Below are 112,896 nucleotides of genomic sequence, written 5' to 3'. Positions count from 1 at the left end.
GTGCTGGTCCTGCTCGCCTTCTACGGCTTGAGCATCGAGGACGTTTCCCAGGAAATGCGCCGTCGGGAGGGAATCTCCGGCATTGACGAAAAGGCATCACGAGGTACGAAGTGAGCGATTGCATCTTTTGCAAGATCGTCGAGGGCAAAATCCCGGCCGGCAAGGTCTATGAGGACGAGGATATCCTTGCCTTCAACGACATCAATCCGGCGCGCCCGGTGCATGTGCTGGTGATTCCCAAAAAGCACATCACTTCGCTGGCGACGGTGGTGGCGGCAGATACGCCGGTGCTTGGCAAGATCCTCGCCAAAGCGAACGAAATTGCGGTGGCTCAAGGAAGTCCGGATGGTTTCCGGGTGATCATCAATACAGGACGTGTGGGGCAGCAAGAGGTGCCGCACCTGCACGCGCATATCGTGGGCGGTCCGGAACCGGTCGGCCCCATGCTCAAACGCATTTAGGAGATAAATCATGGGCAGTTTTTCCATTTGGCACTGGCTGATCGTTCTGGTCATCGTCATGCTCATTTTCGGCACCAAGAAGCTGCGTAATGTCGGCCAGGATCTCGGCGGTGCGGTCAAGGGCTTCAAGGACGGCATGAAGGAAGCCAATGCCGACAAGCCGGCCGAGGAGGCTCAGCCGACCCAGCAGGTTGGCGGCCATACCATCGACGTCGAAGTTAAGGAAAAGACCAAGTCTTAAGTTCGGATGCGGGGCTTTCCCCCTTCCTGAGCAGGCTTTTAAACCATGTTCGATATCGGCTTTTCTGAATTGATGGTGATCGGCGTTGTTGCGCTGATCGTTATCGGCCCCGAGCGGCTGCCCAAGGTGGCGCGCACGCTCGGGCATTTGCTCGGCCGCGCCCAGCGTTATGTCAGCGATGTGAAGTCCGACATCAACCGCGAAATGCAGCTCGATGAACTCAAGAAGCTGCAGACGCAGGTGACCGATTCGGCGCGTGCCATGGAAGAATCGGTGCGCAAGGAATACGATTCGGCGCGCGGTGCCATCGAGGCACCGGCCAAAGAGGCCGTGGCCGAACTCAATGAAACCGCGAAGCTGGCTGAAGGCTTGCCGACCATCGACACCAACAGCAAGCCCCAGGCATGAGCGAAGCACCCGAAGACTCGTTTATCTCGCATCTGGTTGAACTGCGCGACCGCCTGTTGCGCAGCCTGATCGCCATTGCAGTCGTTCTTGGTATTCTGTGTATTTACCCAGGGCCGGGCGAAATCTACGACATCCTTGCCGCACCGTTAACCAAGGCCTTGCCGGAAGGCACCAAGATGGTCGCCATCGGCGTCATCACGCCGTTCATGGTGCCGCTAAAGGTGACGGCGATGGTCGCTTTCATAATGGCGCTGCCGTTCATTCTTTACCAGGCCTGGGCCTTCATCGCTCCGGGTCTCTATGCTCACGAAAAGCGCCTGGGCATTCCGCTGATCATTTCGAGCACGCTGTTGTTTGTGGCCGGTATGTCATTCTGCTACTTCTTCGTCTTCGGACAGGTATTCAGCTTCATTAACAGCTTTGCCCCGAAGAGCATTACGCCTGCACCAGATATCGAGGCCTACCTGTCCTTCGTGATGACCATGTTCCTGGCCTTCGGTATTGCCTTTGAGGTGCCAGTTGCCTTGGTTGTGCTGGTCAAGCTGGGTGTGGTTTCGGTCGAGAAATTGAAGGAGTGGCGCTCCTACTTTATCGTCGGTGCCTTTATCGTTGCTGCCGTGGTGACGCCACCGGATGTCGTTTCGCAACTTGCACTGGCCATCCCGATGTGCCTGCTTTACGAACTGGGAATCCTCGCCGCACGCTTTGTGTCGGCACCTCGACCGGTCGAGGCTCCGGCAGAGGTGACTCCGGAAAAGTCAGCCGAAATGGATAGCGAGATGGCCAAGGCTGAAGAGGACTTCCGCAAGCTGTCTGAGCACTGACCAGCGAATCAGGCCGGTTTTTTGACCGGCCCTGGACGCGTCGGCAAGGTCTTGACCGGCGCGCCTTCCTCGAACCACCACAGCGTTCCCGGCGGCATGTCGGTCCAGGCTTCGTTGTCAGTCAAGGGAAACGTGGCAATGACGGCGACGCGATCGTTTGGTGAGGTGACATCGCTGAAATCGACGGTCACGTCCTGATCCTTCAGATGGGCCTGGGCGAACGGTGCCTGGCGGACGATGTGGCTGAGTTTGGTCGAGGCGTGCGCGAACAGGCAGTCGCCGTTCGAGAGCAGGAAATTGAACTCGCCGTGCCGGGAAATTTCCAGCGTCAGGGCATGAATGGCGTCGAACAAGGCGCTGCTTTCCGGCACGCTGCTGCCAAAGCGGCGGCGCAATTCCTGCAGTAGCCAGCAGAAGGCCCGCTCGCTGTCGGTCAGGCCGACGGGAACGAAGCTGCCATCCAGTTCCGGCGTGAAGTCGAACAGGTTGCCGTTATGGGCAAAAATCCAGTATCGCCCCCACAGCTCACGCATGAAGGGGTGGGTATTTTCCAGGCCGACTGAGCCTTGCGTCGCCTTGCGGATATGGGCGATGACATTCTTCGAGCGGATCGGGTATTGGCGGACCAGTTCGGCGACCGGTGAGGTGCTCGAGGGCTGCGGGTCGAGGAAAAGGCGGGTGCCCTTGCCTTCGAAGAACGCGATGCCCCAGCCATCGGAATGCACGTCAGTCGCACCACCCCGCGCCTGAAACCCGCTGAAGGAAAAGCAGATATCCGTCGGGACATTGCAGTTCATGCCCAGCAGTTGGCACATCGCTTACTCCTGTTCGGCCCGCATGGCCGGACGCTTGCCGATCCTGACCTGAACCTCGACGATGTTCTTGCCGCGACGCAGGCGGAAAGCGGAGCGTTCCTCCGGAGTCAGTGCGGCAATCAGGTCGAGCATGACTTGCGGATCCTGGACAGGCTTGCCATCGACCGAGAGCAGCACATCGCCGGGGCGGATGCCGGCTGTGTCGGCCGGGCTGCTGCGCACCACACCCGCAATCAGGGCGCCTTCGTTGTCCGGCAGGCCAAAGGATTCGGCCAGTTCCTGCGTGATTTCCTGGGCCTCGACGCCGATCCAGCCACGGGTCACGGTGCCGGTGCGGATGATCTGCTCCATGATGCTGCGGGCACTGGACACCGGGATGGCGAAGCCGATGCCGAGCGAGCCCCCGGTGCGCGAGTAGATGGCCGAGTTGATGCCGACCAGGTTGCCGTGAATGTCGACCAGCGCGCCACCGGAGTTGCCGGGGTTGATCGCGGCGTCGGTCTGGATGAAGTTCTCGAAGGTGTTGATGCCGAGGTGCGAGCGACCGAGGGCGGAGACGATGCCCATGGTGACTGTCTGGCCGACACCGAACGGGTTGCCGATGGCGAGCACGACATCGCCGACGCGCAGGTTGTCCATCTGGCCGAAGGTGATCGCCGGCAGCTTGTCGGCCTTTATTTGCAGGATGGCGAGATCGGATTCCGGGTCGCTCCCGACGATTTTCGCCTTGTAGGTCTTGGTGTCGTTGAGCGAGACCTGGATGTCGTCGGCGCCTTCGATGACGTGGTAGTTGGTCAGGATGTAGCCGTTGGGGCTGACGATGACGCCGGAACCGAGGCCGGAGTTACGCTGCGGTTGGCCTTCCGGGCGGTCGCCAAAGAAATGGCGGAAGATCGGGTCATCGAACAGCGGGTGGCGCTGCTGCTTGATTTCCTGTGTCGTGTAGATGTGTACTACCGAGGGCAAGGCGGCGCGTGCCGCATCGCGATAGGAGCCCGGTGTGCTCTTGATCTCGTCGCCGGTGGTCGGCGCTTCCTGGAGTGCAACGACACCCTGTCGTTGCGGCAGCCATTCCGGTTTCAGCGTGGAGACGACGAACAGAATGGCGAGCGCAACGGTGACCGTTTGTGCAAAAATCTGCCACAACCTCTGCATGGATATTGTCTCGAATGAAGCTTGAAGAATTGGTGGACTATCTGGATGGGCTGTTGGTGCCCGGAAAGTTCCGGGATTATTGCCCAAACGGCCTGCAAGTGGAAGGATGTAGCGAGATCACCCGGGTCGTGGCCGGCGTCACAGCCAGTCAGGCTTTGCTGGATGCGGCGATCGAGCGGCATGCCGATGCCATTCTGGTGCACCATGGTTATTTCTGGAAAGGCGAGGATGGCCGGGTCACCGGTATCCGGCGCCAGCGGCTGGCCAGTCTGCTGGCCAACGACATCAACCTGCTGGCTTATCACCTGCCGCTGGATGCGCACCCGGAACTGGGTAACAACGCCCGATTGGCGCGCCTTTTGGGCTTTTTGCCCGAGGGGCGTTTCGGCGAACAGGATATTGCCTGGCTGGGGGCGCTCGCCGAGCCTTGCGATTTGCCTTCATTGGTGAGCAGGGTTGCCGGTGTGCTCGGTCGCCAGCCGCTGGTGGTCGGTGGTGGTGATCGACTTATCCGTCGCATCGGCTGGTGTTCGGGCGGGGCGCAGGGTTATTTCGAGCAGGCGATCGCGCTCGGTGTCGATGCCTACTTGTCTGGCGAAATTTCAGAGCAGACAGTGCATCTGGCCCGGGAGAGCAAGGTTGCCTATCTGGCAGCCGGCCATCACGCGACCGAGCGCTATGGGGTGCAAGCGCTAGCCGAGCATCTGTCCCAACAGTTCGGGATTGCTTGCGAGTTCGTTGATCTCGACAATCCTGTTTGACGCAATTTAGCCGCAGCGTTTGAGACCGTAGGCCTCCACCAGAATACGCATGAGCAAGGCGATTTCCTCTACGACTTCCAAAGGGAAGCCATTGCGCTGACCCATTCGGGTGTCGTGGACGAGACTGAATAAATAATCGACGCTGTCTTGGGTGCCCCAGAGTTGGGATGCCTTTTGAATGACGTGCGGGAAGTCTTCCAGTGTTTTCAGTCCGGAGATGGGCGTCGTCGAGTCATTCCAGGCTGGGATCTCGGTATTGAAGTGGCGGCGCATCTTTTCCGCCAGTGCGTCAAACTCCTGGCGCATGCCGCCTCGGCGGTAGAGGTCGAGCAACATGCTCCATGGCTCAATACTCCTGGGTAGCGTCTCGTCAATGTGAGCAGCCAGTGTGTCGGCTGCGCCACGCAGGCGCCCAAAGGAGAGCATGATTTCCGCCAGTTCCAGCAGCGAGTGATCGTCTTCCACCTGCATTTCGTCCGGGTTGGGGGCACTGGCTGAGACTGGGCTTTCTTCAGGCGATGGCGGCAGGGATGGCTTGATGACTTGCGGGCTTGAGTCAGATGTTTCGCTTTCTGTGATGTCGAATACGTCCGTCGTTTCTTGTGTGGCCGGGCGCGCTGCGTCGCGATGCTGGGCGAAGAGCAGTGGCGCTTCTTCCTCTCCAGGATAACGATGGCGACGTCCCAGGTATTGGGCAAGACCGACTGAAATGGCCGCGCCGAGGGCTGCACTCAACAGCAATTCAAGCCAGTTGGCTTTCGCTGGGGCGTTGGCAGGCAGCGCGGGGGCACTGGTCGCCGCTACAGCAGCCTGGGGCGCCTGCGCCCGCTGCAATTTGCCTTGTGCTTCAATGGCCTTGGTCGCCAAGTCCAGGGCTTGATCCATTTTTTCCACTTCCTGCGTCAGCAAATGCAGGGTGGTTTCCAGCTTGAGAAGGCGCTGTTCGGTCTCGGCCAATGACAGGAGCGCAGAATTTCCTTTTTCGCGCGGCTTGGTCTCCTCTGGCGCAGCGCCCACGAGCAGTTGGTCCATGCCTTTCGTTGGCGGGGTGTTTGGCCTGGGCTTGCTGCGTGGTACAACTGGCTTTGGTGACGTTTCCTCAAAGCTTGTCGCTTGCGTCGATGCACGAGAGGGGCTTTCTCTTTTCTCGGCGCCGACCTGCTTGCTTGCCGGAATGCGAACAATGGAGCCCTCTCTGAGTACGGTGTCTGGGGCGAGGTCCGGATTGGCTCGTTTTAAGGCGGCAATCAGGCGCTGACGTTCGGAAAGAGTGGCTGGCGCCTGGGCGTCGGCAATGTCCTCGAGCGTGTCGCCCTCGCGGGCATGCCATTCCGCAAATTTCGGCTGTTTACCTCTTGGCGCGGCAATGGCGCCTGAAGACGCAGGGATTTCTGCCTGCGCAAATGGTGCTTCCGGCATCAGCACGTAGTCGCGCACAATGTCGTAACCGCAGCCCGCTTGCAGGGAGATCGCGAAAATGGGTTCGCTGACCGGTCGGGTGCCCAGAATGTGCAGGACATAATTCTGGCCGCGGCGGATCAATCTTGTCTTGGCTGCAGTGATCACCGGCAAGTCGGAGCCACGGATCGATGCCAGGGAAAAGCAGGCCGTTATGGGTTGTTCTTCTGCGGTCGCCAGAATCGGCACTTCAGCCAGGAGCGCTTCGCCGATACGTGACTGAAGCGTGATTTCCCCGAATCCGATGGCGTTTCCGACGCCTGGAGCAAGTGCGGCGGTCAGTGCGACAATGCTCGTCAGTTTGCTTCTCATGTTGTTTCTCGCTGTATATTTTGTTTTTCCCATTTTTTCAAAATCTAACACTTGGGCGGCGAGTTTGGGGTGAAATATTGCACACTTTCGCTCAGCCCGATTTTTACGAAAGCCTTGAGATGGACTTCGTTTTTGCTCCCCACGCAGTTCCTGTGCTGCCGGTACTCGGTACCGAGCAGCGTTTTCCAGTACGCCGGGTTTTTTGCGTCGGCCGTAACTATGCCGATCATGCTCGCGAAATGGGTGCGGTCGATCAGGCCGAAGGCCGTGAGCCGCCATTTTTCTTCACCAAGCCGGCCGATGCGGTGGTTGGCGGGACAGGAGAGCTGAGCGTCAAGTATCCGCCGCAGACCAGCAACCTGCACCATGAGGTGGAAATGGTCGTGGCGCTGGGGGCGGGGGGGGAGAATGTTGCGGTCGATGCGGCAAAGGGCCTGATCTTCGGTTACGCCGTCGGCCTTGACTTGACGCGACGCGACATGCAGGCCAACGCCAAGAGCAAGAGCCATCCGTGGGACATGAGCAAGGGCTTCGACCAGTCAGCCGTCGCTGGTGTGATCACCCCGGTGGCGCTCAGCGGTTATCCCGAAGTGGGCCGTATCTGGCTGAAAGTGAATGGTCAGATGCGCCAGGAAGGCGACTTGTCAGCCATGATGTGGACGGTGGCGGACATCATTGCCAATCTGTCGACGCTGGTCCGGCTGGAAGCGGGTGATCTGATCTACACCGGTACCCCGGCCGGGGTCGGGCCGCTTGTTCGGGGCGATGTGCTGGAAGCGGGTGTCGAAGGCTTGTGTCCGCTACAAGCGCAGATTCGTTAGTGGCAAACCGCGCCGCTCCGTTGCCGTTTCTGGCAAGGAGCGGGGCTTCAGGGGGCGTCGGAATTCTTCGCTTGATACAGGGGAGGGAGGGGGCGGATGTCCCTGCCTCCTTGAGCAACCACTTATTGACTGGTTTTTTGCAGCCCAGTTGCTCTTCTGCGACGAGTTAGCAGCCCGCAGAGACCTAGGCTACCTAGAATCAGAAGGTCGGTTCCGGGCTCGGGAATGGTGGTGGCCTGGATGACGTATCCGAACGAACCGTATGCCGGGGAGTAGTCCGTAACGGGTGGGGGCATGCTTGGGCTCGCAAACAGTGGGGAGATAATCGGGAGTTGCCAGCTATCACCTCCGGCAAGCTCGATTCCCGAGCCGTTCAACGAACCAGAATCCACCCGTACCATGCCCAAGTTGCCACCGCTACATGACCAATTGTTGCCGAGGGGAATGTCGAAAAAGTCCTGGTAGCATGCGACGCTCGACATGTAGAGCTCCCCATTATTGGACAACGAAAGCTGTAAGGGGAGACCAAATCCAGCATAACTTGGTGCGTCGGTCGATAAGTTGAAATTGCTGAGCTGGAGGCGGCGAATCGCCGGGTTGTAAGGCGAATAAATGATCTCAGCCTCGAAACTGCCCGATAAAGCGTATCGCACCGGTTGCCAGTTCAACTGCCAATAGTTGGTGGGGGGAATGGCTGGCTCTCCAGGGAGGCTTGCGTAATACTCCGAGTAAGCGAATGTCCATACCGGAGCCAGGCTGCTGACATAACTGCTTGCCGGGTTAATCGTGTAGGTCATCGCCGATTGAGCTGGGAGCGCTGCGTAGAGCAGGCAACAGGCCAGTATTTTTTTGATCATGAGTTTTCCCGAAGTCGTGTTCCGGTCGGCTTTGGCAGCAAGCTACTTGCTGGTGGGCCATATCTTAGGAGGCGCCACGATGAGGTTGCGCAAGGGGCAAGTTTTTTGCAGAGGATTTAGCGCACCTAGCGTATTGCTGGGTGCGCTAAATTATCCATAGCAATCTTAATGCCAAATAAATAATCCCAAGCGAATCATTCGTTTGGGATTTTATTTTCTGCCGGCTGTAAATTTTTCCGACAGCAATTTCTCCGGCAGAGGCGCTTTTCGGCAGTATCGGGTGGGCGTTCTGTTGCGTTACTTCGGACGCTTGTCGATCACCCGCTTGGCCTTGCCGACCGAGCGTTCGATGCCACCGACTTCAACAATGTCGATCTTGGCGGAGACGCCGATGTAGGACTTGATGTGGTGCTGCAGGTCGTGTGCCACAAATTCCTTCTCGGCAGCGCTGGCGAATTCGAACTCTGCCTTGATTTCGACATTGACCTTCATCGAGTCGAGGTGGCCGTCGCGGCTGACTTCGATCAGGTAATGCGGCGACAGCTTCGGCTGCTTGAGGATCAGTTCCTCGATCTGCGACGGGAAGACATTAACGCCGCGGATGATCAGCATATCGTCGGAACGGCCGGTGATTCGGTCGATACGGCGCATGGAGCGGGAGGTTGGCGGCAGCAGGCGGGTCAGGTCGCGGGTGCGGTAGCGGATGATCGGCATCGCTTCCTTGGTCAGCGAGGTGAAGACCAGTTCCCCCTTGCTGCCTTCGGGGAGCACTTCACCGGTGATCGGGTCGATGATTTCCGGATAGAAGTGGTCTTCCCAGATCACCGGGCCGTCCTTGCTCTCGGCACATTCGTTGGCGACGCCCGGGCCCATGACTTCCGACAGGCCGTAGATGTCGATGGCGTCGATACCGAAGACGTTCTCGATCTCGAGGCGCATGGCGTGCGTCCAGGGTTCGGCACCGTGGATGCCGATGCGCAGATCGGTGCTGCGCGGGTCGATGCCCTGCCGGCGGAACTCGTCGGCAATGTTCAGCATGTACGAGGGCGTGACCATGATGATGTTCGGCTTGAAGTCGCAGATCAGCTGGACCTGCTTTTCCGTCTGCCCGCCGGACATCGGGATTACCGTGCAACCCAGTTTTTCGGCGCCGTAGTGGGCGCCCAAACCACCGGTGAACAGACCGTAGCCGTAGGCGACATGGACGATGTCGCCGGGGCGGCCGCTGGAGGCGTAGATCGAGCGGGCGATCAGGTTAGCCCAGGTGTCGATGTCCTTCTGCGTGTAGCCGACGACGGTCGGCTTGCCGGTCGTGCCGCTCGAGGCGTGGACGCGGACCACTTTTTCGCGGGGCACGGCGAACATGTTGTAGGGGTAGTTGTCGCGCAGATCCTGCTTGGTGGTGAACGGGAATTTGGCCAGATCGGCCAGCGACTTGAAGTCATCCGGATGCACGCCGGCGGCGTCGAATGACGCTTTGTAGTGCGGCACATTCTGGTAAACGTGGTTCAGCGTCCACTTCAATCGTTCGGTCTGCAGAGCGACGATTTCGTCGCGGCTGGCATTTTCTATGGCGTGTAGGCCTAGTCTCATTATTCACTCCCTCCTGAACCGTCAATTTTCATATTGTGGAAAAGCGAGGCGCTTGAGCCAGATCAACTCTGTTGGTATTTCCCGGCTAACTGTCTATGCCTATCGACTGTACAGGGCTAAATCAAAGCACCTTGGAATGGGGCCATGCGACAATCTCGCCCCATGTTCGCAACAGCCGTCCGTGGCCTGATCGCCCACGCTTTTCCCATTCTGATTGCCCAGCTGTCCTCCATCGGCATGATGGTGGTCGATACCGCCGTGCTCGGTCATGTCAGCTCGCTCGATCTTGCAGCCGTGGCGATCGGCGGCGGCATTCATGTCTCGGTGGTCTTTGCGCTGGTCGGCATCCTGCAGGCCGTGGCGCCCGTTGTGGCGCATTTGCATGGAGCGAAACGCGACGACGAGGTGGCGGGCATCTTGCAGCAGGGGTTCTGGCTGGCCCTGCTGCTGTCGGTGCCAGGCATTCTTTTCCTGACCCATCCCGGCGTGGCGCTCGGCATGGCCGACATGGACGCGGCGGTCGAGGCCAAGGTGCGGCAATACCTCGGTCTGCTTGCCTGGAGCCTGCCAGCATCGCTGTGCTACCGGACGTTTTGGGCATTCTGCAATGCGCTGGGCAAGCCGCGGGTGCTGATGGGTATCGGCTTTTTCAGCTTGTGTCTGCATGCCGTGCTGGCCTGGGGGCTGGCCTTGCAGGGCTGGCTCGGCGAACCCCTCGGCGTGGTCGGTTGTGCCCTGTCAAACGTACTGATCGGCTGGCTGGCCTGTCTGAGCGGCGGCGCCTACCTGGCTTTCGGGCCGTTGGGGAAGCGTTACCAGCCGTTTGCCGACTGGCAGTCGCCGCGCTGGCCGATCTGGCGGGAATTGCTGCGCATCGGTGTGCCGATGGGCTTGTCCAATCTGGTTGAAATTACTTCTTTCACCCTGATCGCGCTGTTCGTCGCCTCGCTCGGCGCGCCGGTGGTGGCCGGGCATCGCATCGTGGCCAATATTTCGGCGCTGATCTACATGCTGCCGTTGTCGCTGGCTATTGCAACGATGGCGGCGCTCGGTCAGGCGGTCGGGGCACGTGACCCGCTGCGGGCCAGGGCGACCATTCGCGCAGGGCTGGTCCTTGCCGCCTGTTCGTCCTCGATGCTTGGACTCTTGCTCTGGCTGGGGGCGCAGCCGTTGATCAATGCCTATACCGATGATCCGGCTGTTCGCTCCGTGGCGCTTGGCTTGGTGGCGTATATCGCCATTTATCAGTTTTTCGATGCATTGCAGACGATTGCCGGCCACTGCTTGCGCGCTTATCGGGTGACTTTCTTTCCGATGCTGGTCCAGACTTTCTGCTTCTGGGGTATCGGCTTGCTTGGCGGTGCCTGGCTTTGCTACCGCTGGCAACCGCCGCTCGGCGTGGCTGGCTTCTGGCTGGCTTCGGTGATCAGTCTGGTTTTCGCAGCCGTCATGTTGCTGCCGCTGTTGGGCAAGGCCATTCAAGCGGCGGAATCGACTCCATAATTATGAATTTTGGCCTGCCGAAGTTTTTTCGGTCTGTGGTAACATTTTGGGCTGAACACGCTATAACCGGGTGGGGTCGGGGGATCGTTCGGCTACTGCTCATTGCTCGCAACTCAACTAAACGCAAGGAAAGCGCATGAAAATTCACGAATATCAGGGCAAACAAATCCTGAAGAAATTCGGCGTTACGGTTCCGCGCGGGATTCACTGCACGACCGTCGAAGACGCAGTCAAGGCAGCCGAAACCCTGGGCGGCAAGGTCTGGGTCGTCAAAGCCCAGATTCACGCTGGTGGCCGTGGCAAGGGTGGTGGCGTCAAGGTTGCAACCTCGCTCGAAAAAGTTCGCGAGTACGCCGGCCAGATTCTCGGCATGCAGCTGGTCACGCACCAGACCGGTCCGGAAGGCCAGAAGGTCCGTCACCTGCTGATCGAAGAAGGCGCTGACATCAAGCACGAGTACTACGTTGCTGCGCTGACCGACCGCGCCACCCAGTCCGTCGCCATCATGGCGTCGTACGAAGGCGGCATGGACATCGAGGAAGTTGCCCACAAGACCCCGGAAAAGATCGTCAAGGTCTTCGTCAATCCGCTGGTTGGTCTGACCGACGAGCAGGCCCTGACCCTGGCCAAGGGCATGGGCATGAACGAAGCTTCGATTCCGCAGTGTATCGAGACGCTGAAGAGCCTGTACACCTGCTACATGGAAACGGATGCTTCGCTGGCCGAAATCAATCCGCTGATCCACGAAGGCGACGGCACCGTCAAGGCACTCGACGCCAAGTTCAACTTCGACTCCAACGCGCTGTATCGTCAGCCGGAAATCGTCGCCATGCGCGACCTGGACGAAGAAGATCCGGACGAAGTCGAAGCTTCCCAGTTCGATCTGGCCTACATCTCCCTCGACGGCAACATCGGTTGCCTGGTGAATGGTGCCGGTCTGGCCATGGCGACCATGGACACCATTAAGCTGTTCGGCGCCGAGCCGGCCAACTTCCTGGACGTCGGCGGCGGTGCCACGACCGAGAAGGTCACTGAAGCCTTCAAGATCATGCTCAAGAACCCGAAGGTCAAGGGCATCCTGGTCAACATCTTCGGCGGCATCATGAAGTGCGACACCATTGCCGAAGGCGTTGTTGCTGCAGCCAAGCTGACCCACCTCAGCGTGCCGCTCGTCGTGCGCATGAAGGGTACCAATGAAGATTTGGGCAAGAAGATCCTGAAGGATTCCGGTCTGCCGATCATTTCTGCCGATTCCATGGCCGAAGCCGCCACCAAGATCGTTGCTGCGGTCAAGTAAGGAGCTATTGAATGTCCATTTTCATCAATAAAAACACCCGCATCATCACCCAGGGCATCACCGGCAAGACCGGTCAGTTCCATACGGAAAAGTGCCAGGAATACGCAAACGGCAAGGAATGCTTTGTCGCCGGCGTGAACCCGAAGAAGGCCGGCGAGTCCATCTTCAATATTCCTATCTACGCCTCCGTCAAGGAAGCCGCTGCTGAAACCGGTGCGACCGTTTCCGTCATCTACGTGCCGCCCCCGGGTGCTGCCGCCGCGATCTGGGAAGCCGTTGAAGCCGACCTCGATATGGCCATCTGTATCACCGAAGGCATTCCTGTTCGCGACATGCTCATGCTGCGCAACAAGATGAAGGAAAAGGAAGCCAAGGGCGGCAAGAAGACCCTGCTGCTCGGCCCGAACTGCCCCGGCCTGATCACCCCGGATGAAGTGAAGATCGGCATCATGCCGGGTCACATCCACCGCAAGGGTCGCATCGGCGTGGTTTCCCGCTCCGGCACCCTGACCTACGAAGCCGTTGGCCAGCTGACCGAAATCGGTCTCGGCCAGTCGTCTGCCGTTGGTATCGGTGGTGACCCAATCAACGGTCTGAAGCACATCGACGTCATGAAGGCTTTCAACGACGATCCGGATACCGACGCTGTGATCATGATCGGCGAAATTGGTGGTCCTGACGAAGCCGAAGCCGCCATGTGGTGCAAGGAAAACATGAAGAAGCCGATCGTTGGCTTCATCGCCGGCGTTACCGCACCGGCCGGCAAGCGCATGGGTCACGCTGGTGCGTTGATCTCTGGCGGCGCCGACACCGCTGATGCCAAGCTGGAAATCATGGAAGCCTGTGGCTTCACCGTGACGCGTAACCCGTCCGAAATGGCCAAGCTGCTCAAGGCCTTGCTGTAAAATTCGAGCCTAGCTCAACCAAAAAGGCGGGCCGCGTGTCCGCCTTTTTTTCGCCTTGGTTTTTATGGAAATTGACTTTACCTCATCCCTGTTCTGGATCGCCGTCGGGCAGATTGTCCTGATCGATATTGTTCTTTCCGGGGATAACGCTGTCGTCATCGCTCTGGCTTGCCGCAATCTTTCGCCTGAACAGCGCAGGACGGGCATTTTCTGGGGGGTGGCCGGGGCGGTTTGCCTGCGCGTCGTGCTGACGGTGTTTGCTGCGCTGGTCATGAATTTGCCCTGGCTAAAACTCGTCGGCGGCTTGTTGCTGCTCTGGATTGCTGTCAAGTTGATGTTGCCGGAAGAGGACGACGGTCATGGCATCGAACCGTCTAGCCACCTTTGGGGGGCGGTCAAGACCATTGTCGTGGCCGATTTCGTGATGAGCCTGGATAACGTCATCGGGGTGGCCGGGGCAGCTCATGGCAGCCTGGTGCTGTTGCTGTTCGGACTGGCCGTCAGTATTCCGCTGATCGTCTGGTCCAGCCAGTTGATCCTGCACTGGATGGAACGCTTTCCGGTCATCGTCCTGATGGGGGCCGGCTTGCTCGGCTACGTGGCGGGCCAGATGATTTTCAGCGATCCCGGTGTTCTCGGCCTGTTGCCGCCGATGCCGGCATGGTCAGCGACGCTGGCCGGTTCGGTTGGCGCGCTGCTGGTGGTCGTGGTCGGACGCTGGCTTGAACAGCGAATCCTGGCTCGGCAGGATGTCACCATCGTTTAGGAGGCGAGAATCATGGCCTTGTTTCTTTCAGAAAATGACGTCAAGCAGGTCTTGACAGTGGAAATGGCGCTTGAGGGCGTCGAGTCGGCCCATCGCGATTTGGCCTTGGGGCAGGCGCTGGATACGCCGCGGGCCCGGACCCGTCTGCCGCAGACCGCTCTGCATCTCCTGCAGGGTGGGCTACCGGCCCAAGGCGTTCTCGGCTACAAGGCCTATACCAGCAATCGTTCCGGCAACCGTTTTCTGGTTCATCTCTTCGATGCCGCGAGCGGCCAGCTCAATGCCATTATCGAGGCAGACTATCTAGGCATGATCCGGACCGGCGCGGCCAGCGGCGTCGCGGCCAAATGGCTGGCGAAGCCTGACGCGAAGATCGCCGGCGTGTTCGGTGCTGGCTGGCAGGCTGAAGGCCATGTCCGGGCGATCTGTGCCGCGTTGCCGCTGGAGTGCGTCAAGGTTTTCAGTCGCAAGACCGAGCGCTTGCAGGCTTTTTGCGAGCGGCTCACCACGATCGCCGGGGTGGCGGTTATCCCGGCGGAGAGTGCCGAGGCAACGGTGCGTGGCAGTGACCTGATCGGAACGGTGACGACTGCGGCACAGCCCGTGTTCGATGCGGCCTGGCTGGAGCCCGGCATGCACATCAATGCGGCGGGTTCCAATGCGTTGGTTCGTCAGGAGTTGTCGGAGGCCTCTGTCAGGCGCTGTGATCTGATCGCCGTTGACTCGGTCCCGACGGCGCTGGCTGAGGCGGGGGATTTGTTGCCGCTGCTGGAAAAGGGGCGTCTGCATTCCCGCCAGTTGCTTGAGTTGGGCGAGGTCATTATTGGCCGTCATGCCGGGCGCGTGTCCAGCGAGCAAATCACGCTTTTTGAATCCCAGGGAATGGCCATTCAGGACATTGCGGTCGCTTTGCGGGTGCTGGCAGCGGCGGAGGAGAGAGGGCTCGGTAGCGAGCTGCCGATTTAGCGGGGTTTGACCGGATATTAACTCCGGGTAAGAATGTCAGGATTCGGTGCCTCCGGTTCGTGCCGGGAAGAGCGCTTCAGGGAAATGAGAATGACCAGGTTGTTGATACAAATGGCATGCGTATGTTTCGGGCGAACTCGGGCTTCTGCACCTGCGTGTGCCGCGGGCCATGTTTGCCGGTTGGCGTGTGCGCGGGAATTGCCTCAATGATGCTGCGTGACGCCTTGGAAATGGTGGTGCGTACCGATCCGGGCTTGATTCGTTCCCATAATGAAGATGCGGTTTTTGCCGAGGCCGGTCTAGGCATCGCCATTCTGGCCGACGGCATGGGGGGCTATAACGCCGGTGAGGTGGCGAGTGGCATGGCGATAACCCGCCTGGCTGAAGACCTGAACCGTGTCATCAGCTCGTGTGTCACGCAAGAAGGAAGCGGGAGCTGCGATCCGTCAGTCATCGAGCGACATATCGTCAACGAGGTCGGCGCTGCAAATTTTGCCATTTTCCATGCCTCGCAGAGCTGTTCGCAATATGCCGGGATGGGGACGACGCTGGTCCTGGCCTGGTTTTACGATAACCGGATGAGCGTGGCCCACGTCGGTGATTCTCGCTTGTATCGTCTGCGCGGCCAGGTGTTCGAACTGTTGACGCGTGATCATTCGCTGCGGCAAGAGCAGGTTGACAACGGCATGATCAGCCCCGAAGAGGCTAGATATGCTGAAAACAGGAATTTGGTCACCCGGGCTTTGGGGGTTGATCCTTCGGTAGATGTTGAGGTCCATGATTTTGACGTGCAGCCAGGGGATATCGTCCTGCTCTGTTCGGATGGCCTGAATGACATGCTCGAAGATGAAGATATTGCCTTGACGCTATCTGCTCTTGGGGGGAATCTGCCTTTGGCTGCCGATCATCTGATTCAGTTGGCCAATGACCATGGCGGACGGGATAATGTTTCAGTGATATTGGTCAAGGTGCTTGGCGACTATTCGGCGCCCAAGGGTTGGTGGCAACGGCTGTTTGGTTGTTTGAAGTGAGATGAGGTAAGGAATATGGCTAAATTGATCCTCTCGATGGATGGGCTGGTGCTCAAGGAAATACCGCTCAACAAGGAGCGCCTGAGTATCGGTCGCAAACCTCATAACGACATCCAGATCGACAACCTTGCCATTTCCGGCGAGCATGCCGTGGTTGTGACCATCCTGGCCGATTCCTTTCTTGAGGATATGAACAGCACCAATGGCACGCTGGTCAATGGTCAACCGATCAAGAAACACTTCCTGCGCAACAACGACGTCATCGAGCTCGGCAAGTACAAGTTGAAATACATGGCCGATCTGCAGGCGGGCGCAGCCGCCAGCGAATTCGAAAAAAATGTCGCGACACGCTCCGGGCAAATCAAGATGCCTTCCGAATTGCAGTTGGAGCCTACCGATACCCTGGTGCGCTCCAGCGTCGGCCTGGCTTCTCAGCCCAAGCCGCCGGTTCCGAACCTGGCGGCCGCGATTCAGCTTCTGAACGGACCCAACGCCGGCAAGGAACTCGATCTGACGAAGACATTGACCACTTTGGGTAAGCCCGGTTTTCAGGTCGCCGTTATCGCCAAACGGCCGCATGGTTATTTCATCACCCATGTTGAAGGGAGTCAGTTCCCGGTCGTCAATGGGAAGGCGCTTGATGCACAGGCCTATCCGCTGGGTGACCATGATGTGATCGAGATCGCCGGCATCAAGATGGAATTTTTCCACAAGGCTTAAGCGGCGAAAAGGCTACTTCCTACCGGGAACGCTATCCCGGGAAGTGTGATTTTTCTCACGAACCGGGCCGAGCCGCGGATATACAATCCGGATAACTTCGGGTGGCTGTTTTCATCGTGAAAATGGCTGTTCATTCGCACTCTGACGTAGTGATGACCGTGAGGGGCGCATCATTTTCCAGACCGGACAGGCATGAAGCTACGTGTACTCGGTTGCAGCGGCGGCATTGGCGGCAGGCACCAGCGAACCACTTCGTTTCTGGTCGATCACGATATCCTGATCGATGCCGGTACCGGGGTGGGCGAATTGTCGATAGCCGAAATGGCGGCCATCGACCACGTCTTCCTGACCCACGCCCATCTCGACCATATCGTTTCGCTGCCGTTGATGATCGACTCCGTTGGCGATCGTCGACGCAAACCGTTGATGGTCTATGGCACTCAGGCGGTGCTCGATACGCTTCGGCAACACATTTTCAACTGGTCCATCTGGCCGGATTTTTCGGTCCTGCCCCGTGCCGATCAGCCGTTCATGCGCTACCAGACCATTGAAACGGGTGCCACTGTCACCCTTGGCGATCGTGGCATCAGCGCACTGCCGGTCGATCATACCGTGCCCGCAGTCGGTTACTGCCTCGATTCGGGGGCCGCGAGCCTGGTCTTTTCCGGCGATACCGGACCCTGCGATGCCTTCTGGCAGGGGCTCAATCGTCTCGATAATCTGCGTCATCTGATCATCGAGTGCGCCTTCTCCAATCAAGAGCAGGGCCTGGCGGAAGCCTCCAAGCATTATTGTCCGACCCTGCTGGCTGCGGAACTCCGAAAACTGGAGCGCAGTTGCGAAATCCACATCACCCATCTTAAGCCGGGGCAGATCGAGACAACCATGGCGGAAATCGGAAGCTGCCTGGGGGATTTTGACCTGAGCATGTTGCAGAATGATCAGGTTTTTGAGTTCTGACATGTGGCCAAAAGACATCGGCATCGCTTGCTAAATCCCTCCATGGAAACCCTGGACGATCTTTTTCGTCGCCTCGATCAGCTCAATGAGATCGGTACTTCGCTCTCCGACGAGCGCGATCTCAACTTGCTGCTTGAGCGAATAGTTCTCGCAGCCAAGCAGATTACCCGGGCCGATGGCGGGACGCTCTATCTGGTTTCCGAAGACCGGCACTACCTGCATTTCGAAATCGTCCGGACCGATTCGCTGAAGATCGCCTTCGGTGGCTCAAGCGAACAGGCGATACCGGGCAAATTCCCCGATCTGCCGCTCCATCGACCTGATGGCTCACCGAATGACTGCATGGTGGCTGCCTACGCGGCCATCACCGGGAAAACCGTCAATATTGCCGATGCCTACACCGCCGACGGCTTCGACTTTTCCGGGACGCGCGCCTTCGATCTGCACACCGGCTATCGATCGCAGTCCTTTCTGACTGTGCCGATGAAAAATCACGAGGGCGAAGTGATCGGGGTACTGCAACTGATCAATGCCATCGATGCTTCCACCGGCAAGGTGCGCGAATTTTCACCGGGGGACCAGCGGCTGGCCGAGTCACTCGCCTCGCAGGCGGCGGTGGCGCTGAGCAACCGCCAGCTGGTGCAGCAATTTGAAGCACTGTTCGAGTCCTTCATCCAGCTGATCAACACGGCCATCGACGAAAAATCGCCCTATACCGGCGGTCACTGTCAGCGGGTGCCGGAACTGACCATGATGCTGGCTGAAGCGGCCGACGCCAGCCGCGAAGGGCCGCTCGCCGACTTCCGGCTGACCGACAAGGACCGCTACGAACTGCGCATCGCCGCGCTGCTGCACGATTGCGGCAAGGTGACGACGCCGGTGCATGTCGTCGATAAGGCGACCAAGCTGCAAACCCTCTACGACCGCATTCATTTGATCGACACCCGCTTTGAAGTCGTCCGCCGCGATGCCGAGGTGCGCAAGTGGCAAGCCATCGCGGCAGGTGCCGATTCGGCTGCGGCGGAAACTGCCTATGCCGCGGCCTGCCAGCACATCGATCTTGATCGCGCCTTTTTGCGTCAGGCCAACATCGGCTGCGAAAAAATGTTGGATGCAGACATCGCGCGCGTCCGCCAGATTGCCGGGCGCTACTGTTGGCGAAATGCCGCTGGCGAAGTAGCGCCTTTCCTCAGTGAGGATGAACTCGAAAACCTGACCATCCGTTCCGGCACGCTGAACCGTGCCGAGCGTGAGATCATCAATCACCATATCGTCACCACCATCCGCATGCTCGAACAGTTGCCGTGGCCAAAGCATCTGAAGAACGTGCCGGAATACGCCGGCGGTCACCACGAGCGCATGGATGGCAAGGGCTACCCGAAAGGCCTGAAGCGCGAAGAGATGAGCTGGCAGGCCCGGATGATGGGCATCGCCGATATCTTCGAGGCACTGACCGCCAAGGATAGGCCGTACAAGGACGGCATGACGCTATCCCAGGCGCTGGCCATCCTCGAAAATTTCAGCCGGAATGGCCATATCGACCCTGATCTGCATGAGGTTTTCGTCAAGGGCGAGGTTTTCCGCCGCTATGCCAAGGCATTCCTGAAACCGCAGCAGGTGGATTGCTGATTTTTCGTCTGGCTCGACGTTGGTGATGATGAATTTGCCATATTTTCAGCCGGAGAGTGATATGTCTGACGCATTACGTCAAGTCAGGGTGCCGTAAATTGTCATTTCGCCGGGGCGGTTTGGCGACTATATTTATTTACATTGGCCGACAAAATAGGCCAAGCCCATGAATGACAAGGGGTTTGCGCGATTGTTGCTGATTTTGATGGCGAGTTCAAAAAAGCTGGCACGGAAACTGTTATAGGTAACTCAGCAGTTTTCCCCGTCTTTATCCAAAAGGAGATTCAAATGTCGAACATGCAAAAGGGTTTTACCCTGATTGAACTGATGATCGTCGTCGCGATTATCGGTATTCTGGCGGCTGTCGCATTGCCGGCCTATCAGGATTACACAATCAAATCCAATGCGACCGCCGGATTGGCGGAAATTGCTGCCGCAAAAACCGGATTCCAGGATGCTGTTCTTAACGGAAGAACACCCTCGTTAACCGCAACTGACGTTGGTTTTATCGGAATTACCTCTGCAGGTCCAACCTTCTGCACCCCGACGGTTACCGGCACTACTATTGTATGTACCGGCAAGGCTGGACATGCAACTGAGTGGAATGGGAAGACAATTACACTCACCTTCGACCCGGCTACGGGTGGCTGGGCATGCACAACCACTCTCACTACAAAGTACAATCCCAAGAATTGTACCTAATAGGGGTCAAACCCCTATTAAAAGAAGCCGGGGCAGAAGCCCCGGTTTTTTTGTTCTTGTCTGAAATGCTTGTATTGCCAGACCCGACAGGAAAGTCCTCAAGATTCGCTGAGCAGATCGTTGGTGGCGAATTCGAATCTTTGGCCTGCTAGATCGATCAAGATCGCTTCGGTCAGTATTTCAAGGCGTCCGTTGCGCCAGCCAAGTCTGCAGCACTTCCGGCAATTCGCTGACCAGCAGTTCATGTCGCCCAGCAATCCAGCCGTGGACTGGTCCGGCTGGGTGTCCGGCCAGGGCTTCAGCGATCAGGGTTTCGGCGGTGACGTGATCATTGATCAAACCCAGCTCATCCTGCAGTTGCGCCAGGGCGGCCAGATAGGGTTTCAGGTGCTTGGGCGGCAGTATCGGGGTAAAAAATTCCAGCGTGTAGCGCAGCTTCTTGAAGGCGATGCGCATTTTGTGGCGCTCGGCGGGGCTGAGTTCGGCGTGACGGTTGGCCAGCTTTCGCGCTTTTTTGGCATGACGGGCGATCTGCTGCTTGGTGAAGTCCTTGAGCGGCATGGCCAGCGTGTCGCTGAGTGTATAAACGGCAGCGGTGAATTCGAGCAGCAGGCGCGGGTATTCGCTGACGGCGAGCAGACCGATGACTGACTTTCGGGCACTGTTGGCGCGCCGTTGGGCGGCTTTGCGCAGGCGTTTGATGTCCTTGTTGTCGGGGAAGGCGGCAGCAATGGGCGGTAGCGTTTCTTCGAGGAAGACATCCCAGTTGCGCGTGTCACCCAGCGCGCCGGCCAGGGTTTGCCAGGTTTGACCGTAGGCGGCAACGAATTCCGAGGGGAGCACCGGGGCGAACAGTTTGATCGCGGAACGCAGGCGACGCAGGGCAACGCGGGCCTGGTGGATGAATTCGGCGTCGCCACCGGTGAGCAGGCCTTTTTCGTTACGCTGGAAATGCTCCAGGCAGCCCAGTGCGATGCTGCGGAAGGCTTCGACCGGTGTCTGTTCTTCGTTGATCGGTGTCAGCCGGGCCTTGAAGGGGCGGAGCGGTTCGTTGAGGAAGAGACTGTAACCACGCTCGGCCTTGCTGGCGATGGCCGGGTGGAGGTCGAGGTTTTCCTGCAGTTCGCGGGTCAGGCCGAAGATGTCGTCAACCGTGCCGGAGAGCAGTTCCAGTTCGATTTCGCAGATTGGTGTTGATTGGCCCTTGCTTTCAACATTGCCGCGATCAAGGGCCAATTCGATCTGTGAGTCACCAAATGGCACATGCCAGATCTGGCGGTGGAAATCGGTGGTGAAGATGGCCTCGAACTGCTCGCTGCGCTGTTCGAGAAATTCCCGGAAGTCAGGGGCATCGACGTGGCTGAAATCGAAGACCCCCGGCGTGGCCGGGGTTTCCCATTCGCTGCGCATGGCCAGGCCGCCGCTGGCCGGTTCGGCCGATTTCACCGTGCATAGCCACTGCCAGCCCTTCTTGCGGAAGCGGACGGCAATGCGCCGGGCGTGCAGCTCGAGCGCCGGGGTGTCGTAGTAGGTGTTGAGCAGATGCAGGCGCTGTGAAGGAATACCTTCGAGCAGCGGGTGGCTGGCCAGCTTGCGGGCGGCTTTCGGGCTGAGTTGCAGCTTCAGTTCGATTTCAGTGCTCATGTTGATCAGTTCCTTGGTACAGCCGGGCCAGTGGCACCGTCAAAGCCCAATTCAGGCAGGATGGCTAGTTCTTCAGCGGTCTGGACGCTTTCGGCTATGACGGTCAGGCCGATATTGTGCGCGATGCTGCACAGGCCCTTGAGGAAGGCTTGGTTGCCAGGCTGGCTGTCGATGGCGCGGATGAAGCTGCCGTCGACCTTCAGGTAGTCGAGGCCAATGCGGTGCAGGCGGCCGATTTCGCTGAACTGGCGGCCGAAGTGCTCGATGCCGAGGCGACAGCCGAGCGGCCGCAGGGCGTCGCAGAAGGCGTGGAATTCCTCGAAGTGCTGGAAGGCGCCGATTTCCGAGACTTCCATCCACAGGCGCGGTGCCAGGTCGCGGCGGGCGGCGATCTGGGCGTAGAGGCGGGCGCGGAACGAGGCGTCGAGGATCGATTCGCCGGACAGGTTGACCGCGACGGCGGGAAGGCCGGCCGCAATGCGGTCCAGCGCGAGACGAACAACGGTCAGGTCGAGCTCAGTGGTCATCGACAGGCGCGAGGCCATCGGCATGAAGGCGCCGGCGGCCAGCCATTCGCCGTCTTCAGTGGCCTGCAGGCGGAGTGGGCATTCGAGATGAAGCAACTGGCCGCCGCTGCCGGCGACCGGGAACTCGATCAGACGCAGGCGCTGGGTTTCGATGGCGCCATCAAGCAGTTTCTTCCAGTCGGCATTCGAGGTGGCCTGTTGTTCGGAATTGCTTTCGGCGCGGCACCAGGCGAGTCCGCTCTGCGTCTCGGCCGAGGCCAGCGCGGCATCGATGCGGGAGAGCAGGCTGCCGACAGTCTGGCCGTGCAGGTAGGCGCCGCTGGCCACGTAGCCGATGCGCTCCCCCTCGATCAGGCCGGCGGCGGCGAGGTCGCTCAGGGTGTGCAGCAGCTTTTCGGCCTGCAGAGCCGGGTCCCGGACGCCGGGCAGCAATAGCGCAAAGTCGGCGCCATTCAGACGAGCGGCGGCGGCGTTGGGTTTGTCGGCGGCCAGTGCGTTGAGCGTGGCACCAATCCGGCGTAGCACTTCGTCGGCCGTTTCGCGGCCGGCCCGGCGGTTGATGCCGGTCAGGTCGCCCAGGCGCAGCATGAGCAGGGTGCCGGAAGCGCTGGCGTCGTCGTCGCTGAGCGCGGCGGCCAGCTCATTCATGAAAAAGTCACGGTTGGCCAGGCCGGTCAGGCTGTCCAGCGTCGCTTCGCGGCGCACCTGTTCCAGGCGGGCGGCTTCCTCGGCAAACATGGCCTTCAGGCGGTCGACCATGGCATTCATCGCGCTGGCTAGGCTCTTCAGTTCCGGTGTTTTGGGTTCCGGGATGCTGATGAAACGGCGTTCGCTGATCGCTTGGGCCTGACCGACCACGGCATCGAGCGGGCGGCGGATACGGCGCAGGACCTGCATGCCAAGCAGGCCCATGATGCCGCCGCCAACGGCAAACCAACCGAGCAGCTTGAGCGCGCCATCCCATAGTTCCTTGTAGGCGAACTGGCTGTGGCTGACCAGTTCGATGGTGCCGAACTGGTTCCAGCCGGCGTTGACCTGAGCGTGGCCGGGTTGCGAGGCGATCGGGAAAATGCGTACAAACCACGCCGGGACATTGCCGGCATCGGGGGGGCTGGTTTTTTCGATCATCGTCTCGCTGTTCGGGTCGATCAGGCGGACGGCAGCGTACTGGCCGCTGTCGAAGACGGCCGCAACCTGGAGTTCGACCGTGACCGGATCCTTGTCCAGTTGTGACATCGATAGCGCCAGCGAGGCGGCGTTGTCGTTGTTCTTGATGGCCAGTTGCTGTTCGAGATAGTGGCGAGCCGTCAGCATGCTGGCCACGAAGCTGCCGGCGAAGGCGATCAGGGTGCTCACGATCACGGCGAGCCAGAGTTGTCGGAATAAGGACATGTCGATTACCTCACTGGAAGCCTTCGGCGCGCGCCCGGGCCTGCAGATCCTGCCAGCGGGAGAGATTGCTCTGGCTGGACTGATTGCCGGTGCCCTGCCAAAGGCCTGCACTGTTGAAACTGAAAATCGGGGAAAGATCGCTGCGCCGCGAAGCAGGCAGGATCTGGGGGTTCAGGTTGTCGAGGACCAGCGGGTCGGCATTCGGTGTCGCGTAGTAGGCGAGCACCATGTGGGCGACCAGGAAGGTGCCGGCGGGTCCGGTCTGCCTGGCCTTGACATAGACCAGACGGAGTTTGTTGATCGGGATGCCGAGTTCGATCAGCGAGTAGTACTTGGCAATCGAGAAGTCTTCGCAGTCGCCGCGCCCCTGGCCAATGATTTCGCTGGGCGTCGCCCAGTAGTCGTTCTGGCCCCAGACCGACATGTCGTCGTCGAAGGTGATGCGCCGATTGAAGAAATCGTTGATTCGCCTCAGCTTGTCGCTCTCTTGGGTGTTGCGCCCTTCGACCAGCGTGCGTTGCCAGTCGCGCAGCAAGGGCAGCTGCCCGGCGCCAAAACGGCTGCTGACCAGCTGTTGCAGATGCTCGAAATCCCAGCCCAGCGCCAGCGGCAGGCCGTTCAGGCACAGCGCGACTAGCGTGGCCGCAATGGTCAGCAGGCGAAGCGGGGAGGCTCGGTTACTCAAGTCGTTGAATGATCGGTGAAAAGGGTCGGAGAACGACAGCGGGAAGGCGAGACTCCGCGATTATCCACCATCAAAATGAAAATACATCGCTCCTCGGCCGGGGATTCGCGATTTCTCTGCCATTGCCGGCGACACAGCCGACGCGGACGAAAAAAAGCCATGCTCGCAAGCATGGCTCAGACACAAAATTCAGCCCTGATTAGTTCGTCGCTTCGACTTGGGCGATAAAGACATAACCTTGTGAACGCAGCGTCTTGATGAAAGCGCTGCCATCGGCCTGCTTGCCGAGAATCCGCCTGATCTGGCTGACGTGGACGTCGATGATCCGGTCGTAGGGAACGTATTCGCGTTTCAGCATGCGTGACAGGTATTCGCGGGAAAGCGGCTCGAACGGCTGCTCAAGAAAAGCGACAAGTAGCGCATAGCCGGACACCCCGAGCGGCGTTGGCGCATTGCCGGCCCGGGATAGTTCGCGGGAGGCGGTATCCAGCGTCCATTCGCCGAAATGCAGGCGGCGCATTTCGTGGCGGGGAGGGCTGGTGCGCTGGCAACGGCGGAGCAGGCCACGGGTGCGGGCAAGCAGTTCCCGCATGTTGCAGGGCTTGGGCAGGAAGTCGTCGGCGCCGATCTCGATGCCGATGATGCGCTCGATCTCGTCGGAGCGGGTCGAGTGGATCAGGACAGGGATTTCGGAGGTTTGTCGCAGCTGGCGCAGCAGCTCCAGCCCGTCGACATCCGGCAGGCTGAGGTCAAGGATGATGACATCCGGTTTCTCGTCGAGCTGCCGCCACATGGCTGCTCCGTTTTCGGCGTAGATGCTGTCGATCCCGGCGGTGGCCAGTGTCGTGCTCAATACGTGGCGGGTGCCCGGGTCATCTTCAACAATCAGTGCAGTCTGGCGCATGCTATTTTCATTTCTTTTGCGCAATAAAGAAGTGATTGTAATCCAATGTAATTGAAAGGAAATGTTTTACGATTCTTTAACAATGAGGCAGCTTATCGGCGCAAAATTAGCTTCTTGATGATCGTTTTGTATTTTCAAACCAATGTCGGTTCCTCACTCCCTGGATGGCTTTGACGTGATGGGTGCGGTCGAGCGTATGCTCGGCCAGCCTTTGTTATGGTGGCAGGCCGTCGGTTTGTTCGTTGAGCATTATGCCGATTGGGAGCAGTCGTGGCGGGGCACGATAGGCGACGATGCGGAGGAGCGGAAGCGGGTGCATGCCATTCGCAGCGCGGCAGCCAATGTCGGGGCGGGACGCCTGGCGGAGACGGCCGGTGCGCTGGAGGACTTGCTGCTGGGGCGCCTCGCTGGCGGCCAATCGGTGGTTCCGGAAGACTTGCGACAAAGACTCGGCAATGATTTCCGCGAGTCGTGGCAGGCGGCCGCCACTGCCTGGAAGGAGAATCGTCTGGGGCCGGGAGGCTCGGCGTGAGTTTGCCGCTGTCGACGAGCCCGCTGCCGTCCCGACTGGCGCGCATCAATTTTTATGTGCTGGCTTCAGCTATCGTCTTTGCCACCGTCTTCATTGTCTTTACCTTCGTCTGGATGACGATGCAGGCGCATGTCGAGGCGGGTTACCGGCACCTTGATCAGCTCAGGGACAAGGCGCAGCCTGTGTTGATGATCAATGACCGGGCGGCGGCGGAGAGCAAGTTTGCTGCCTTGAAGGGCATGCCTTATCTGCATTCGGTCGCGGTATTCCGCGAGGATCTTTCGCTGCTCGTCGCCTTTGATCGCAATGGGGCCGAGGTGGCTGCGCCGGCCCCGCTGTCCGGGCCGGTTGCCGGACACGCGTATTCCTGGCGGCGTATTGATTTTCTGGCGCCAGCCCAGGTGGCCGGGCAGCCCGCCGGCTGGCTGCGTCTGAGCACAGACTTGGGCGGGGCCTATCAGCATCTGCTTGGCTATCTCGGTCTGATTCTGGTCGAAATGGCCGCTGCGCTGGCCATTGCCCTGCATTTACAGTCCCGGCAGGTGGGGCGACTGATCGAGCCGCTGCAGGACTTGACCCGGCACATGGCCGATGTTTCGGTCGGGCGGCTTGATATCCGTGCTGCCGACAGTCGGGTCACCGAAATCGATCAGCTGGTGACCGGATTCAACCAGATGGTCGAGCAAATCCGCGAGCGCGATCACTGGTTGTCGACGCACCTGGGCAATCTGGAGCAGATCGTCGAGCAGCGGACGCGCGAACTGCGCCTCGCCAAGGAGGCGGCGGAGGCAGGCAGCCAGGCCAAGAGCGAGTTTCTGGCGACGATGAGCCATGAAATCCGGACACCGATGAACGGGGTGCTTGGCATGACGGAGTTGTTGCTGGGTACCGAACTGGAGCCGACGCAACGCCAGTTCGTCGAAGCGGTCGAGCGTTCCGGCAAGCACTTGCTTCACATTATCAACGACATTCTCGATTTCTCGAAAATCGAAGCCGGCAAGCTGGAACTCGATGTGGTCGATTTCGACCTGCGCAACCTGCTTGAAGAGTCGTTGGAGCTATTCTCGCAACCGGCGCGGCGCAAGGGGCTGGAACTGGTGGCGGACTTGCCACCGGATGAAAAGCTGATCGTGCGTGGCGACCCGTTGCGCTTGCGCCAGATCGTGACCAATCTCCTGGGCAATGCGGTCAAATTCACCGAGACCGGGGAAATTCTGCTGCGGCTGCTTGTTGTCGAGCCGCGTGACAATGGCCTGAAGCTGGCCCTGGTCGTCAGCGATACGGGGATAGGCATCCCGCTGGATGCCCAGGAAAAGATTTTTGAGCATTTTCTGCAGGCCGATGGTTCGACGACCCGGAAATATGGTGGAACGGGCCTCGGGCTGGCCATTTGCCGGCATCTGGTCGATATGATGGGGGGGCGGATTCACGTTGAGAGTACGCCTGGAAAAGGGGCTGCTTTTACCGTCGAGCTAGACCTGCCGCTCGGCAAATTGCCGGTGGCGTCGCCGGAAAAGCAGGCCCTGCCTGCAACCGGGGCGCGTGTGCTGGTGGTCGATGACAGCTCGACCCAACGCGAGGTGTTGCTTGCCCTGCTGCGTGGCCGGGGATTCATCGCCGAAGGTGCGGCCTCAAGCCTGGCCGGGCTCTCCGTGCTCAAGGCCGCGGTTGAAGAGGGAGAGCCATACGCCTTGCTGCTGATCGATACGCAGATGCCGGATCTGCCTGGCTGCGATGTGGTGCGCGCCTTGCGCGCCGACCAGAATCTGGCGCCGACGCGGGTGATCATCATTTCGGCGCAGGTGGACGCATTGAGCAAGGCGGAAAGGGCGAGTCTGCAGATTGCCGCCTGCCTGCCCAAGCCCGTCCGTCAGGCCGAGTTGCTGCGGGCCATCGAAACGACCCTGCAACGGCGCTCCGTGAGCGACACAGCGGTGATCGATAGCCCAGCCAGGAAATTGCGCGGCCGTGTTCTGGTTGCCGAAGACAATGAAAGTAATCTCGTCGTGGCGCGCGCCCAGCTCGAGCGCATGGGACTGGAGGTCATCGCTGCCAGCGATGGCCAGCAGGCGCTGGATATTCTGGCCGAAGAAACGGTTGATCTGGTCCTGATGGATTGCCAGATGCCCGTGCTCGACGGTTTTGCAGCGACCATGGCGCTACGCGAGCGGGAGGCCGTGTCCGGCCGGCATCTGCCGGTCATCGCGCTGACCGCCAATGCGATGAAGGGTGACCGCGAGCGTTGCAAGGACGCCGGAATGGACGAGTATCTGGCCAAGCCCTACAGCGGCGAGGAGTTGCTGACGCTGCTGGCCCGCTGGCTGCCGGCTGAACGGCGCAAGTCCGCTGTCCCAACGCCTGCCGTCGCCAACGCCCAGCCGGTGGCGAGCGCGAGCTTGCCGGAGCCCGTCACACCGCTGGAACAGACGGCTTTTGACAAGATTCGCGCCCTGTCGCCCGAGGGGGGCGATGCTTTGGTGCGCCAGGTGGTCGTCGCCTATCTGAAAGCCGCCGAGCGGGAATGGGGGCGTTTTGATCAGGGCCTGGCCGATGGCGATGCGGCGTTGATGGCGGGCGCTGTCCATGCACTCAAGTCGAGCAGTTTCAATGTCGGTGCCGCTGTCTTTGCCGAGCGCTGCCGGGAGGTCGAGCAACTGGCCCGGGAGGTCCGGATGCGCGAATTGCTGGCCCGGGTTGATGGCTTGCGCAGCGAATGGCGGCGGGTCGATGCGGCGCTCAAGGCCGTATTGGTGGAGCTGGCGGCATGAGCCAGGGGGCATGGCGGGTTCTGGTCGCCGATGACGACCCGACGGTTGCCCTGTTGTCGCAGGCAGCCCTGGCTGGTGGCGATTTCGTGCCGACCATCGTGGACAATGGCCGCGATGCACTGGCCGAATTCCGACGGCAGCCATTTGACATCGTGTTGCTCGATGTCGAGATGCCGGGACTGGATGGTTTCGAGGTCGGTGCCGCGATCCGGGCCAGTCATGGTGCCGGCTTTCCTGTGGTGCTGGTCACGGGACGCAGCGATCCGGCTTTTATCGCCCAGGCGCAGGCACTTTCGGCCGACTACATTGCCAAGCCGGTCAACTGGCCGTCGCTGGCCGGTCTGTTGCGAACCATGCTCGGCCCCTCACCCCCCTAAGGCCCGTTGCCCGGCTTTTTCCTTGTTGCCCCGGCTGGTGATGGTTGTGGCAGAATCGGATGAAATGGCCTGGGGGCCACGTACCGACGGTACGCATAAGGGGGAGACATGGGACATCGGAAATTTTCCTGGGTATTTTTTGGCGCCCTGATTTTGGCTATTCTCGGGACGTCGACTGTGGCGTTGGCGCAGGAGGCGCGGCAGCTGGTCAAGGGGCAGACGTTGTACCTGCCGATCTATTCCCACATGCTGTACGGCAATCTGGGCAAGAGCGGCAAGGCCTCGTATGTGCTGCTCTCGGCGCTGGTCAGCATTCGCAATACCGATAGCAAGCGGCCACTGCGGGTTTTGACCGCCAAATATTTCGATACGCATGGCAAGCTGCTTGGTGAGCGGGTGCCGGCGCCGGTGATCGTGCCGCCACTGGGAACGCTGGAGTTGTTCGTTGAACTAAACGATGCATCCGGCGGTTCGGGGGCCAATTTCATCATCAAGTGGGAAGCTGAACAGCCGATCAATCCGCCGCTGGTCGAGTCGCTGCACGCCAACATGGATGGCGGCAAGGCGGTGATCTTCATGACGCAATCGGTGCCGCTGGCGGAATGAGCGGCGATTCCGGCGTTTCCCCGATCAGGGCCCTGCAGACCGGCTACATTCTCCGGCTGCTCTATGTCGCAGTCGGCATGCTGATTGCCGTACATGTGTTTGGCACGGTCGGTTACATGGTGCTGACCGAGGGCAAATATTCGTGGTTTGACGCGTTCTACATGACCTTCATCACCGTCGCCACCATCGGCTTCGGTGAAATCATCGACATGTCGAGCAACCAGCCGGCCCGGATTCTGACCGTGGTCATCGGCATTCTTGGCGCCGGCAATCTGTCGCTGCTGTTTTCGGTCGTGACCGTGGCGCTGCTCGAGACCGACCTCAATGGAACCCTGCGGAGAAAACGCATGGAAAAAGCTATCAAGAAACTCAAAGGTCATTACATCCTCTGTGGCTACGGCCGTGTCGGACGCAACATCGCGCACGAACTGGAGGCGACCAATCGGCATTTCGTCGGGATCGACGAGGATATGCAGCGCCTGGAGGATTACAAGGACAGAAACCCGGGCTTTCTTTACCTGCATGGCGATGCCAGCGACGACGATATTCTGTTGGCCGCCGATCTCGAGGATGCCAAGGGCCTGTTCGCGGTGACCGGCGACGATTCGCGCAACCTGATGATCGTCATCACGGCCAAGCAGTTGAAGCCCGATTTGCGTGTGGTGGCGCGCTGCACGGAGCAGCGCAATATCGAGAAAATGCGCAAGGCGGGGGCGGATGCCATCGTTTCGCCGGACTTTACCGGCGGCATGCGCATCGCCTCGGCGATGATCCGCCCGCACGTGGTTTCCTTCCTCGACGAAATGTTGAAGTCGGAAAAAAATCTGCGGGTCGAGGAGGTACCGGTGCCGGCCGGATTCATTCCCAAGCCGCTGGGCACGTTGAAGCTGCGCAGTGCCAATTACGTTTTCCTTGCCGTGCGCGAGCGCAATGGCAGCTGGCAGTTCAATCCGGACAAGGACTTCCTGCTCAAACCGGGCTACATGCTGATTGCCATGGCCAGCCCCGTCGGGCGGACGGAAATCGAAACGCTGCTGATCGATATGGCGGCCTGATTGGCCGAGACTTTTTTGACCTCAATGTTTTGGAGAAAAACAATGCGAATGATGATTTTGGCGATCGGGGCGTCATTGCTTGCCGCCGGTACCGCCCAGGCTTCGCCGGAACTGGCCAAGGCCAAGAACTGCATGACCTGCCACGCCATCGACAAGAAAATTGTCGGTCCGGCCTACAAGGACATTGCGAGCAAGCGTGCCGCCGAGAAGGGGGCCGAGGCAACCTTGGTGGGAAAGATCAAAAATGGCAGCAAGGATGAGTGGGGCATGGTGCCGATGCCACCCAACAATGTGACCGACGCCGAAGCGGCAACGCTGGCCAAGTGGGTGCTTTCCCAGAAGTGACGCAATAAGCAGATTCACCGGGCGCCGATCAGAGCGCCCAAACCAGTAAAGGCGAGCCATTGAAATCACTGACCCGAGAACAGATGCGCCGCCGCTGGCTGGCCCTTGGCATCGTGGCGCTGGCCTATATCCTGTCCTTCTTCCAGCGTTTCGCTCCGGCCGGGATCGCCCAGGATCTGGCGGCCTCTTTCGAGACGTCGGCGGCTTCGCTCGGCATCCTGGCTGCGACCTATTTTTACGTTTATACGCTGATGCAGGTGCCGACCGGCATTCTCGTCGATACGCTCGGGCCGCGGCGTATCCTGGCTCTTGGCGGATTGATCGGCGGTGCCGGCAGCTTCCTTTTTGGATTCGCGCCAAGCCTTGAGCTGGCTCTGGTTGGTCGCACACTGATCGGGTTTGGTGTGTCGGTCACCTTCATCGCCATGCTCAAGCTGGTTGCCGTGTGGTTCGAGGAAAACCGCTTTGCCACCATGGTCGGTATCTGCATGCTGATCGGCAATCTTGGTTCGGTGCTGGCCGGTGCGCCCCTCTCGGCGCTGGCCCAGGCGACCGGCTGGCGTGGCGTGTTCATCGGCGTCGGCTTTGCTTCGCTGGTTTTGGGCGCCTTGTGCTGGCTGATCGTCCGCGATACGCCGGAATCCGGGGTGGCCGTCCCCAAGCCACACTTCGACCGGACGGCGGTGTTGTCCAACCTGTGGGCCGTGGTCAAAAACAGGGATACCTGGCCGGCGGTGGCGGTCAATACCGGCATGTCCGGCGCCTTTTTTACCTTCGCCGGCTTGTGGGCGATGCCTTATTTGATGCAAGTGCATGGCCTGGCGCGTGCCGTCGCGGCGACACACCTGTCCCTGTGGTTTGGCGGCTTTGCCATTGGTTGCCTGTTCATCGGCGGTTTGTCCGACCGTCTGGGCCGGCGCAAACCGGTGCTGATCGTCGCATCGCACCTTTATGGCGCAATCTGGCTGATCTGGCTGTCCTGCACGACGATGCCGCTGGCGTTGTCGTATGCACTTTTTGCCCTGATGGGGCTGACGACGGCGGGATTCAGTCTGACCTGGGCCTGTTCCAAGGAAGTGAATCCGCCCATGCTGTCCGGCATGTCGACCAGCGTCGCCAACATGGGGGGCTTCCTGGCCGGTGCGCTGCTGCAACCGCTGGTTGGCTGGATCATGGATCTCGGCTGGAAGGGTGAGATGGTCAGTGGCGCCCGTGTTTACGATGTCGAAATCTGGCGCCATGGCGTCCTGGTGCTCACCGTCTGCGCCATTCTGGGCGCTGCATCCTGCTGGTGGATCAGGGAAACGCGCTGCCGGAATATCTGGCAGGCTGGGTAAGCCAGGAAAGTCTAATTAAATCAAGGAGTGACCTTGGAATGGCTTGTGAAACCCATCTAAATTAGAGTATGCTTATATTTATGAGCGCAAACATTCTTCGTCCTTTGGTTTTTGGCCTTCTTTTGGTATCGACTGCGGTATTTTCCGTCGAGCCGTTGCCGGTCGTTGCCGTCCAGCGGCATGCGGTCGATCTGACTTTTCCTGCCGAATCGCTGGTTGAAGCTGTCCAGCAGGCGACGGTTGGCGCCCAGTTGGCGGGCCGGGTGCTGGAAGTGAAGGCCGATGCCGGGCAGTCCGTGAAGAAGGGCGATGTGCTGATGCGTATCGATGCCCGCGAAGCGGCTGAGGCAGCGCGGGCGGCTGAGGCGCAGTACGCCAATGCCAAAGTCAGTTACGAACGGACGAAAAGCTTGGTGGCGCAGAAATTCATGAGCGGTGCCGCGCTCGACAAGGCCAAGGCCGATTTTGATGCAGCCGCCGCCAATCGCTCGGCGGCCGGGGCCAGTCAGAGTCATGCAACCATCGTTGCGCCGATCACCGGCATTGTCGCCCGTCGCCATGCCGAACTGGGTGATATGGCCATGCCCGGTGTGCCTTTGTTCACCATTTATCAGCCGGGAAGCCTGCGGGTTACGGCCAGTATTCCGCAGCATCGCCTGAAGGAGATGCGCTCCGTGAAAACGGCGCGGGTCGAATTTCCGGAGCTGGGCAAATGGGTCGACTCAAATAGCGTTCAGTTGCTGCCGACCGCCGATGCTTCGACCCATGTTTCGCAGGTGCGCGTCAGCTTGCCGGATGTGGCGGATGCGATGCCTGGCATGTTCGCCCGCGTTCATTTCGTGACCGGTCAGGCGGAAAAACTGACGGTGCCGGCTGTCGCCGTGCTCCGCCGTGGCGAAGTAGCGGCGGTCTATGTGCAAACCCCCGACAACCGTCTGAGCCTGCGCCAGCTGCGTCTGGGCGATACCGTCGGGCAGGGCGAGATCGAGGTGCTGGCCGGCCTGGCCAGTGGCGACAAGGTGGTCACCGATCCGGTCAAGGCCGCCATCCAGCTCAAGTCAGGTCAGTAGGCGATGAGCCACGATAACGGTCGCCTCGGTATTTCCGGGCGCATTGCCGCCGCCTTCCAGTCTTCGCGGATGACGCCCTTGCTGGCGTTGGTCGCCTTCCTGATGGGGTTGTTTGCAACGCTGGTCACGCCGCGCGAAGAAGAGCCACAGATCGATGTGACCATGGCCGACGTGCTGGTCGCCTTTCCCGGTGCTTCGGCCAAGGATGTCGAGAACCTGGTCGCACGGCCGGGCGAGCAGGTGCTGTCGCGCCTGCATGGCGTTGAACATGTCTATTCGATGTCGCGTCCCGGCATGGCGGTGATTACCGTGCAGTTCGAGGTTGGCGTCAAATACAACGACGCCGTCCTGCGTCTTTACGATACGGTGCATTCGAATCGTGACTGGCTGGCGCCCAATCTCGGCGTGCAGGAGCCGGTGGTCAAGCCGCGTGGCATCGACGACGTGCCTATCGTCTCGTTGACTTTCTGGACGCCGGACCCGGCCCGTTCTGCCTTCGACCTGCAGCAGGTGGCGCGCGCGGTCGAAATCGAACTGAAGCGCATCAAGGGGACGCGCGATGTGTCCACCCTTGGTGGTCCCGATCACGCCATCCGCATCCTGATGGATGCCGAGCGGATGAACGCTTTTGGCGTCACGCCGCAGGATATTGCCGGCGCCCTGAAGGTTTCGAATGCCTTGCAGTCCTCCGGCAGCCTGACTACGGGCAATCGTGAGGTGCTGGTGCAGACCGGGACTTATCTCGAATCGGCCGCCGATGTGAAACGTCTGGTCGTCGCCGTCCGCGAGCGCAAACCGATCTACATGAGCGATGTGGCGATGGTTGAGGACGGTCCCGACCAGCCGAAGCGCTATGCCTGGTTTGGCAACAAGTCTGGCGAATTTCCGGCGGTGACCATCCAGCTGTCCAAGCAGCCGGGTGTCAACGCCGCCGATGTGGCGAGTGGCGCCATTGCACGCATCGAGGCGTTGAAGAACACGGTTATTCCGGAGGGGGTCGAAGTGACCGTCACCCGCAACTACGGAGAAACGGCGACTGAAAAGGCGCAAAAGCTGATCGGAAAGCTGATCTTCGCCACCGCTTTCGTCGTGGCGCTGGTCTTCTTCGCGCTTGGCCGTCGTGAGGCGGTGATCGTCGGCGTGGCCGTGACGCTGACCCTGGCGGCGACGCTGTTTGCTTCCTGGGCCTGGGGCTTCACGTTGAATCGCGTTTCGCTGTTCGCACTGATTTTCTCGATCGGCATCCTGGTTGATGACGCCATTGTCGTGGTCGAGAACATCCATCGCTGGCAGGGGCTGCATCCCGAGAAAAGTCTGCTCGAAATCATTCCGGGCGCGGTCGACGAAGTGGGCGGACCGACTATTCTGGCGACGCTGACCGTGATCGCGGCGCTGCTGCCGATGGCTTTCGTTTCAGGCCTGATGGGGCCGTACATGAGCCCGATTCCGATCAACTCGTCGATGGGCATGGCCATTTCGCTGGCCGTGGCCTTTATCGTGACGCCGTGGCTGGCCGCCAGGCTGATGAAGTCACACGGCAATGCGCATGGCCAGCCGAAGCCGTCGAAGCTTGATGCCAAACTTGACAGCACTTTCCGCAAGCTGCTGACCCCCTTCCTCGATCCGCTGACCGGTGGCGCCGCCCGTGTCAAACTGGCCATTGTCGTCGTGCTGCTGATCCTCGGTTCGGTCTCGCTGGCTTACTTCCAGCTCGTCGTGCTGAAGATGCTGCCCTTCGACAACAAGAGCGAATTCCAGATTGTGGTCGACATGCCGGTCGGTACGCCGCTGGAAGAAACGGCGCGGGTGCTGCATGAGATTGGCGCCGAACTGGCCAGTGTGCCGGATGTCATCAATTACCAGGCCTATGCCGGGACGGCCAGCCCGATCAATTTCAATGGCCTGGTCCGCCAGTACTACCTGCGGGCGGTGCCGGAAAAGGGGGATCTTCAGGTCAATCTGGCCGACAAGCATCATCGTTCGCGGCAGAGCCACGAAATCGCCGTTTCGGTGCGCGAGCGCATCGAGGCCATTGGCAAGCGCAATGGTGGCGTCGCCAAGATCGTCGAGGTGCCGCCAGGGCCGCCGGTGATGTCGCCCATCGTTGCCGAGGTCTATGGGCCGGATTACGCCGGTCAGATGGCGGTTGGCAAGCAGGTGCGCGCCGCCTTTGAAAAGACGGCAGATGTTGTTGCGGTGGACGACTATATCGAGGCCGATTCCCGCAAGTTCGTATTGCATGTCATGCAGAGCAAGGCGGCGCAGATGGGCGTGGCGCAGAGCGACATCGTCGAGGTGGTTGGCATGGGGCTGGCCGGGCAGGACGTGACGCCAGCGCGCAATACCGAATCGAAGTTCGAGATTCCGGTGCGGGTGACGCTGCCGGCCGAAAAACAATCCACGCTTGATGCCTTGCTCAAGCTGCGTGTCCGTTCGCGTGACGGCCAGCTGGTGCCGGTTTCCGAGCTGGTCGAAGTGCGTGACGTGGCCCGCGAGAAGGCGATCTATCACAAGGATCTGCTACCGGTCGTTTATGTGGTCGGCGACATGGGCGGCAAGCTGGATTCGCCGCTCTATGGCATGTTCGACATCCGCTCCAAAATCAACGGTATGGCGCTCAAGGAAGGCGGCGCGCTGGGCGAATGGTTCATTCGCCAGCCAGGCGATCCCTACGCCGGCTACAGTGTGAAATGGGATGGCGAATGGCAGGTCACCTACGAAACCTTCCGCGACATGGGCATTGCCTACGCGGTCGGCCTGGTCCTGATCTATCTGCTCGTGGTCGCTCACTTTGGCAGCTACCTCGTGCCGCTGATCATCATGGCGCCGATTCCGCTGACCATCATCGGCGTCATGCCCGGTCACGCCTTGTTCGGCTCGCAATTCACCGCCACTTCGATGATCGGCATGATCGCCCTGGCCGGCATCATCGTCCGCAATTCGATCCTGCTCGTTGACTTCATCAAGCAGCAGGTGGCGGCTGGCATCAACTTCCACGATGCGGTGATCCAGTCGGCGGCCGTCCGCGCCAAGCCTATCGCGCTGACGGCGCTGGCCGCCATGCTTGGCGCCCTGTTCATTCTCGATGACCCGATCTTCAACGGACTGGCGTTGAGCATGATCTTCGGCATTCTCGTCTCCACCCTGCTGACGCTGGTGGTGATCCCGGTTCTTTATTACTCGGCTTTTCGCAAGGAGCATCAACAATGACCATCGAACGCATCATCCGCATCATGGCCGGCGCTTTCATCCTTTTGTCGCTCGCCCTGGGGGTCGAAGGTAGTCCGATCTTTGTCTCGAAGTGGTTCCTCGTCTTCACCGCTTTCGTCGGCTTCAATCTGCTACAGAGCGGCTTCACCGGGTTCTGCCCACCGGAAAAACTGCTGGCCAAAATGGGCGTCAAGCGCAGCAACGGCGGTTCCTGTTGCGGCTAAGTGGCACTTGAAAAATGGCTTTAAGATCAAAGATTAGCAAGTTATTGTAAGTGCTTGTTGTGTATGCGAAATGCCTTTTTTGATGGCGCCCGGTAAATTTCGCTGAAACATTGTTTTCTCTCGGCTACACTCCGCACAACGTGTGTATCCGGAAAGTAATATTTTGACGCAAAGTCCGGCCGTAGCCGGCCGAAAGTTCGTGTTGTTCGCCATGGGGGCGGTTGTCCTGGTCTGGTGCCTGATTGGCCTCGATCTGTGGATTGCCAGTCGCCATGCTGCGGCGAAGATTTCGTTTCTGCCAGGCGAGACTACGCCCTCCGAGTTGCCGACGTGGAAGCTTTTTTTGCTGGTCCTGAGCGTGCTTCTCACCGCGCTGGTCGTCCAGGCTTACCGTCAACTGCTCGCAACAAAACGCCAGGTGGAAGCCGGGCTGGCCCTGCAACGGCTGATCGTCGACCACGCGTCTGAAGCCATGATGCTCACCGACAGCGCCCAACGCATTCTCTCGGTGAATTCGGCCTTTGAGCAGATTACCGGCTACGCCGGCAAGGATGTTTTTGGCAAGACGCCAACCATGCTCAGTGCGGGGCATCAGGGTCTGGCCTCTCACCGGAATGTCTGGGATTTTGTGGCCGAGAACGGTTCCTGGGAAGGTGAAATCTGGGATCGCCGGAAGGATGGCACGATCTATCCGAAGCAGATGCGCATCACGGCCATCTGCGAGGATGGTGTGCAGCTCTCGCATTTCGTCGCCGTCTTTTCCGATATCAGCGAAAGTCGGGCGCAGGCGGAGCGCCTGGAGTATCTGGCTCGTCATGATCCGCTGACCAATCTGCCGAATCGGCTGGCGCTCGATGCGCATCTCGATACCCTGCTGGAGGGGGCGACCCCGGGGATCAACCGCCTGGCGCTGTTGATCATCGATCTGGATAATTTCAAGACGATCAACGACTCGCTTGGCCATCATGCCGGTGACCGACTACTGAGTGAGTTGGCTCGCCGGCTGGGGGCGCAGATGGACCTGACGAAGCGCCTTTTTCGCCTGGGTGGGGACGAGTTTGTCGTCGTTGTCGATCAACTGATCAATGAAGAGGCGGTGATCGAACTGGTCCAGCAGCTGGCCGGGGGCATCGGTGACCCGTGCAACATCGATGGACATGTATTGCACTGCACATCATCGATTGGCATCAGCCTGTATCCGGAAGATGGCCGGGATGCCCAGGCGCTGATCCGGAATGCCGATACGGCCATGTACTACGCCAAGGCCAATGGTCGTAACAACCACAAGTTCTTCACCGAGCCGATGAATGCCGCGGCCAATAAACGCCTGCATCTCGAAAGCGAACTGTGGTGCGCGCTGGCCGAAAACCAACTGGTGCTGTATTACCAGCCGCAAATCGATCTGCTCAGCGGCAAGGTTGTCGGTGTTGAAGCCCTGGTTCGCTGGCGACACCCGTTGCGCGGACTGATTCCGCCGGCCGAATTTATCCCGGTGGCCGAAGAATGTGGTCTGATCCTGCCGCTCGGTCACTGGGTCTTGCTGACGGCCTGCCGGCAGGCCAGGGAATGGCTTGATGCCGGTATCGACATGGGGGAAATGGCCGTCAATATTTCGGCCCATCAGTTCCGGCAGCCCGAATTTATCTCGTCGGTCCAGGCCATTCTGGCTGAAACGGGCCTGCCCACCGGGCGCCTGGAATTGGAAATCACCGAAAGCACGATCATGCACGAGGTCGATGCGGCGATCCAGACGCTGGCCCAACTTCGGGCCATGGGTATCAAGCTGGCCATCGACGATTTTGGCACCGGCTATTCGTCCTTGGCCTACCTGCGCCGTTTCCCGCTTGATCGCCTGAAAATTGATCGCTCATTCCTGGCCGATGTCGAAACCGATCCGGATGCTGCCTCGCTGGTCACTTCGATCGTGCTGCTTGGCCGCTCGCTGGGCTTGCAACTGGTGGCCGAGGGGGTTGAAAACTTCGCCCAGGCCGAATTCCTCCGTACCCTGGAGTGCGAACGGGTGCAGGGCTTCCATTTCTATCAGCCGGTTTGTGCGGAAGAGGTCGTTGGCGTCGGCCGTTTTCTGGAAAATACTGCCCTGCAGACCTGATCTGTCTTGACCCCGGGGCGCGGGAGCCTAAAATTCCAGCCTTCTCGACACGGAGTTCAGCATGAAAATCGGATTCATCGGTTTAGGCATCATGGGGCGCCCGATGGCGCTCAACCTGATCAAGGGTGGACATCAGGTGACGGTCTGGGCGCGCCGCGCCGAATCCATGCAACCCCTGCTCGACGCTGGTGCCAAGGGGGCGGCCAGCCCAGCTGAAGCTGCCCGTGGCAATGAGTTGGTGATTTCCATGGTGGCCGACGCGCCGGATGTGGCCGAAGTCATGCGTGGTGTGGCCAGCGCCGGTGAATCCGGTCTGGTGGCGGTCGACATGAGCACCATTGCCCCGGCTGCAGCGCGCAGGATTGGTGAGGACCTGGCCGCGGCCGGCATCGATTTTATCGATGCACCGGTTTCCGGCGGCGAAGTTGGCGCGATTGCCGGCTCCTTGTCGATCATGGCCGGTGGTTCCGATGCTGCTTTTGCCAAGGCGAAACCGGCTTTTGAATGCATGGGCAAGAACATCGTGCATGTCGGTGCCAGTGGCGCCGGGCAGGTCGCCAAGGCCGCCAACCAGATTGTGACCGGCATGGGCGTGCTGGCTGTCGCCGAGGCTTTCGCTTTTGCTGCCAAGAATGGGGTCGATAGCGCCAAGGTGCGCGAGGCTCTGCTCGGCGGTTTCGCCTATTCAAAAATTCTCGAAAACCATGGTCAGCGCATGCTCGACCGTAATTTCAAGCCGGGCTTCAAGAGCTGGATGCATGAGAAGGATCTGAATATCGTCATGCAGACGGCGCACGAACTGGGTCTTTGCCTGCCGGGTTCGGCAGCCACGGCGCAGATGTTCAATGCCATGGTCGGTTCCGGGCTGGGCGAGGAAGATTCCATCGCCGTGCTGAAATTGCTGGAAAGGCTGTCGGGGCAGTAATCCTTGAAACCTCAGTTGACCGCTTATCCATTTCTGACCTGCAGCTTGAACACTACTGTCTGTGCCTTCGAGGCGATTCAATCGTGGTGTCACAGCGCTACGCGGCTGCCGGCACGTCTGGTCGGGCGCCCGACTTTGTCGCTCCTCCTTGCAGGCATGAGCCAGCAGCGTCGTCGCTTCGCGCCGGCCATCCCATCCAGACGCACCGTCAGCTGCGTCCAGCTAAGGTTTCAAGGATCATGAAGGTTGGATTTATCGGCCTGGGCGTCATGGGGCGTCCAATGGCCCTGCATTTGCAACGAGCCGGCCACGAGCTGGCCGTCTGGGCCAGGCGGCCGGAAAGTATTGGCGATCTGCCGGCACGGGTCTGCGCCACGCCGGCCGAACTTGGGCGCTGCTGCGAGGTGGTGTTTACGGTGATTACCTCCAGTGCCGACGTTGAGGCGGTGGCACTCGGCAGGGAGGGGCTGTGCGAAGGCATGGTGGCCGGTTCGGTGCTGGTCGACTGTTCGACGATCGCCCCGAAGTCGGCGCGGTATGTCGGGGCACGCCTGGCCGAAAAAGGCATCCATATGCTTGATGCGCCGGTATCCGGCGGCGCGCAGGGGGCCATCGATGCGACACTGGCGATCATGGCCGGCGGCGAGGCCGAGGTGCTGGAACGCGTTCGGCCGCTGCTCAATTGCCTGGGCAAGCGTATAGTTCACGTCGGCCCGAACGGGGCTGGGCAGGTGGCCAAGGCCTGCAATCAGATGATCATGGTCGCCGCCATCGAAGCTGCGGCCGAGGCAATGCGCTTGGCAACGGCTTCCGGTGTCGATTGCGCCAAGGTCCGGCAGGCGCTGGCCGGCGGTTCTGCGGCGTCACGGGTTCTGGATGTGATGGGGGAGCGCATGGTGCGGCGTGATTTTTCGGCCGGCATCGAGGCGCGCCTGCATCACAAGGATTTTGGTCTGGTGCTCGAAGCGGCCAGGCAGAGCGGTGTTCCCGTCCCGCTCGCCGCCGTCGTTGATCAACAATTGAATGCGCTGATGGCGCAGGGCTGGGGGCGTGACGATACGTCCTCGCTGTTACGCGTGTTGGAAAAGTTATGACCCAGATTGCCCAGTTGTCCGAAGCCGAAATCGAAGCGCGTTTCCGTGTCATGGGAACAAAACCGGTGGCTTTCCTGATCGCCGGATTTGCCAAGGAGCGTGAGCCGTTTTCGGTGCACTTCGGGGCCGGGGGGGAGATGTTCCTGACCACCCCGCTCGCAGTGGAGCCGGAGAAGGGGCTGCTGATTTTCGATTGCAGTGGCAGCGTCGAGTCCAACCAGCGCTTTTTGCGGAGCGACCGTAATATCTTCATCGGCCGGCCGGGAGGAGTGCACGTTCAGTTTACTACTGGTGCTGCCCGTGAAGTGGCCCATGAAGGCGGCAAGGCGTTTGCCGTTGCCTTGCCGCAGTACATCGTGCGCCTGCAGCGTCGGGAATATTTTCGCGTCGAAACCCCGCGGGTCAATCCGCTGGAGTTTTTCGGCCGCTTGGCGGACGGTAGCCTGCTCAAACTGCCGGTCCATGACATTTCGATTTCAGGTCTCGGGGTCGATGCGGCCGTGCTGCCTGAGGGGGTGATGCCCGGCGTGGTGCTCCCCAACTGCCATTTTTCCCTGCCCGGTGACGGCAAGGATATGTTTTTCAGTGCGACGATCCGTAATACGCTGGAACTTGAACGCCGCAGCGGTGCCCGTCACTGGCGTATCGGCATGCAGTTCAATGATTTGTCGAGTGGCGACGAAACGCGTATCCAGCGCTACATCGCCCGGATCGAGCGCGAGCGGCACGAACTGTCTTAGTGCTTTGCTAGCGGAGTGCTAGCAAAGGTCGCAGCGGTGGATTTCGACCGTGGCATGCACGATTTCCTCATGCACGCCCAGGGCGCTGCGAACTTGCAACGGTGTCAGGGCCTGATCGTGGGTCAGGAGGCTCAGTGCGCAGGCGTAGGCGCCGTTGCCGACGCGCCAGACGTGCAGGTCAGTCAGTTGCGTGCTGCCGGCTAGCGGTAGTTGTTCGATGACCTCGCGGATTTCGGCGACCACCGGATGGTCCATCTCGCGGTCGAGCAGCACGCGGCCGCTTTGTAAAATCAGGTTTTTCGCCCAGAGCGCAACCAGCACGGCGCCGACCAGTCCGATCGCCGGGTCGAGCCAGGCCCAGCCGTAGAACCAGCCGCCGGCCAGCGCGGCAATCGCCAGCACTGAGGTCAGCGCATCGGTGATGACGTGGATATACGCGGCTTTCAGGTTCAGGTCGTGGTGATGATGGTGGGCATGGCCATCGTCGTGGTGGTGATGGCCGTGATCTCCAGCCTGGCCGAGGATCAGCGCACAAACCAGATTGACCGCCAGGCCAAAGATGGCAACGCCCATCGCTTCCGGGTAGTGGATTGTTTGCGGCTGCCACAGGCGCTCCAGCGAACCGAAGACCATCGCACCAGCCACGCCGAGCAGGAAGATGGCGCTGGTATAGCTGGCCAGTACTTCGATCTTCCAGGTGCCGAAGGCGAAACTGGGGTCGCTGGCGTACTTGCGCGCCGCGCCATAAGCGAAGGCCGAGAGGCCAATGGCCAGCGCGTGCGAGCTCATGTGCCAGCCGTCGGCCAGCACGGCCATCGAGTTGAACCACCAGCCGGCGATGATTTCGACCAGCATGGTGGCGATGGTGATCCACATGACTGCCCGCGTGCCGCGTTCGGCCGCCGCATTGCCGGTGCCGTACTGGTGTTGGTGGGCCCAGCGCGAAACGTCGTGTTGTGGCTGCTTCATTGCTGACCGTAGCCCTTGAACTTGTCGAGCACCTCGGTCATTTCATCGGCCGACAGCAAGACCGGGCTGCCGAGCTGACTGGCGCGCCAGTATTGCTCGCACAGCTCTTCCAGTTCGATGGCCAGGGCCAGTGCTTCGGCGAGGTCGCGGCCGGCGACCAGCATCCCGTGGTTGGCCAGCAGGCAGCCCTTGCGCTCGGCCATGGCGGCCATGGCGGCGGCGGATAACGATTCCGAGCCAAAAACGGCGTAGCGGGCGCAGCGGATGCTGTCGCCGCCGAAGCGGGCGATCATGTAATGGAAGGAGGGGATGCCCAGGCGCAGGCAGGCCAGGCTGACGGCGAAGGGCGAATGGGCGTGCAGCACGGCACCGACTTCCGGCCGGCTGGCGTAGAGGTCGCGGTGGAAGCGCCATTCGGATGAGGGCTTGCGACTGCCGACGTACGATCCGTCGAGCCCCATCAGCGGGATATCGTCGTCGCGCAAGGCCTCGTAGGCCATGCCGGTCGGCGTGATGTAGAAACACTCACCACTGCGCACGCTGACGTTGCCAGCGGTGCCGCGGTTGAGGCCGGCCGGCTGCATGGCGCGGGCGGTGCTGATCAGTTGAGCGCGCAGGTCAGCCACGTGCTTCCTCCGGATAGAGCGCCAGCAGGCCGTCACGGCTGGCCGGGCAGACACCGCGTTCGGTGATGATGGCCTTGACCAGCCAGTTCGGCGTCACGTCGAAGGCCGGATTGGCCACATCTTCACCGGCCGGCAACTGGCGCAGGGCGGATGGTACGCCGCGGCTGTCGAGGCCGTGCACCAGTCGGAATTCGTCGCCGTCGCGCTCCTCGATCGGGATGCTGGCGCCTTCGGGGCAGGCGAAATCAAGGGTCGAGCGCGGTGCCGCGACGTAGAAGGGAATGCCGTTGTCAGCGCAGGCCAGGGCCTTCAGGTAGGTGCCGACCTTGTTGGCGACGTCGCCATTGGCCGCAATGCGGTCTGCGCCGACGATCACCGCATCGACCTTGCCGTTGCGCATCAGCAGGCCAGCCGCGTTGTCGGCGATCAGCGTGTGCGGCACGCCGTGCTGCTCCAGTTCCCAGGCGGTGAGCAGGCCCTGGTTGCGCGGGCGGGTTTCCGAGACCCAGACATGTACCGGCACCCCGGCATCGTGGGCGGCATAGACCGGCGACAGCGCGGTGCCCCAGTCGACGGTGGCCAGCCAGCCGGCATTGCAGTGGGTCATGATGTTCAGGGTCTGGCCGTCAGCGACGATCAGGTCATTCCACAGTTTCAGGCCGTGCTGGCCGATGGCGGCGTTTTGCGCCACGTCTTCCTCGGCAATGGCGGCCGCCTCGGCCCAGGCAGCATCGCAGCGTGCCTCCGGGGCCAGGGGGCGCAGGATGTTTTCCATGCGGGCCAGCGCCCAGTGCAGATTGACGGCCGTCGGCCGTGTCGCGCCGAGCAAGGCGACCGCTTCGGCCAGTCTTCGGTCGGATGCCTCGAAATCAAGCGCAATGGCCAGGCCGTAAGCCGCAGTCGCGCCAATAAGCGGTGCGCCGCGCACTTGCATGGCGCGGATGGCGTGGGCTGCCTCCTCCAGCGTGGCGACGCGGACCCAGTGCAGTGCATGCGGCAGCCGGGTTTGGTCGATGATGTCGATGGCGCGCCGGTCGGGATGGGCGCGCAGGGTGCGGGTGGGGATGCCGTCGATGTTCATGGTCCGCATTGTGGCATAGTGCCTTCTTCCAAAACACCCGCTCGCACCATGGATACACCGATCCGCATCGACTCCCGCTTCCCGAACATGGGAACAACCATCTTTACCGTGATGAGCCGCCTCGCCGCCGAATGCGGCGCGGTGAATCTGTCGCAGGGCTTTCCGGATTTTCAGGCCGAGCCGGCGCTGTTCGACGCGATGCACCGCCACATGCTGGCCGGGCGCAACCAGTATGCGCCAATGGCCGGTTTGCCGGAATTGCGCCAGGCCATCGCGGACAAGGTGGCGGCGCTGTACGGCACCCGATTCGATGTCGAATCGGAAGTGACCGTTACGGCCGGGGCAACGCAGGCCATCTTCACCGCCATTGCTGCTTTCGTCAGGCCTGGCGACGAGGTGCTTGTTTTTGAGCCGGTTTACGACTCGTATGTGCCAGCGATCGAAACGGTCGGCGGCACGGCGGTCTACGCCCAGCTCAAGTTCCCCGATTACACCCCGGACTGGGCGCAGGTGGCCGGGTTGATCTCGCCGAAGACGCGGATGATCATCGTCAATTCGCCGCACAACCCGACCGGCAGCCTGCTGACCGCGGCCGATCTCGACAAGCTGGCCGAACTGGTCCGTGGCACCGACATCGTGATCCTTTCTGATGAGGTCTACGAACATATCCTGTTCGATGGCGAGCAACATGCGAGCCTGTGTGGCCATCCGGAGCTGGCGGTGCGCACGATCGTCGTATCCAGCTTCGGCAAAACCTACCACATCACCGGTTGGAAGATTGGTTACGTGGTCGGGCCGGCAGCGTTGATGGCCGAGTTCCGCAAGGTGCACCAGTTCAACGTCTTTACCGTGCACGCCCCGTCGCAACTGGCGATCGCCGAATACATGCAGGATGCTTCGCGCCATCTCGGACTGGCAGCCTTCTATCAGGAAAAACGTGATTTCTTCCGGCAACTGATGGCGGCGACACCTTTCGAGTTGCTGCCTTGTCGCGGCACTTATTTCCAGCTGGCACGCTATGACCGGATTTCCGATTTGCCCGACCGTGCCTTCGCCGAATGGATGGCGCGCGAGGTGGGGGTGGCGGTGATTCCGGTGTCCGTTTTCAATGCCGATGGCCGCGATGACAAGGTGGTCCGCTTCTGCTTTGCCAAGCGCGAGGAAACCCTGCGGGCCGCTGCCGAGCGGCTTTGTAAAGCACTGTAACGAAACCTGAAAATATGAAAAGCGCTTGACCTTGTTCCTTGCCGAAGAGAATAATCAAAACGTCTAAAATTCAATATCAACGGAGAGGTCAGTATGGGAATGATTCAGGAATTCAAGGAATTTGCCGTCAAGGGCAATGCAATGGATTTGGCCGTTGGTGTGATCATCGGCGGCGCTTTCGGCAAAATTGTCGACTCCATCGTCGGTGATCTGATCATGCCACTGGTCAGCCGTGTCGTCGGCAAGTTGGACTTTTCCAACCTGTTCTTCGTGCTCGGTGATAATCCGAACAATCTGACGGCGCTGGCCGACCTGAAAAAAGCGGGGATTGCCGTATTCGCCTACGGTTCCTTCCTGACCATTCTGGTTAATTTCATTATCCTGGCCTTCATCATCTTCATGATGGTCAAGCAGATGAACCGCATGCGCAAGGAAGAGCCGGCTGCTCCGGCCGAAGCCCCGGCCACGCCGGAAGACGTGCTGCTGCTGCGCGAGATTCGCGATTCGCTGAAAAAATAATCTCGTTTTCGAGACAGAAAAGCCGCCCAAGGCGGCTTTTTTTGCGCCTGCCCAGGCGTCGGAGGGGCAAAAGTTCTTAACAGAAGCAGGCGGCGATATATCCGCATCGGCTACTGGCGCGTTAAGCTGAACAGTGCATTCAATAACCAAGGCTCAAGCCATGAAGAAAAAACTATTTATCGCGGCGTTGGCCGCTGCGAGCACGGTTCTCGCCGGCTGCATCGTCGCGCCGGGGCCGGTCTATCGCGAACCACCGCCGCCGCGCGTCGAGCATCCGGGTTATGCACCAGTGGCTGGCTATATCTGGATCGGCGGCTACTGGAACTGGACCGGCCACCGTCACGAATGGGTGCCTGGCTACTGGGACGCACCGCGCCCCGGTTATCGCTGGCAGCCCCCGCGCTGGGAGCGCGACGGCAATTCTTGGCGGCAATACGAAGGGCGCTGGGAGCATGACAGCGGAGCGCGCAGCATGCCTCCGCCGGCGCCACGTAATGAGCGATACGAGGCGCCTCGGTACGAGCAGGCGCCGCAATATCGTCAGGAGCGCGGCTATCAGGCACCGCCGCAGCAAGCGCCGGCCCCGCGCCGAGAGATGGATAACCGCCAGCCGCCAGCCCAGGACATGGACCGGCGGGGACCGCCTGAAATGCGAACTGCACCCGAGCAGCGCGGGCCAGGTGCCCAGCGCGATGATCGTGGTCGCGACGATCAGCGTGACGAGCGTCGTTCAAGGCGCCGGGATGACGACGACCGCCGCTGAGCGAGCCCTAGCGGGTGCTGAAAACGCTCTCCCAGAGCGTTTCGACAGCCGCAATGTGCGGTTCCACCGCTTCGCGCGGCACCAGGGCCTTGGGGTTGGCTGACAGGCGTCTGGCGTGTTGCAGGCGCCGGTATTCGCGATAGGCGTTGCCGGCGGCTTCTGCTTGTAGCGGATCGATCAGACCCAGTTCGCCGGCCATGCGCAGCAGGGCGATGTTGCCGAGATTGCCGGTCAGGCTGGCGTGCTGGTGGGCATAGCCAAGGATCAGATACTGGACGATGAACTCGACATCGACGATCCCGCCGATGTCGTGCTTGAGCCCGAATTCGGTTTCGCTCTTCGAGGCATGCGCGTCGAGCATCTTGCGGCGCATGGCGACGACCTCTTCCTTCAGTTTGGCGAGGTCGCGCGGCTGGCGCAGGATTTCGCAGCGGATTTCCTCGAAACGCTGGCCGACCGCCGGGTCGCCGGCGCAGAAGCGGGCGCGGGTCAGGGCCTGGTGCTCCCAGACCCAGGCGTTGTTCAGCTCGTAGTCGCGGAAAGCGTCCACCGAGACAGCGAGCAGGCCGGAGTCGCCGTTCGGGCGCAGTCGAAGGTCAGTCTCGAACAGGATGCCGGCCGAGGTCTGGCTCGATAGCCAGGAATTCAGGCGTTGGCCGAGGCGGGTGTAGTTTTCCGGGGCATCCTGATCGTCGTCTTCATAGAGATAGACGAGGTCTAAGTCAGAGGCGTAGCCCAGCTCCTTGCCACCCATCTTGCCGTAGCCGATGATCGCAAACTTCGGCGTTTCGCAATGCCGTTTCTTGATCGTTTTCCAGCACAGCGGCAGGGTTTCCTGGACGATGGTATCGGCCAGTTCGGTCAGATGGTCGGACAGGTGCTCGATGGTCTGCAGGCCGGCCAGATCCTGGGCCAGCAGCCGGAAAACCTGGCCGTGGTGCACTTCGCGCAGGATGTCCATTTCGCGTTCGGTATCGCCGGCATGCTGGGCCAGGTTGGCACGCAGATTTTCACGGAAGCCAGTCCAGTCGGTGGCGATTTCGTAGAGGCGCGGGTCGAGCAGTTCGTCGAGGAGCAGCGGGTGGCGGTTCAGGTATTCGGCCGCCCAGTTGGAAGCGCAGATCATGTCGGCGACGCGCCGCAACGCCATCGGGTACTGCTGTAACAGGGCCAGATACGAGCCGCGGCGGGCAATCGCTTCGAGGAAGGTGATGCCGCGGGCCAATGTCGTGTCGGGTGCGCCGGTGGCGCCAGCGGCTTCGATCAGGCGTGGACCGACCGCGTCGAGGCGGGAGCGGTTGGTGGCCGGCAGCTGCTGGTAGCGGCTGGAGGCACGCAGTTCGGCCAGGCGGGTGATGGCCTCGCGCGGGTGCCGAAAGCCAAGGTTGCCGAAGGCTTCGATGGCGGTTTCTTCGTCCATCTGCCCCTGCCACAGGCCGATTAGCGGATGTTCGCCGGCCTCGGGATCGGAGAAGACGGCTTCGAAGTGGCGGCTGACCTTGTTGCGATGGTCGTCGAGTACCGCGAGCATCGAGGCCCAGTCCGGGAAGTCCATGCTGCGGGCGATCTTGGCCTTTTCGCTGTCTTCGAGTGGCAGCATGTGCGTCTGCTTGTCTTCGACATACTGCAGTCGGTGTTCAAGGCGGCGCAGGAAGACGTAGGCTTCACGCAACTCCTGCTCGGTCTCGGCCGGGATCAGCTTGCGGTCGACCAGCAGCGCCAGCACCGACAGCGTCGGCCGGATCTGCAGCGCCATGTCGCGGCCACCGCGAATCAGCTGGAAAACCTGGGCCATGAATTCAATTTCGCGAATGCCGCCCGGGCCGAGCTTGACGTGGTCGGCCATGTCCTTGCGTGCCACTTCGCGGCGGATTTGCGCGTGCAGGTCGCGCATGGCGTTGATGGCGCCGAAGTCGAGATACTTGCGGAAAACGAAGGGCCGGCCAATTTTCTGCATCGCCGTCACCCACTCGGGTTGTAGATTGGCGCCGGCATTCATGGTCCGCCCCTTGATCCAGGCGTAGCGCTCCCATTCTCGGCCCTGGGTGATGAAGTAGTTCTCCAGTGCATCGAGCGAGCAGACCAGCGGGCCGGAATCGCCGTTCGGTCGCAGGCGCATGTCGACGCGGAAGACCTGGCCATCCGCGGTCAGGTCGCCAAGGGCGCCGATGATGCGTTTGCCGAGGCGGGTGAAGAAGTCGAAATTCTCGATGCTCTTCGGGCCAGCCGTATCGCCGTCTTCCGGGTAGATGAAGATGTAATCGACGTCGGATGAGACATTCAGCTCACGTCCGCCGAGTTTGCCCATGCCGATGATCAGCAGGCGCTGCGGGCGGCCCTGCTTGTCGAGCGGCTCGCCATAGGTGGCGACCAGCTGGCGGTGGTAGTAGTCGAGCGCGAAATTGGTCGTCACGTCGGCGAGCAGGGTCATGCTCTCGACAATCTCGGCCAGCGGCGCCAGCCCGCCCAGGTCGCGCAGGATAAGATGGGCCATGGCGCGATGGCGCAGGCGGCGCAGCACGGAACGGACAGCATCGTCGTCGGCAAATTCCCGCTGCAGCGGCGCCAGCAGGAGTTCCTCGGACAGTGGCTGCTGCCAGGTGGCGGCCAGCTCCGGGATCAGGTCCGGGCGGGAATTAAGCAGATTGGCCAGATAGCGGCTGTGGTCGACAGCGGCTTTCCAGCGGGGATCGAGGGTGGTGTCCATGATGGTCGGTCGGCGGTTTAGCCGAAAAGGATAGAATGTTGGTTTTCGCTATCTCCTGATTGTAGTGACCTATTACCTTCCATGGCAAAGCGGCTTGACGCGTGAGTGAACCGCGGCGCCAAAATTCCAGCGTAATTTCGCCGGACGTTCGCATCGGGTTGTATCACCGCCTGCATTGGCTGTGGCCTATTCTGGCCAAGCCGGCGGTCGGTCGCGGCTTGCGCATCCTGGGCTGGAGTGTTTTGGCTGCCTGGCTGGTCTTTGCCGTTTTGGTGCTGGCCTTGCGTTATACCGTGCTGCCGAAAATTGCCGACTACCGGGTGCAGATCGAGCAGGCGGCGTCACGGGCGGTCGGGCAGCCGGTCACGATCGGTCGGATCGAGGCACACTGGCAGGGGCTGAATCCGGATTTGGTGCTCGACGACGTTGTGCTCGCCGATCGTCAGGGGGTACCGGCCTTTTCGCTGGCGCGGGTGGAAGGGGTGCTGTCCTGGCAGACGCTGTGGCGCCTGCGACCGACCCTGGCCTTGCTGGCCTTCGACGGCCCGGTGCTGCATGTGCGCCGGGAAACCAACGGCAAGCTGACCGTCGCCGGTATGGATACCGAGGGCGAGAGCGACCCGGCCTTTGCCGAATGGGTGCTGGAACAAAAGCGCATCCGCATCCGCGATGCCACCATTGTCTGGGATGACCGGTTGCGCAAGGCGCCGCCGCTGGTGCTGGAAGATTTGCAGTTTGCCCTCGATAACAGCGGTCGCCGTCATCGCTTCGGGCTATCGGCGGCGCCGCCGGATGCGCTGGCGGCACGCATCGATATTCGCGGCGAGGTCAAGGGCGATCTTGGTGAAGCGCTGGACAATTTGTCGGGCAAGGTCTTTGTCGAACTCGATTACGCCGATCTGGCCGGTTGGCAACCGTGGGTCGATTACCCGGTACATCTGCCGCAGGGCAGAGGTGCCTTGCGCATCTGGGGCGATATTGCCGACGGCGCCGGCAAGCTGACCGCCGATGTGGCGCTGGAGGAGTTGCGTATCAGCCTCGGTCGCAAGCTGCCGGAACTCGATCTGGCCAGCATGCGCGGCCGCCTTGAGGGTCGCTACAAGGCGGATGAATGGGCGCTGGCTGGCCACAAGGTCGAGTTGCTGACGCAGGATGGCATCCGTATTGCACCAACCGATTTCAAGGTTGAATGGCGACAGGACCCGAAGAGTGCGGCGATCAGCGGCAACGCCAGTGCCAGTTTCCTCGATTTGTCGGTGCTGGGGCATCTCGCCTCTTACATGCCGCTGGATGCCCAGAGCCGGGACCTGCTGACCCGCCATCGTCCGCAGGGTCACATCACTGAACTGAAGGCAAGCTGGGCGCTGGATGGCGAGACCCTCAAACGCTACAGCCTGAAGACGAGTTTCCGCGATTTGGGCATCGAGGCGGATCGCTATTTTCCCGGGGCTTCGGGGCTGTCCGGCAATATCGATCTGACCGAAAAAGGTGGTGAGTTGACGCTGAATTCCGGCGCCTCCGGCTTGTCGCTGCCTGCCATTTTCCCCGAGCCGGATATTGCGCTGGATGCCCTGAAAGCCCGGGCCAGCTGGAAAAATTCGGCCGAGGCTGTCGCTATCAAGCTGGAAAAACTGGAATTTGCCGGTCCCGATGCGGCTGGTTCGGCCCTTGGGACTTATCGCTACACCGGCGAAGGGCCCGGCGAAATCGACCTGACGGCCAGTGTCGACCGTGCCGACGGCCGTGCCGTCTGGCGCTACATGCCGCATGTGGTCAATGCCGAGGCGCGGAACTGGCTCAAGCGCGGCATTGTTGCCGGGCATGGCTACGATGGCCGGTTGGTGCTCAAGGGCAATCTCAAGGATTTTCCGTTCCGTGACGGCAAGGGCGGCAAGTTCATCGTCACCGCCAAGGCCACCGAGGCCAAGATCGACTACGCGGCGGGCTGGCCGACCATCGAACATATCGATGCCGACATGAGTTTCGGTACTGGCATGAAAATCGTCGCCAGCAAGGGGCGTATCCTCGGCGCCGGACTATCGGGGGTGACGGTGGATATTCCCGATTTCGAATCGCAGGAGGAAATGCTGCTCGTGCGTGGCCTCGCTCAGGGGCCAACCACGGAATTCTTCCGCTTCATGGAACAGAGCCCGGTCTCCGACAAGATCGATCACTTCACCGATGGCATGAAGGCGGTGGGCAATGGCAGCCTGAGCCTCGAACTCGACATCCCGCTGCGCCATGCGCTCGATACCAAGATGCGCGGTGACTATCGTTTTCAGAACAACCAGTTGCAGCCCCTGGCCGGTCTGCCGCCGCTGACCCAGGTCAATGGTCGACTGCTGCTGACCGAGAGTTCGGTGGTCGCCCAGGACATCAGCGGCCGGGTATTCGGCGGACCGCTCAAGGTTCTGGTCAGAAGCGCCGGTGACAAAGTCGGCGTGGTGGCTAGCGGCACGGCGAATATCGGCGAGGTGAGCAAGCACTTCGGCTGGCCGCTGATCAACCATTTGACGGGCAGCGCTGGCTGGAAGGCCGACATCAACATTCGCCGCCGCAATGCCGAGGTCGTGGTCGAGTCGGATCTGCTGGGCGTCAGCTCGCCGCTGCCCGAACCGCTGAACAAGAACGCGACAACGCCGCTGGCCTTGCGTATCGAGCGGTCCACGCCCGATGCCCAGCGCGAGCAATACCGGATTACGCTCGGCAAGATCGGCCAGGGGGTGATCGTGCGCCGGCTGGATAACTGGGAGCGTGGTGTTTTCGCCGTCGGCGACGCCGAGCCGCGTCTGCCCGACAAGGGGCTGGCTGTTCGCGTCGCGGTGCCGCGGATCGATGCCGATGCCTGGAAAAATTTCTTGCCCGATAACGGAAACGGGGCGGCAACGGATGGCAGTGGCCTGGCCTTGAATGTCGTAACGCTGAGAACGCCGCAACTGCGTCTGTTCGAGCGTGACTACAACCAGGTCGATGTCAGCCTGCGACCACGCGATGGTGGCTGGCAGATCGGTCTCAACACCCGCGAGGCGATTGGCGATGTCTTCTGGAAAAGCGCTGGCGAAGGCTGGGTCGAAGGCAACTTCAAGCGACTGGTGGTGCGGCCGGCTACCGAAATCGGCGAAGGCAGCACGACCTTGATCAACTCGCTGCCCGGGATGAGTCTGGTCGTTGAGGATTTTTACATCGGCGACAAGGCGCTCGGCAAACTGGATTTGAAAGCGCGTAACGACAAGGGGGCGTGGCACCTCGATACCCTGAACTTGCAGAATCCGGATGGCGCCCTGAAGGGCAAGGGCGTCTGGATCAATAACGGGCGACATCAGACCCGGCTGGAATTCGATCTGGCGGCCAAGGACATCGGCAAATTGCTGGACCGGCTGGGCTACGCCGATACGGTGCGTCGGGGCAGCGCCAAGCTAACTGGCGACCTGCAATGGGGCGGCCCGCTGACCGGCATCCATTACCCCTCGCTGACCGGGCAGATGACGGTCGAGGCCGAGAAGGGGCAGTTCAATAAACTGGAACCGGGTGTCGGCAAGCTGCTTGGCCTGATTTCGCTGCAATCCTTGCCCCGTCGCCTGACGCTCGATTTTCGCGACATTTTCAGCGATGGCCTGGCATTTGACAGCATCGATGCCAAGCTGGCCATTCGGAAAGGCGTCATGCGGACCACCGAGCCGCTACGGATCAGCGGTCCGGCCGCCCAGGTCGAGATGCAGGGCGAAACCGATCTGAAGAATGAGACGCAGGATCTGCAAGTCGTCGTCCGGCCTGAGCTGGGCGGGCTGGCGGCCGTCGGTACGGCGGCGTTGATCAACCCGGTGGTCGGGGCGGCGGCGCTGGTTGCCAACACCGTGCTGCAAAAGCCGCTCAACCGCCTGTTCAGCTATCGTTATCATGTCACCGGTACCTGGGCCGATCCGAAGATCGACAAGGCCGGCGAGTCCCCGCCGGGACTTAAACCGAAGCCCGAAGAAGAGAGTAAACCTGTGGAAAGCAAACCAGCCATGGAAAGCAAACCTTGATCAAGCAGAATTGCCGCATCGCCGCCTTGCAGATGGTTTCCGGGCCGCGTGTCGCCGAGAACCTGGTCACCGCCGGGCGACTGGTCGACCAAGCCGTCGAGCAGGGCGCCCAACTCGTGGTGCTGCCCGAGTATTTTCCGATCATCGGGGCGGCCGATGCCGACCGGGTGCGGGCGCGTGAGGAATTCGGGGATGGCCCGGTTCAGGAATGGCTGGCCGAGACGGCACGGCGCTACCAGTTGTGGCTATTTGCCGGTTCGATTCCTTTGGCCGCCAGCACTCCCGACAAGATGCGCAATTCCAGCCTGGTCTTCAACCCGGCTGGCGAGTGCGTACGACGCTACGACAAGATTCACCTGTTCGGTTTCAAGAAGGGCGATGAGTCCTACGATGAGGCCAGCTTCATCGAGCCGGGTGATCAACCCGTCGCGGTGGATACGCCCTATGGTCGCATCGCCCTGTCGATCTGCTACGACCTGCGCTTCCCGGAGTTATACCGGGCTTTGGCCCCGGTCGACCTGATCCTGGTGCCGGCCGCCTTCACCGAAACGACCGGTCGGGCGCACTGGGAAATCCTGCTGCGCGCCCGGGCCATCGAGAACCAATGTTATCTTCTCGCTGTCGGACAAGGCGGCCGCCATGAAAACGACCGGATGACGCACGGCAACAGCATGATCATCGACCCCTGGGGTGAAATCCTCGACCGCAAGCTGAAGGGGCCGGGCGTGGTCATCGCCGACCTCGATCACCAACGTATCGCCGAAATTCGCGAGAGCCTGCCGGCGCTCGCACATCGCAAACTTTAAGGAAGTATCCATGATGCAAAACAGCGCGCTGGCGCAAGCCGAATCCCTGCTGCTGGCCCCCTTCTCTCTGACCGAAGGCGACCTGACGCGGACCTTTGGCCAGATCCTGACGCATCAGGTCGATTACGCCGACCTCTACTTCCAGTATTCCCGTTCAGAGGCCTGGAGTCTCGACGAAGGCATCGTCAAGTCGGGCAGCTTCAATATCGACCAGGGCGTTGGCGTTCGCGCCCTGTCCGGCGAAAAAACGGCCTTTGCCTACTCCGATGACATCAGCGCCATGGCGCTGGGCGATGCCGCCAAGGCCGTGCGGGCGATTGCCGCGGCCGGCCAGAGCGGCATTCTGCCGGCACTCTCAGCCACGACGGCGGCCCGCTCGCTGTATGTGCCGCACGATCCGATCGCTTCCCTGCCGGCGGATGCCAAGGTCAAACTGCTCGAACGTCTTGAAGGTTTTGCCCGCTCGCTCGATCCACGGGTGATGCAGGTCATGGCTTCGCTAGCCGGGGAGTATGAGGTGATCCTCGTCGCCGGTTCCGATGGCCGTCTGGCCGCCGATATTCGTCCGCTGGTCCGCTGTTCCATTTCGGTGATCGTCGAGGAAAACGGCAAGCGTGAACAAGGTTCGGCCGGCGGTGGTGGCCGTTTCGACTTTGGCTATTTCGACGACGAGATCCTGCAGCGCTACGCCAAGGAAGCGGTGCATCAGGCGATCATCAATCTGCACGCCGACCCGGCCCCGGCCGGCCAGATGACGGTGGTGCTCGGTTCCGGCTGGCCCGGCATCCTGCTCCATGAAGCGGTTGGCCACGGCCTGGAGGGCGATTTCAACCGCAAGGGCAGTTCGGCCTTTAGCGGCCGTCTCGGCCAGCGCGTCGCCGCCAAGGGCGTTACCGTGATCGACGACGGCACCATTGCCGATCGTCGTGGCTCGCTCAACATCGACGATGAAGGCAACACCACCCAACGTACCGTGCTGATCGAAGACGGCATCCTCAAGGGCTACATGCAGGACAGCCTGAATGCCCGGCTGATGGGTGTTTCGCCAACCGGCAACGGGCGTCGCGAATCTTTTGCCCATCTGCCGCTGCCGCGCATGACCAACACCATGATGCTGGCCGGCGAGCACGATCCGGCTGAAATCATCAAGTCGGTCAAGAAGGGTATCTACGCGGCCAATTTCGGCGGCGGCCAGGTTGATATTACCAGCGGCAAGTTCGTTTTCTCGATGAGCGAGGCCTACCTGATCGAGGATGGCCAGGTGACCCGCCCGATCAAGGGAGCGACGCTGATTGGCAATGGTCCGGATGCGCTGACCCGCGTCTCGATGATCGGTAACGACCTCAAGCTCGACCCCGGTGTCGGCACTTGCGGCAAGGATGGCCAGAGCGTGCCGGTCGGTGTCGGGCAGCCGACTTTGCGGATTGATGGACTCACCGTCGGAGGCACGGCATAATCCCTACACATTGTGGTGGGATTGTATGATGCGTTCATTTCTTTTGCTGGCCGGTTTGTTTGTGTCGACAACGGTTTTCTCTCAGCCGACCGCGCCGGAGCGGCTGAAAACGGTACAGGCCGACCCGGCAGCCTTGAAGGCTGCCGTCGAAGCCGGCAAGAAAGCCACCTTCTTTTGCGCCAACTGCCATGGCGAAGACGGGGTCAGCAAAACCCCCGAAGTGCCGAATCTGGCTGGTCAAAATCCGGCCTATCTGCTTGAGCAGATTCGCAAGTTTGGCAGCGGTGAGCGCAAGGATCAGTTCATGCAAGGGCTGATCAAGGTCCTCAAGGACGAGGAGCGCGTCCAGGTTGCGCTGTATTACGCCAGTGTCACGGTGCCTCCATCGGCGGCGGATAGCGCCAAGGTGCCTCACGGCAAGGAGCTTTTCACCAAGCTGTGCGTTCGCTGTCATGGCGAGCAGGCGCGTGGGAATGAACTCTTCCCCCGCCTGGCTGGGCAGAAACTACCTTATCTGCAGACCACAATCGCCCGTTATCGTGACGGTACGGGAATTCGCAACAACCAGTTGATGTCTATCGCAACATCGACCTTGAAAAACGAAGATATCGCGGCCGTTGCCAATTACCTGACGCAGTTGCCTTGATCGGCAATTTTACAGTCGTGGCACATTGTTGATTTTCATCATGGTTTAGCCAGCCTCGGGGTTGCTATTGTCTTATTCCAAAGACAATTCATGCCGGAGGCCCCTTGAAGATCATTTTCAGTTTGATGTTTGCTGCCGTTCTCGGCATGGCGGGCGGCGAGGCGCTGGCCCAGATCGGCGATAGCAATTCAGCCATCAACAAGGCGGGCTCCCTGCGCTTTCAGGCGCACCGGATGGCCCGTCTCTACCTCCAGACTGGCATGGGCATCGAAACCGATCGCTCCAGGCGCCAGCTGGAGAGTGTTTCCGGCCTTTACGATCGCCGTCTGATCGAGTTGAAAAACTATGCGCCGACCCCGGAAATCAAGGAGACCTACGTTTCCCTGGAGAAGGCGTGGATTGGCTACAAGGATTTGCTATTCGGCAGCAAGGTGTCGCCGGAGAACGCCCGAAAAATTGTCGAGGTCAGCGATCAGCTCGTCGCCATCGCCAATAAGGCGACCGGGCAACTGACGAGCTACGCCGGTAGTGCCCAGGGCGGGCTGGTGAACGTGTCCGGCCGTCAGCGCATGCTGTCCCAACGCATGAGCAAGTATTTCCTGGCCGTGGCGTGGGGCGTGGCACCGGCCAACGCACAGGGCGAGATCAACAAAGACAAGGCCGAGTTTGTCCAGAAGCTGGATGAACTGGCGGCGGCACCAGTCAATACGCAAGCGATCAAGGATGAGCTGGGACTGGCACGCCAGCAATGGGCTTTCTTCGAGAATGCCCTGGCCGGGCGCGAGGTCGACAAGAAGAGCAGTCAGATCAACGTGGCGACGACCAGCGAGCGAATCCTTGAGGTGATGGACGGCGTCGTCGGCATGTACGAGAAGCTGGCAAAGTAGGGGGCGGGCCGCCTGCCTGGCAAGACAGTCAGAATAAATCGAGCTGACCGTTCCGCTCTATCCTGGCGCCTCGGATGAATTGCGAGGTGTCGAGGGCAGGTGGGGACTCGCTCAGTCCGAGGCGTCGGCAAGCCAGTTCGAAACGCTGGCGGATCAGTTTGGCGAAGTGACCGAGGCCGGTCATCCGGCTGCCGAAATTCGGGTCATTGGCCCGCTGTCCGCGCAGATCGTAAAGCACCGACATGACCCGCGCCGCCTTCTGGGGGGCGTGCCATTCCAGCCATTCCCGGAATAGTCCGGCCACCTCGTGGGGCAGGCGGAGCAGCGTGTAGCTGGCATGGCTGGCGCCATGTTCGCGGGCGGCGCCCAGCAATTTTTCCAGTTCGTGATCGTTGATGCCGGGGATCAGCGGGGCAATGAATGCCGAAACCGGTATGCCGGCAGCGCTCAGTTTTGCCATCGCTTCAAGCCGGGCGTGCGGGGCACTGGCTCGTGGTTCGAGTTGGCGCGCCAGCGGTCCGTTCGTAGTGGTCAGCGAAATGGCGATATGGGCCAGATTTTGCTGCGCCAGTTCAGTCCACAGGTCGAGGTCGCGAATGATCAGCGAGGACTTGGTCACCACGCTGACCGGGTGCCGCGTTTCGAGTAGTACTTCCAGCACGGCGCGAGTCAGGCCCTCCTGGCGCTCGAAAGGCTGGTAGGCATCGGTTGCCGTACCGAGGGCGATGGTCGAACATACGTAGCCGGGCTTGGCCAGTGCTTCACGCAGCAGGCGGGGGGCATCCGGCTTGGCGAAAATTTGCGTTTCGAAATCCAGCCCCGGCGACAGGCCCAGATAGGCATGGGTCGGTCGGGCATAGCAGTAGATGCAGCCGTGCTCGCACCCCCGGTAGGGATTCAGCGATTGGTCGAAACCGAGATCGGGTGAGTCATTTCGGCTGATGATGCTTTTCGCACGGTCGACCAGCAGGCGGGTTTGCGGCAAGGCGGGTTCAGATGCTTCCCAGCCGTCGGCCATGTTTTGCCGGGTGTCGGTGCTGAAGCGGTGGTCGACATTACTTACCGCGCCGCGCCCCTTAATCGGCGTGGCCGGAATTTCCGCAGAAGGGGAGAGGTCGAAATCTTCCATGCTCATCCGGTAGAATGCCGGGTTTCCAGCAATATTTGAATGGGGCAGGCCATGATGCCGCAAAGTAAACCGAATACCGACGACCTTCGCATCAAGGAAATCAAGGAGCTGGTGCCGCCAGCCCACGTTTTCCGCGAGTATCCGGTGTCCACTCGGGCGGCGCAAACGACCTATGTCGCCCGCCAGGCAATTCACCGCGTGCTGCATGGCGCCGACGACCGCCTGCTGGTCGTCATCGGCCCCTGCTCGATCCATGACTACGAACTGGCCATGGATTACGCCAAGAAACTGGCCAAGGAAGCCGAGAAATACGCCGAGGACCTGATCGTCGTCATGCGCGTCTATTTTGAAAAGCCGCGGACCACAGTTGGCTGGAAAGGCCTGATCAACGATCCGCGCATGGACAACACCTTCCGCATCAACGAAGGCCTGCGTCTGGCCCGCCGCATCCTGCTTGAGGTCAATGAGCTGGACCTGCCTTGCGCCACCGAGTTCCTCGACACCATCACGCCGCAATACACCGCCGACCTGATCGCCTGGGGCGCCATCGGTGCGCGCACCACCGAGTCGCAGGTGCACCGCGAGCTGGCTTCCGGCCTTTCCTGCCCGGTCGGTTTCAAGAACGGCACCGACGGCAACATGCGCATTGCCGTGGATGCGATCCGCTCGGCCAACTCGCCACACCATTTCCTGTCGGTGACCAAGTCCGGCCACACCGCCATCGTGTCGACGATGGGCAACGAGGACTGCCACGTCATCCTGCGCGGCGGCAAGGAACCGAACTACGACGCGGCCAGCGTCGATGCCGCATGCACCGAAATCGCTAAATCCGGCCTCGCCGCCCGGCTGATGGTCGATTTCTCGCACGGCAACAGCCGCAAGCAATACAAGCTGCAAATGGAAGTCTGCGACAGCGTGGCCGAGCAGATCGCCGGTGGCGAAGACCGCATTGTTGGCGTCATGGTCGAATCGCACCTCGTCGAAGGCCGCCAGGACATCTCGCCGGACAAGCCGCTGACCTACGGCCAGAGCGTGACTGATGCCTGTATCAACTGGGATGACAGCCTGAAAGTGCTCGAGAAACTGGCAGCTGCCGTCAGGGCAAGACGAGTCGCCGAAGCGTCAGAGTAAGCGGCGAGCGTTCGCAAAAGCGCAAAAGGCCCGACCGGTTCGCCGGTCGGGCCTTTTGCTTTTTCAGGAAAGAAAATCCCGGTCATTTCTCCTGCCCGTTGGGGCGGTGTTGGATTGCCCGCTTTGTCGCAGCTTGATTGTTATCAAGACCAAAATCGTCCGGGGGGCGCCTGAATTGGTGCTTCCTGATCCCTTTGATTTTGGTCAAAGAAGCAAAGCTCAGGCTTGCGAGAGTGCCGGTCCTTATTCAAATTTTGAGAGGGTCAAGGGAGTCATGATTTCAAGAAAATTCAAACGTAGCGGCCTTGCGGCATTGCCGCTCCTGGCGATGCTGGTCCAGTTCGCCTTTGCCGGGACGCCGTCCGAACACGGCGATGGCGCGATGCGCGACTACCAGGCGGCTGGCGGTTCGCCGCTGGCTGACGTGAAGATGCACCAGGATATCAACCCGCTGGCGCCCAAGATGTCGGAAACCGAGTTCGACAAGGCCAAGCGTATCTTCTTCGAACGCTGTGCCGGCTGTCACGGCGTGCTGCGCAAGGGGGCGACCGGCAAGCCGCTGACTCCCGACATCACCCTGGGAAAGGGGCTGGAATACCTGAAGGTCTTTATCAAGTACGGTTCGGCCGGCGGCATGCCGAACTGGGGCACCTCCGGCATCCTGACCGACGATGAAGTCGACCTGATGGCCCGCTATATCCAGCAGACGCCACCGGCCCCGCCAGAATTCGGCCTGAAGGATATGGAAGCCTCGTGGAAGGTCATCGTCCCGGTCGATCAGCGGCCAAAGCGGAAAATGAACAACATCAACCTGGAGAACATGTTCTCGGTCACCCTGCGCGATGCCGGCGAAATCGCGCTGATCGACGGTGACAGCAAGAAGATCATCAGTATCCTGAACACCGGCTATGCCGTTCATATCTCGCGTATGTCGGCTTCCGGTCGCTACATGTTCGTGATCGGCCGCGATGCCAAGATCAACCTGATCGACCTGTGGATGGAAAAGCCGGATACCGTGGCTGAAATCAAGGTCGGCATGGAAGCACGCTCGGTTGAAAGCTCCAAGGCCAAGGGCTTTGAAGACAAGTATGCGATTGCCGGTACCTACTGGCCGCCGCAGTTCGTGATCATGGATGGCGACACGCTCAAGCCGCGCAAGATCGTTGCCACCCGCGGCATGACCGTCGGCACGCAGGACTACCATCCCGAGCCGCGTGTCGCTGCCATTGTTTCCTCGCACTTCAATCCGGAATTCTTCGTTAACGTGAAGGAAACCGGCATGGTCTATTCGGTCGACTACCGCGACCTGAACAACCTGAAGATCAAGATGATCGAAGCCGCTCCCTTCCTGCATGATGGTGGTTTCGAGTCCACGCATCGCTACTTCATGGATGCTGCCAACGCCTCCAACAAGATCGCGGTCATCGATACCAAGGAAGGCAAGCTGGAGAAACTGGTTCCGGTCGGCAAGACGCCGCACCCGGGCCGTGGCGCCAACTTCATCGATCCCAAGTTCGGGCCGGTATGGGCAACGGGCCACCTCGGCGACGAGAGCATCACGCTGATCGGCACCGATCCGAAAAAGCATCCGGACAATGCCTGGAAGGTTGTCCGCACGCTGAAGGGGCTGGGCGGTGGTTCGTTGTTCCTGAAAACGCATCCGAAGTCGAAGAACCTGTGGGTCGATACCACGCTCAATCCGGAAGCCGGTATCAGCCAGTCAGTGGCCGTTTGGGATATCAACAACCTGGAAAAGGGTAGTGAGTTGATCCCGATCGGCGAATGGTCGGGCATCAAGGATGGTCCGAAGCGCGTTGTCCAGCCGGAGTACAACAAGGCCGGTGACGAAGTCTGGTTCTCCGTCTGGAACGGCAAGGATCAGGAATCTGCCATCGTGGTGGTCGATGACAAAACGCGCAAGCTGAAGGCCGTCATCCGTGATCCGAAGCTGGTCACGCCAACCGGCAAGTTCAACGTTTTCAATACGCAGCACGACGTCTACTAAGACTAAAGAGGGGGCATGACTCCTCCAAGAGAGGAGTTATGTCCCCTTGCCTTTTTGCTTAGTATGTTGCCAGGAAAAAACCGTCAGGAAGCACACACCAATTGAACGTTCGCTTTAACGATCCGCGTCGAGCCCAGCGCGAACTGCTCTCCGGAAGCCAGTTCTTCGCTGGCCTGTCGCCTGCCTTGCTCGACGAACTGATCGCCGCGAGCCGCCTGGTCGAACTTTCCGCCAACCAGGCGCTTTATGAAGCCGGTGAACCGATCCGTGAGGCGCATTTGCTGTTCCATGGTAGTGTCAAGCGCAGTGCGACCATTCCCGGGGGCGCGATCAAGGTCATTGAACTCGTGCAGAGCGAGCAACTGCTCAGTCTGGGCGAAATATTCGGCGCTACTCACTATGCCTCCACCTGTTGCGGCATCACGCAGGCCTTGCTGGTGGCAATCGATATCCGCAAGTTGCGTGAGGCCACCCAAAATTATCCTGACTTGAGCTGCCGGATCATTACGGCTCTGGCCCGTCGGCAATTCGCGACCGAATTCGATGTGACCAGTCACCATTACGGCCTGACCGGTGCCCAGCGCTTGCTTGACTATCTGCTCGAAACGGCTGGCGAACGAGCTGGTCTGGCCGGCGAGACGACCGTCGTTCTCAAGGCCAGCAAAAAAGTGATCGCGGCGCGCATCGGCATGACGCCGGAGTCCTTGTCCCGCAACCTGCGCGAACTGAGCGACAACGGCGTTATCGTCGTCGATGGCCGCAAAGTCCATATTCAGAATGCCGCCCTGCTCGATACGGTCAGCGGCGACACCAAACAGCGGCTCAATTTCGGCCGAAAGCGTAAAGGCAATGCACTGACTGCCGAGCCGCCGCTGTCGGTTGGCACCCTGGTCAACATGTGTGGCCGTCTGCGCGTGCTTTCGCAGCGCATGGCCATTGCATGGGGCATGATGGTTTCCGCTATTGCGCCCCATAAGGCGCTGATCAAACTCCGGCAGCTGGACAAGGAATTCGAGCGCAACCTGGCCCGTCTCGACAAACTCGAACTGGCCCCGGATCTCACCGAGAAACTGGCCCTGGTCAAGCTATTTTGGCCGCGCTACCAGCAACTGATGGACAGTGAAGAGATCTCCGCCCAGCGGGTTGAAGAGGTCTTCGAACTGAGCGAGGAACTGCTCGAGGCGACCGATGCGCTGACCGGCAGTGCTGCCGGTCTGGGTGGGCTGCCCGAAGCGCACTACGTCAATATGGCCGGCCGCAATCGCATGCTGTCACAGCGTATCGGCAAGTTCTTCCTGTTTCGCGAGTGGGCCAGTCTGGACCCAAGAATTGCTGCGCTGATACCGCCTTCCTGCCTGGAATTCGAAAGTAATCTACAAGCCCTGGGAAAAACCGGAAATACGCCGCCTGAAGTGGCTGCCCAGCTTCGGGTGGTGGCCAGCCAATGGCAAAAGTTCATCCGCTCCTTGTGCCCGGACCTCAGCCATGCTGCCAGGACCCAACATGCCCGCCTGGTCATGGCTGAAGGCGAGCGCTTGCTGCGCAGCGTCGACACCACCGTCAAGTTATTTGAACGCCTGACCAAGTAGGCGATTGAGCGGGGCGGTAGGGTGTCTGGTCTTGATGCTGATCAATTCGGCGAATTGCGCGGAGCCCCATCCGGCCGTGCCTTTGCCGGCTTTTGATTCCCATCAAAGCGCCGATTTTTCCAGCCGCGACATTACGCCCTCGCATTATTTCAACCAGGGGTTTATCCAAATGAAAGCTGTTCATATTGCAATGATGTTTGCCGTTGGTCTTGGCGTCTCCGGCCAGGTTTTTGCCGACGAGGCACTGGCCAAGGCCAAGAACTGCATGTCCTGCCATGCCGTCGACAAGAAATTGGTCGGCCCGGCCTACAAGGATGTTGCCGCCAAGTACAAGGGTGATGCCGGTGCAGTCGACAAACTGGCAGCCAAGGTCAAGGCCGGTGGCAAGGGCGTCTGGGGTGAAATCCCGATGCCGCCGAACAATGTGACCCCTGACGAAGCGAAGAAGCTGGTTACCTGGGTGCTTTCCCAGAAATAACAAGCGCCAGTCGTCCATGCATTGACCGGCGCTTAGCCGGTCTTTTTTTGCCCGGGAGGTGCTGCTTACTTCGTCATCACCCCCTGGGCACTAGCGCTAACACGCAGAGAGCTGCCTTAATCGGCGAATTTCGGTAGGCGGCGTTGTTGTTGGGCGGTGATCGATTCGTTCAGGTCGGCGGAAAGCAGCATCGCCGCATTCCAGGTGGCGACGTAGTTCAGGCCATCGCTGACCGAATGCTCACGGCTGTAGTTCATCACTTCCTTGAGGCCGCGCGTGGCGAGCGGGGATTTGGCAGCGATGCCCAGCGCCAGTTGGCGGACTTCTGCCGACAATGTGGCCGGGGTGGAGAAAGTCCGGTTCACCAGCCCCAGCTTTTCAGCTTCGGCTGCATCGACGTTGCGGCCGGTGTAGGCCAGTTCGCGGGCCATGCCGTCGCCGATCAGGCGAGGCAGGCGTTGCAGAGTGCCGACATCGGCGACCATGCCGAGGTCGATTTCCTTGATCGAGAAAATGGCATCTGCTGCGGCGTAACGCATGTCGCAGCAGGTGACCAGATCGAGCGCACCGCCGACGCAGGCGCCCTGGATGGCGGCGAGCACTGGCTTGCGACAGCGCTCGATGCTGCTCAGGCAGTCCTGCAGGTCGAGGATCAGGCGGCGCAAGGCTTCGCGACTGCGGGCGCCGTCCGGGTTGGCGATCTGTTGCTGAACACCGGCCAGCATGGCGAGGTCGATGCCGGCGCAGAAGTTCTTGCCGGCCCCGGACAGGATCGCGACGCGGGCTTGCGGCGTGCTATCGACCCAGTCGAAGGCCTGGCGGATTTCCTGCCACATCGCCGCATTCATTGCATTCGATTTGTCCGGGCGGTCGAGGCAGACCTCGGCGATGTGCTCGCTGAGGGTGATGGTGAGGGTGCTGAATCCGGGCGTTTGCATCGGCTTGTCTCCTGATGGTTTATGGATTTTTGGCCGATGTTACGCGAATTATTTGGCGCCGAGGCGCCAGGGGGGCTGGTCAGGCCATGCCAGCCAGGGCTGCTGCGAGGTCGGCGTTGTCGTCCTTGGCCTCGACCTTGCCGTGCTGGCTCTCGATTTCGACGACGTAGCCAAACTCGCGCAGCGTTTCGGCCCAGTATTCCGCCTCTTTGCGCGTAGGGTGCCAGGGCCCGTGTTCGATGATTGGACGCTCGGTGCCGTTGCGATAGGTGGTCTTGACGCGGAACACGGTTTAACTGGGCTCTAGTGGGCTACCGGGCTTGACCGGATCGCCGAAAGTATCAGGCAGCGTTCTTGCCTTTCTGCCACAGCACGTCGCCACGTCCGCCGGCCCGGTTCAGGGCACGGCCGAGGATGAAGAGCAGGTCGGACAGTCGGTTGATGAAACGACGGGCGGCATCGGACAGCGGTTCGGTGCCATGCAGGCGAACCATGGAGCGTTCGGTGCGCCGGCAAATGGTGCGGCAGACATGGGCGATGGCCGCCGGGCGGGTACCGCCGGGCAGGATGAATTCCTTGAGCATCGGCAGGTCGCGGTTGAACTCTTCGGCCAGTTCTTCGAGACGGGCGACTTGTGCATCCTTCATGATGGCCATGCCGGGCAGGCAGAGTTCGCCACCCAGATCGAACAGGTCATGCTGGATGTCGAGCAGTGCGGCACGAACGGGGGACGGGATGTCCTCGCAGAGCAGCAGGCCGATGTTCGAATTGAGTTCGTCGACTTCACCGATCGAATCGATGCGCAGGCTGTCCTTGGTCGTCCGGCTGCCATCACCGAGACCGGTGGTGCCGGCATCGCCGGTGCGGGTGACGATCTTCGAGAGCCGGTTGCCCTTGCGCTCGGTATCGGTGTTGTTCTGGATTTCGCTCACAGTGTTTCTCCTTCAATGGGCCAGATTATACTGACAGCCCCGTGCAACAGACTGTCATTCCCATGCCAAAGTTCGCCGCCAATCTCAGTTTTCTGTTCACCGACCTGCCCTTCCATGATCGTTTTCAGCGGGCAGCCGCCACCGGGTTTCAAGGCGTCGAATATCTCTTTCCCTACGATTGGCCCGCGCACGAGGTGGCCGACTGGCTGAAGGCGGCGGACGTCGAGCAGGTATTGTTCAATTTGCCGCCCGGTGACTGGGCGGCCGGCGAGCGCGGCCTGGCCTGTCTGCCGCACCGCCAGGGGGAGTTCGCGGAAGGGGTCGAGCTGGCGTTGAATTACGCCATACTGCTCGACTGCGAGCGCGTGCATTGCATGGCAGGGTTAAGGCCGGGCGGGATTTCGGAGGCGGAACTGGCAGCGACCTATATCGCCAACCTGCAATTTGCTGCCGACCGATTTGCCACTGTCGGGGCGACGGTGATGATCGAGCCGATCAACAGTCGCATCGACATGCCGGGCTATTGGCTGGACGACGTCAACAAGGCCCTGCGCCTGATCGAATCCATCGGCCGCAGCAATGTGAAACTGCAGCTCGACCTTTACCACGCCCAGATCATTCAGGGCGACCTGGCACGGACGATTGAAGAAAACATCGAGCACATCGGCCATGTCCAGATTGCTGATAATCCCGGTCGCCATGAGCCGGGCACCGGCGAGATCAATTATCCCTTCCTGTTCAACTTGCTCGACCGGCTAGGTTACGCCGGCTGGGTGGGCTGCGAATACAAGCCGCTGACGACGACCGAGGCCGGTCTTGGCTGGTTGCCCAAATGAGCGCGCGTCAGGTTTTGCGCAGCTTGTTCGATGCGGCCATTGCGGCAGCTGATCCCGCGCTGTGCGTGCCGCCAGATGATGGCGGCCGACACTGATGGCATCGACGGCAGCGAAGACAATGCCGGCGCTTTCGTCGGTCCGGAGTCGCTGGCCCGGGCACGTGCTGCTGGCCTGGATCCGCGCGCCCATCTGGCGACCAACGACGCCTGGGGATTTTTCGCCGGCCTTGGCGATCTGCTGGTCACCGGGCCAACGCGCACCAACGTCAACGACTTTCGCGCCATCCTCGTAGAATGACCGTCATGACACCTGCCGAGCCCAGCTTCCAGACCGACCGTGCCGTCCTTGCCCGGCGCCTGCAATTGATTTTGCCGGCCCATTGCCTGCTGACCGAGGAAGAAGACCTGCGCCCCTACGAGTGCGACGGCCTGACGGCTTATCGCGAATTGCCAATGGCCGTCTGCCTGCCGGAAACTGAAGGCCAGGTCATTGACGTGCTGCGCAATTGCCACCAACTCGGCGTGCCGGTGGTGGCGCGGGGGGCGGGTACAGGACTTTCCGGCGGGGCGATGCCGCATGCCCAGGGCGTGGTCTTGTCGCTGGCCCGTTTCAACAAGATTCTGCGTGTCGACCGCGAGGCACGGCTGGCTGTCGTGCAACCCGGCGTCAGAAATCTCGCGGTGTCCGAGGCGGCAGCCCCGTTCGGTCTCTATTACGCGCCGGACCCGTCCTCGCAAATCGCCTGCACGCTGGGCGGCAACGTGGCCGAAAACTCGGGCGGCGTGCATTGCCTGAAATACGGCCTGACGGTGCATAACGTGCTGCGCATCCGCGTCGTCAGCATCGAAGGCGAGGTGTTCGAGATTGGCTCGGAAGCACCGGATGCGCCCGGCTACGACCTGCTGGCCCTGCTGATCGGCTCTGAAGGCATGCTCGGCGTGGTCACCGAAGTCACCGTCAAGCTGGTGCCCAAGCCGGAACTGGCGCAGGTGGTGATGGCTTCGTTCAACGATGTCGCCAAAGCCGGCGATGCGGTAGCGGCGATTATCGCCGCCGGCATCATTCCGGCCGGGCTGGAGATGATGGACAAGCCGGCGACGGCGGCCGTCGAGCCCTTCGTCAAGGCGGGCTACGACCTGAAGGCCGAGGCCATCCTGCTGTGCGAAGCGGACGGTACGCCGGAAGAGGTGGCCGAGGAAATTGCGCGCGTGACCGAGGTGCTGAACGCAGCCGGGGCCAGCGATATCCGCGTCTCGCAATCCGAAGCCGAGCGCCTGCGCTTCTGGGCCGGGCGCAAGGCGGCCTTCCCGGCGGTCGGCCGCATCACGCCGGATTACTACTGCATGGACGGCACCATCCCGCGCAAACGGCTGGCAGAAATGCTGTCGGCCATCACCGTGATGGAAAAGAAATACGGCTTGCGCTGCGCCAATGTCTTCCACGCTGGCGACGGCAACCTGCACCCGCTGATCATGTACGACGCCTCACAACCCGGCAACTGGGAACGCGCCGAAGCTTTCGGGGCCGAGATTCTCGAGTTGTCAGTCGCGCTGGGCGGCTCGATTACCGGGGAGCACGGCGTCGGCATCGAAAAGATCAACCAGATGTGCTCGCAGTACGCGCCGCCGGAACTGGCAGCCTTTCATCGCATCAAGGCGGCCTTCGACGAAACCGGGCTGCTCAATCCCGGCAAGGCCGTGCCCAGCCTGCATCGTTGCGCCGAATATGGTCGCATGCACGTGCATCATGGTGACGTGAAATTCCCTGAACTGGAGCGTTTTTGATGCAGCTCGACGATATTGTTTCAGCCGTCCGCTCGGCTCGGGAAAGCCACACCCCGCTGCGCATCCGCGGTGCTGGCAGCAAGGATTTCTATGGCGGCCTGCTGGCCGGCGAGGTGCTCGATGTCGCCGCCCATCGCGGCATTGTTGCCTACGAACCGACCGAACTTTATCTGACCGCCCGCTGCGGTACGCCGCTGGCCGAGATCGAGGCGGCGCTGGCCGAAAAGGGGCAGATGCTGGCTTTCGAGCCGCCGCACTTTTCGGGGGCGACGGTCGGTGGTTGCGTTGCCGCGGGTCTGTCCGGCCCGCGCCGGCAGCAAGCGGGGGCAGTGCGCGATTTCGTGCTCGGCGTGAAGCTGGTCGATGGCAGCGGGCAGGTGTTGAATTTCGGCGGCCAGGTCATGAAAAACGTCGCCGGTTACGACGTTTCCCGGCTGATTGCCGGCAGCCTCGGCACGCTGGGCGTGATCGCCGAAGTGACGCTGAAAGTGTTGCCCAGGCCGGTGGCCGAGCAGACGCTGATTTTCGCAATGGATTCGGGCGAGGCGCTACAGAAACTCAACCAGTGGGGTGGTCAGCCGCTGCCGGTTTCGGCGTCTTTCTGGCATGAGGGGCGCTTGTGGCTGCGTCTTTCCGGGGCAAGGGCTGCAGTCGAGACTGCCAGCCGCAAGCTGGGCGGTACGCCGGCGGTTAACCCCGATCAACACTGGATTTCAATTCGCGAACAAACGCATCCCGCTTTCTCTGGTGAAATCCTGTGGCGCCTGGCCGTGCCTTCGACTGCGCCATGCCCGGGGCTGGATGGCCTGCGGGCCATCGAGTGGGGCGGTGCGTTGCGCTGGTACGCGGGGGAACAGGCGGCGGTGCGCGGTGCTGCGTCCCGTCTGGGCGGTCATGCCGTGCTCTATCGGGCACCGGAGTCCTTGCGTTGTCTGGAGGGGGCATTCGCTCCCTTGTCGCCGGCCTTGCTGGCTCTGCACCGGCGCCTGAAAAAAGCCTTTGATCCCCGGGGTATCCTCAATTCCGGTCGTTTGTATGCGGAGTTTTAGGGGGATGCGCTGATGGATACCAAAATTACTGATGAACTGCGTGCCACCCATGCCGGCCAGGTTGCCGAGGAAATCCTGCGCAAGTGCGTGCACTGCGGTTTTTGCACGGCAACCTGCCCGACTTACCAGCTATTGGGCGACGAACTGGATGGCCCGCGCGGCCGCATCTATCTGATCAAGCAGGTGCTCGAGGGCAAGGCCGTCACCGAGAAGACGCGCACCCATCTCGACCGCTGCCTGACCTGCCGTTCCTGCGAAACGACTTGCCCGTCGGGGGTCAAATACAGTCATCTGCTCGATGTCGGGCGCGCGGTCGTCGAGGAAAAACTGCCGCGCCGACTCAGCGATCGATTGACCCGGGCCTTGCTCAAGACGGTGCTGCCCAACCCGGCGCTGTTTGCGCCAGCGGTTGCTGCAGGTCGGCTGTTGAAACCCTTGTTGCCCTCGTCGCTGGCTGACAAGCTGCCGCCGACCCAGCCTGACGGCCGACCGTGGCCAAAGCCGGCGGGGCATTCCCGCCGCATGCTGTCGCTGGCAGGATGCGTTCAGCCCTCGCTGGCGCCGAATATCAATGCGGCGACTGCGCGTGTGCTGGACCGGCTGGGTATCGAATTGTTCGAGGAGGCCAAGGCAGCTTGCTGTGGTGCCGTGCGTTTTCACCTGAACGATCAGACCGCCGGCAAGAATGACATGCGCCGCAATATCGACGCCTGGTGGCCGCATGTTGAAGCGGGTGTCGAAGCGATTATCGTCACAGCCTCCGGCTGTGGCGTGCAGGTCCGGGATTACGGCCACATCCTGGCTGATGATGTGGCCTATGCCGGAAAAGCGGCAAGGATCAGCGCCTTGTGCCGCGATCCGTCGGAGATCCTGGCCGCCGAAATGGCCGGCCTGTCGTCCTTGTTGTCCGCCCGGGCGCAGCAGCGCGGCAAGCTGGCCTTCCATTCGCCCTGTACCCTGCAGCACGGGTTGAAGCTGCGGGGAGCGATCGAACAGGTATTATCGAAGGCTGGCTATGAGCTGACGCCGGTGGCCGATAGCCACTTGTGCTGCGGCTCGGCCGGTACGTATTCCGTGCTGCAGCCCGAGTTGGCCGGCCGCTTGCGGGAAAACAAGCAGGCCGCCCTGAATGCGGGTGGCCCGGCACTGGTGGTGACGGCCAACATTGGCTGCCTGACCCATTTGCAGGCCGGTAATACTTTGCCGGTTCGGCACTGGATAGAATTGATTGACGAGGTTATCGAATGAGTAGCGCAGGGTCGTCCGTTTTTGAAATAACGCAGTCGCTGGGAGAGGTCGATGCTGCCCGGATCAAGCGCCTGCTTGAAGGGGGGGTGAAGATTCCCCCCCAGCCACGCGTGCTGGAAGAATTGCGCAAACACATGCAGCGCAGCGAAATGGATGTTCGCCTGCTGGCCAAGGTCATCAACCAGGATCCGGGACTGACCGCCATGCTATTCAAGGTGGTTGGTAATTCGGCCTACCGACAGCACCAGCCCTTCGCTTCTGTTGAGGAGATCCTGCACGCCGTCGGCGTGCGCCAGACCTTCAACTTGGTGCAGGCCATCGCCCTTTCAGGCGCAGGAGAGATCAAGAAGAACCGCCTCATTTACGAGGCTTTCTGGGCGCGTTCGCATGCTATCGGGCAGTTCGCCATGCTGATTGCCGATGAGCGCATCGCGGTTTGCAACGTCTTTCCGGATCAGGCCTATCTGGCCGGCATCTTTCACGATTGTGGCGTGCCGCTGCTGATGCAGCGTTTTTCGACCTATTGCGCCGAGATGCGCCTGGGAACGCCCGGTTGCTGGACCGACCTGGCCGAGGAAGACAGAAAATTCAATGCCGACCATTGTGTGGTCGGCTATCTGGTGGCCCGTCACTGGCATCTGCCGGAATTTCTTTGCGATGCCATTCGCTATCACCATGCCATTGGCGAGCTGGGCTTGCATGAGTCGCGCAGCATGGTGGCCATTCTTCAGCTGGCGGTCGATATCTATTACCGTGACCAGCGTATTCCGAACCCGGAATGGGATCGGATCAAGAGCGAAGTATTGCCTGAACTCGGTCTTAATGAAGAGGCGCTTCCCGAGTTCGTGGATGTGATTCTGGAACGCTTCCAGGACAGCATCGAGGCCTGAATGAAGATTGCCAATGCCGGTTACGACACAGTGTTAAGCGGAAATCATGGCTTCCGTGATAATCTTTCCGGCCACAAGGAGGGGTGATGGCGATAGCAGTAGATGCCTGTGCGGCGCAGCACCAGGGAGACCGCAAGGAACAGCAGGACCGCGTTGCAATATTGCCGCATGCCCGAGCCAGAGGGGTGGCGCTGGCGGTGGTCGCCGACGGCATGGGCGGGCACACCGGTGGTGCCTTGGCGGCAGAACAAGTGGTGCACACGGCAAAAACCAATCTTGATCAGTTTTCAGCGGCCGATGAGACTTCGCAGAAAATGCTTGAAAACAGCATGCGCGAGGCTCACACCATGATCAAGGCTTCGCGCTTCATGAACGAAATGGATCCGCATAGTACGGCGGTGATGCTGTTGCTGCAGCCAGGGCGGGTGACCTGGGGATATTGTGGCGATAGCCGCCTTTACCATTTTCGCGGCAAGAAACTTGTTGGCCGGACAGTTGATCACTCCTATGTCGAGCATCTGGTGGCGACCGGGAAAATCACCCCGGAGCAAGCACTGACTCACCCCAACCGCAACGTGCTGCTCGCCTCTTTGGGCGGGGCGGATGACCCGAAAATTACGCTGGACGAGGTGACTGAGCTAAGCCCCGGTGATGCTTTCGTGCTTTGTTCAGATGGTCTGTGGGCCTACTTCGATGATGAAGAGCTGGGGGCGCTGGTTGCCGACAACTCGGCTCGTCAGGCGTGTGAGATTCTGATCGACAAGGCGCGTCAACGCGCCAAGGGGTCCGGTGACAACCTGTCGTTGGCGATCATCAAGCTGAACGAGGCCGTGCCGAAAAAACCGACGCCGCCGGCCGGATTTGTGCCGCGCTTGCCGACCTGACCGTTATTTCCGGTCAAAATAATGGCGCCAATCAGGCGCCATTTTTATTGGGTGAATGAAGAGACCGGGTTACTTGCGCCCAAGCCCGCCAAGCAGCGCGGCAACGACCCGCTTCGGCTTGTGCGGATCGACCTTCGAGGGGGCTTGCGGTGAGTCAGGCACTTCACCGCGTGGCGAGTTGTCTTCGTAGGGCTTGCTGAAGTCGAAACCATCGGCGGCAATCATCGGATTACGGCGCGGCGGGCGGCGGTCACGATCACCCCGATCCGGCCGTTCGGAGCGCTCGGAGCGTTCCGGACGTTCTGGGCGGTGGGCAACGGGGGCCTTTGCCGGCGGTGCCGCCGAACGCTTGCGCTTGTTGCCCGGAGGGTATTCGTATTCCGGCTCCGGTTCGAAACCGGCAACTTCAACCTGTTCGATCGGGCGCTTGATCAGTTTTTCAATATCGACCAGGTAGCAGACCTCGTGCGCGCTGACCAGCGAAATGGCATTGCCCTTCTTGCCGGCGCGGCCAGTGCGGCCGATGCGGTGCACGTAGTCTTCCGGGGTGTGCGGCAGTTCGTAATTGATGACGTAGGGCAGGTCGTCAACGTCCAGGCCACGGGCCGCGACATCGGTGGCGATCAGGGCATCGGTTTCGCCGCCCTTGAAGGCTTCGAGCGCCTTGATGCGTTCAAGCTGGCTCTTGTCACCGTGGATGGCATCGGCCTTGATGCCGGCGCGTTGCAGTTCGCGGGTCAGGCGCGAGCAGCCCTGCTTGGTGCGACAGAAGACGATGCACTGGCGGATTTCGCCAGACTTCAGCAGCTTGGTCAGCAGGCCGCGCTTGCCGTATTCGGAGACCGGATGGACGCGGTGGGTGATGGTGTCGGAGACCTGATTGCGCCGAGCGACCTCGATCAGGATCGGCGACTTCAGCATGGTGTCGGCCAGCTTCTTGATTTCTTCCGAGAAGGTGGCAGAGAACAGCAGGCTCTGGCGCTGGGCCGGCAGCATGTTGAGGATGCGCGTGACGTCCGGGACGAAGCCCATGTCGAGCATGCGGTCGGCTTCGTCGAGGACCAGGGCCTGAACGGAATTGAAGCTGACGCTCTTGTTTTCGACGTGATCAAGCAGGCGGCCGGGGGTGGCGACGAGAATTTCGACGCCCTTTTTCAGTTCGGCGATCTGTGGCCGGATATCGACGCCGCCATAGGCGCACATCGCACGGATCGGCGTGTGCTTGCTGTAGGTCTTGACCGACTCGAAGACCTGCATGGCCAGTTCGCGGGTCGGCGCCAGGATCAGGGCTCGCACTGGATGCTTGGCCGGCGACGGGCTGCTGCTGGCAAAGGGCAGGATGCGCTGCAGGATGGGCAACGTGAAGGCCGCTGTCTTGCCGGTGCCGGTCTGGGCGCCGCCCATGATGTCCTTGCCGGAAATGACGAGGGGGATGGCCTGGGCCTGAATCGGCGTCGGCTTCGTATAGCCCTCGTCGAGCACGGCGCGCAGGAGTTCAGGCGCCAGGCCGAGGTCGGCAAAGGTGATTTCAGGCACTGCGTCGGCAGCGATGATGATGGCGTTCTCGCCAGCTAAGGTATTGATTTCAGACATGGGGCAGGATTATACGCCTACCGGGAGCCGATCACCCGGATATGTCCGGCCGCCTCCACGTTGCTAGTCCGGATTACGTTGCCCTGCCTGCTTGAGAGGTGAATTGCTGCTTACAGGCTTCCGGTAAGGGTTTCAAGCGCCTGGATGCTGATTGGTTTGACCAGAATGTCGTCGAAGCCGGCGGCAAGGAGTCGTTCCCTGTCTTCCTGGAAGGCGTGGGCTGTGTAGGCGATGATTTTCAGGGCACTGCCGGATGGGGTTGCCCGCAATCTGGCACAGGTCTCTTCGCCGGATAGTCCAGGCATGCTGATGTCGAGCAGTACGAGCCGGAAGGGCTTTTGGGTGGCCAGGTCGAGCGCCATACTGCCATTCACGGCATCCGATACGATCCAGCCCAGTCGCTTGAGCAATGCAGAGGCGAGCAGACGATTGGTCGGGTGGTCGTCAACGATCAGGGCATGCCGTTGTTCAGTCATCCGTGGTGTCCTGGGGCAGATAAACGGTGAAGGTCGAACCGACGCCAACTGCCGATTCAAGCGTCACGCGCCCGCCCATGTGCTCAGCCAACTGCCTGACCAGCGACAAACCCAAGCCGGTGCCACCATGTTCGCGAGTCAGGAAGCTTTCGAGCTGCTTGAATTTTTCGAAGACCATATCGAGGCTTTCGGGCGGAATGCCGGCGCCAGTATCGCTAACCGCAAAGGCAATTTCCTGGCCGGCCGGTCTGACCGTTAGTGAAATCTTGCCCTGCTCGGTAAATTTGACAGCGTTGCTCAGCAAGTTGTTCAGTATCTGGCGCAGACGAAGGGGGTCGGTGACCAGTTGTTCAGGCAGGCCTTCTGCCACGTTCAGATCAAAACCCAGGCCCTTGGCTGTGGCTGTGACCTGGTGTCCCGCCACGCACTCTGAAACAAGGCCGGCCAGCGGCGTCGGAACCCGCTTGAAAAGCATTTCACCTGCTTCGATTTTGGCCAGATCGAGGATCTCGTTGACCAGGTTGAGCAGGTGTTCGCCACTTTGCTGAATCACCGTGGCGTATTCCTGATGGGAAGGATTGTCGAGTTCGTATTTCAACAGCTCGGCAAAACCGAGAATACCGTTAAGCGGCGTGCGCAATTCGTGAGACATGGTGGCCAGAAAGGCCGATTTCTGCCGACTGGCCTCTTCGGCTTTTTCCCGGGCATCGTCCAGCCGCTTGAAGGAATCCTGAACCGAGTCGGCCATCCGGTTGAACGAGGCGGCGAGTTCGCCCATCTCATCCGAAGAGCGGGCGTCCAGCCGACGTTTGAGGTCGCCTTCCTGGAAGGCGTGGATGCCGGAAATCATGCCGGTTATCCGCCGGGTCAGCAGGCCGGCCATCCACACGGCGATGGCGATCACGAGGCCGATCATCAGCAGCGTGGAGGTCCACAGGCCGATTGCCGTCGAGGTCAGACTCTGCGCAACTTGTTCCAGCAATTCACGGCGCCGAGTCTTGAAGTCGGTATCCTTTTTCTCGAGCAGCGTATTGATTTGAGCGGCGGTGTCGGTGGCTGCCTTGTGGAACTCGTCGACATTGGCACCGATGGTGACGAAACCGAAACCCTGTGGAGTGTTGCCATATTGCCCGGTGTAATAGGGGATTGCCGCGGCGGTAGTCAGTTTCCAGAGGCCGGAGAAAAAAATCACGAAGGAACCGGAACCACCGTGTTCGGTCACGGCATTCCAGCCGTCGCACTGTGGCGAAAAATTCAGGTAACGGCAGTCGAGGCCGACCGTGCCGGCTTTGACCAGGGCCTTGGCAGGTTTACGTTTCAGGTTCTGGTCGCGGAAAGGTGGAATGCCGGCCAGGAATTCATCGGATGGCTTGCCGCTGGCCTGCCACTCGGCATAAAGATCCTCGTCCATCCAAGGGGTGGCGGGGCGCCCGGTCAGGGGGTCGTAGCCGACGATCATGTAGTCACGGGGGTGTGAAATCGAGCGGCTCTTGTAATCCCAGATGAAGGCGTAATTGCCCTTGATGGCATCGGCGATCGGCGTGTAACGATCTTCGGTGGGCATCAGGCGGTCGGAGAACTCGCGGATGTGATCGTGATCCAGGGCCAGCGTGATATAACCGACGGTCTGGCCACCCTTGGTCACCGGCATCGCCCAGCGGACGATGCCGCGGAAGCGTTTGCCCACGGGGTTTTCGGTGCCGGCATAGGCCGATTCTTCCGGCTTGAAGGGCTTGCCGGCCTTTTCGAGCGCGGCGGGCAGATAGGGGCCGATGGCCTGTGTTGGTACATAGGCCCCGATGACATCGGAGACATAAATCTGACCAGGCTTCAGCTTTTTCAGGTCGGCAAAGTAGCTTTCAGCCTTGCTGAAGGTATTGCCCCGATCGCCGATGTTTCTCAGACCTTTCTCGGTCAGTGTCCCGCTGGTGACCTTGATCTTTTCGTTGCCGTCGAGATCAACGTAGGTCATTTCGACGAACAGCGGCCGTTGTTCGGCCTCGCCGAAATACTCTGGCGGTCGGGCGTGGAAGTCCTTGGCGTTGTCCGGCAAGACCGGGCGGGTCACCTTGGCTTCGCGGACTACGGGCTTCTCCGGAACCCAGGATTTGCCGTCTTCGGCCAGCTTCCAGGGACCGTGCTGATAGATCAGGCGACGCCGTTCGTTGAGGAAGCGGCGGAAAGCTGCTTCCGATGGTTCCAGATCGGCAGCCTGCCGGATGTCGTTGTCGCGGTCATAGAGAAAGCTGGCGATTTCCTTGGCCGTGTCAGTGGTCAAGGCCTCGATGGCCTCGCGGGAGCGCAGGTCGAGGGCGCGGATAGAATCGTCGGTGACCGTCTTGCCGATCGACTTGGTGGTGGTCAGCATGGCGTCAGCCATGCCGCCAGCCTTGACCGAAACCTCTTCTCCGAGCTGGCTGATGGCGTACCAGGCAAACCAGGCAAGCAATACCAGCGGGACCACCTTGATCAGGACGAAAATGGCAATCAGCTTGCCGCGTATTCCGCTGAGAAAGGCTGGTGGTTTCATTTGTCTCCTTGCCTGTTCCGCCTAGTCCGCCTGTCCGGTGAACTCAGTGTTTCTCAGGTTTCTTTTCGGTATCAGCCTTGGCTTCGGTCTCGCTAGCAGCTTGTTGGGCAGCCTTTTTCTTCTTGCTGCCCGGGGCTTCCGGGGGGGGCAATTGCGGAACGATGGTTTCCAGCTTGTTTTCCCGCATGTACTCGTCCATTTCACGCCATCCGGCATAAATGCCTGCCTTGGGTAGCCAGCCATAGATCGAATAGCAATCCTCGATGGCGCGGCCGGATTGCCGGCAGGCGCTGCCGACTGCCTTGGCTTCCGGTTCCATGCGGGCTTCCTTCTTGGCCGGGTCTTCCAGTCCGAGCTTCTGGCCGACCTGGTCGCAAGCGGTCAGGCCAAGGGCGAAAAGAATGAGAAAGATGGGCTTGTTCATGTCTGGATTTTCGCATATTTGGAAGAAATGTGGCGCGCCCTTCCGATTGGGCGGCAGTTATAATTTGCGCTTTCGAGATTTCTGGAGCACCCATGTCGCATCGTCTTCGTCCTGCTTTCGTCATCATCACGCTGGCTCTGGCCTGTTCTTCTGCCCTGGCCGCCAAGCCTGCCAAGTCGGCAAAGCCTGCTGCAAAGCCGGTTCACGCTCCGGCGCCTGCTGCCGACTTCGAGTTGGCCCATAATCTTGGCCCGGACGGTGAAGAGCAACTGCAGGCAGTGGTTGATCGTTTCAACAAGGAAAACGGTGGCAACCTGAAATTGGCACGCCTGGAAAAGGGTGAAAAGCCGGCCGGGCTCAACCTGATCCGTCGCTATGACATGAGCGACGTACTGGTTCAACCAAAGGCCTTCGTGCCGCTGTACGAGATGATGACCAAGGCAGGGCAACCGCTTCAGGTTGGCGAGTTGTCGGCGGATCTGAAGTCAGGTGCGGTCGATGCCAAGGGACGCCTGGTCGCTTTGCCGCTGATCTATTCGACGCCGGTTCTGTTCTACAACAAGAATGCTTTCCGCAAGGCGAAGCTGGATCCCGAGCAGCCGCCGAAGACCTGGTTTGAAATGCAGGGCGTACTCGACAAGCTGCAGGACGCTGGTTACACCTGTCCTTACACATCGTCGTGGCCAGTCTGGGTGCACATTGATAACGTCAGTGCCGTGTCTGGTGTGCCGGCAGTCAGCGACAAGGGCACGCTGAGCTTCAACGGCCTGCCGCAGGTCAAGCACGTGGCGATGATGGCGACCTGGACCAAGGCCAATTACTTCAAGCTGTTCGGTCGTCGCAACGAAGCCAGCACCAAGTTCCATGACGGCGAATGCGCAATGATCACGACCGATTCGCGCGAACATATTGATTTCCGTGATGCCAAGGGCGTCGAACTAGGCGTTGCCCCGCTGCCCTATCACGATGATGTTTACGGCGGCCGCCAGAATTCGCTGGCCGATGGGGCGTCGCTGTGGGTTGGTGCGGGCAAGTCGCCTGCGGAGTACAAGCAGGCAGCAAAATTCGTCTCCTTCCTGCTTTCGCCGGAAATGCAGATCGAGATGGTGCGCGTCTATGGCGGGCTGCCGCTGACCGCAGCCGCCCGTGCCGCAGCCCGCAGCAAGCTGCTGCAGGATGGAGACAAGACGCTGGAAGTTGCTTATGCCTCGATGAAAGGCAAGGGGGCTTCGCATGTTCCCCATGTGTCCGATGCCGACCCGGTGCGCATCCTGACCAATGAGGAACTGGAGGCCGTGTGGTCCGACAAGAAGCCCGCCAAGGCTGCACTGGATACGGCGGTTTCCCGCGGTAACGCCATCATGGCAGCCAAGCCGGCCCTGAAGAAGGCGCAGCCCTTCTAAATGAAGCATCCGCTGCCGCGCTGGTTTGCCCATCGCGGTGGCGGCTCGCTGGCACCGGAGAATACGCTGGCCGGTATCCGGCTGGCGGCGCGCTTGGGGTACAAGGCCGTCGAATTTGACGTGATGCTTTCCGGGGACGGTACGCCTGTACTGATTCACGATGAAACGCTGGAGCGGACGACCAACGGCAGCGGGCGGGTTTGCGAGGCCACTGATTCACAGTTGTTTCGGCTTGATGCCGGTAACGGCGAGCCCATTCCCCGGTTTTCCGAAGCGGTGGCGCTGTGTCGGGAATATGGCCTGCTGGCCAATGTCGAGATCAAGCCGGCAACCGGCTTTGAGCGCCAGACGGCGGAGACGGTTGCGCTCATGACAAAGCAACTCTGGCAGGGCGCTGCAATTCAACCGCTGATTTCCTCGTTTTCACTGGAAGCCATCGAGGTGGCACGTGATCTGGCACCGAATATCCCCCGTGGCTTGTTGTTCGAGTCGGTGCCGGATGACTGGTTGCAGGCGATGTCTCGCTGGCAGGCGCTGACGCTGCATTGTTCAGCCAGCCATGTCAGTGACCAGGTGCTGGCCGAAGCGTGCGAGTGTGGTGTGCCGGTGCTTTGTTACACGGTCAACCAGACGGAGCAGGCAAAAGCGCTTTTCGAGCGTGGGGTTAGTGCTGTATTCACTGACCGTCTTGATTTGTTTTCATCAGAAACAAGTGCTTACAAAGGCTTGCAATTAGGCGGCTGATTTTTAACGCCGTTTAACCTCTAATGTCGCTCAGGGAGTTCGCCCTATCTCTGAGGAGGAAATCATGAAGACTATCAAAGCACTTGCCGCTATCGCCATCGTTCTGCCGACCCTGGCTTTTGCCCAGGCCAACACGCCGGGGATCGACCAGCGCCAGGTCAATCAGGAGCGTCGTATCGATCAGGGTATTGCCTCCGGCAGCCTGACCCAGCGTGAAGCCAACCGCCTCGAACGCGGTCAGCAGCATGTCGACAATATGGAGAATCGCGCCAAGTCCGATGGTGTGGTGACCCGTCAGGAGCGGGCCCGGTTGAATCGGGCCCAAAACGTCCAGAGTGACCGTATCTATGCGCAAAAGCATGATCGTCAGCACGATTACAACCACAATGGTCGCGTTGATCGCCCGCTTCGTCGCTAAGCACAGATTGCGTTCCATCCGAAACCCGCCATCGAGCGGGTTTTTTCTTTTTCGGCAGGGCGTTACCTCGCTTTTGACGGCATGAGCCTGCACTGAAGGACGACACTTTCATTTAAAATCGACGGTTTCGAATTCCAACGCCGAAAAGGCCGCCAGCTTATGAAAAGCTCCGAAATCCGCCAGCAGTTCCTCGACTTCTTCGCCTCCAAGGGCCACCAGATCGTTTCTTCCAGTTCGCTGGTGCCGCATGAAGACCCGACCCTGTTGTTCACCAACGCCGGGATGAACCAGTTCAAGGACGTTTTCCTCGGTTTTGACAAGCGCCCCTACAGCCGTGCCACGACCTCGCAGAAATGCGTCCGCGCCGGCGGCAAGCACAACGACCTCGAAAACGTCGGCTACACCGCCCGTCACCACACCTTCTTCGAGATGCTCGGCAATTTCAGTTTCGGCGACTACTTCAAGCGCGATGCCATCAAGTACGCCTGGGAGCTGCTGACCGAGGTCTACAAGCTGCCCAAGGACAAGCTGACCGTCACGGTTTACGCCGAGGATGACGAAGCCTACGACATCTGGACCAAGGAAATCGGCGTGCCGGTCGAGCGCGTCATCCGCATTGGTGACAACAAGGGCGCCCGCTACGCTTCCGACAATTTCTGGATGATGGGCGACACCGGTCCCTGCGGCCCGTGCACGGAAATCTTCTACGACCACGGCGAAAAGTACTGGGGTGGCCCTCCGGGATCGCCGGAAGAAGACGGTGACCGTTTCATCGAAATCTGGAACAACGTTTTCATGCAATTCAACCGCGACGAAGCCGGGGTCATGCATCCGCTGCCCAAGCCGTCCGTCGACACCGGCATGGGCCTGGAGCGTGTTTCCGCCGTGCTGCAGGGCGTGCATGCCAACTACGAGATCGATCTGTTCCAGGCGCTGCTCAAGGCTGCTGCACGCGAAACCAGCGATGCCGATCTCGACAGCCCGTCGCTGAAAGTGCTGGCCGACCATATTCGCGCCTGCTCCTTCCTGCTTGCCGATGGCGTCATTCCGGGCAACGAAGGCCGCGGCTACGTGCTGCGCCGCATCATCCGCCGTGCCATCCGCCACGGCTACAAGCTCGGCGCCCGCGCTGCCTTCTTCCACAAGATGGTGCCCGACCTCGTTGCCGAAATGGGCATGGCCTATCCGGAACTGGGCCAGAATCAGGCCAAGATTGTCGCTACATTGAAGCAGGAAGAAGACCGCTTCTTCGAAACCATCGAGCACGGCATGGCCATCCTCGAAGGCGAACTGAAGTCGCTGGGCGAAGGTGGGGTTTTCAACGGCGATACTGCGTTCAAGCTGCACGATACTTACGGCTTCCCGCTCGACCTGACGCAGGACATCTGCCGCGAACACAAGATCACTGTCGATGCCGCCGCCTTCGATGCGGCGATGGCTCGCCAGAAGGAGCAGGCGCGCGCCGCCGGCAAGTTCAAGATGGCGACCAACCTCGAATACGACGGTCCGGCCACGACCTTTCACGGTTACGCCGCGCTGGAATACAAGGCCAACGTGCTCGCCCTGTACAAGGACGGTATTGCAGTCAATCAGCTCAACGAAGGCGAAATGGGTGTCGTCGTCCTTGACGACACGCCGTTCTACGCCGAATCCGGCGGCCAGGTGGGCGACTGCGGCGCCCTGCAGTCGGTGCATGGCATCTTCGCCGTCGAAGATACGCAGAAGATTCAGGCCACCGTCTTCGGCCACCATGGCGTGGTCAAGACCGGCACTATCACGGTTGGCAACGGCGTTGCCGCCAAGGTCGATGTGCAAGCCCGTCAGCGCATCATGCGCAACCACTCGGCGACCCACCTGCTGCACAAGGCGCTGCGCGAAGTGCTCGGCGACCACGTCCAGCAAAAGGGCTCGCAAGTCGATCCGGACAAGACCCGCTTCGACTTCGTTCATAACCAGCCGATGACCGACGAGGAAATCCGCCGCGTCGAGAACATCGTCAATGCCGAAATTCTCGCCAACGTGGCGACCGAAACCCGCGTCCTGCCCATCGCCGAAGCCCAGAAGCTCGGCGCCATGATGCTCTTCGGTGAAAAGTATGGTGACGACGTGCGCGTCCTCGACATCGGTTCCTCGCGCGAACTGTGCGGCGGAACCCATGTTTCGCGCACCGGCGACATCGGCCTGTTCAGCATTACGGCCGAGGGCGGTGTGGCAGCGGGTGTGCGCCGTGTCGAGGCGGTGACTGGCGACAATGCGCTGGCTTATATGCAGGACATGGAAAGCGCGCTTGGCGGTGTCGCCGGCACGCTCAAGGTGCTGCCCAAGGACGTCCATGGCCGCGTGCTGGCCGTGCTCGATCAGGTCAAGAAACTGGAACGCGAACTGGCGGCCCTCAAGGGCAAGCTGGCCTCGGCGCAAGGTGACGACATGCTGTCGAACGCCGTCGACATCAAGGGCGCCAAGGTGCTGGCAGCGACGTTGGAAGGGGCTGACGTCAATGCGCTGCGTGAAACCATGGACAAGCTGAAGGACAAGTTGAAGTCGGCGGCCATCGTGCTCGCCTCTGTCGCAGACGGCAAGGTGACGCTGATTGCTGGCGTGACGGCTGACCTGACCGGCAAGGTCAAGGCCGGCGAACTGGTCAATCTGGTCGCCCAGCAGATCGGCGGCAAGGGCGGCGGTCGTCCGGACATGGCGCAGGCTGGCGGTACGCAGCCGGAAAATCTGCCGGCTGCGCTGGCTTCCGTAGCAGGCTGGGTCGAAGGCAAACTGTGAAAGCTGTCCTCGCACTGATGCTGGTTCTGGCGGCGGGGCAGTGCCTCGCCACTGAACTGGATCGTAGCCCGCTTGATGCGCTGATCACGGATGGCCAGAAGGTCCGGCTCTTCCCGAACGGGCGCTGGGAATTCGTCGATGCGGCGAAGGCAGCCCAGGCGCAGAAGGTCGCCGCCGAGTATCCGGAAAACAAGACCCGCCCAGTCGACGCACAGGGTGGTGTGTTCGGCGTCGGGCGGACCATCATGCCCGGCGACAAGGATTACAACCGGGGTTCGCTCAATCCCAAGCTGCGCTGAGCAGAGCCGGTCGCTTACTCGACGCGCCGCGTCGGGGTGCCGGCCGGCTCGTCAGCCATGCGCACTGCTTCACCTTCGATGATCGTCGCACCCTGCTGTTGAGGCGAGGGCTGGTAAGCCGGGCCATTCGTCGGCTTACCAGTAGCGTCCTGCTGCTGGGCAGACCACTGGCGCTTGATTTCCTGGCGCAATTGGCGAGTACGCCACCACAACCAGCCGCCCAGCGCCAGTCCGACGACCGCGACGACGGCCAGGGCGACCAGCGAAAACATGAAGGCCAGGACCAGGAAAACCGCACTCAGCACGAAGGCGATCAGCTTGGCGAGCGGGCCTTGCGGTGGACGTCCCAGTGCGTTTGGTCCGAATTGTTGATATTGCCGTTCGTTGCCCATGCGTCGTTTCGCGGTAAGTAATGGAACGATTATAGGCGGGCCAAGCTGGCGGCTTGTGGTCCCGCTGTAGCGGTTTTGTAACGCTTATTGCTCGGGTTTTTCCTGGCCGATTTCGTTGGCCCATTGCAGAGCCTGGGTTTGCGCGCGGTTGATGGCTTTCGGGCCAAGACCCGGCAGCTCTGTCAGCGCGGTGGCGAGTTCGGCCAGGTTGCCGTTTTCGCTGCTCTCGGCGATGCGGAGCAGGGCGCCCAAGGGGCCGCTGCCCGCGCACAGCGCGTCGCGAACATCGGTCGCCAGGCCGAGCGGGGCGACGATATCGGCAATCGGCTGTCCGACCAGAACGGGCATCAGCGACATGATGCCCACCATGAAGGCCCGGTCGGCCAGCGCGTTATCGCCCGGGCTCAACTCGCCGGCCAGCAATTCCATCAGGCGACCACGGGTGGCAGCCATCTGCAGCAGCGGATTTTCGGTTGGACTCTGGCCGCCGGAGGCGAAGACCAGCAGTTGCAGCCAGCGCTGCAGTTGGCGCCGACCGAGTACGGTGATGGCGTGCCCCAGCGAAGTAATGCGTTCGGTGCCCCCGGCGCCGACCGAGTTGGTCATGCGCAGCAGATTGACGGTCAGCCCCGGTTCCGGCTTCAGCGCGGCTTCCAGTTCGCTGGTGTCGGCGTCACCGAGCAGCAGACCCATCAGTTTCATTAACGACAGCTGCGAGTGATCCAGTTTCTTGCCGGCGATGATGGTCGGCTTGGCGAAGTAATAGCCCTGGAACAAGGTGAAGCCCAGCTTCAGGCATTGCTCCATTTGCTCGCGGGAGTCGACTTTTTCGGCCAGCAGCTGCTTGCCCATCGGCTTCAGCTTCATGACCAGTTGCATCAGCTGGACGCGGGAAAGCGGCTGGATGTCGACCTTGACGATTTCGACCAGGGCCAGCAATTCGGCGAACTGTGGTTCCAGCTGGATGACGTCGTCGAGGGCCAGCGTGAAGCCGGCGGCTTTCAGGGCCTTGCAGCGTTCGATAACGGCATCGCTCGGTGGCACGGTTTCCAGAATTTCCAGCACCACAGCGTGGCGCGGCAGTAACTCGAGCATATCGCTGAACAGGAACTGCTCATCGACGTTGATGAAGCCGCGATGCTGGCCGAGGGCCGCCTCGATGCCAAGTTCAGTGAACGCATTGGCAATGACGGTAGCCGTTGCCTGAACGCCATCGGTGACCTCGGCAAAGTTGCGACTGCCATTGCGGAACAGCAGTTCGTATGCGTGCAGCCGCTGTTCTCGGTCCAGAATGGCCTGTCTTCCGAGAAAAAGCTGGTCGGCGGCGGCTTCGTTCACGACAACTCCTTAGAAGGGTAACTGGATGCCTGGCCAGATGGCGTTGAGCGACTGACGGAAAGCGCGCTGGATGCGTTCCAGGGCGGCAGCGTTGTCGGCTTCGAAACGCAGCACGACGACTGGCGTGGTGTTCGACGGGCGGGCTAGCCCGAAGCCGTCAGAATATTCCACCCGCACACCGTCAATCGTGATGATTTCCTCGGCGCCGTCAAACTTGCCCTCGGTTTTCAGCTTGTCGATCAGCGCGAAGGGTTCGCCTTCGGCCATCTTGATGTTCAGTTCCGGGGTTGACGGGGCATTGGGCAGATTTTTCAGGATCGGGTTGGCATCGGCCGCCCGGCTCAGGATTTCCAGCAGGCGGGCACCGGTGTACAGGCCGTCATCGAAGCCGTACCAACGTTCCTTGAAGAAGGTGTGACCGGACATTTCGCCAGCCAGCGGGGCGCCGGTTTCCTTCAACTTGGCCTTGACCAGTGCGTGGCCGGTGTTCCACATCAGCGGCACGCCGCCATGTTGTTTGATCCACGGTGCCAGTAGGCGAGTACATTTGACGTCGTAGATGATCTGGCCGCCCGGTACACGGGACAGCACGTCGGCCGCGAAGAGCATCAGCTGGCGGTCCGGGAAGATGATCTCGCCATCCTTGGTGACGACGCCCAGTCGATCGCCGTCGCCGTCGAAGGCGATGCCGATCTCGGCATCGGTTTCCTTGAGTGCCTTGATCACATCGGCCAGGTTTTCCGGCTTCGACGGATCAGGATGGTGATTCGGGAAATTGCCGTCTACTTCACAGAACAGCGGGACGATTTCGCAGCCGAGGCGCTTGAACAGTTCCGGGGCGATCACGCCGGCCACACCGTTGCCGCAATCCATGACGATCTTCATCGGGCGGGCCAGCTTGACGTCGCCGACGATTCTTTCAACATAGGCCGGCAGCACGTTGGCGCTACGACGTTCGCCCTTGCCGTGCTTCAGATTGCCGGTTTCGGCACGTTTTTTCAGGTCCTGTATCGCATCGAGGGCCAGTGTGGTGCCGCCGATCACCATTTTCAGGCCGTTGTAGTCCGGCGGATTATGGCTGCCGGTGACCGAAACGCAGGAGTTGCAGCCAAGTTCGTAGGCGGCGAAGTAGGTGACCGGGGTTGGTACGCAGCCCACGTCGATGGCGTCAACGCCGGCGGCGCATATTCCCTCCATCAGCGCACAGGCCAGTTCGGGGCCGGACAGGCGGCCATCACGACCGACGGCGATCGCCTTCTGGCCCTGCTCGGCAGCCAGAGAGCCGAGTGCATGACCAATCTGGCGGACGACATCGGCGGTCAGGGTCTTGTTGACGATGCCACGAATGTCGTAGGCCTTGAATATCTCAGCGGGGAGTTGGCGCATGGTGTTTGGCTAAGTTGTTTCGCAAGTGAAGAAGTGTAAGAGTCTTTGCGGAAGCCAGTCCAGGTTTCCCGGGAAACTGCCGCTGACGAAGCCGACGTGGCCGCCGGTGGCCGGCTGTTCCAGTCTGACGCACGCGCTGACATCGGCGGGCGTGGGCAAGTGGCTGGCTGGCAGGAATGGATCATTTTTCGGGTTCACCACCAACGCCGGTACCGCGATGGATTTCAACCAGGGTTTGGCCGAAGCGCGCTGCCAATAATCATCGGCGCCAGCAAAGCCATGGATCGGGGCGGTTACCGCATCATCGAACTGATAAAGATTGCCCGCCTTTTGCATCAGCGCGGCATCGAAGAGGCCAGGAAACAGCCGGAGACGGGCCGCTGAGCGTTCTTTCAGCGTATTCAGGAAATGCTGCGTATAGATGCGATTGAAGCCGCGAGCCAGATGGTGGCCGCAGGCGGTGAGGTCGAGCGGCGGGCAAAAGGCGGCGACGCCGGTGACCAGTTCGGTGGCTGACGTACCGCGTTCCCCGGCCCATTTGAGCAAGGCATTGCCGCCCAGTGAAACCCCTGCGGCGTGCAGGCGGCGCTCGTAGTTACCCGTACGCAGGCGGCGCAGGATCCAGTCGATTTCCTCGGAATCGCCCGAATGGTACGCGCGGGGACGGCGGTTCAGTTCGCCCGAGCAGCCGCGGAAGTGGGGCAGTGCCAGGCGCCAGCCGGCTTGCATGCAGGCGTGGACGGTTGAAATGGCGTAATGGCTGCGGGCACTGCCTTCCAGTCCGTGGAAAAGGACCAGCAGCGGCGCATCGGCCGGGCCGTCAAGGTGGTCGACGTCGATGAAATCGCCATCCGGTGTGTCCCAGCGCTCGCGGCGCAGCTCGATTGGCTTTGGCTTGATTAACAGCGGCCAGAGGGTTTGTGCCTGGCCGCCGGGCAGCCAGCTCGGCGCTTTGTAGGGGCTCAATGCAAGGTGTGCGGCACGGCTTCGGCCATTGCCTGATGACTGTCATCCGCCGCGGAGGCATGCCGGCTGACCATTCGCCAGCCATGGGCGCCGCGCACATAAACGTGGGTAACATGCAGCGGGCCGTGCGGGCTGGGGTCGTCCCCGACAAACAGGGTTTCCGTCAGGTGGTGGATGGCCATCACCGTTCCCTGCCAATGGGTGACGAGTTCGGGTTGAACATGGATTTTTGCGTTGGCAAAGATACTGCGCCAGCTTTCCCGGATCGGAGCCTCGCCAAGCAGGCGGACGCCGGTTGGGTGAACGCAGACGGTTTCTTCGTCCTCGGCCCAGACCAGCATCAGCAGGTCGGCATCACCACGGGCGATGGCTTCGTAGAAAGCGTGCTCGACGTCGTCGGGCGAGGCGAAATTGGCTGGCTTGCTCATCGCGAGATCCATTTCTGGCAGGCGGCGAAAACCTGTTCGGGGGACAGTTTGTTCAGGCAGTCGAGATGGCCGAGCGGACATTCACGCTTGAAGCAGGGGCTGCAGTCGAGTTGCAGGCTGAGGATGTCGGCCTTGTCGGAGAGCGGCGGCGTGAAACCCGGTGACGACGAACCATACAGCGCGACGATCGGCCGGTCGAGCGCGGCGGCAACGTGCATCAGGCCGGAGTCGTTGCAGACGACCAGTTCGGCCATGGCCTGCAGGTCGATGGCCTGGGTTAGCGAAGTGGCGCCGCACAGGTTGCGGCAGAGGCCTGGGGCAAGCAGTGAGATTTCTTCGGCGACGGCGCGGTCTTTCGGCGAACCGAAAAGCCAGATGGAGTGGCCGGTTTCAGCCAGTTGCCTGGCCAGTGCAGCAAAATGGGCTGCTGGCCAGCGCTTGGCCGGGCCGTATTCGGCGCCGGGACAGAAGGCGACGATGCGGGCCGGGCGCTCCAGACCTAGTTCAACCAGCGTTTTTGCCTGATCGGCTGCGCTCGAGCGAATTCTGGGGTGGGCGATCGGCTTGGGTAGCGGCGCGCCCGGTCGTTCGGCCAGCTGGGTAAAGCGCTCAAGCATCAGCGGCAGCGCCTGCTTGTCGAGCGTGTGGCGAACGTTGATCAGGCCAAAGCGGGATTCGCCAGTGAACCCGATGCGTTGTGGAATGCCGGCCATCCACGGCACGAGTGCCGATTTTAGCGAATTGGGCAGGACGTAAACGGTATCGTAATGGCGGGCGGCAAGGTCGCGGGCCAGTCGCCAGCGGGCCTTCAGCGATAGCTGGCCGTGGCCGAACGGGCTGTCGACGACATCGCGGATTTCATCCATTCGCTGCAGGGCAGGGGCTACCCAGCGTGGCGCCAGGGCGTCGAGCTGCAAGCCGGGATGATTGGCGTGCAAGCGCGCGAACAGCGGTTGCGCCATGATCGTGTCGCCAATCCAGGAGGGGGCGACGATGAGGGCCTTGTTCATGCAAAAGTGGCGGGCTTGCGACCCGCCACCCGGTGATTAGTGATGACCTTTGGGCGCTTCGCCCTTGAAGACATACTTGGTGGAGCAGTACGGGCAGGTTACTTCACCGGTCTTCAGCACGTCGAGGAAAACGCGCGGATGCTGGCTCCACAGCGCAACATTTGGTGTCGGGCAGTGCAGCGGCAGGTCGTGGGCGGTGATTTCAACAGCTTTGTTGTCGGACATCGTTATCTCCCTGATTAGACGGTGGCCAGCCAGTCGGCGTGCGCAGCGGAGCGGCCATAGACCACGTCGAAATACTTTTCCTGCAGCGCCTTGGTGATCGGGCCGCGATGGCCGACACCGATCTGGCGGTTGTCGAGTTCGCGGATCGGCGTCACTTCGGCGGCGGTGCCGGTGAAGAAGGCTTCGTCAGCGCAATAGACTTCGTCGCGCGTGATGCGCTTTTCGATGACCTCGACGCCCATTTCGCTGGCCAGCTGGATCACCGTGGCGCGCGTGATGCCTTCGAGGCAGGCGGTCAGGTCCGGCGTGTACAGCTTGCCGTTCTTGACGATGAAGATGTTTTCACCGGCGCCTTCGCAGACATAGCCTTCCGGATCAAGGAGCAGGGCTTCGTCGTAGCCGTCACCTGTCGCCTCGTTGTTGGCGAGGATGGAATTCATGTAGTTGCCAGAGGCCTTGGCACGCACCATGGTGATGTTCACATGGTGGCGGGTGTAGGACGACGTCTTGATACGGATGCCGCGCTCCATGCCCTCTTCGCCGAGGTAGGCGCCCCACGGCCAGGCAGCGATGATGACGTGCACCTTGGCGCCCTTGGGCGAAACGCCCATCTTTTCCGAGCCGTAGAAGGCGAGCGGACGCAGGTAGCCGGATTCGAGATTGTTGGCGCGGATCACTTCCTTCTGCGCTTCGTTGAGCTCTTCCGCCGAGAAGGGCATTTGCATCTGGAAGATATGGGCCGAACGGAACAGGCGCTCGGTGTGCTCCTTGAGGCGGAAAATCGCCGTGCCGCGTTCGGTCTTGTAAGCACGGACACCCTCGAAGACACCCATGCCGTAGTGCAGGGAGTGCGTGAGGACGTGGGTGGTGGCTTCGCGCCAGGGCACCAGTTTGCCGTCTTGCCAAATAAAGCCGTCGCGATCCGACATGGACATGTTCGATTCTCCGTGTTGCGCCTGTAAAAGCCCATAATTCTAGCCGAAATCAGCAGGTAAAATAACGCTTTTGCCGTTTGAGCATGAGCATGATCTGGAAACCGCATGTCACCGTTGCCGCTGTCGTTCAGCGCGATGGAAAATTCCTGCTGGTCGAGGAAGAAACCGAGGCCGGGCTGGCTTTCAATCAGCCGGCTGGCCACCTTGAAGAGGGGGAGTCGCTGCTCGATGCCGTGGTGCGCGAGGCGCTCGAGGAAACGGCCTATCACTTCAAGCCGACTTATCTGATCGGGGTCTATAACTGGACGCATCCGACCAAGGAGGATACGACCTACCTGCGCTTCGCCTTTGGTGGTGAATTGCGGGGGTACGAGGCCGGGCGACCGCTCGATGACGGCGTCGTGGCGGCCCGCTGGCTGACGCTGGACGAGGTCAAGGCCACCCAGGCCCGCCATCGCAGCCCGCTGATCTTGCGTTGTATCGAAGACCAGATCGCCGGCAAACGTTGCCCGCTCGATTTGCTGGTTCATTACGGCTGATGCGCCACTGGTGGGCCGCGCTGCTGCTTGCATTGGCCGGTTTCGCCGTGGCCGATGAAAGCGTGCGCATCTGCCATGGCTATGGTTGCCTGGTGCAGACGCGGATTCGTTATACCGAAGGCCAGCTTGGCCAGATTCGCCGTATGCTGTTTTCCGCGGTCGACGCGGCTTCGGAGCGGAATGTTCTTGCCGGGGTCATCGGCCGTTTGTACGGCTGGGCTGGCGAGCAGTCGGATATTCATAATGATCGCGGCGGCAACTACGCGGATGACAATGTGTCGGGCAAAATGGATTGCATCGATCACTCGACGTCGACCACGCGTTTGCTGCGCCTGCTGACGGCACGTGGCTATCTGCGCTGGCATCGCGTGCTGGAGCCGGAGGCCAGAAATTTTGCCGGGTTGATTCCGGTGCACTGGTCGGCGGTGATCGAGGAAAAAAGCGATGGTGAGCCGGCGCTCTTCGTCGTCGATAGCTGGTTCGTCGATAATGGACAACCAGCGGTGATTTTGCCGCTGGCTGAATGGAAGAAAGGGGCTGGGCCCGATGTCTAAGAAAACCGTGGTCGTTGGCTTGTCCGGCGGCGTTGATTCGTCGGTTGCGGCGCTGTTGCTGAAGCAGCAGGGCTGGAACGTGATCGGCCTGTTCATGAAGAACTGGGAAGACGATGACACCGAAGAGTACTGCTCGTCGCGCCAGGATCTGATCGACGTGATGAGTGTGGCCGACAAGATCGGCATCGACGTCGAGGTAGTCAATTTCGCCGCCGAGTATCGCGAGCGGGTTTTTGCCGAATTCCTCAGCGAATACCAGGCGGGACGGACGCCGAATCCGGACATCCTGTGCAATTCGGAAATCAAGTTCAAGGCGTTTCTTGATCATGCCATGCAGCTGGGGGCCGAGAAAATCGCCACCGGCCACTACGCCGGCGTCCGCGAATTCGATGGAAAATTCCAGTTGCTGAAGGCCGAAGATGGAACCAAGGACCAGAGCTATTTCCTCTATCGCCTGAATCAGGCGCAGTTGTCGAAGACGCTGTTCCCGCTGGCCGATATTTATAAACGCGACGTGCGCAAGATCGCCGAGGCGGAAGGCCTGCATGTTGCGGCCAAGAAAGATTCGACCGGTATCTGCTTCATCGGTGAGCGGCCGTTCAAGGATTTTCTGTCGCGCTACCTGCCGCCCAAGAAAGGCGAAATCCGTCGTCTGGATGACGGCAAGGTGATGGGCGAACACGATGGCCTGATGTTTCACACGATGGGTCAGCGCAAGGGGCTGCACATCGGTGGCATCAAGGAAAAGGGGCATCCGGGTGGCGGCGATCACGACGCCTGGTTCGTGGCCGGCAAGGATATGGAAAAGAACGTGCTCTATGTCGTTCAGGGTCACGATCACCCAGCCTTGTTGAAGGGCGATCTGGTTGCCGAGCAACTGAGCTGGGTCTCAGGCAATGAACCGCATACACACTGGGTCTATACCGCCAAGCCGCGTTACCGGACCTCGGATCAGCCGTGCGAAGTCGAACGCGTCGATGCCGAAAGCTGCGAAATCCGCTTTGCCGAGCCGCAGTGGGCGCTGACGCCGGGGCAGTCGGTCGTGCTGTATGAAAGCCGGGTCTGTCTCGGCGGCGGCGTTATTCGCTGAGCCACTCAGTCTTCGCTGGCACGACTCGCCGATTTTTCGATGATGGCACCAAAGGCATGGACCAGATCAGGGTCGTGCTTGGTGCCTGATTCGCTGATCAGAATGTCCATCACCGCCTGATGGTCGCGGGCATTTTGGTAGGGACGCCGGGCGATCATTGCATCGTAGCTGTCGACTACCGAGATAATCCGGGCATCCAGGGGTATCTGGCTTCCCGTCAAGCCATCCGGATAGCCTGAGCCATCGAAGTGCTCATGGTGGTGGCGCACCGTGCGGGCGATGCGGCTGGCCCGCCCGCCGTTGATGGCGAGAACGATCTGCTCGCCGATCAGCACGTGCTGCTTCATGCATTCCCATTCGTGCGCCTCGAAGGGCTCCGGTTTGCGCAGCACAATGTCGGGAATGCCAATCTTGCCGAGGTCATGGAAGCGCGCGCCAAGGGAAAGCCTTTCCAATTCCTCGCTGTTCAGGCCGATGTGCTGGCCGAGTTCAGCCGAGAGGTTGACGACGCGATCGCAATGGATGCGGGTGTAGTGGTCTCGCGCGCCGAGCGCCACCGTCAGTGCGTGAGCGATCGTGTCGATCGGTGTGGCGTCGTCGGCCGGGATGATCATGCCGGATATCCTCTTGATTGGATGGGATTAAGAGGAAGACCGCCCAAGTTGGCTTAGGTTCATTTCGGTGAAATGAAGAGGGCGCCAGTGGCGCCCTCTGATTGCCTGAAACCCGGTTTAGTCGTGCGGAATTGTTTCTGCAAAGGCCGGACGCTGCATCAGCTTGTCGTACAGCTTGGCCAGATTCGGGTGAGCCGCATGCCATTCGATGTCCGGGAAGCGGAAGGACAGGTAGCCAAGGGCGGTGCCGACAGCGAGGTCGGCCATGGAAATATGGGTACCCATGCAGAAGGTCTTTTCCGCCAGTTCCTTTGACATGAATTCGAGGCTGCGAGTCACCTTGTCGCGTTGGCGCTCGATCCAGCTGGCGCTCTGCTCCTTCGCCGGGCGCTTGCCTTCAAGAAGGGCGGCGACGGCGGCATCGCATAGACCATCGGCCAGTGCTTCCCAGCGCTTGACCTCGATCCGCTCACGATTCGGTGCCGGGAACAGCTTGTTGTTCGGCGTGACATTGTCGATGTACTCGACAATGACGCGGGAGTCGAAGAGCGGGGTGTCGTCATCCAGTACCAGGACGGGAATCTTGCCCAGCGGGTTGATGTCCGGCACCGAGCTGTCGGCCAGCCACGGGGAGTCGATGACGAATTCGTAATCAATTTTCTTTTCGGCCAGCACGATACGCACTTTGCGTGTGTAGGGGCTGGTATGGGAGCCGATAAGCTTCATCGCGAGCGCTCTGATTTGGGGAGTTCGATTATAGCGTATGGGCAGCGCTTCGTCGGACGGGTAAAATCACCGGCTTACCGAAAAGGATGATCTTATGACCTTCAATCCCTTGACTGCCCTTTCCCCGCTCGACGGCCGCTATGCCGGCAAGGTTGACGCCCTGCGCGAGCATTTTTCCGAATTTGGCCTGATCCGCGCCCGCCTGAAAGTGGAGATCGAATGGCTGAAGGCTTTGTCCGCCGAGTCGCATTTCGCCGAGATCGCTGCCTTCTCGCCCGCTACCGTGGCCGAACTCGATGCGCTGGTCGCCAACTTTGGCCCGACCGAGGCTGCCGAGGTGAAGGCCATCGAAGCGACGACCAACCACGACGTCAAGGCACTCGAGTACTGGATCAAGGACAAGACCAAGAGCAATGTCGAGGTCGTCAAGGTCAGTGAATTCATCCACTTCGCCTGCACCTCCGAGGACATCAACAATCTGTCGCACGCCTTGATGTGCCAGGGCGCCCGCGAGCAGGCCATGCTGCCGATGCTCGACAAGGTTATCGCCAAGCTGACCGAAATGGCGCATGCGCATGCCGAAGTGCCAATGATGAGCCGCACCCACGGCCAGCCGGCGACGCCGTCGACGATGGGCAAGGAAATGGCCAACACGGCTTACCGCCTGCAACGCGCCCGTGCCCGCATCGCCGCGGTCGAACTGCTCGGCAAGATCAACGGTGCGGTCGGCAACTACAATGCCCACCTCGCCGCCTATCCCGGCTACGACTGGGAAGGCTTCGCCAAGCGCTTCGTCGAATCGCTCGGCCTGACCTTCAATCCCTACACCATCCAGATCGAGCCGCACGATGCGCTGGCCGAGCTGTTCGACGCTTTCGCCCGTGCCAACAGCATCCTGGTCGACCTCGACCGTGACGTCTGGGGCTACATCTCCCTTGGTTTCTTCAAGCAGAAGGTCAAGGCTGGGGAAATCGGTTCCTCGACCATGCCGCACAAGGTCAATCCGATCGACTTCGAAAACTCCGAAGGCAATCTCGGCCTGGCCAACGCCATGCTCAAGCATCTGGCCGAAAAACTGCCGATTTCCCGTTGGCAGCGTGATCTGACTGACTCCACCGTGCTTCGTAACATGGGCGTCGGTCTTGGTTATGCGCTGCTTGGCTACGACTCGCTGTTGAAGGGGCTGGGCAAGCTGGAAATCAATGCCGACACGATGAAGGCCGATCTTGATGCCAACTGGGAACTGCTGGCCGAGCCGATCCAGACCGTGATGCGCCGCTACGCCGTGCCAAACGCCTACGAAAAGCTGAAGGAACTGACCCGTGGCACCCGCGTTTCCCGCGAAGGCATGCAGGCTTTTGTCTCGACGCTGGACATTCCGGAAGCTGCCAAGGCCGAACTGCTCAAGCTGACGCCGTGGGATTACACCGGCAAGGCGGCCGAACTGGCCAAGCGGATCTAATCTATGAAATGCAGCAAGTGCGGCCAGGAAGTGCCGGCGGACGCGATCTACTGTCCGCATTGCACCGGTGATCGCAAGACCACGGATCAGGAAGTGATCCGTGGCGCTATCCGGGGAGGGTCGATTGGCCTTTTCCTCGGTTTGCTGCCCATGCTCTGGCTGCTCTATCACTTTGGCGCCGTACGCGGCATCAAGGGGATTGCCTTCGCGGTGCCGATTGCTACCTTTACCACCGGGCTGATCATCGGACTGGTCAAAGCCAAACGGGAATGGAAATAAATGTCTTTTGCTGAAAACTTGAAGAAACTGCCGGGCATCTCGCATCTGGCTGCCATCAATCTGCTCGATACCGAGGGCAACGTCGTTGCCGCCATCGAGAACAAGGCCGGTAGTCAAGGCTCACTGGCGGTCTACAACCATCTGGCACAGACCTACGGCTCGATCAACGTCGAAGCCGCCAAGAAGGGCCTGGAGATCTTTGCCGAGCATACCGAGGATGAACGGGCCAATCCGGGCAAGCATCCGAATATCGCCCGCTTGCTGGCCATCGAGTCAGGTTCGCCGGCGCTGCGCGTCAAACATCTGTTCGCGGTCTGAGCGACTCCACCACCACGACGAGTGTTTGAGGCTGCTTACAGCAGCTTGCACAGCATTTCCTGGATTTTTTGCCGGAACACCTCCTGAATGGACAGGAAATGCTCGATCAGCTGCGGGTCGAATTGAGTGCCGGAGGCGTCGTTGATGATCTGGAGCGCCTCGTCCGGCGAGAAGGCTTTTTTGTACGGGCGCTCGGAAGTCAGTGCGTCGTAGACGTCGATAATCGCCGTGATCCGCCCTTCAATGGGAATATCCTCGCCTTTCAAGCCCTCTGGATAGCCGTTGCCGTCCCAGCGTTCGTGGTGGGTTAGCGCGATGGTTCGCGCCATGCTGGTGACGTCGGCGTCGTAATCACCAAGGATGTCCACACCGTAACGGCAGTGTGTCTTGATGATCTCAAACTCCTCGGGTGTCAGTTTGCCGGGCTTTAGCAGCACCCGGTCAGGGACGCCGATCTTGCCGATATCGTGCATCATCGAGGCATAGCGGATCAGTTCGACATCGCGGCGGGGCAGGCCGACAGCCTGGGCCAGCAGGTAGCAACCGATCGATACACGCAGGATATGGGAACCGGTATCGTTGTCGCGGAACTCCCCGGCCCGGGCCAGGCAGCGCACCAGTTCGAGCTGCGTTTCGACGAGCTGGCCGGTGCGCAGGGTCACCATCTCTTCCAGTCGTTCTGCTTCGTTTTCCCGGTCCTGATAGAGGAAGCGGGCTTCCAGCGCGTTGTGAATCCGGTGAAGCACCTCTTCGTTGTCGAAGGGTTTGACCAGATAGTCGCGAGCCCCGCGGGAAAGCGCGGCAAGGCGCGTTTCTCGCTCGGTCTGGGCGGTCAGTACGATGATCTGCAGGCCTTCCTGGCGAATGGCATCCTGCAGCAAGGTCAGCACGGCGAGGCCGTCGAGGATGGGCATCCTCATGTCGAGCAGGATCAGATCGACTGGCTCGCGGTCGATGTTTTCCAGTACCAGAGTCGGATCAGTGATGCCTTCGACGTGTCGGTAGCCGGCCTCGGCCAGGAAAACTTCAAGCAGCCGGACATTGCTTGGCTGGTCGTCGACGACCAGTATCCGGGCGTTATGGAAGCGTTCGCCCGGGAGCCGGGAAGGCAGAGGGGGGATCATCGTACGATCTCTCTTAGTAAGCGGGCCATTTCTCGGCTCTTGATCGGTTTGAGTTGCCAGTATGGCACTGAATCAATTTGTTTCATGGCCTCGGTGGGGGCGATGCTCAGGGCGATCAGCGGTGGCCAGCCGTCTTTCGGTGGCACGGCAGCGAGCCATGCAGGCAGCCTGGTTTCATCGATGATGATTGCCCGACAGGGCGACTCGTCGAGAATGCTCTGAACGGCGGCCGCATCGTCTGATTCGATCAGCCGAACCTCGCGGAGTGTGCTGGCAACCAGACGCAGCAACTGGGCATCCTCGGCGCTAAGTCCGAACGCCAGCAGACAGGGGGCCGCTGGCGCGGCCAATTCCGGCTGTCGCGTCAGGAATTGGGCTGGTGGTGCTGTCTGGCTTTCGTCGGCAGGGGCAAGACCTTGCTGGCCAGCCGGTACCAGCTCGACCCGGAAGGTCGTGCCGATATTCACGGTGCTCTCGAAGCAGATGCTACCGCCCATCAGCTCGACCAGTCGGCGCGTGATGGCGAGCCCGATGCCTGTGCCTTCACTGTTTTCCAGGCCGAGGCGGTCGAAGGGCTGAAAGACTCGCTGGGCAAGCTCGGGAGGAATTCCCTGGCCGGTGTCGCTGATGTCCAGCCGGATGCCGCTCGGTGTTGCGCCGATGTTGACCTGGACTTCTCCGCCATGGCGGTTGTACTTGATCGCGTTGGAGAGCAGGTTGAGGAGGACTTGCTTCAGGCGCTTGCGGTCAGCAGCAACGGTGGCACTTTCGCTGCCGCTGATCTTCAGGGTGATTTCGCGGTTGCTTGCGAGCGGCTTGATCAGGGCGAGACATTCGTGCAGTACGGATGGGAGGTCAATATCTTCAATCTCGACCTTGAGTTTGCCGGACTCGATCGCTGAGAGGTCGAGAATTTCGTTGATCAGTCCGAGCAAGTGCTGGCCACCGTGCAGGATGTGGTGGACGTATTCCTGCTGCGCATCATTCAGCGGGCTGGCCGCATCTTTCTCCAGCACCCGGGCGAAGCCAAGAATGGCATTGAGCGGGGTGCGCAGTTCATGGCTCATCCGGGCCAGAAATTCGGATTTTGCCTGGCTGCCCTGGTCGGCTGCAATCAGCGCCCGTTTGAGGTTGCTGACATCGGACCAGATGACGACAGTGCCACCCTCGCGCGTATGGCGTTCGGTAATTCGCAGCCAGCTGCCGTTAGCCAGCGGAATTTCACTTGAACCGGCTGCCTGGCGGTGCATCTCCATTCTCGTTGCCAGCCAGTCGTTTCCGCCATCCGTGGTTTGCGGATAAAGTCCTTGCACAGCGATGTCGTGGATAAATTCGCTGAAACTCATGCCAATGCGAATGGTGCTGCTTTCTGGTGAAAAAAGTTCGGCGAAACGCAGGTTGTGGAGAATTAATCTGTCCTCGCCGTCGAATAGCGCGAAAGCGTCGTCCATGGCCTCAATTGCATCCACCAGGCGTTGCTGGAAGCGCTGCAGCTTGATTTCGGCTGCATGGCGGTCGGCAATGTCGCGGAAGGAAATGATGGTCCCTTCGCCGTCGGGCCGCGCTGCCACCGAGTATTCAACCGGAAAGGTGATCGGCTCGGCAGCGTTTGGCTGGGGAATGCCATGGTTGAACCAGCCGTCTGACACCCGTGTAGGGCCTGCACTGGCCAACATTCGGCAAATCGGGCAGCCGGTGCTGCTGGTGATGATTTCCGGATGGTGGTGGCGGCCGACCAGGCTGCTGGCATCGCGCCCCAGCATGGTTGCCGCTGCCCGATTGGCAAAACGGATGTATCCATTGCGGTCGATACCGAACATGCCTTCGTCCGTGGTTTCCAGGATCAGGCGGTTTTCCTCGATGGCATGACGTAGCGCCGTTTCGGATTTTTCCTGCTCTTCGAGGGCGTGCCTGACCTGACGGATCAGCGGGCGCAGGATGCCGAGCCCGGAAAAGGCCAGCAGGCAGAGCGCCGCGACCAGCGCGCAGGCTTGCAGAAAGCGCAGTGCATCGGTCCGCTGTTCGCTTTGCGCCTGATAGAGGCCGACCAGTCGATCCAGATCCGGCAGGACTTGCAAGCTCAAGGCAACCAGTTCTTCTGCAAGCGGACGATATTCCGGCGAGTCGTAGGGAGTGGTGGCCAGTTTCTGACCCAGACTCAGAAAATGCTGCATTTCCGCAATGACCGCGGCGGGGGTCAAAGGGTTGTCTATCTCTTCGTCTTCGGGGTTGTGAAAGCCGTGCCCGCGGGCATCCCTGAGCAACATGTCGTGGATTTGTGCCATGTCATTGATGGCATCGGCTAATTGTTGTGTTTCCTGTGGGGCATTCCGGTGCAGCAATTGGCTGGCGAGCAGACCAATATGCTGGGAAAGCATGCGTCGTCGCCCAGCCAGGTTGATTTCGGCCGCGCCGGCACGGTCGCTGGCGGTCTGACTCTCGAAGATCGCATAGGCGGCAATGGCGACCAGGGCGAGCAGGGTGAATATCCAGAATGAGCGCCGACCCAGTTGATCGACAATCGACTGACTGTACCCTTGCCGATCCTCTTCCCGATATTCGTACATCGTGCACGCTCTTGGTAGATTTGGTGTTGGGACGGCAGAATATTGTTCTTTTTCCTTGTTCTCTTTGATCTTTCCTGAATTTATTGATTCTGATCGATCCGTTTTTAAATGGGGGCGTCAGCGCTTGCAGGGCTGCACTACAGAAAGCCCCTTGTTGAAATAAGTGCCTGGCATTGATTCAAGGCTATGATTGTTGCGACAATTCTGCTTCAATCGCTTCCGCAAACTGGCCATGCCAAGTTTTGACAACAACGGAGAATCAACATGAAATTCAAGCTGTTACCAATGCTGCTCGCCGTGACTCTGGCGGGTACTGCTTTCGCCCAGGTCAAGCCCGAGGATGCCATCAAGTTTCGCCAGTCCGGCTACGGTTTCATGGCCTGGAACATGCAGCGCATCAAGATGAATGTCGAAGGTGGCAACTACAACAAGGACGAGGTGATCAAGGCAGCCAACGCCATTCAGGCCATTGCCAATTCTGGTATGGGCGCCCTGTATCTGCCTGGTACCGACAAGGGCAAGGGCTGGGAAGAAACCCGCGCCAAGGCCAATGTCTGGACCGACAAGGAAAAGCTGGGCAAGGTCGCGATGGCTTTCAACAAGGAAGCCAACGAAATGGCCAAGGTGGCGGCGACCGGCGATGCGGGTGCGGTCGAGGAGCAACTCGGCAAGCTGGGCGGCACCTGCAAGGGCTGCCACGACGATTTCAAGGCCAAGCGCTAATCAGCCATGCCGCACGTCAGCAGGCACCTGAGGGTGCCTGTTTTTTTAACGATAAAAAGACATGAATATGAACAGCAAACGTTTTCGCTTGTGGGATTTGCCAACGCGACTCTTCCACTGGTTGCTCGTCCTCTGCGTTGGTGCCGCCGTACTCAGCGGCCAGTTGGGCGGCAAACTGATCGTCTGGCACGGCAGGATCGGCCTCGTTATCGTTGGCTTGGTGGTTTTCCGGCTGGTCTGGGGGCTGCTCGGTTCAACCTATTCTCGCTTTGCCAATTTTCTGCCAACGCCAGCCACCATCAAGGCCTATCTGCGCGGTGAATGGCAGGGAGAGGGGCACAATCCGCTGGGCGCCCTGTCGGTCTTTGGCTTGCTCGCATTACTGGCCGCGCAAGTGGCGACCGGTTTGTTCAGTAATGACGACATCGCCTTCCATGGCCCCTTGGCTACGTTGGTTGGCAATGACCTGAGCAATCGCCTGACGGGCATCCACCATCTGGTTTCCGATTTGCTGATCGGCTTTGTGGTGCTGCATCTGGGGGCGATCATCTTCTATGGTCACGTCAAGAAACAGAAACTGCTCAAGCCGATGATTACCGGTTGGGGCGAGGGCGAAGGGCCATCGGCCACCGGCGGCGGCTGGGTCGCTTTTGTCGTCGCCCTGGTGGTGGCGCTGGCTGCTGTTTATGGTGCCAGTGGCGGCTGGTTGCCCGAGCCGCCTCCGCTGCCACCAGCAGCCGAGACGCCGAACTGGTAAAGAAAAAGCCGCCAATTTGGCGGCTTTTTTCATGGGGCAGTTTTGATTCTCAGACGACGGCGCCGTCTTCGTTAGCACCCTCGACGACCTTCTTCACCTTGATGAACTGCTCACGGGAAACACCCAGCCACATGACCAGCGGGCTGGCGACCAGCACCGAGGAGTAAATGCCGAAGCAGATGCCGATGGTCAGCGCCATGGCGAAGTAGTGCAGGGTCTCGCCGCCGAAGATCAGCATCGACAGCACCATCAGCTGGGTACAGCCGTGGGTGATGATGGTCCGGCTGATCGTGCTGGTGATGGCATGGTCGAGTACTTCCGGGGTGCTCAGTCCGCGCACCTTCTTGAAGGTTTCACGGACCCGGTCGAACACGACGACCGATTCATTGACCGAGTAGCCCAGTACGGCGAGCACGGCGGCCAGTACCGACAGCGAGAATTCCCACTGGAAGAAGGCGAAGAAGCCAAGGATGATCACCACGTCGTGCAGGTTGGCGATGATGGCCGAGACCGAGAAGCGCCATTCGAAGCGGAAGGCCAGGTAGATCACGATACCAATGACGACCAGCAGTAGAGCCATGGCACCGTTTTCAGCCAGTTCCTTGCCGACCTGCGGACCGACGAACTCGACGCGGCGCAACTGCGAGCCCGGCGCTTCGGCTTCGAGCGCCTTCATGACCGACTCACCGATCTGGTTGGTGTTCTGCTCGCTCTTCAGCGGCAGACGGATCATGACATCCTGAGATGAACCGAAGTTCTGCACGGAAAAGTCGCTGAAGCCCGACTTGCCAAGGGCGCCACGGATCTTTTCGAGATCTGCTGCCTGCTCGTAGTGGGTTTCGATCAGCGTGCCGCCGGTGAATTCGACGGACAGGTGCAGGCCCTTGGTAAAGAGAAAAACCACGGCCAGAATGAAGGTGAGCAGCGAAATGACATTGAACTTCAGCGCATGGCGCATGAAGGGAATGTCTTTGTGGATGCGGAAAAATTCCATGTTCGTTTTTCCTTATTTCTGGCCGGCGGCCGTCGTGGCGCCCGGTTTCCAGAGCTGGCCGATAGCGACCTTGGTCAGTTTCTTCTGGCGACCGTAGATCAGGTTGACCAGGCCGCGCGAGACGACGACGGACGAGAAGATCGAGGTCAGGATGCCCAGGCAATGCACCACGGCAAAGCCGCGAACCGGGCCGGAACCAAAGATCAACAGGGCGAGGCCGGCGATCAGCGTGGTGATGTTGGAGTCGAGAATGGTCCCGAAAGCACGTTCGTAACCTTCCGAGATGGCGGCCTGCGGTGGCATGCCGGCCCGGAGCTCTTCGCGCACCCGTTCGTTGATCAGCACGTTGGCGTCGATGGCCATGCCGAGGGTTAGCGCGATAGCCGCGATGCCGGGCAGGGTCAGCGTCGCCTGCAGCAGCGACAGGATGGCGACCAGGAACAGCAGGTTGGAAGCCAGCGCCAGCACCGAAACGACACCGAACATCTGGTAGTAGATGATCATGAACACGGCGATCGCGGCAAAGCCCCACATCGTCGAATGGAAGCCCTTCTGGATGTTTTCGGCACCCAGGGATGGGCCGATGGTGCGTTCCTCGATGATCTCCATCGGGGCGGCCAGCGAGCCGGCACGCAACAGCAGGGCGGTATCGTTGGCTTCCGTGGTGGTCATGCGGCCGGAAATCTGCACGCGGCCGCCACCGATTTCGGTACGGATGACCGGCGCGGTCACTACTTCGCCCTTGCCCTTTTCGATGAGCAGGATGGCCATGCGCTTGCCGACGTTTTCGCGGGTGATGTCCTTGAAAATGCGGGCGCCGGCGGCGTCGAGCGTCAGGTGGACCGCAGCCTCCTGGGTCTGGTTGTCGAAGCCGGGTTGGGCATCGGTCAGGCGGTCGCCGGTCAGCACCACCTGCTTCTTGACCAGCAGCGGCTGGCCGCCGCGCTCGTTGTAGACCTCGGTACCGAACGGCGGATTGCCGGCCAGCGCGGCGTCGAGCGCGCCTGTCGAGTCGTCGACCATGCGGATTTCCAGGGTCGCGGTACGACCCAGAATGTCCTTGGCCTTGGCCGTGTCCTGCACGCCAGGCAACTGGACGACGATGCGGTCGGCGCCTTGTTGCTGGATCACCGGTTCGGCGACGCCGAGTTCGTTGATCCGGTTGTGCAGCGTGGTGATGTTCTGCTTCAGCGCAAATTCGCCGATCTTCTGCTGGGCTTGCGGCTTCAGCGTGGCGATCAGGCGCGGCTCGGCGGCATCGCCAGCATCGGTCAGCAGCAGGTCGGGCTGGCTGTCGGAAATGGCGATGCGGGCCTTGTTTTGCGTTTCGGCATCGCGGAACTTGATGATGATGCGCTCGCCTTCGCGGTTTACGCCGCCGTGGCGCAGATTCTTGTCGCGCATCACGGTGCGCAGGTCGGCCGAGGTCGAATCGAGGCGCTTGGTCAACGCCCCCTTCATGTCTACCTGCAGCAGGAAGTGCACACCGCCGCGCAGGTCGAGGCCGAGGTACATCGGCAGCGCGTGCAGCGAGGTCAGCCATTGCGGCGAGGCGGCCAGCAGGTTAAGGGCAACGACGTACTGCGGATCGGCTGCGTCCGGGTTGAAGGCCTTTTCCAGTGCATCCTTGGCCTTCAGCTGGGTGTCGGTATCCTTGAAACGGGTCTTGACGCCGTTGAAGTCGAGCTGGATGCCATCGTGCGTGATGCCGGCGGCCTTCAGGGAATCTTCGACACGGGCCTTGGCCTTTTCATCGACCTTGATCGTGGCCTTGGCGCTGGAAACCTGCACGGCCGGTGATTCGCCGAAGAAATTGGGCAGGGTGTAGACGAAGCCCATGACCAGCGCGATAGCGATGGTGATGTACTTCCAGAGAGGGTAGCGATTCATAGTGGCTTTAAAGCGAAAAAGGCGGCTTGGGGCCGCCTTTTGGGGTGATTACAGCGACTTCAGCGTGCCCTTCGGCAGAACCAGGCCGATCGAAGGTTTTTGCACGACGACTTCGGTGCCTTCGGCGATTTCGACGGTCACATAGTTTTCGCCGACCTTGACGATCTTGCCGACGATACCGCCCTGGGTGACGACTTCATCGCCCTTGGCCAGTGCACCGAGCAGGGCCTTGTGTTCCTTGGCCTTTTTCATTTGCGGGCGGATCATCAGAAACCACAGCACGACGAACATCAGGATCATCGGCAGCAGACCCATCAGGCCGCCAGTCGGGTCAGAGGAAGCTGCCGCCGTTTGGGCGTGGGCGAGACTAATCATTGTTAAAACTCCGGATTGCTTGAAAACGAAACGAAGGATTCTATCACTGGCCCGAGGAACGGTCGCGGGCAAAGCCGGCAGCCCATTCGGTGAAGTGTTCCACCTCAATGGCCGTGCGCATTTCGGCCATGATGGTCTGATAGAAATGCAGGTTGTGGATGGTGTTCAGCATGCCGCCGAGAATTTCGCCGTTGCGGAACAGGTGATGCAGGTAGGCACGGGTGAAATTGGTGCAGGTATAGCAGGAGCAGGACGAATCGAGCGGGCCGGTGTCCAACTTGTAGCGTGCATTCTTGATCTTGACGTCGCCGAAACGGGTGAACAGGTGGCCGTTGCGGGCGTTGCGCGTCGGCATCACGCAATCGAACATGTCGATGCCGGCGCTGACCGAATAGACCAGATCTTCCGGTGTGCCGACGCCCATCAGGTAGCGTGGCTTGTGCGTCGGTAGTTGTGGCGCGGTATGGGCGAGGATGCGCGCCATGTCTTCCTTCGGTTCGCCGACCGACAGGCCGCCGATGGCCATGCCATCGAAGCCGATGTCGCACAGACCGGCCACCGATTCATCGCGCAGGTCTTCGTGCATGCCGCCTTGGACGATGCCGAACAGCGCGTTGCTGTTTTCCAGCTTGTTATGCTCATCACGACTACGTTGGGCCCAGCGCATGCTCATTCGCATCGACTTGGCCGCCTCTTCATGCGTCGCCGGGTAGGGCGTGCATTCGTCGAAGATCATCACGATGTCGGAATTCAGCACCTTCTGGATCTGCATCGAGATTTCCGGCGTCAGGAAGAGCTTGGCGCCATCGTGCGGCGACGAGAACTTGACCCCTTCCTCGGTGATCTTGCGCATGGCGCCGAGCGAGAAGACCTGGAAGCCGCCGGAATCGGTCAGGATCGGCTTCTGCCAGTTCATGAAGTCGTGCAGGCCTTTGTGGGCGGCGATGACCTCCAGTCCCGGCCGCAGCCAGAGATGGAAAGTGTTGCCGAGACAAATCTGGGCGCCGATGTCGTTCAGCGACTGTGGCGTCATTGCCTTGACCGTGCCGTAGGTGCCGACCGGCATGAAGACGGGCGTCTGGATGACCCCGTGGGCCAGTGTCAGGGTCCCGCGGCGGGCGACACCATCGGTTTTCAGGAGATCAAATTGCATCGGAGGGTTGTCCTGTTCGTTCCAGAAGCATGGCGTCGCCATAGCTGAAAAAGCGGTAGCGCTCGGCGACGGCGTGGGCGTAGGCGGCTCGGATGTGGTCGTAGCCGGCAAAGGCAGACACCAGCATGAGCAGGGTCGACTTCGGCAGGTGAAAATTGGTGATCAGCCGGTCGACGACCTGGAAGCGATAGCCGGGGGTGATGAAAATACTGGTTTCGGCGCCGCCGACCTGTACTGTGCCATCCTCATTGCCGGCCGATTCCAGGGCGCGCAGGCTGGTCGTGCCGACGGCAATGACCTGGCCGCCGGCGGCGCGGGTGGTGGTGATCGCATCGGCGGTCGCTGGCGGAATCTCGAAGCGTTCACTGTGCATCCGGTGGTCGGCGATTTTTTCGACACGCATCGGACGGTAGGTGCCGGCACCAACATGCAGGGTCAGGAAGGCGGTATTGATGCCTTGTGCCTGCAGCGTAGCCAGCATGTCTTCGTCGAAATGCAGTCCGGCCGTTGGCGCAGCCACAGCGCCCGGTTCGCGGGCATAGACCGTCTGGTAGCGTGTTTCATCGGTACCTTCGGCCGGGTGCTCGATGTAGGGCGGCAGCGGCAGCTTGCCGTAACGCTCCGACAGTTCCCAGAAATCGCCAGGCTCAGCCAGTTCCAGCGCAAAAAAATCTCCGTCGGCGCCGGCCCGGCCAGTCATTTTGACCGTGAAGGCATCGGCCAGCCGCATCGTGCTACCCGCTTTCGGCGCCTTGCTGGCGCGCACCTGGCAGATTGCATGCGTCGCATCGACAATGCGTTCGAGCATGATTTCGACTTGGCCGCCGGTATCCTTCTGGCCAAAGAAGCGCGCCTTGATCACCCGGGTATCGTTGAAGACCAGCAGGTCGCCGGCTTTCAGCAGCGTTGGCAAGTCAGCAAATCGGCGGTCAACAAGTTGCTCGCCGCAGACGTGCAGCAGGCGGCTCCCACGCCGTTCGGCGGCTGGGTGTTGGGCAATGAGTTCGGGGGGGAGGGGGAAGTCGAAGTCGTCGACGGTCAACGACATGGGCAGGAATCCGCATGTGATAAACAAAAACGGCCTTCCGTCAGGAAAGCCGATTTGTCGTTACTGGTGCCCCGGGCCAGACTCGAACTGGCACACCTTTCGGCGGCGGATTTTGAATCCGCTGCGTCTACCGATTCCGCCACCGGGGCGAGTGGAGGCCGGATTATCCATGAATCACTTCTTTGATTCAAGGGCTTCGCTACAGGGAAATGCTTTTGCCAGTGCGCCAGCTACCAGTGTTGCGGTGCTCATGGTCGTGTTGGGCGGCACTCGCTCGACGTGGATAACCACGGCGCGGACCAGTCGCATTGATAGATCCGGGTCGTTCGGCAGGCAGAAGGCGTTCAGTTTGACGCCGATTTTTTCAGCCAGATAGTCGCTGATGGCATAGCTGTCAGCGAAGCCGGCGACGTAGGCGATGCAACGGGCGCTGCGGATCGAGTGATAAGGATCGCTGCTCTTTTGCTTGGCATACATTTCCTCTGCTGCCTGGCAGTCACCGCGCAACTCGTCGGGCGAGTAGGCATAGGCTTGGCCAGCGAAGAGGGCGGCGATTAACCAGAGGTATTTCATTGTTTTTCGAACCAGTTGAGTTTTTCGTGCAGCCCGACCACGCTGCCGACGACGATCAGCGCCGGTGGCTTGATGCCGGATTCGGCAATGCGATGGGGCAGGGTGCCGAGTGTGGCGAGCAGGGTTCGCTGGTCGGATTGCGTGCCATTGCGGATGACAGCGGCGGGCGTCATTGAAGGCAGGCCATGATTGATCATCTGTCGGCAGATTTCCTCGGCGGCACCGATGCCCATGTAGAAGACGACGGTATGGCAGGGGCGCGCCAAAGCGGTCCAATCGAGATTGACGGTGCCGTCCTTCAAATGCCCGGTAACGAAAGTAACCGACTGGGCGTGATCGCGATGGGTCAGCGGGAAGCCTGCGTAGGCAGCGCAACCAGCGGCCGCCGTGACGCCTGGAACCACCTCGAACGGAACGCCGGAGGCGACCAGGGTTTCGAGTTCTTCGCCGCCGCGTCCGAAAATGAACGGGTCGCCACCCTTCAGTCGAACCACCGACAAGCCTTCGTTGGCGAGGTCGACGAGTAGTTGGTTGATGGAGTCCTGCGGCATCGTGTGCTTGGAGGATTCCTTGCCGGCATAGACCAGGCGGGCATCGGCCCGGGCCATATCCATGATGCCATTGCCGACCAGGTGGTCATACACAATGGCGTCGGCCATTGAAATCAGTCGCGCTGCCTTGATGGTCAGAAGTTCCGGATCGCCCGGACCGGCGCCGACCAGCCAGACCTTGCCGCCCTGCAGTTGTTTTGTAGTGTTCATGCGTTATCTCAGCCGTTTGGCGGCCATCCTAATGCTGGAACAGGCGCCTGCCAATAGCGGGGGTTAAATCAATTCAGATGGCTAGTTAAAAAGTATTAATTAGATAGTTATATGTGACTATATTTGCTTGAATGTAAAGGATTTCTTATGGTTAAAAGCTTGATGAGCATCAAGGATGCGATTTGGCTGGAGGTTCAACCTAGCGAGCATCGCGTTACGGGGATCGAGGCGCGAACCGATTCGTTCTAGGAGAGGAAAGATGAAGAAAAACGTAGTGGGGATGCTTGCACTTAGCGCCATGGCTTTTGCCATGGGTTCTGCCTTCGCTCAGGAAACTGCCAAGGCGGCTCCGGAAATGACGGCTGCCGAAAAAGAACAGGCCAAGAAGATTTATTTTGAACGTTGTGCTGGTTGTCACGGTGTGCTGCGCAAGGGCGCTACCGGCAAGAACCTTGAGCCGCACTGGACGAAGAAGGACAAGGACGGCAACGTTACCGAAGGCGGTACGCTGAAGCTTGGGCAGCAGCGTCTGGAAAAAATTATCGGTTACGGTACCGATGGCGGCATGGTCAACTTCGACGACATCCTGACCAAGGAAGAGCTGACCCTGATGGCCAAGTACATCCAGAACACGCCGGATGTGCCACCCGAGTACAGCTTCAAGGATACGATGGATTCCTGGAAGGTCATGGTGCCGGTCGACAAGCGCCCGACCAAGCAGATGAACAAGTACAACCTGAAGAACATGTTCTCCGTCACCCTGCGTGACACTGGCGAAGTGGCGCTGATCGATGGCGATACCAAGGAAATCCGCAGCATCGTCAAGACTGGTTATGCCGTTCATATCTCCCGTCTTTCTGCTTCCGGTCGTTACGTTTATGTGATCGGTCGCGATGGTCGCTTGTCGTTGATCGACCTGTGGATGGAACAGCCGGCGGTTGTGGCAGAAGTCAAGATCGGTTTCGATGCCCGCTCGGTCGATACTTCCAAGTTCAAGGGCTTTGAAGACAAGTACGCCGTGGCTGGTTCCTACTGGCCGCCCCAGTACGTGATCATGGATGGCGATACGCTGAAGCCGCGCAAGGTCGTTTCCACCCGTGGCATGACCGTTGATGGCGAATACCATCCGGAACCGCGCGTGGCTTCCATCGTCGCGTCCTTCACCAAGCCGGAATGGGTTATCAACATCAAGGAAACCGGCCAGATCCTGTTGGTCGATTACTCTGATATCGAAAATCTGAAGACGACGACCATCGGTTCCGCCAAGTTCCTGCATGACGGTGGCTGGGATGCTTCCAAGCGCTACTTCCTGGTGGCTGCCAATGCGTCCAACAAGATCGCGGCGGTTGACACCAAGACCGGCAAACTGGCCGCTCTGGTCGATGTCGCCAAGATCCCGCACCCGGGTCGTGGCGCCAACTTCACCCATCCGAAATTTGGTCCGGTATGGACCACCGGTCACCTCGGTGCCGATGTCCTGACCCTGATCAGCACACCTTCGGATAAGAAGTCGGATGCCAAGTTCAAGGAATACAACTGGAAGGTTGTTCAGGAAGTGAAGCACGTTCCGGGCAATTTGTTCGTCAAGACCCATCCGAAGTCCAAGCACCTGTGGGCTGACTCTCCGCAGAATCCGGAAAAGGAACTGGCTGAATCCGTTGCCATCTGGGATGTGGCTGACCTGTCGAAGCCGGTCAAGGTTATCAACGTGGCCAAGGATTCCGGCCTGCCGGTGACCAAGGCGACTCGCCGTGCCGTTCATCCGGAATACAGCGCTGATGGCAAGGAAGTCTGGATCTCCCTGTGGGGCGGCAAGACCGACCAGTCAGCCATCGTGGTTTATGACGATGCGACGCTGACCCTGAAGAAGGTGATCACCGATCCGAAGATGATCACCCCGACCGGCAAGTTCAACGTCTTCAACACCCAGCACGACATCTATTGATCGACTGTTGATTGTTTGATTTGACTTAAAGCTACGGGGGCGCAAGCCCCCGTAGCATATGAAACAGCAATAATCAGCGCAGGCGTTGTCGGCTGCGTAATGAGCAAATTATTTTGGCGGAGATAAGCACGATGCAAAAGAATCTCGTTTCCCTGGCCGTTTTTGGCGCTTTCATGGCGCTCGGTTCGCAAGCTGCGATGGCTGCACCGGACTGGAACAAGGCAGCCAAGAGCACGATCCACGTTTTCCATCCGGGTGCAGCGCCGATCGAGTGGCTGCAAGGCAAGGGCGAACATAGCGGCGCCAGCGGCCTGAAAAAGGGTGAAGCCTGTGCCGGTTGCCACGTTGAAGATGGCAAGCTGAGCCTTGATCTGAAGCGCCTGGCCAGCAAGGAAATGGAGCCGAAAGGCGCGCCGAAGACGATGACCTACCCGGTGACCGTGCAGGCAGCCTATGATGCGACCAACCTCTACGTCCGCCTGACGTTCAAGGCGCCGGGCGGTGGTTTCGACCATTCCGACAAGGACAATGAGCTGAAGGCCAGCGTCATGTTCCCGAGCGACAAGGTGCCGCTGGCTGATCAGGCCGGTTGTTGGGCTGCTTGTCACAAGGATGCGCGGACGATGCCGGGCGCTGCTGACACCAAGACCAAGTATGTTTCCGCTGGTTCGATGGACCTGATGCAGTGGAAGAGCAGTGGCGGTGGCAAGGCGGTTGACGGTACCGTCAGCGACAAGCGCAACATGGAAAACGGCAAGGCCGGCGTTGCCGCCGAGGCCACCAAGGCTGGCGATACCTACACCGTGACCTTTACCCGCAAGCTGGCTGGTGGCGTCAATCTGGCGCCGGGCAAGGCTGTTCCGTTCGGCATCGCCATTCACGCCGACAATGCCGGCGGCCGTTTCCATCATGTCTCCTTTGGCCACACGCTGGGCCTGGGCGCTGATGGCGACGTGAAGGCTGCCAAGCAGTAAAACCGCATGCCATCCGGAATCTTGTTGTACCCCGGATGGATGTCTCTGAAAAGAGCGCCGCTGCTGCTGGCGCTCTTTTCCATTTCTGCCTTGGCTCAGAATGTTGCTGAGATAAGTATCGAAGGTTATCAATTCGCGCCGCCAGAAGTGAGTATCAAGGTGGGCGATAGTGTCCGCTGGACCAATCACGAAAAACGGACCAGCCATTCGGTTGTTTTTCCGTCAGAGGGCGGCTTGGAGTCCGAGCGGATGTTCCCTGATGAAAGCTGGCAACGTCGCTTCGAGAAGCCCGGACGCTACGAGTATCATTGCGGGCCGCATCCGGAAATGAAAGGTGCCGTCGTTGTCGGTGAGTAAATCGTTTTTCATCCTTTTTCTGGTGTCCTCCGCGAGCCTGGTGGGTGCGGAGTCGGCCTTTGCCAGCGAGCCGGATTACGCCCGCCAGAAGGAACTGGTCCATCTCGTTCGCCAGGATTGCGGCTCCTGCCATGGCATGACGCTGAAAGGTGGGCTCGGTCCGGCGCTGTTGCCGGAGACCTTGCGCGACAAGCCGGCCGAAGGACTGGCGGCGACCATCTACTACGGTCGTCCGGGTACGCCGATGCCGCCGTGGAAACAGTTCATGTCCGAAGCCGAAGCGGCATGGATAGTCGATAAACTGATGACTGAATTCCCTCAATGAGAACACCATGCGCCTGCTGCTGAGTCTTGCCTTCGCCCTCCTGCTCAACGCCTGCGCCGGCCCGCAACTGCGCGGCACGGGCGATCTCGGCCTGATCATCGAACGGGCCAGCGGCCACGTCACGTTGGTCAATACCACGTCGCGCCAGCCCTACGCCCGGATCGGCGGCCTTGGCGACCTCTCGCATGCCTCTGCCGTCTATTCTCGCGATGGCCGCTATGCCTTCATCTTCGGCCGCGACGGTGGGCTGACCAAGATCGATCTGCTCGAAGCGAAGATGGTCAAGCGCATCATCCAGTCCGGCAACGCCATCGGCGGCTCGATCTCGCAGGATGGCCGCATTGTCGTTGCCCAGAATTACACGCCGGGTGGCATCAAGGCCTTCGATGCCGAAACGCTCGAACTGCTGTCCGAGGTGCCAGCTGAGTTTGCCCCGGGCCAGTTCTCCAAGGTGGTCGGTTTGGCCGATACGGCTGGTAACAAGTTTGCCTATGCCTTGTTCGAAGGCGGCGAAATCTGGGTCAGCGATTTCAGCAATCCGAAACAACCGACAACGCAGCGTTTCACGGCCGGCACTCAACCTTACGATGGACTGGTGACGCCGGATGGCCGCCACTACATGGCCGGTCTGTTCGGCGAAGACGGCATTGCGTTGCTCGACCTCTGGCAGACGGAAAAGGGCAGCCGCAAGATTCTCGAAAACTACGGCCGCGGCCAGGAAAAACTGCCGGTCTTCAAGATGCCGCACCTGCGCGGCTGGTCGGTGGCTCAGGGCAAGGCTTACCTGCCGGCGATCGGTCGGCATGAAGTGCTGGTCGTCGATGTCGCGACCTGGAAGGAGGTCGGCCGCATTCCGGTACGTGGTCAGCCAGTCTTCGTCATGGCGCGGCCGGATGGTCGCCAGATCTGGGTCAACTTCGCCTTCCCGGATAACGGCAAGGTCGATGTGATCGACACCCTGGCCGGCAAGGTCGTGCACGCTTTCGAGCCGGGCAAGGGCATCCTGCACATGGAGTTCGCGCCGCGCGGCGAAAATGTCTGGCTGTCGGCGCGCGACGATAACAAGGTGCTCATCTACAATACCGAAACCTTTGCCAAGCTGGGTGAAATCCCGGCAGAAAGCCCGTCTGGCATCTTCTTCACCTCTCGCGCTGTGCGTATTGGCTTCTGATGGACGACGCGCTCGACTTCCAGTTGCTCAACGACTTCCAGCGTGATTTTCCGCTGGTATCCGCCCCGTTTGCCGAGCTGGCCTCGCGCCTGGGGGTCGGCGAGAAGGTTATTCTCGGCCGCCTCGAAAACCTGAGGCGCGAAGGCAAGATTTCCCGGGTTGGCGCCGTCTTTGCGCCCAAGCGTATCGGTGCCTCGACGCTGGCGGCGATGGCCGTGCCACCGGAGAAGCTCGAAGCGGTCGCGGCGGCAGTCAATCGCTTTCCCGAGGTTAATCACAACTACGAGCGCGAGCATCGCTACAACCTCTGGTTCGTCGTTACTGCGGCCAGTGAAGGGCGTCTGCAGGCCAGCCTCGGCGCCATCGAACTGGCTGCCGGCTACCCGCTGCTGGCCTTGCCTTTGCTGGAAGAGTTTCACATTGATCTCGGCTTTTGCCTGAACGGCGGCAAGCAGAAATCGGTGGCCACTGCCCTGCCGGTGAAGCCCGTTGCGCTGATGGATGAAGCTGAGCGTCGCCTGGTTTCCGTGTTGCAGGAAGGGTTGCCCCTGTTCATTCGGCCCTTTGCACTGATTGCCGAGCGCATCGGCGCCTCGGAACCGGAAGTCATCGGCCGCATTCGGCGCTGGCTGGAGGAGGGGGCGATCAAACGTTTCGGCGTGGTCGTCCGCCATCACGAACTTGGCTTCCGCGCCAACGCCATGCTGGTTCATGACATCCCGGATGATCAGGTCAGCGCCATTGGCCGTGCGCTGGCCGAAGAACCGGGGGTGACGCTGTGCTACCGTCGGCCGCGTCGCTTGCCTGACTGGCCGTACAACCTGTTCTGCATGATCCATGGTCGTGAACGCGGCGAGGTCGAAGCCACCATTGCCGAGCTCCGCCAACGCCATGGGCTTGAGGCCTGTGCCCACGAAGTCC

General features: G+C 60.5%; 109 protein-coding genes and 1 tRNA gene (2 of these 110 cut by a window edge). 69 read left to right on the top strand and 41 right to left on the bottom strand.

The genetic code is table 11. The features are described from left to right. The 5 genes in view from DARO_RS17260 to tatC are tightly spaced (at most 45 nt apart) and all read left to right on the top strand, a layout consistent with a single transcriptional unit that may run on beyond the window. Window positions 1-114, top strand: the end of a protein-coding gene (locus DARO_RS17260; RefSeq protein ID WP_011289102.1) for a phosphoribosyl-ATP diphosphatase. It extends 213 nt beyond the left edge of the window; the window shows 114 of its 327 coding nt (coding positions 214-327); the start codon falls outside the window, past its left edge; it ends in the stop codon at window positions 112-114. Next, complete coding sequence (locus DARO_RS17255; protein WP_011289101.1) at window positions 111-461, top strand: histidine triad nucleotide-binding protein; 351 nt, start codon at window positions 111-113, stop codon at window positions 459-461. Before DARO_RS17260 ends, DARO_RS17255 begins: the two co-directional genes overlap by 4 nt. Window positions 462-471: 10 nt before the next feature. Next, entirely contained in the window at window positions 472-702 is a 231-nt protein-coding gene (tatA, locus tag DARO_RS17250) for a Sec-independent protein translocase subunit TatA (protein WP_011289100.1), read from the top strand. A 45-nt stretch (window positions 703-747) separates the two neighbouring features. Continuing rightward, the gene (gene tatB / locus DARO_RS17245; RefSeq protein WP_011289099.1) at window positions 748-1,110 is read left to right on the top strand and encodes a Sec-independent protein translocase protein TatB; all 363 of its coding nucleotides are present in this window, start codon (window positions 748-750) and stop codon (window positions 1,108-1,110) included. Continuing rightward, window positions 1,107-1,934 carry a twin-arginine translocase subunit TatC gene (tatC, locus tag DARO_RS17240; protein ID WP_011289098.1) on the top strand — a complete coding sequence of 276 codons (828 nt, stop codon included), beginning with the start codon at window positions 1,107-1,109 and terminating at the stop codon, window positions 1,932-1,934. Before tatB ends, tatC begins: the two co-directional genes overlap by 4 nt. 8 nt (window positions 1,935-1,942) lie before the next feature. On the opposite strand, the gene DARO_RS17235 is transcribed toward tatC, so the two are convergent. Both DARO_RS17235 and DARO_RS17230 read right to left on the bottom strand, forming a co-directional pair. Further along, complete coding sequence (locus tag DARO_RS17235) at window positions 1,943-2,749, bottom strand: class II glutamine amidotransferase (protein ID WP_011289097.1); 807 nt, start codon at window positions 2,747-2,749, stop codon at window positions 1,943-1,945. A gap of 3 nt (window positions 2,750-2,752) precedes the next feature. Beyond that, window positions 2,753-3,904, bottom strand: coding sequence for a Do family serine endopeptidase (locus tag DARO_RS17230; protein WP_011289096.1), 1,152 nt, complete (start codon window positions 3,902-3,904; stop codon window positions 2,753-2,755). A gap of 14 nt (window positions 3,905-3,918) precedes the next feature. Here DARO_RS17230 and DARO_RS17225 point away from each other — a divergent pair, with 14 nt between their 5' ends. Next, the gene (locus tag DARO_RS17225; RefSeq protein ID WP_011289095.1) at window positions 3,919-4,665 is read left to right on the top strand and encodes a Nif3-like dinuclear metal center hexameric protein; all 747 of its coding nucleotides are present in this window, start codon (window positions 3,919-3,921) and stop codon (window positions 4,663-4,665) included. A 6-nt stretch (window positions 4,666-4,671) separates the two neighbouring features. On the opposite strand, the gene DARO_RS17220 is transcribed toward DARO_RS17225, so the two are convergent. Continuing rightward, the gene (locus DARO_RS17220) at window positions 4,672-6,714 is read right to left on the bottom strand and encodes a type IV pilus assembly protein FimV (RefSeq protein ID WP_497462996.1); all 2,043 of its coding nucleotides are present in this window, start codon (window positions 6,712-6,714) and stop codon (window positions 4,672-4,674) included. Between DARO_RS17220 and DARO_RS17215 the strand changes: the two genes are divergently transcribed. Beyond that, window positions 6,675-7,256, top strand: coding sequence for a fumarylacetoacetate hydrolase family protein (locus DARO_RS17215; RefSeq protein ID WP_497462995.1), 582 nt, complete (start codon window positions 6,675-6,677; stop codon window positions 7,254-7,256). The genes DARO_RS17220 and DARO_RS17215 overlap by 40 nt on opposite strands. Before the next feature lie 122 nt (window positions 7,257-7,378). On the opposite strand, the gene DARO_RS17210 is transcribed toward DARO_RS17215, so the two are convergent. Both DARO_RS17210 and paaK read right to left on the bottom strand, forming a co-directional pair. Beyond that, window positions 7,379-8,113, bottom strand: coding sequence for a PEP-CTERM sorting domain-containing protein (locus DARO_RS17210; RefSeq protein ID WP_011289092.1), 735 nt, complete (start codon window positions 8,111-8,113; stop codon window positions 7,379-7,381). Window positions 8,114-8,410: 297 nt separating this feature from the next. After that, window positions 8,411-9,706: a phenylacetate--CoA ligase PaaK gene (gene paaK / locus DARO_RS17205; RefSeq protein ID WP_011289091.1), complete on the bottom strand. Its 1,296-nt coding sequence runs from the start codon at window positions 9,704-9,706 to the stop codon at window positions 8,411-8,413. A 162-nt stretch (window positions 9,707-9,868) separates the two neighbouring features. Between paaK and DARO_RS17200 the strand changes: the two genes are divergently transcribed. The 10 genes from DARO_RS17200 (at window position 9,869) to DARO_RS17155 (ending at window position 20,185) form a co-directional block, all read left to right on the top strand. Continuing rightward, complete coding sequence (locus tag DARO_RS17200; RefSeq protein WP_157037332.1) at window positions 9,869-11,209, top strand: MATE family efflux transporter; 1,341 nt, start codon at window positions 9,869-9,871, stop codon at window positions 11,207-11,209. A 136-nt stretch (window positions 11,210-11,345) separates the two neighbouring features. Beyond that, the gene (gene sucC, locus DARO_RS17195) at window positions 11,346-12,506 is read left to right on the top strand and encodes an ADP-forming succinate--CoA ligase subunit beta (protein ID WP_011289089.1); all 1,161 of its coding nucleotides are present in this window, start codon (window positions 11,346-11,348) and stop codon (window positions 12,504-12,506) included. Between the two features lie 11 nt (window positions 12,507-12,517). Then, window positions 12,518-13,411 (top strand): succinate--CoA ligase subunit alpha, encoded by an 894-nt coding sequence (sucD, locus tag DARO_RS17190; protein ID WP_011289088.1) that lies wholly within the window; start codon window positions 12,518-12,520, stop codon window positions 13,409-13,411. A gap of 64 nt (window positions 13,412-13,475) precedes the next feature. After that, entirely contained in the window at window positions 13,476-14,177 is a 702-nt protein-coding gene (locus DARO_RS17185) for a TerC family protein (protein WP_011289087.1), read from the top strand. 12 nt (window positions 14,178-14,189) lie between these two features. Then, window positions 14,190-15,143, top strand: a complete 954-nt coding sequence (locus DARO_RS17180; protein WP_011289086.1) for an ornithine cyclodeaminase family protein — start codon at window positions 14,190-14,192, stop codon at window positions 15,141-15,143. 206 nt (window positions 15,144-15,349) lie between these two features. Continuing rightward, window positions 15,350-16,174: a Stp1/IreP family PP2C-type Ser/Thr phosphatase gene (locus tag DARO_RS17175; RefSeq protein WP_011289085.1), complete on the top strand. Its 825-nt coding sequence runs from the start codon at window positions 15,350-15,352 to the stop codon at window positions 16,172-16,174. A gap of 15 nt (window positions 16,175-16,189) precedes the next feature. Then, a complete protein-coding gene (locus DARO_RS17170; protein WP_011289084.1) occupies window positions 16,190-16,894 on the top strand; it encodes an FHA domain-containing protein in 705 nt (234 codons plus the stop codon). A gap of 192 nt (window positions 16,895-17,086) precedes the next feature. Next, complete coding sequence (locus DARO_RS17165; RefSeq protein WP_011289083.1) at window positions 17,087-17,854, top strand: 3',5'-cyclic-nucleotide phosphodiesterase; 768 nt, start codon at window positions 17,087-17,089, stop codon at window positions 17,852-17,854. Window positions 17,855-17,896: 42 nt separating this feature from the next. After that, window positions 17,897-19,483 carry an HD family phosphohydrolase gene (locus DARO_RS17160; RefSeq protein WP_011289082.1) on the top strand — a complete coding sequence of 529 codons (1,587 nt, stop codon included), beginning with the start codon at window positions 17,897-17,899 and terminating at the stop codon, window positions 19,481-19,483. 288 nt (window positions 19,484-19,771) lie between these two features. Continuing rightward, on the top strand, window positions 19,772-20,185 hold the full coding sequence (locus DARO_RS17155; protein ID WP_011289081.1) for a pilin: 414 nt from the start codon (window positions 19,772-19,774) through the stop codon (window positions 20,183-20,185). A 180-nt stretch (window positions 20,186-20,365) separates the two neighbouring features. Here the strand turns inward: DARO_RS17155 and DARO_RS17150 are convergent, their stop codons facing one another. The 4 genes from DARO_RS17150 to DARO_RS17135 all read right to left on the bottom strand — a co-directional run bounded on the left by DARO_RS17150 (window position 20,366) and on the right by DARO_RS17135 (window position 25,337). After that, window positions 20,366-21,829: a CYTH and CHAD domain-containing protein gene (locus DARO_RS17150; protein ID WP_011289080.1), complete on the bottom strand. Its 1,464-nt coding sequence runs from the start codon at window positions 21,827-21,829 to the stop codon at window positions 20,366-20,368. Window positions 21,830-21,834: 5 nt separating this feature from the next. After that, entirely contained in the window at window positions 21,835-23,748 is a 1,914-nt protein-coding gene (locus DARO_RS17145; RefSeq protein WP_011289079.1) for an EAL domain-containing protein, read from the bottom strand. Between the two features lie 10 nt (window positions 23,749-23,758). Continuing rightward, window positions 23,759-24,433: a transglutaminase-like cysteine peptidase gene (locus tag DARO_RS17140; RefSeq protein ID WP_011289078.1), complete on the bottom strand. Its 675-nt coding sequence runs from the start codon at window positions 24,431-24,433 to the stop codon at window positions 23,759-23,761. 199 nt (window positions 24,434-24,632) lie between these two features. Beyond that, window positions 24,633-25,337, bottom strand: coding sequence for a response regulator transcription factor (locus tag DARO_RS17135; RefSeq protein ID WP_011289077.1), 705 nt, complete (start codon window positions 25,335-25,337; stop codon window positions 24,633-24,635). 142 nt (window positions 25,338-25,479) lie between these two features. Between DARO_RS17135 and DARO_RS17130 the strand changes: the two genes are divergently transcribed. From DARO_RS17130 to DARO_RS17065, 14 genes are all read left to right on the top strand, one after another. Then, window positions 25,480-25,869, top strand: a complete 390-nt coding sequence (locus DARO_RS17130; protein WP_011289076.1) for an Hpt domain-containing protein — start codon at window positions 25,480-25,482, stop codon at window positions 25,867-25,869. After that, window positions 25,866-28,637 (top strand): response regulator, encoded by a 2,772-nt coding sequence (locus tag DARO_RS17125; RefSeq protein ID WP_011289075.1) that lies wholly within the window; start codon window positions 25,866-25,868, stop codon window positions 28,635-28,637. The genes DARO_RS17130 and DARO_RS17125 overlap by 4 nt, the downstream gene beginning before the upstream one ends. Continuing rightward, window positions 28,634-29,014, top strand: coding sequence for a response regulator (locus DARO_RS17120; protein ID WP_011289074.1), 381 nt, complete (start codon window positions 28,634-28,636; stop codon window positions 29,012-29,014). The genes DARO_RS17125 and DARO_RS17120 overlap by 4 nt, the downstream gene beginning before the upstream one ends. A gap of 108 nt (window positions 29,015-29,122) precedes the next feature. Further along, complete coding sequence (locus tag DARO_RS17115) at window positions 29,123-29,620, top strand: DUF3124 domain-containing protein (RefSeq protein ID WP_011289073.1); 498 nt, start codon at window positions 29,123-29,125, stop codon at window positions 29,618-29,620. Next, window positions 29,617-30,675: a potassium channel protein gene (locus DARO_RS17110; protein ID WP_011289072.1), complete on the top strand. Its 1,059-nt coding sequence runs from the start codon at window positions 29,617-29,619 to the stop codon at window positions 30,673-30,675. The genes DARO_RS17115 and DARO_RS17110 overlap by 4 nt, the downstream gene beginning before the upstream one ends. Before the next feature lie 42 nt (window positions 30,676-30,717). Further along, window positions 30,718-31,020, top strand: a complete 303-nt coding sequence (locus DARO_RS17105; RefSeq protein ID WP_011289071.1) for a c-type cytochrome — start codon at window positions 30,718-30,720, stop codon at window positions 31,018-31,020. A gap of 59 nt (window positions 31,021-31,079) precedes the next feature. Next, window positions 31,080-32,357 (top strand): MFS transporter, encoded by a 1,278-nt coding sequence (locus DARO_RS17100; protein ID WP_497462994.1) that lies wholly within the window; start codon window positions 31,080-31,082, stop codon window positions 32,355-32,357. 80 nt (window positions 32,358-32,437) lie between these two features. Continuing rightward, entirely contained in the window at window positions 32,438-33,427 is a 990-nt protein-coding gene (locus tag DARO_RS22670; protein WP_497462993.1) for an efflux RND transporter periplasmic adaptor subunit, read from the top strand. A gap of 3 nt (window positions 33,428-33,430) precedes the next feature. Continuing rightward, complete coding sequence (locus DARO_RS17090; protein ID WP_011289068.1) at window positions 33,431-36,637, top strand: efflux RND transporter permease subunit; 3,207 nt, start codon at window positions 33,431-33,433, stop codon at window positions 36,635-36,637. Next, complete coding sequence (locus tag DARO_RS17085; protein ID WP_011289067.1) at window positions 36,634-36,861, top strand: YgaP family membrane protein; 228 nt, start codon at window positions 36,634-36,636, stop codon at window positions 36,859-36,861. Before DARO_RS17090 ends, DARO_RS17085 begins: the two co-directional genes overlap by 4 nt. A gap of 163 nt (window positions 36,862-37,024) precedes the next feature. Continuing rightward, window positions 37,025-38,971 carry an EAL domain-containing protein gene (locus DARO_RS17080; RefSeq protein WP_049758762.1) on the top strand — a complete coding sequence of 649 codons (1,947 nt, stop codon included), beginning with the start codon at window positions 37,025-37,027 and terminating at the stop codon, window positions 38,969-38,971. A 61-nt stretch (window positions 38,972-39,032) separates the two neighbouring features. Further along, window positions 39,033-39,896 (top strand): NAD(P)-dependent oxidoreductase, encoded by an 864-nt coding sequence (locus tag DARO_RS17075; RefSeq protein ID WP_011289065.1) that lies wholly within the window; start codon window positions 39,033-39,035, stop codon window positions 39,894-39,896. 239 nt (window positions 39,897-40,135) lie between these two features. After that, complete coding sequence (locus DARO_RS17070; protein ID WP_011289064.1) at window positions 40,136-40,990, top strand: NAD(P)-dependent oxidoreductase; 855 nt, start codon at window positions 40,136-40,138, stop codon at window positions 40,988-40,990. Next, the gene (locus DARO_RS17065) at window positions 40,987-41,730 is read left to right on the top strand and encodes a flagellar brake protein (protein WP_011289063.1); all 744 of its coding nucleotides are present in this window, start codon (window positions 40,987-40,989) and stop codon (window positions 41,728-41,730) included. The genes DARO_RS17070 and DARO_RS17065 overlap by 4 nt, the downstream gene beginning before the upstream one ends. A gap of 18 nt (window positions 41,731-41,748) precedes the next feature. On the opposite strand, the gene dmeF is transcribed toward DARO_RS17065, so the two are convergent. The 3 genes from dmeF to mtnA are packed head-to-tail and all read right to left on the bottom strand — an operon-like array spanning window position 41,749 to window position 44,406. Next, window positions 41,749-42,699 (bottom strand): CDF family Co(II)/Ni(II) efflux transporter DmeF, encoded by a 951-nt coding sequence (gene dmeF / locus DARO_RS17060; protein WP_011289062.1) that lies wholly within the window; start codon window positions 42,697-42,699, stop codon window positions 41,749-41,751. Then, the gene (locus DARO_RS17055; protein WP_011289061.1) at window positions 42,696-43,325 is read right to left on the bottom strand and encodes a class II aldolase/adducin family protein; all 630 of its coding nucleotides are present in this window, start codon (window positions 43,323-43,325) and stop codon (window positions 42,696-42,698) included. The genes dmeF and DARO_RS17055 overlap by 4 nt, the downstream gene beginning before the upstream one ends. Next, complete coding sequence (gene mtnA, locus DARO_RS17050; protein ID WP_011289060.1) at window positions 43,318-44,406, bottom strand: S-methyl-5-thioribose-1-phosphate isomerase; 1,089 nt, start codon at window positions 44,404-44,406, stop codon at window positions 43,318-43,320. Before mtnA ends, DARO_RS17055 begins: the two co-directional genes overlap by 8 nt. A gap of 48 nt (window positions 44,407-44,454) precedes the next feature. Here mtnA and DARO_RS17045 point away from each other — a divergent pair, with 48 nt between their 5' ends. The 3 genes from DARO_RS17045 to DARO_RS21925 all read left to right on the top strand — a co-directional run bounded on the left by DARO_RS17045 (window position 44,455) and on the right by DARO_RS21925 (window position 46,894). Further along, window positions 44,455-45,612: a pyridoxal phosphate-dependent aminotransferase gene (locus tag DARO_RS17045; RefSeq protein WP_011289059.1), complete on the top strand. Its 1,158-nt coding sequence runs from the start codon at window positions 44,455-44,457 to the stop codon at window positions 45,610-45,612. A 93-nt stretch (window positions 45,613-45,705) separates the two neighbouring features. Beyond that, complete coding sequence (gene mscL / locus DARO_RS17040; protein ID WP_011289058.1) at window positions 45,706-46,131, top strand: large conductance mechanosensitive channel protein MscL; 426 nt, start codon at window positions 45,706-45,708, stop codon at window positions 46,129-46,131. A gap of 160 nt (window positions 46,132-46,291) precedes the next feature. Continuing rightward, window positions 46,292-46,894, top strand: coding sequence for a YXWGXW repeat-containing protein (locus DARO_RS21925; RefSeq protein ID WP_011289057.1), 603 nt, complete (start codon window positions 46,292-46,294; stop codon window positions 46,892-46,894). Between the two features lie 7 nt (window positions 46,895-46,901). Here the strand turns inward: DARO_RS21925 and glnE are convergent, their stop codons facing one another. Next, window positions 46,902-49,601 (bottom strand): bifunctional [glutamate--ammonia ligase]-adenylyl-L-tyrosine phosphorylase/[glutamate--ammonia-ligase] adenylyltransferase, encoded by a 2,700-nt coding sequence (gene glnE / locus DARO_RS17030; protein ID WP_011289056.1) that lies wholly within the window; start codon window positions 49,599-49,601, stop codon window positions 46,902-46,904. A gap of 101 nt (window positions 49,602-49,702) precedes the next feature. Between glnE and DARO_RS17025 the strand changes: the two genes are divergently transcribed. The 5 genes from DARO_RS17025 (at window position 49,703) to DARO_RS17005 (ending at window position 57,421) form a co-directional block, all read left to right on the top strand. Continuing rightward, window positions 49,703-53,626 (top strand): YhdP family protein, encoded by a 3,924-nt coding sequence (locus DARO_RS17025; protein WP_011289055.1) that lies wholly within the window; start codon window positions 49,703-49,705, stop codon window positions 53,624-53,626. Beyond that, entirely contained in the window at window positions 53,623-54,432 is an 810-nt protein-coding gene (locus DARO_RS17020; protein ID WP_011289054.1) for a carbon-nitrogen hydrolase family protein, read from the top strand. The genes DARO_RS17025 and DARO_RS17020 overlap by 4 nt, the downstream gene beginning before the upstream one ends. A gap of 10 nt (window positions 54,433-54,442) precedes the next feature. After that, window positions 54,443-55,888 (top strand): metalloprotease TldD, encoded by a 1,446-nt coding sequence (tldD, locus tag DARO_RS17015; protein ID WP_011289053.1) that lies wholly within the window; start codon window positions 54,443-54,445, stop codon window positions 55,886-55,888. 28 nt (window positions 55,889-55,916) lie between these two features. Continuing rightward, a complete protein-coding gene (locus DARO_RS17010; protein ID WP_497462992.1) occupies window positions 55,917-56,534 on the top strand; it encodes a c-type cytochrome in 618 nt (205 codons plus the stop codon). Window positions 56,535-56,638: 104 nt separating this feature from the next. Further along, the gene (locus DARO_RS17005) at window positions 56,639-57,421 is read left to right on the top strand and encodes a type IV pili methyl-accepting chemotaxis transducer N-terminal domain-containing protein (RefSeq protein WP_049758760.1); all 783 of its coding nucleotides are present in this window, start codon (window positions 56,639-56,641) and stop codon (window positions 57,419-57,421) included. A gap of 28 nt (window positions 57,422-57,449) precedes the next feature. On the opposite strand, the gene DARO_RS17000 is transcribed toward DARO_RS17005, so the two are convergent. Further along, the gene (locus DARO_RS17000) at window positions 57,450-58,550 is read right to left on the bottom strand and encodes a PA0069 family radical SAM protein (protein ID WP_041225179.1); all 1,101 of its coding nucleotides are present in this window, start codon (window positions 58,548-58,550) and stop codon (window positions 57,450-57,452) included. A 51-nt stretch (window positions 58,551-58,601) separates the two neighbouring features. On the opposite strand from DARO_RS17000, the gene aroG reads away from it, so the two are divergent. The 4 genes from aroG (at window position 58,602) to DARO_RS16980 (ending at window position 63,753) form a co-directional block, all read left to right on the top strand. Further along, a complete protein-coding gene (gene aroG, locus DARO_RS16995) occupies window positions 58,602-59,681 on the top strand; it encodes a 3-deoxy-7-phosphoheptulonate synthase AroG (RefSeq protein WP_011289049.1) in 1,080 nt (359 codons plus the stop codon). 274 nt (window positions 59,682-59,955) lie between these two features. Beyond that, on the top strand, window positions 59,956-61,686 hold the full coding sequence (locus tag DARO_RS16990; protein WP_011289048.1) for a nitrite reductase: 1,731 nt from the start codon (window positions 59,956-59,958) through the stop codon (window positions 61,684-61,686). Window positions 61,687-61,787: 101 nt separating this feature from the next. Beyond that, the gene (locus DARO_RS16985) at window positions 61,788-63,275 is read left to right on the top strand and encodes a type IV pili methyl-accepting chemotaxis transducer N-terminal domain-containing protein (protein WP_011289047.1); all 1,488 of its coding nucleotides are present in this window, start codon (window positions 61,788-61,790) and stop codon (window positions 63,273-63,275) included. A gap of 169 nt (window positions 63,276-63,444) precedes the next feature. Next, window positions 63,445-63,753, top strand: a complete 309-nt coding sequence (locus tag DARO_RS16980; RefSeq protein ID WP_011289046.1) for a c-type cytochrome — start codon at window positions 63,445-63,447, stop codon at window positions 63,751-63,753. 116 nt (window positions 63,754-63,869) lie between these two features. Here the strand turns inward: DARO_RS16980 and DARO_RS16975 are convergent, their stop codons facing one another. From DARO_RS16975 to DARO_RS16965, 3 genes are all read right to left on the bottom strand, one after another. Next, window positions 63,870-64,691, bottom strand: coding sequence for a crotonase/enoyl-CoA hydratase family protein (locus DARO_RS16975; protein WP_011289045.1), 822 nt, complete (start codon window positions 64,689-64,691; stop codon window positions 63,870-63,872). A gap of 79 nt (window positions 64,692-64,770) precedes the next feature. Next, complete coding sequence (locus DARO_RS16970) at window positions 64,771-64,980, bottom strand: hypothetical protein (RefSeq protein ID WP_011289044.1); 210 nt, start codon at window positions 64,978-64,980, stop codon at window positions 64,771-64,773. 52 nt (window positions 64,981-65,032) lie between these two features. Continuing rightward, window positions 65,033-65,623 carry a cob(I)yrinic acid a,c-diamide adenosyltransferase gene (locus tag DARO_RS16965; protein WP_011289043.1) on the bottom strand — a complete coding sequence of 197 codons (591 nt, stop codon included), beginning with the start codon at window positions 65,621-65,623 and terminating at the stop codon, window positions 65,033-65,035. 62 nt (window positions 65,624-65,685) lie between these two features. On the opposite strand from DARO_RS16965, the gene hyi reads away from it, so the two are divergent. From hyi to DARO_RS16930, 7 genes are all read left to right on the top strand, one after another. Then, window positions 65,686-66,459, top strand: a complete 774-nt coding sequence (hyi, locus tag DARO_RS16960) for a hydroxypyruvate isomerase (protein ID WP_011289042.1) — start codon at window positions 65,686-65,688, stop codon at window positions 66,457-66,459. 78 nt (window positions 66,460-66,537) lie between these two features. Then, window positions 66,538-66,756 (top strand): MOFRL family protein, encoded by a 219-nt coding sequence (locus DARO_RS16955; RefSeq protein WP_497462991.1) that lies wholly within the window; start codon window positions 66,538-66,540, stop codon window positions 66,754-66,756. 5 nt (window positions 66,757-66,761) lie between these two features. After that, the gene (locus tag DARO_RS16950) at window positions 66,762-68,243 is read left to right on the top strand and encodes an FAD-linked oxidase C-terminal domain-containing protein (RefSeq protein WP_041225172.1); all 1,482 of its coding nucleotides are present in this window, start codon (window positions 66,762-66,764) and stop codon (window positions 68,241-68,243) included. Further along, on the top strand, window positions 68,243-69,292 hold the full coding sequence (gene glcE, locus DARO_RS16945; RefSeq protein WP_011289040.1) for a glycolate oxidase subunit GlcE: 1,050 nt from the start codon (window positions 68,243-68,245) through the stop codon (window positions 69,290-69,292). The genes DARO_RS16950 and glcE overlap by 1 nt, the downstream gene beginning before the upstream one ends. Before the next feature lie 12 nt (window positions 69,293-69,304). Then, window positions 69,305-70,540 carry a glycolate oxidase subunit GlcF gene (glcF, locus tag DARO_RS16940; RefSeq protein ID WP_011289039.1) on the top strand — a complete coding sequence of 412 codons (1,236 nt, stop codon included), beginning with the start codon at window positions 69,305-69,307 and terminating at the stop codon, window positions 70,538-70,540. Next, entirely contained in the window at window positions 70,537-71,430 is an 894-nt protein-coding gene (locus DARO_RS16935; protein WP_011289038.1) for an HDOD domain-containing protein, read from the top strand. Before glcF ends, DARO_RS16935 begins: the two co-directional genes overlap by 4 nt. Window positions 71,431-71,516: 86 nt before the next feature. Further along, complete coding sequence (locus DARO_RS16930) at window positions 71,517-72,314, top strand: protein phosphatase 2C domain-containing protein (RefSeq protein WP_011289037.1); 798 nt, start codon at window positions 71,517-71,519, stop codon at window positions 72,312-72,314. Between the two features lie 69 nt (window positions 72,315-72,383). On the opposite strand, the gene DARO_RS16925 is transcribed toward DARO_RS16930, so the two are convergent. The 4 genes from DARO_RS16925 to DARO_RS16910 all read right to left on the bottom strand — a co-directional run bounded on the left by DARO_RS16925 (window position 72,384) and on the right by DARO_RS16910 (window position 77,337). Further along, window positions 72,384-73,841, bottom strand: coding sequence for a DEAD/DEAH box helicase (locus tag DARO_RS16925; RefSeq protein WP_041225168.1), 1,458 nt, complete (start codon window positions 73,839-73,841; stop codon window positions 72,384-72,386). A 176-nt stretch (window positions 73,842-74,017) separates the two neighbouring features. Continuing rightward, a complete protein-coding gene (locus DARO_RS16920; RefSeq protein ID WP_011289035.1) occupies window positions 74,018-74,383 on the bottom strand; it encodes a response regulator in 366 nt (121 codons plus the stop codon). Continuing rightward, window positions 74,376-76,913 carry an ATP-binding protein gene (locus DARO_RS16915; RefSeq protein ID WP_011289034.1) on the bottom strand — a complete coding sequence of 846 codons (2,538 nt, stop codon included), beginning with the start codon at window positions 76,911-76,913 and terminating at the stop codon, window positions 74,376-74,378. Before DARO_RS16915 ends, DARO_RS16920 begins: the two co-directional genes overlap by 8 nt. Window positions 76,914-76,956: 43 nt before the next feature. Further along, entirely contained in the window at window positions 76,957-77,337 is a 381-nt protein-coding gene (locus DARO_RS16910) for a lipoprotein (protein ID WP_011289033.1), read from the bottom strand. A 92-nt stretch (window positions 77,338-77,429) separates the two neighbouring features. On the opposite strand from DARO_RS16910, the gene DARO_RS16905 reads away from it, so the two are divergent. The 5 genes from DARO_RS16905 (at window position 77,430) to DARO_RS16885 (ending at window position 82,976) form a co-directional block, all read left to right on the top strand. Further along, the gene (locus DARO_RS16905; protein WP_011289032.1) at window positions 77,430-78,740 is read left to right on the top strand and encodes an extracellular solute-binding protein; all 1,311 of its coding nucleotides are present in this window, start codon (window positions 77,430-77,432) and stop codon (window positions 78,738-78,740) included. Further along, on the top strand, window positions 78,741-79,484 hold the full coding sequence (ugpQ, locus tag DARO_RS16900; protein ID WP_011289031.1) for a glycerophosphodiester phosphodiesterase: 744 nt from the start codon (window positions 78,741-78,743) through the stop codon (window positions 79,482-79,484). Between the two features lie 64 nt (window positions 79,485-79,548). Continuing rightward, entirely contained in the window at window positions 79,549-79,902 is a 354-nt protein-coding gene (locus DARO_RS16895; RefSeq protein ID WP_011289030.1) for a hypothetical protein, read from the top strand. 159 nt (window positions 79,903-80,061) lie between these two features. Continuing rightward, window positions 80,062-82,677 (top strand): alanine--tRNA ligase, encoded by a 2,616-nt coding sequence (gene alaS / locus DARO_RS16890; RefSeq protein WP_011289029.1) that lies wholly within the window; start codon window positions 80,062-80,064, stop codon window positions 82,675-82,677. Further along, on the top strand, window positions 82,674-82,976 hold the full coding sequence (locus DARO_RS16885) for a hypothetical protein (RefSeq protein WP_011289028.1): 303 nt from the start codon (window positions 82,674-82,676) through the stop codon (window positions 82,974-82,976). Before alaS ends, DARO_RS16885 begins: the two co-directional genes overlap by 4 nt. A gap of 14 nt (window positions 82,977-82,990) precedes the next feature. Here the strand turns inward: DARO_RS16885 and DARO_RS21920 are convergent, their stop codons facing one another. From DARO_RS21920 to DARO_RS16845, 8 genes are all read right to left on the bottom strand, one after another. Beyond that, a complete protein-coding gene (locus DARO_RS21920) occupies window positions 82,991-83,368 on the bottom strand; it encodes a hypothetical protein (protein ID WP_011289027.1) in 378 nt (125 codons plus the stop codon). An 84-nt stretch (window positions 83,369-83,452) separates the two neighbouring features. Then, the gene (locus DARO_RS16875) at window positions 83,453-84,706 is read right to left on the bottom strand and encodes an EAL domain-containing protein (protein ID WP_011289026.1); all 1,254 of its coding nucleotides are present in this window, start codon (window positions 84,704-84,706) and stop codon (window positions 83,453-83,455) included. 9 nt (window positions 84,707-84,715) lie between these two features. Then, window positions 84,716-86,092: a phosphomannomutase/phosphoglucomutase gene (locus tag DARO_RS16870; RefSeq protein ID WP_011289025.1), complete on the bottom strand. Its 1,377-nt coding sequence runs from the start codon at window positions 86,090-86,092 to the stop codon at window positions 84,716-84,718. Window positions 86,093-86,101: 9 nt separating this feature from the next. After that, window positions 86,102-87,058 carry an alpha/beta fold hydrolase gene (locus DARO_RS16865; RefSeq protein WP_011289024.1) on the bottom strand — a complete coding sequence of 319 codons (957 nt, stop codon included), beginning with the start codon at window positions 87,056-87,058 and terminating at the stop codon, window positions 86,102-86,104. Further along, complete coding sequence (locus tag DARO_RS16860; protein WP_011289023.1) at window positions 87,055-87,486, bottom strand: nuclear transport factor 2 family protein; 432 nt, start codon at window positions 87,484-87,486, stop codon at window positions 87,055-87,057. The genes DARO_RS16865 and DARO_RS16860 overlap by 4 nt, the downstream gene beginning before the upstream one ends. Then, window positions 87,483-88,496, bottom strand: coding sequence for a lipopolysaccharide heptosyltransferase II (gene waaF, locus DARO_RS16855; RefSeq protein ID WP_011289022.1), 1,014 nt, complete (start codon window positions 88,494-88,496; stop codon window positions 87,483-87,485). Before waaF ends, DARO_RS16860 begins: the two co-directional genes overlap by 4 nt. Window positions 88,497-88,532: 36 nt before the next feature. After that, window positions 88,533-88,721, bottom strand: a complete 189-nt coding sequence (locus DARO_RS16850; RefSeq protein WP_011289021.1) for a zinc-finger domain-containing protein — start codon at window positions 88,719-88,721, stop codon at window positions 88,533-88,535. A 14-nt stretch (window positions 88,722-88,735) separates the two neighbouring features. Next, window positions 88,736-89,656, bottom strand: a complete 921-nt coding sequence (locus tag DARO_RS16845; protein ID WP_011289020.1) for a branched-chain amino acid transaminase — start codon at window positions 89,654-89,656, stop codon at window positions 88,736-88,738. An 83-nt stretch (window positions 89,657-89,739) separates the two neighbouring features. On the opposite strand from DARO_RS16845, the gene DARO_RS16840 reads away from it, so the two are divergent. Genes DARO_RS16840 through mnmA form a run of 3 tightly spaced genes read left to right on the top strand, consistent with a single transcriptional unit; the run spans window position 89,740 to window position 91,839 of the window. Then, window positions 89,740-90,195 carry an NUDIX hydrolase gene (locus DARO_RS16840; RefSeq protein WP_011289019.1) on the top strand — a complete coding sequence of 152 codons (456 nt, stop codon included), beginning with the start codon at window positions 89,740-89,742 and terminating at the stop codon, window positions 90,193-90,195. Beyond that, window positions 90,195-90,749, top strand: a complete 555-nt coding sequence (locus DARO_RS16835) for a hypothetical protein (protein ID WP_011289018.1) — start codon at window positions 90,195-90,197, stop codon at window positions 90,747-90,749. The genes DARO_RS16840 and DARO_RS16835 overlap by 1 nt, the downstream gene beginning before the upstream one ends. Beyond that, the gene (mnmA, locus tag DARO_RS16830) at window positions 90,742-91,839 is read left to right on the top strand and encodes a tRNA 2-thiouridine(34) synthase MnmA (protein ID WP_011289017.1); all 1,098 of its coding nucleotides are present in this window, start codon (window positions 90,742-90,744) and stop codon (window positions 91,837-91,839) included. Before DARO_RS16835 ends, mnmA begins: the two co-directional genes overlap by 8 nt. Before the next feature lie 5 nt (window positions 91,840-91,844). Here the strand turns inward: mnmA and DARO_RS16825 are convergent, their stop codons facing one another. Continuing rightward, window positions 91,845-92,453 carry an HD domain-containing phosphohydrolase gene (locus tag DARO_RS16825; RefSeq protein ID WP_011289016.1) on the bottom strand — a complete coding sequence of 203 codons (609 nt, stop codon included), beginning with the start codon at window positions 92,451-92,453 and terminating at the stop codon, window positions 91,845-91,847. Between the two features lie 117 nt (window positions 92,454-92,570). Further along, complete coding sequence (locus DARO_RS16820) at window positions 92,571-93,179, bottom strand: glutathione S-transferase (protein WP_011289015.1); 609 nt, start codon at window positions 93,177-93,179, stop codon at window positions 92,571-92,573. A 94-nt stretch (window positions 93,180-93,273) separates the two neighbouring features. Between DARO_RS16820 and purB the strand changes: the two genes are divergently transcribed. Genes purB through DARO_RS16805 form a run of 3 tightly spaced genes read left to right on the top strand, consistent with a single transcriptional unit; the run spans window position 93,274 to window position 95,238 of the window. Continuing rightward, entirely contained in the window at window positions 93,274-94,641 is a 1,368-nt protein-coding gene (purB, locus tag DARO_RS16815) for an adenylosuccinate lyase (RefSeq protein WP_011289014.1), read from the top strand. Window positions 94,642-94,644: 3 nt separating this feature from the next. After that, window positions 94,645-94,920 carry a zinc ribbon domain-containing protein gene (locus DARO_RS16810; protein ID WP_011289013.1) on the top strand — a complete coding sequence of 92 codons (276 nt, stop codon included), beginning with the start codon at window positions 94,645-94,647 and terminating at the stop codon, window positions 94,918-94,920. Beyond that, window positions 94,921-95,238 carry a DUF2322 family protein gene (locus DARO_RS16805; protein WP_011289012.1) on the top strand — a complete coding sequence of 106 codons (318 nt, stop codon included), beginning with the start codon at window positions 94,921-94,923 and terminating at the stop codon, window positions 95,236-95,238. Window positions 95,239-95,273: 35 nt separating this feature from the next. Here the strand turns inward: DARO_RS16805 and DARO_RS16800 are convergent, their stop codons facing one another. Together DARO_RS16800 and DARO_RS21915 are read right to left on the bottom strand one after the other, a co-directional pair. Beyond that, window positions 95,274-96,362, bottom strand: a complete 1,089-nt coding sequence (locus DARO_RS16800; RefSeq protein ID WP_011289011.1) for an HD domain-containing phosphohydrolase — start codon at window positions 96,360-96,362, stop codon at window positions 95,274-95,276. After that, window positions 96,359-98,929, bottom strand: a complete 2,571-nt coding sequence (locus tag DARO_RS21915) for an ATP-binding protein (RefSeq protein ID WP_011289010.1) — start codon at window positions 98,927-98,929, stop codon at window positions 96,359-96,361. The genes DARO_RS16800 and DARO_RS21915 overlap by 4 nt, the downstream gene beginning before the upstream one ends. 264 nt (window positions 98,930-99,193) lie before the next feature. Between DARO_RS21915 and DARO_RS16790 the strand changes: the two genes are divergently transcribed. Together DARO_RS16790 and DARO_RS16785 are read left to right on the top strand one after the other, a co-directional pair. After that, complete coding sequence (locus tag DARO_RS16790) at window positions 99,194-99,652, top strand: cytochrome c (protein WP_011289009.1); 459 nt, start codon at window positions 99,194-99,196, stop codon at window positions 99,650-99,652. 67 nt (window positions 99,653-99,719) lie between these two features. Then, on the top strand, window positions 99,720-100,409 hold the full coding sequence (locus DARO_RS16785; protein ID WP_041225157.1) for a cytochrome b/b6 domain-containing protein: 690 nt from the start codon (window positions 99,720-99,722) through the stop codon (window positions 100,407-100,409). Between the two features lie 49 nt (window positions 100,410-100,458). Here the strand turns inward: DARO_RS16785 and secF are convergent, their stop codons facing one another. The 8 genes from secF to cobA all read right to left on the bottom strand — a co-directional run bounded on the left by secF (window position 100,459) and on the right by cobA (window position 107,203). Beyond that, the gene (gene secF, locus DARO_RS16780; protein ID WP_011289007.1) at window positions 100,459-101,403 is read right to left on the bottom strand and encodes a protein translocase subunit SecF; all 945 of its coding nucleotides are present in this window, start codon (window positions 101,401-101,403) and stop codon (window positions 100,459-100,461) included. Between the two features lie 12 nt (window positions 101,404-101,415). After that, complete coding sequence (secD, locus tag DARO_RS16775; RefSeq protein WP_011289006.1) at window positions 101,416-103,293, bottom strand: protein translocase subunit SecD; 1,878 nt, start codon at window positions 103,291-103,293, stop codon at window positions 101,416-101,418. Window positions 103,294-103,341: 48 nt separating this feature from the next. After that, on the bottom strand, window positions 103,342-103,668 hold the full coding sequence (yajC, locus tag DARO_RS16770; RefSeq protein ID WP_011289005.1) for a preprotein translocase subunit YajC: 327 nt from the start codon (window positions 103,666-103,668) through the stop codon (window positions 103,342-103,344). A gap of 43 nt (window positions 103,669-103,711) precedes the next feature. After that, window positions 103,712-104,821 carry a tRNA guanosine(34) transglycosylase Tgt gene (gene tgt / locus DARO_RS16765; protein WP_011289004.1) on the bottom strand — a complete coding sequence of 370 codons (1,110 nt, stop codon included), beginning with the start codon at window positions 104,819-104,821 and terminating at the stop codon, window positions 103,712-103,714. After that, the gene (queA, locus tag DARO_RS16760) at window positions 104,811-105,869 is read right to left on the bottom strand and encodes a tRNA preQ1(34) S-adenosylmethionine ribosyltransferase-isomerase QueA (protein ID WP_011289003.1); all 1,059 of its coding nucleotides are present in this window, start codon (window positions 105,867-105,869) and stop codon (window positions 104,811-104,813) included. Before queA ends, tgt begins: the two co-directional genes overlap by 11 nt. A 64-nt stretch (window positions 105,870-105,933) precedes the next feature. Continuing rightward, a tRNA-Leu gene (locus tag DARO_RS16755) sits at window positions 105,934-106,018 on the bottom strand. Between the two features lie 25 nt (window positions 106,019-106,043). Beyond that, complete coding sequence (locus DARO_RS16750) at window positions 106,044-106,442, bottom strand: Rap1a/Tai family immunity protein (protein ID WP_011289002.1); 399 nt, start codon at window positions 106,440-106,442, stop codon at window positions 106,044-106,046. Continuing rightward, window positions 106,439-107,203: a uroporphyrinogen-III C-methyltransferase gene (gene cobA, locus DARO_RS16745; RefSeq protein ID WP_011289001.1), complete on the bottom strand. Its 765-nt coding sequence runs from the start codon at window positions 107,201-107,203 to the stop codon at window positions 106,439-106,441. Before cobA ends, DARO_RS16750 begins: the two co-directional genes overlap by 4 nt. A 259-nt stretch (window positions 107,204-107,462) precedes the next feature. Between cobA and DARO_RS16740 the strand changes: the two genes are divergently transcribed. From DARO_RS16740 to ahbB, 6 genes are all read left to right on the top strand, one after another. Further along, the gene (locus tag DARO_RS16740; protein WP_011289000.1) at window positions 107,463-109,148 is read left to right on the top strand and encodes a cytochrome D1 domain-containing protein; all 1,686 of its coding nucleotides are present in this window, start codon (window positions 107,463-107,465) and stop codon (window positions 109,146-109,148) included. Window positions 109,149-109,279: 131 nt separating this feature from the next. After that, window positions 109,280-110,122, top strand: coding sequence for an ethylbenzene dehydrogenase-related protein (locus tag DARO_RS16735; protein ID WP_011288999.1), 843 nt, complete (start codon window positions 109,280-109,282; stop codon window positions 110,120-110,122). A 6-nt stretch (window positions 110,123-110,128) separates the two neighbouring features. Next, window positions 110,129-110,479 carry a plastocyanin/azurin family copper-binding protein gene (locus tag DARO_RS16730; protein WP_011288998.1) on the top strand — a complete coding sequence of 117 codons (351 nt, stop codon included), beginning with the start codon at window positions 110,129-110,131 and terminating at the stop codon, window positions 110,477-110,479. Between the two features lie 22 nt (window positions 110,480-110,501). After that, a complete protein-coding gene (locus tag DARO_RS16725) occupies window positions 110,502-110,804 on the top strand; it encodes a c-type cytochrome (protein WP_497462990.1) in 303 nt (100 codons plus the stop codon). Window positions 110,805-110,811: 7 nt separating this feature from the next. After that, window positions 110,812-111,975 (top strand): cytochrome D1 domain-containing protein, encoded by a 1,164-nt coding sequence (locus DARO_RS16720; protein ID WP_011288996.1) that lies wholly within the window; start codon window positions 110,812-110,814, stop codon window positions 111,973-111,975. Beyond that, window positions 111,975-112,896 carry the 5' portion of a siroheme decarboxylase subunit beta gene (gene ahbB / locus DARO_RS16715; RefSeq protein ID WP_011288995.1) on the top strand. It continues 47 nt past the right edge of the window, so the window shows 922 of its 969 coding nt (coding positions 1-922); the start codon lies at window positions 111,975-111,977; its stop codon lies off the right edge, out of view. The genes DARO_RS16720 and ahbB overlap by 1 nt, the downstream gene beginning before the upstream one ends.

The organism is Dechloromonas aromatica RCB, from assembly GCF_000012425.1.
This window is presented reverse-complemented; position numbering and strand designations above follow the sequence as displayed.

What these genes read in the sequence shown, in the direction of transcription:
- DARO_RS16930 (WP_011289037.1), top strand. Translation starts at nt 71,517, where the DNA reads ATGGCGATAGCAGTAGATGCCTGTGCGGCGCAGCACCAGGGAGACCGC.
- tldD (WP_011289053.1), top strand. Translation starts at nt 54,443, where the DNA reads ATGATGCAAAACAGCGCGCTGGCGCAAGCCGAATCCCTGCTGCTGGCC.
- sucD (WP_011289088.1), top strand. Translation starts at nt 12,518, where the DNA reads ATGTCCATTTTCATCAATAAAAACACCCGCATCATCACCCAGGGCATC.
- mscL (WP_011289058.1), top strand. Translation starts at nt 45,706, where the DNA reads ATGGGAATGATTCAGGAATTCAAGGAATTTGCCGTCAAGGGCAATGCA.
- DARO_RS17010 (WP_497462992.1), top strand. Translation starts at nt 55,917, where the DNA reads ATGCGTTCATTTCTTTTGCTGGCCGGTTTGTTTGTGTCGACAACGGTT.
- DARO_RS17085 (WP_011289067.1), top strand. Translation starts at nt 36,634, where the DNA reads ATGACCATCGAACGCATCATCCGCATCATGGCCGGCGCTTTCATCCTT.
- DARO_RS17135 (WP_011289077.1), bottom strand. Translation starts at nt 25,337, where the DNA reads ATGCGCCAGACTGCACTGATTGTTGAAGATGACCCGGGCACCCGCCAC.
- DARO_RS16980 (WP_011289046.1), top strand. Translation starts at nt 63,445, where the DNA reads ATGAAAGCTGTTCATATTGCAATGATGTTTGCCGTTGGTCTTGGCGTC.
- secD (WP_011289006.1), bottom strand. Translation starts at nt 103,293, where the DNA reads ATGAATCGCTACCCTCTCTGGAAGTACATCACCATCGCTATCGCGCTG.
- DARO_RS16810 (WP_011289013.1), top strand. Translation starts at nt 94,645, where the DNA reads ATGAAATGCAGCAAGTGCGGCCAGGAAGTGCCGGCGGACGCGATCTAC.
- DARO_RS17110 (WP_011289072.1), top strand. Translation starts at nt 29,617, where the DNA reads ATGAGCGGCGATTCCGGCGTTTCCCCGATCAGGGCCCTGCAGACCGGC.
- DARO_RS16870 (WP_011289025.1), bottom strand. Translation starts at nt 86,092, where the DNA reads ATGCGCCAACTCCCCGCTGAGATATTCAAGGCCTACGACATTCGTGGC.
- DARO_RS17045 (WP_011289059.1), top strand. Translation starts at nt 44,455, where the DNA reads ATGGATACACCGATCCGCATCGACTCCCGCTTCCCGAACATGGGAACA.
- DARO_RS16905 (WP_011289032.1), top strand. Translation starts at nt 77,430, where the DNA reads ATGTCGCATCGTCTTCGTCCTGCTTTCGTCATCATCACGCTGGCTCTG.
- DARO_RS16785 (WP_041225157.1), top strand. Translation starts at nt 99,720, where the DNA reads ATGAACAGCAAACGTTTTCGCTTGTGGGATTTGCCAACGCGACTCTTC.
- queA (WP_011289003.1), bottom strand. Translation starts at nt 105,869, where the DNA reads ATGTCGTTGACCGTCGACGACTTCGACTTCCCCCTCCCCCCCGAACTC.
- cobA (WP_011289001.1), bottom strand. Translation starts at nt 107,203, where the DNA reads ATGAACACTACAAAACAACTGCAGGGCGGCAAGGTCTGGCTGGTCGGC.
- DARO_RS17065 (WP_011289063.1), top strand. Translation starts at nt 40,987, where the DNA reads ATGACCCAGATTGCCCAGTTGTCCGAAGCCGAAATCGAAGCGCGTTTC.
- DARO_RS17200 (WP_157037332.1), top strand. Translation starts at nt 9,869, where the DNA reads ATGTTCGCAACAGCCGTCCGTGGCCTGATCGCCCACGCTTTTCCCATT.
- DARO_RS16750 (WP_011289002.1), bottom strand. Translation starts at nt 106,442, where the DNA reads ATGAAATACCTCTGGTTAATCGCCGCCCTCTTCGCTGGCCAAGCCTAT.
- DARO_RS17105 (WP_011289071.1), top strand. Translation starts at nt 30,718, where the DNA reads ATGCGAATGATGATTTTGGCGATCGGGGCGTCATTGCTTGCCGCCGGT.
- DARO_RS16895 (WP_011289030.1), top strand. Translation starts at nt 79,549, where the DNA reads ATGAAGACTATCAAAGCACTTGCCGCTATCGCCATCGTTCTGCCGACC.
- mnmA (WP_011289017.1), top strand. Translation starts at nt 90,742, where the DNA reads ATGTCTAAGAAAACCGTGGTCGTTGGCTTGTCCGGCGGCGTTGATTCG.
- tatA (WP_011289100.1), top strand. Translation starts at nt 472, where the DNA reads ATGGGCAGTTTTTCCATTTGGCACTGGCTGATCGTTCTGGTCATCGTC.
- DARO_RS17215 (WP_497462995.1), top strand. Translation starts at nt 6,675, where the DNA reads ATGGGTGCGGTCGATCAGGCCGAAGGCCGTGAGCCGCCATTTTTCTTC.
- DARO_RS16975 (WP_011289045.1), bottom strand. Translation starts at nt 64,691, where the DNA reads ATGCAAACGCCCGGATTCAGCACCCTCACCATCACCCTCAGCGAGCAC.
- DARO_RS16950 (WP_041225172.1), top strand. Translation starts at nt 66,762, where the DNA reads ATGACACCTGCCGAGCCCAGCTTCCAGACCGACCGTGCCGTCCTTGCC.
- alaS (WP_011289029.1), top strand. Translation starts at nt 80,062, where the DNA reads ATGAAAAGCTCCGAAATCCGCCAGCAGTTCCTCGACTTCTTCGCCTCC.
- tatB (WP_011289099.1), top strand. Translation starts at nt 748, where the DNA reads ATGTTCGATATCGGCTTTTCTGAATTGATGGTGATCGGCGTTGTTGCG.
- DARO_RS22670 (WP_497462993.1), top strand. Translation starts at nt 32,438, where the DNA reads ATGAGCGCAAACATTCTTCGTCCTTTGGTTTTTGGCCTTCTTTTGGTA.
- DARO_RS16735 (WP_011288999.1), top strand. Translation starts at nt 109,280, where the DNA reads ATGCAAAAGAATCTCGTTTCCCTGGCCGTTTTTGGCGCTTTCATGGCG.
- DARO_RS17115 (WP_011289073.1), top strand. Translation starts at nt 29,123, where the DNA reads ATGGGACATCGGAAATTTTCCTGGGTATTTTTTGGCGCCCTGATTTTG.
- DARO_RS17235 (WP_011289097.1), bottom strand. Translation starts at nt 2,749, where the DNA reads ATGTGCCAACTGCTGGGCATGAACTGCAATGTCCCGACGGATATCTGC.
- DARO_RS17230 (WP_011289096.1), bottom strand. Translation starts at nt 3,904, where the DNA reads ATGCAGAGGTTGTGGCAGATTTTTGCACAAACGGTCACCGTTGCGCTC.
- DARO_RS16740 (WP_011289000.1), top strand. Translation starts at nt 107,463, where the DNA reads ATGAAGAAAAACGTAGTGGGGATGCTTGCACTTAGCGCCATGGCTTTT.
- DARO_RS16835 (WP_011289018.1), top strand. Translation starts at nt 90,195, where the DNA reads ATGCGCCACTGGTGGGCCGCGCTGCTGCTTGCATTGGCCGGTTTCGCC.
- DARO_RS16730 (WP_011288998.1), top strand. Translation starts at nt 110,129, where the DNA reads ATGCCATCCGGAATCTTGTTGTACCCCGGATGGATGTCTCTGAAAAGA.
- tgt (WP_011289004.1), bottom strand. Translation starts at nt 104,821, where the DNA reads ATGCAATTTGATCTCCTGAAAACCGATGGTGTCGCCCGCCGCGGGACC.
- DARO_RS16790 (WP_011289009.1), top strand. Translation starts at nt 99,194, where the DNA reads ATGAAATTCAAGCTGTTACCAATGCTGCTCGCCGTGACTCTGGCGGGT.
- DARO_RS17075 (WP_011289065.1), top strand. Translation starts at nt 39,033, where the DNA reads ATGAAAATCGGATTCATCGGTTTAGGCATCATGGGGCGCCCGATGGCG.
- DARO_RS17160 (WP_011289082.1), top strand. Translation starts at nt 17,897, where the DNA reads ATGGAAACCCTGGACGATCTTTTTCGTCGCCTCGATCAGCTCAATGAG.
- DARO_RS17220 (WP_497462996.1), bottom strand. Translation starts at nt 6,714, where the DNA reads ATGGCGGCTCACGGCCTTCGGCCTGATCGACCGCACCCATTTCGCGAG.
- aroG (WP_011289049.1), top strand. Translation starts at nt 58,602, where the DNA reads ATGATGCCGCAAAGTAAACCGAATACCGACGACCTTCGCATCAAGGAA.
- ugpQ (WP_011289031.1), top strand. Translation starts at nt 78,741, where the DNA reads ATGAAGCATCCGCTGCCGCGCTGGTTTGCCCATCGCGGTGGCGGCTCG.
- DARO_RS17180 (WP_011289086.1), top strand. Translation starts at nt 14,190, where the DNA reads ATGGCCTTGTTTCTTTCAGAAAATGACGTCAAGCAGGTCTTGACAGTG.
- DARO_RS16910 (WP_011289033.1), bottom strand. Translation starts at nt 77,337, where the DNA reads ATGAACAAGCCCATCTTTCTCATTCTTTTCGCCCTTGGCCTGACCGCT.
- DARO_RS17145 (WP_011289079.1), bottom strand. Translation starts at nt 23,748, where the DNA reads ATGTCCTTATTCCGACAACTCTGGCTCGCCGTGATCGTGAGCACCCTG.
- DARO_RS17185 (WP_011289087.1), top strand. Translation starts at nt 13,476, where the DNA reads ATGGAAATTGACTTTACCTCATCCCTGTTCTGGATCGCCGTCGGGCAG.
- DARO_RS17070 (WP_011289064.1), top strand. Translation starts at nt 40,136, where the DNA reads ATGAAGGTTGGATTTATCGGCCTGGGCGTCATGGGGCGTCCAATGGCC.
- glcE (WP_011289040.1), top strand. Translation starts at nt 68,243, where the DNA reads ATGCAGCTCGACGATATTGTTTCAGCCGTCCGCTCGGCTCGGGAAAGC.
- secF (WP_011289007.1), bottom strand. Translation starts at nt 101,403, where the DNA reads ATGGAATTTTTCCGCATCCACAAAGACATTCCCTTCATGCGCCATGCG.
- purB (WP_011289014.1), top strand. Translation starts at nt 93,274, where the DNA reads ATGACCTTCAATCCCTTGACTGCCCTTTCCCCGCTCGACGGCCGCTAT.
- DARO_RS16800 (WP_011289011.1), bottom strand. Translation starts at nt 96,362, where the DNA reads ATGATCCCCCCTCTGCCTTCCCGGCTCCCGGGCGAACGCTTCCATAAC.
- DARO_RS21915 (WP_011289010.1), bottom strand. Translation starts at nt 98,929, where the DNA reads ATGTACGAATATCGGGAAGAGGATCGGCAAGGGTACAGTCAGTCGATT.
- sucC (WP_011289089.1), top strand. Translation starts at nt 11,346, where the DNA reads ATGAAAATTCACGAATATCAGGGCAAACAAATCCTGAAGAAATTCGGC.
- DARO_RS16935 (WP_011289038.1), top strand. Translation starts at nt 70,537, where the DNA reads ATGAGTAGCGCAGGGTCGTCCGTTTTTGAAATAACGCAGTCGCTGGGA.
- DARO_RS17210 (WP_011289092.1), bottom strand. Translation starts at nt 8,113, where the DNA reads ATGATCAAAAAAATACTGGCCTGTTGCCTGCTCTACGCAGCGCTCCCA.
- DARO_RS16825 (WP_011289016.1), bottom strand. Translation starts at nt 92,453, where the DNA reads ATGATCATCCCGGCCGACGACGCCACACCGATCGACACGATCGCTCAC.
- DARO_RS17170 (WP_011289084.1), top strand. Translation starts at nt 16,190, where the DNA reads ATGGCTAAATTGATCCTCTCGATGGATGGGCTGGTGCTCAAGGAAATA.
- DARO_RS17225 (WP_011289095.1), top strand. Translation starts at nt 3,919, where the DNA reads ATGAAGCTTGAAGAATTGGTGGACTATCTGGATGGGCTGTTGGTGCCC.
- tatC (WP_011289098.1), top strand. Translation starts at nt 1,107, where the DNA reads ATGAGCGAAGCACCCGAAGACTCGTTTATCTCGCATCTGGTTGAACTG.
- DARO_RS16805 (WP_011289012.1), top strand. Translation starts at nt 94,921, where the DNA reads ATGTCTTTTGCTGAAAACTTGAAGAAACTGCCGGGCATCTCGCATCTG.
- DARO_RS16820 (WP_011289015.1), bottom strand. Translation starts at nt 93,179, where the DNA reads ATGAAGCTTATCGGCTCCCATACCAGCCCCTACACACGCAAAGTGCGT.
- DARO_RS16955 (WP_497462991.1), top strand. Translation starts at nt 66,538, where the DNA reads ATGGCGGCCGACACTGATGGCATCGACGGCAGCGAAGACAATGCCGGC.
- DARO_RS16840 (WP_011289019.1), top strand. Translation starts at nt 89,740, where the DNA reads ATGAGCATGATCTGGAAACCGCATGTCACCGTTGCCGCTGTCGTTCAG.
- glcF (WP_011289039.1), top strand. Translation starts at nt 69,305, where the DNA reads ATGGATACCAAAATTACTGATGAACTGCGTGCCACCCATGCCGGCCAG.
- DARO_RS17175 (WP_011289085.1), top strand. Translation starts at nt 15,350, where the DNA reads ATGATGCTGCGTGACGCCTTGGAAATGGTGGTGCGTACCGATCCGGGC.
- DARO_RS17000 (WP_041225179.1), bottom strand. Translation starts at nt 58,550, where the DNA reads ATGGAAGATTTCGACCTCTCCCCTTCTGCGGAAATTCCGGCCACGCCG.
- DARO_RS17120 (WP_011289074.1), top strand. Translation starts at nt 28,634, where the DNA reads ATGAGCCAGGGGGCATGGCGGGTTCTGGTCGCCGATGACGACCCGACG.
- paaK (WP_011289091.1), bottom strand. Translation starts at nt 9,706, where the DNA reads ATGAGACTAGGCCTACACGCCATAGAAAATGCCAGCCGCGACGAAATC.
- mtnA (WP_011289060.1), bottom strand. Translation starts at nt 44,406, where the DNA reads ATGAACATCGACGGCATCCCCACCCGCACCCTGCGCGCCCATCCCGAC.
- DARO_RS16720 (WP_011288996.1), top strand. Translation starts at nt 110,812, where the DNA reads ATGCGCCTGCTGCTGAGTCTTGCCTTCGCCCTCCTGCTCAACGCCTGC.
- DARO_RS16990 (WP_011289048.1), top strand. Translation starts at nt 59,956, where the DNA reads ATGATTTCAAGAAAATTCAAACGTAGCGGCCTTGCGGCATTGCCGCTC.
- DARO_RS16920 (WP_011289035.1), bottom strand. Translation starts at nt 74,383, where the DNA reads ATGACTGAACAACGGCATGCCCTGATCGTTGACGACCACCCGACCAAT.
- DARO_RS17150 (WP_011289080.1), bottom strand. Translation starts at nt 21,829, where the DNA reads ATGAGCACTGAAATCGAACTGAAGCTGCAACTCAGCCCGAAAGCCGCC.
- DARO_RS16860 (WP_011289023.1), bottom strand. Translation starts at nt 87,486, where the DNA reads ATGAGCAAGCCAGCCAATTTCGCCTCGCCCGACGACGTCGAGCACGCT.
- glnE (WP_011289056.1), bottom strand. Translation starts at nt 49,601, where the DNA reads ATGGACACCACCCTCGATCCCCGCTGGAAAGCCGCTGTCGACCACAGC.
- DARO_RS16850 (WP_011289021.1), bottom strand. Translation starts at nt 88,721, where the DNA reads ATGTCCGACAACAAAGCTGTTGAAATCACCGCCCACGACCTGCCGCTG.
- DARO_RS16915 (WP_011289034.1), bottom strand. Translation starts at nt 76,913, where the DNA reads ATGAAACCACCAGCCTTTCTCAGCGGAATACGCGGCAAGCTGATTGCC.
- dmeF (WP_011289062.1), bottom strand. Translation starts at nt 42,699, where the DNA reads ATGAAGCAGCCACAACACGACGTTTCGCGCTGGGCCCACCAACACCAG.
- yajC (WP_011289005.1), bottom strand. Translation starts at nt 103,668, where the DNA reads ATGATTAGTCTCGCCCACGCCCAAACGGCGGCAGCTTCCTCTGACCCG.
- DARO_RS17165 (WP_011289083.1), top strand. Translation starts at nt 17,087, where the DNA reads ATGAAGCTACGTGTACTCGGTTGCAGCGGCGGCATTGGCGGCAGGCAC.
- DARO_RS17155 (WP_011289081.1), top strand. Translation starts at nt 19,772, where the DNA reads ATGTCGAACATGCAAAAGGGTTTTACCCTGATTGAACTGATGATCGTC.
- hyi (WP_011289042.1), top strand. Translation starts at nt 65,686, where the DNA reads ATGCCAAAGTTCGCCGCCAATCTCAGTTTTCTGTTCACCGACCTGCCC.
- waaF (WP_011289022.1), bottom strand. Translation starts at nt 88,496, where the DNA reads ATGAACAAGGCCCTCATCGTCGCCCCCTCCTGGATTGGCGACACGATC.
- DARO_RS16845 (WP_011289020.1), bottom strand. Translation starts at nt 89,656, where the DNA reads ATGTCCATGTCGGATCGCGACGGCTTTATTTGGCAAGACGGCAAACTG.
- DARO_RS17130 (WP_011289076.1), top strand. Translation starts at nt 25,480, where the DNA reads ATGTCGGTTCCTCACTCCCTGGATGGCTTTGACGTGATGGGTGCGGTC.
- DARO_RS17090 (WP_011289068.1), top strand. Translation starts at nt 33,431, where the DNA reads ATGAGCCACGATAACGGTCGCCTCGGTATTTCCGGGCGCATTGCCGCC.
- DARO_RS21925 (WP_011289057.1), top strand. Translation starts at nt 46,292, where the DNA reads ATGAAGAAAAAACTATTTATCGCGGCGTTGGCCGCTGCGAGCACGGTT.
- DARO_RS21920 (WP_011289027.1), bottom strand. Translation starts at nt 83,368, where the DNA reads ATGGGCAACGAACGGCAATATCAACAATTCGGACCAAACGCACTGGGA.